The organism is Pedobacter sp. GR22-10 (assembly GCF_026239715.1).
In the GTDB taxonomy this organism is placed as follows: Bacteria; Bacteroidota; Bacteroidia; order Sphingobacteriales; family Sphingobacteriaceae; genus Pedobacter.
In genome coordinates this window covers 403,700-519,042 of sequence record NZ_JAPIVR010000003.1, presented here as the reverse complement: position 1 = coordinate 519,042, position 115,343 = coordinate 403,700, and the positions used below count along the sequence as shown (strand labels likewise).

At 39.0% G+C, this 115,343-nt stretch carries 107 protein-coding genes (2 of these 107 running past the window's edge); 49 read left to right on the top strand and 58 right to left on the bottom strand.

The features are described from left to right. Positions 1 to 2,212 carry the 3' portion of a phosphoenolpyruvate carboxylase gene (locus OQX64_RS14990; RefSeq protein ID WP_265819360.1) on the top strand. 374 nt of this gene lie to the left of the window's left edge, so 2,212 of the gene's 2,586 nt are visible here — the last part of the coding sequence; its start codon lies beyond the left edge, outside the window; the stop codon is at positions 2,210 to 2,212. 93 nt (positions 2,213 to 2,305) lie between these two features. On the opposite strand, the gene OQX64_RS14985 is transcribed toward OQX64_RS14990, so the two are convergent. The 5 genes from OQX64_RS14985 to OQX64_RS14965 all read right to left on the bottom strand — a co-directional run bounded on the left by OQX64_RS14985 (position 2,306) and on the right by OQX64_RS14965 (position 7,369). Continuing rightward, on the bottom strand, positions 2,306 to 2,554 hold the full coding sequence (locus OQX64_RS14985) for a DUF6952 family protein (RefSeq protein ID WP_088303331.1): 249 nt from the start codon (positions 2,552 to 2,554) through the stop codon (positions 2,306 to 2,308). Next, on the bottom strand, positions 2,554 to 2,862 hold the full coding sequence (locus tag OQX64_RS14980) for a thioredoxin family protein (protein WP_088303330.1): 309 nt from the start codon (positions 2,860 to 2,862) through the stop codon (positions 2,554 to 2,556). The genes OQX64_RS14985 and OQX64_RS14980 overlap by 1 nt, the downstream gene beginning before the upstream one ends. Positions 2,863 to 2,876: 14 nt before the next feature. Beyond that, positions 2,877 to 3,509, bottom strand: a complete 633-nt coding sequence (locus OQX64_RS14975; RefSeq protein WP_088303329.1) for a peroxiredoxin — start codon at positions 3,507 to 3,509, stop codon at positions 2,877 to 2,879. A gap of 157 nt (positions 3,510 to 3,666) precedes the next feature. Next, positions 3,667 to 6,051, bottom strand: coding sequence for a S9 family peptidase (locus OQX64_RS14970; protein WP_265819359.1), 2,385 nt, complete (start codon positions 6,049 to 6,051; stop codon positions 3,667 to 3,669). A 136-nt stretch (positions 6,052 to 6,187) separates the two neighbouring features. After that, complete coding sequence (locus OQX64_RS14965) at positions 6,188 to 7,369, bottom strand: hypothetical protein (RefSeq protein ID WP_265819358.1); 1,182 nt, start codon at positions 7,367 to 7,369, stop codon at positions 6,188 to 6,190. A 299-nt stretch (positions 7,370 to 7,668) separates the two neighbouring features. On the opposite strand from OQX64_RS14965, the gene OQX64_RS14960 reads away from it, so the two are divergent. Genes OQX64_RS14960 through OQX64_RS14950 form a run of 3 tightly spaced genes read left to right on the top strand, consistent with a single transcriptional unit; the run spans position 7,669 to position 9,848 of the window. Next, positions 7,669 to 8,847, top strand: a complete 1,179-nt coding sequence (locus tag OQX64_RS14960; RefSeq protein WP_265819357.1) for a fibrobacter succinogenes major paralogous domain-containing protein — start codon at positions 7,669 to 7,671, stop codon at positions 8,845 to 8,847. 3 nt (positions 8,848 to 8,850) lie between these two features. Continuing rightward, complete coding sequence (locus OQX64_RS14955) at positions 8,851 to 9,375, top strand: YfiT family bacillithiol transferase (RefSeq protein WP_265819356.1); 525 nt, start codon at positions 8,851 to 8,853, stop codon at positions 9,373 to 9,375. Further along, a complete protein-coding gene (locus OQX64_RS14950) occupies positions 9,372 to 9,848 on the top strand; it encodes a DUF6265 family protein (RefSeq protein WP_265819355.1) in 477 nt (158 codons plus the stop codon). The genes OQX64_RS14955 and OQX64_RS14950 overlap by 4 nt, the downstream gene beginning before the upstream one ends. Before the next feature lies 1 nt (position 9,849). On the opposite strand, the gene OQX64_RS14945 is transcribed toward OQX64_RS14950, so the two are convergent. The 8 genes from OQX64_RS14945 to OQX64_RS14910 all read right to left on the bottom strand — a co-directional run bounded on the left by OQX64_RS14945 (position 9,850) and on the right by OQX64_RS14910 (position 15,315). Next, positions 9,850 to 10,569: a heavy-metal-associated domain-containing protein gene (locus OQX64_RS14945; protein ID WP_265819354.1), complete on the bottom strand. Its 720-nt coding sequence runs from the start codon at positions 10,567 to 10,569 to the stop codon at positions 9,850 to 9,852. Between the two features lie 141 nt (positions 10,570 to 10,710). Next, positions 10,711 to 11,535 (bottom strand): 4,5-DOPA dioxygenase extradiol, encoded by an 825-nt coding sequence (gene ygiD, locus OQX64_RS14940; protein WP_088303324.1) that lies wholly within the window; start codon positions 11,533 to 11,535, stop codon positions 10,711 to 10,713. Positions 11,536 to 11,658: 123 nt separating this feature from the next. Next, entirely contained in the window at positions 11,659 to 12,231 is a 573-nt protein-coding gene (locus tag OQX64_RS14935; RefSeq protein WP_088303323.1) for a YceI family protein, read from the bottom strand. 103 nt (positions 12,232 to 12,334) lie between these two features. After that, positions 12,335 to 12,895: an AraC family transcriptional regulator gene (locus OQX64_RS14930; RefSeq protein WP_265819353.1), complete on the bottom strand. Its 561-nt coding sequence runs from the start codon at positions 12,893 to 12,895 to the stop codon at positions 12,335 to 12,337. Next, positions 12,895 to 13,398, bottom strand: a complete 504-nt coding sequence (locus OQX64_RS14925; protein ID WP_265819352.1) for a DUF3347 domain-containing protein — start codon at positions 13,396 to 13,398, stop codon at positions 12,895 to 12,897. Before OQX64_RS14925 ends, OQX64_RS14930 begins: the two co-directional genes overlap by 1 nt. A 79-nt stretch (positions 13,399 to 13,477) precedes the next feature. After that, positions 13,478 to 14,290, bottom strand: coding sequence for a hypothetical protein (locus OQX64_RS14920; protein WP_265819351.1), 813 nt, complete (start codon positions 14,288 to 14,290; stop codon positions 13,478 to 13,480). Between the two features lie 2 nt (positions 14,291 to 14,292). After that, positions 14,293 to 14,829 carry a heavy-metal-associated domain-containing protein gene (locus OQX64_RS14915; protein WP_088303319.1) on the bottom strand — a complete coding sequence of 179 codons (537 nt, stop codon included), beginning with the start codon at positions 14,827 to 14,829 and terminating at the stop codon, positions 14,293 to 14,295. An 81-nt stretch (positions 14,830 to 14,910) separates the two neighbouring features. Next, positions 14,911 to 15,315, bottom strand: coding sequence for an HYC_CC_PP family protein (locus OQX64_RS14910; RefSeq protein WP_265819350.1), 405 nt, complete (start codon positions 15,313 to 15,315; stop codon positions 14,911 to 14,913). Positions 15,316 to 15,408: 93 nt separating this feature from the next. Between OQX64_RS14910 and OQX64_RS14905 the strand changes: the two genes are divergently transcribed. Then, complete coding sequence (locus OQX64_RS14905; RefSeq protein WP_265819349.1) at positions 15,409 to 16,131, top strand: peptidylprolyl isomerase; 723 nt, start codon at positions 15,409 to 15,411, stop codon at positions 16,129 to 16,131. Positions 16,132 to 16,526: 395 nt separating this feature from the next. Continuing rightward, positions 16,527 to 17,294, top strand: coding sequence for an exodeoxyribonuclease III (locus OQX64_RS14900; RefSeq protein ID WP_265819348.1), 768 nt, complete (start codon positions 16,527 to 16,529; stop codon positions 17,292 to 17,294). A gap of 49 nt (positions 17,295 to 17,343) precedes the next feature. Here OQX64_RS14900 and OQX64_RS14895 read toward each other — a convergent pair whose 3' ends face one another. The 10 genes from OQX64_RS14895 to OQX64_RS14850 all read right to left on the bottom strand — a co-directional run bounded on the left by OQX64_RS14895 (position 17,344) and on the right by OQX64_RS14850 (position 25,715). Continuing rightward, on the bottom strand, positions 17,344 to 17,502 hold the full coding sequence (locus tag OQX64_RS14895) for a hypothetical protein (RefSeq protein WP_172406595.1): 159 nt from the start codon (positions 17,500 to 17,502) through the stop codon (positions 17,344 to 17,346). 11 nt (positions 17,503 to 17,513) lie between these two features. Further along, positions 17,514 to 18,107, bottom strand: a complete 594-nt coding sequence (locus OQX64_RS14890) for a 5-formyltetrahydrofolate cyclo-ligase (RefSeq protein ID WP_265819347.1) — start codon at positions 18,105 to 18,107, stop codon at positions 17,514 to 17,516. A gap of 78 nt (positions 18,108 to 18,185) precedes the next feature. Next, entirely contained in the window at positions 18,186 to 18,746 is a 561-nt protein-coding gene (gene efp, locus OQX64_RS14885) for an elongation factor P (RefSeq protein ID WP_029281673.1), read from the bottom strand. Positions 18,747 to 18,851: 105 nt separating this feature from the next. After that, on the bottom strand, positions 18,852 to 19,412 hold the full coding sequence (efp, locus tag OQX64_RS14880; protein WP_265819346.1) for an elongation factor P: 561 nt from the start codon (positions 19,410 to 19,412) through the stop codon (positions 18,852 to 18,854). Between the two features lie 388 nt (positions 19,413 to 19,800). Continuing rightward, positions 19,801 to 20,415, bottom strand: coding sequence for an ABC transporter ATP-binding protein (locus OQX64_RS14875; protein WP_265819345.1), 615 nt, complete (start codon positions 20,413 to 20,415; stop codon positions 19,801 to 19,803). Beyond that, a complete protein-coding gene (locus OQX64_RS14870) occupies positions 20,415 to 20,894 on the bottom strand; it encodes a GNAT family N-acetyltransferase (protein ID WP_265819344.1) in 480 nt (159 codons plus the stop codon). The genes OQX64_RS14875 and OQX64_RS14870 overlap by 1 nt, the downstream gene beginning before the upstream one ends. A gap of 211 nt (positions 20,895 to 21,105) precedes the next feature. Further along, positions 21,106 to 21,891, bottom strand: coding sequence for an acyl-ACP--UDP-N-acetylglucosamine O-acyltransferase (gene lpxA / locus OQX64_RS14865; RefSeq protein ID WP_010599175.1), 786 nt, complete (start codon positions 21,889 to 21,891; stop codon positions 21,106 to 21,108). After that, entirely contained in the window at positions 21,888 to 23,303 is a 1,416-nt protein-coding gene (locus tag OQX64_RS14860) for a bifunctional UDP-3-O-[3-hydroxymyristoyl] N-acetylglucosamine deacetylase/3-hydroxyacyl-ACP dehydratase (RefSeq protein ID WP_088300367.1), read from the bottom strand. Before OQX64_RS14860 ends, lpxA begins: the two co-directional genes overlap by 4 nt. After that, positions 23,293 to 24,369, bottom strand: a complete 1,077-nt coding sequence (gene lpxD / locus OQX64_RS14855; RefSeq protein ID WP_265819343.1) for a UDP-3-O-(3-hydroxymyristoyl)glucosamine N-acyltransferase — start codon at positions 24,367 to 24,369, stop codon at positions 23,293 to 23,295. Before lpxD ends, OQX64_RS14860 begins: the two co-directional genes overlap by 11 nt. A 122-nt stretch (positions 24,370 to 24,491) precedes the next feature. Further along, complete coding sequence (locus OQX64_RS14850) at positions 24,492 to 25,715, bottom strand: HD domain-containing protein (protein WP_265819342.1); 1,224 nt, start codon at positions 25,713 to 25,715, stop codon at positions 24,492 to 24,494. 111 nt (positions 25,716 to 25,826) lie between these two features. On the opposite strand from OQX64_RS14850, the gene OQX64_RS14845 reads away from it, so the two are divergent. The 4 genes from OQX64_RS14845 (at position 25,827) to OQX64_RS14830 (ending at position 29,969) form a co-directional block, all read left to right on the top strand. Beyond that, positions 25,827 to 27,380: a PglZ domain-containing protein gene (locus tag OQX64_RS14845; protein ID WP_265819341.1), complete on the top strand. Its 1,554-nt coding sequence runs from the start codon at positions 25,827 to 25,829 to the stop codon at positions 27,378 to 27,380. A gap of 95 nt (positions 27,381 to 27,475) precedes the next feature. Then, positions 27,476 to 27,892 (top strand): tRNA (adenosine(37)-N6)-threonylcarbamoyltransferase complex ATPase subunit type 1 TsaE, encoded by a 417-nt coding sequence (gene tsaE / locus OQX64_RS14840; RefSeq protein ID WP_265819340.1) that lies wholly within the window; start codon positions 27,476 to 27,478, stop codon positions 27,890 to 27,892. Between the two features lie 76 nt (positions 27,893 to 27,968). After that, positions 27,969 to 29,195, top strand: coding sequence for an alanine dehydrogenase (locus OQX64_RS14835; RefSeq protein ID WP_088300363.1), 1,227 nt, complete (start codon positions 27,969 to 27,971; stop codon positions 29,193 to 29,195). A gap of 96 nt (positions 29,196 to 29,291) precedes the next feature. Continuing rightward, entirely contained in the window at positions 29,292 to 29,969 is a 678-nt protein-coding gene (locus OQX64_RS14830; protein WP_265819339.1) for a M15 family metallopeptidase, read from the top strand. Between the two features lie 89 nt (positions 29,970 to 30,058). On the opposite strand, the gene OQX64_RS14825 is transcribed toward OQX64_RS14830, so the two are convergent. The 3 genes from OQX64_RS14825 to OQX64_RS14815 all read right to left on the bottom strand — a co-directional run bounded on the left by OQX64_RS14825 (position 30,059) and on the right by OQX64_RS14815 (position 33,036). Beyond that, positions 30,059 to 30,559 (bottom strand): SixA phosphatase family protein, encoded by a 501-nt coding sequence (locus OQX64_RS14825; protein WP_265819338.1) that lies wholly within the window; start codon positions 30,557 to 30,559, stop codon positions 30,059 to 30,061. 26 nt (positions 30,560 to 30,585) lie between these two features. Then, positions 30,586 to 31,635, bottom strand: a complete 1,050-nt coding sequence (locus OQX64_RS14820; RefSeq protein WP_265819337.1) for an aminotransferase class I/II-fold pyridoxal phosphate-dependent enzyme — start codon at positions 31,633 to 31,635, stop codon at positions 30,586 to 30,588. Positions 31,636 to 31,704: 69 nt separating this feature from the next. Next, positions 31,705 to 33,036, bottom strand: coding sequence for a D-alanyl-D-alanine carboxypeptidase (locus OQX64_RS14815; RefSeq protein ID WP_265819336.1), 1,332 nt, complete (start codon positions 33,034 to 33,036; stop codon positions 31,705 to 31,707). A 47-nt stretch (positions 33,037 to 33,083) separates the two neighbouring features. Here OQX64_RS14815 and OQX64_RS14810 point away from each other — a divergent pair, with 47 nt between their 5' ends. From OQX64_RS14810 to OQX64_RS14785, 6 genes are all read left to right on the top strand, one after another. Beyond that, the gene (locus OQX64_RS14810) at positions 33,084 to 34,331 is read left to right on the top strand and encodes a pepsin/retropepsin-like aspartic protease family protein (protein WP_265819335.1); all 1,248 of its coding nucleotides are present in this window, start codon (positions 33,084 to 33,086) and stop codon (positions 34,329 to 34,331) included. An 85-nt stretch (positions 34,332 to 34,416) separates the two neighbouring features. Then, a complete protein-coding gene (locus OQX64_RS14805) occupies positions 34,417 to 36,933 on the top strand; it encodes a zinc-dependent metalloprotease (RefSeq protein WP_265819334.1) in 2,517 nt (838 codons plus the stop codon). Between the two features lie 199 nt (positions 36,934 to 37,132). Then, positions 37,133 to 37,888 carry a phosphodiester glycosidase family protein gene (locus OQX64_RS14800; protein ID WP_265819333.1) on the top strand — a complete coding sequence of 252 codons (756 nt, stop codon included), beginning with the start codon at positions 37,133 to 37,135 and terminating at the stop codon, positions 37,886 to 37,888. Positions 37,889 to 38,013: 125 nt separating this feature from the next. Further along, a complete protein-coding gene (locus tag OQX64_RS14795) occupies positions 38,014 to 38,940 on the top strand; it encodes a hypothetical protein (protein ID WP_265819332.1) in 927 nt (308 codons plus the stop codon). 104 nt (positions 38,941 to 39,044) lie between these two features. Then, positions 39,045 to 39,236: a cold-shock protein gene (locus OQX64_RS14790; protein WP_010599196.1), complete on the top strand. Its 192-nt coding sequence runs from the start codon at positions 39,045 to 39,047 to the stop codon at positions 39,234 to 39,236. A gap of 113 nt (positions 39,237 to 39,349) precedes the next feature. Then, positions 39,350 to 39,877 carry an RBBP9/YdeN family alpha/beta hydrolase gene (locus tag OQX64_RS14785; protein ID WP_265819331.1) on the top strand — a complete coding sequence of 176 codons (528 nt, stop codon included), beginning with the start codon at positions 39,350 to 39,352 and terminating at the stop codon, positions 39,875 to 39,877. A gap of 62 nt (positions 39,878 to 39,939) precedes the next feature. Here OQX64_RS14785 and OQX64_RS14780 read toward each other — a convergent pair whose 3' ends face one another. The 4 genes from OQX64_RS14780 to OQX64_RS14765 form a co-directional block, all read right to left on the bottom strand. Beyond that, positions 39,940 to 40,431 (bottom strand): anti-sigma factor family protein, encoded by a 492-nt coding sequence (locus OQX64_RS14780; protein WP_265819330.1) that lies wholly within the window; start codon positions 40,429 to 40,431, stop codon positions 39,940 to 39,942. After that, positions 40,428 to 41,009, bottom strand: a complete 582-nt coding sequence (locus OQX64_RS14775; RefSeq protein ID WP_088299889.1) for an RNA polymerase sigma factor — start codon at positions 41,007 to 41,009, stop codon at positions 40,428 to 40,430. Before OQX64_RS14775 ends, OQX64_RS14780 begins: the two co-directional genes overlap by 4 nt. A 271-nt stretch (positions 41,010 to 41,280) precedes the next feature. After that, positions 41,281 to 41,601, bottom strand: coding sequence for a DMT family transporter (locus OQX64_RS14770; protein WP_265819329.1), 321 nt, complete (start codon positions 41,599 to 41,601; stop codon positions 41,281 to 41,283). 68 nt (positions 41,602 to 41,669) lie between these two features. Continuing rightward, on the bottom strand, positions 41,670 to 42,233 hold the full coding sequence (locus OQX64_RS14765; protein WP_265819328.1) for a Crp/Fnr family transcriptional regulator: 564 nt from the start codon (positions 42,231 to 42,233) through the stop codon (positions 41,670 to 41,672). A gap of 123 nt (positions 42,234 to 42,356) precedes the next feature. On the opposite strand from OQX64_RS14765, the gene OQX64_RS14760 reads away from it, so the two are divergent. After that, on the top strand, positions 42,357 to 42,722 hold the full coding sequence (locus tag OQX64_RS14760) for a DUF6249 domain-containing protein (protein ID WP_265819327.1): 366 nt from the start codon (positions 42,357 to 42,359) through the stop codon (positions 42,720 to 42,722). 45 nt (positions 42,723 to 42,767) lie between these two features. On the opposite strand, the gene OQX64_RS14755 is transcribed toward OQX64_RS14760, so the two are convergent. Genes OQX64_RS14755 through OQX64_RS14745 form a run of 3 tightly spaced genes read right to left on the bottom strand, consistent with a single transcriptional unit; the run spans position 42,768 to position 44,875 of the window. Beyond that, the gene (locus OQX64_RS14755; protein ID WP_322974966.1) at positions 42,768 to 43,193 is read right to left on the bottom strand and encodes a hotdog fold thioesterase; all 426 of its coding nucleotides are present in this window, start codon (positions 43,191 to 43,193) and stop codon (positions 42,768 to 42,770) included. After that, a complete protein-coding gene (locus OQX64_RS14750; RefSeq protein ID WP_265819326.1) occupies positions 43,180 to 43,689 on the bottom strand; it encodes a DinB family protein in 510 nt (169 codons plus the stop codon). Before OQX64_RS14750 ends, OQX64_RS14755 begins: the two co-directional genes overlap by 14 nt. Further along, positions 43,670 to 44,875: a sensor histidine kinase gene (locus OQX64_RS14745; RefSeq protein ID WP_088299884.1), complete on the bottom strand. Its 1,206-nt coding sequence runs from the start codon at positions 44,873 to 44,875 to the stop codon at positions 43,670 to 43,672. The genes OQX64_RS14750 and OQX64_RS14745 overlap by 20 nt, the downstream gene beginning before the upstream one ends. Before the next feature lie 223 nt (positions 44,876 to 45,098). Here OQX64_RS14745 and gltX point away from each other — a divergent pair, with 223 nt between their 5' ends. The 8 genes from gltX (at position 45,099) to OQX64_RS14705 (ending at position 54,627) form a co-directional block, all read left to right on the top strand. Continuing rightward, a complete protein-coding gene (gene gltX, locus OQX64_RS14740) occupies positions 45,099 to 46,607 on the top strand; it encodes a glutamate--tRNA ligase (RefSeq protein WP_265819325.1) in 1,509 nt (502 codons plus the stop codon). 153 nt (positions 46,608 to 46,760) lie between these two features. Next, positions 46,761 to 47,609, top strand: a complete 849-nt coding sequence (locus tag OQX64_RS14735; protein WP_265819324.1) for a neutral zinc metallopeptidase — start codon at positions 46,761 to 46,763, stop codon at positions 47,607 to 47,609. Between the two features lie 106 nt (positions 47,610 to 47,715). After that, complete coding sequence (locus OQX64_RS14730) at positions 47,716 to 48,840, top strand: sensor histidine kinase (protein WP_088299882.1); 1,125 nt, start codon at positions 47,716 to 47,718, stop codon at positions 48,838 to 48,840. A 23-nt stretch (positions 48,841 to 48,863) separates the two neighbouring features. Beyond that, a complete protein-coding gene (locus tag OQX64_RS14725; protein WP_265819323.1) occupies positions 48,864 to 52,451 on the top strand; it encodes a response regulator in 3,588 nt (1,195 codons plus the stop codon). 17 nt (positions 52,452 to 52,468) lie between these two features. Beyond that, positions 52,469 to 52,840: a response regulator gene (locus OQX64_RS14720; protein WP_088299880.1), complete on the top strand. Its 372-nt coding sequence runs from the start codon at positions 52,469 to 52,471 to the stop codon at positions 52,838 to 52,840. 1 nt (position 52,841) lies between these two features. Next, a complete protein-coding gene (locus tag OQX64_RS14715) occupies positions 52,842 to 53,660 on the top strand; it encodes a CheR family methyltransferase (protein WP_088299879.1) in 819 nt (272 codons plus the stop codon). Then, positions 53,645 to 54,232, top strand: a complete 588-nt coding sequence (locus OQX64_RS14710) for a chemotaxis protein CheB (protein WP_088299878.1) — start codon at positions 53,645 to 53,647, stop codon at positions 54,230 to 54,232. The genes OQX64_RS14715 and OQX64_RS14710 overlap by 16 nt, the downstream gene beginning before the upstream one ends. 29 nt (positions 54,233 to 54,261) lie before the next feature. Continuing rightward, positions 54,262 to 54,627, top strand: coding sequence for a response regulator (locus OQX64_RS14705; protein WP_088299877.1), 366 nt, complete (start codon positions 54,262 to 54,264; stop codon positions 54,625 to 54,627). Here OQX64_RS14705 and OQX64_RS14700 read toward each other — a convergent pair whose 3' ends face one another. The 4 genes from OQX64_RS14700 to OQX64_RS14685 all read right to left on the bottom strand — a co-directional run bounded on the left by OQX64_RS14700 (position 54,628) and on the right by OQX64_RS14685 (position 59,866). Next, positions 54,628 to 55,584 carry a DUF3137 domain-containing protein gene (locus OQX64_RS14700; RefSeq protein WP_265819322.1) on the bottom strand — a complete coding sequence of 319 codons (957 nt, stop codon included), beginning with the start codon at positions 55,582 to 55,584 and terminating at the stop codon, positions 54,628 to 54,630. Further along, on the bottom strand, positions 55,584 to 56,138 hold the full coding sequence (locus OQX64_RS14695; RefSeq protein WP_265819321.1) for a LemA family protein: 555 nt from the start codon (positions 56,136 to 56,138) through the stop codon (positions 55,584 to 55,586). Before OQX64_RS14695 ends, OQX64_RS14700 begins: the two co-directional genes overlap by 1 nt. A 55-nt stretch (positions 56,139 to 56,193) precedes the next feature. Beyond that, the gene (locus OQX64_RS14690) at positions 56,194 to 58,014 is read right to left on the bottom strand and encodes a hypothetical protein (RefSeq protein WP_265819320.1); all 1,821 of its coding nucleotides are present in this window, start codon (positions 58,012 to 58,014) and stop codon (positions 56,194 to 56,196) included. 64 nt (positions 58,015 to 58,078) lie between these two features. Further along, entirely contained in the window at positions 58,079 to 59,866 is a 1,788-nt protein-coding gene (locus OQX64_RS14685; RefSeq protein WP_265819319.1) for a hypothetical protein, read from the bottom strand. 240 nt (positions 59,867 to 60,106) lie between these two features. Between OQX64_RS14685 and OQX64_RS14680 the strand changes: the two genes are divergently transcribed. Both OQX64_RS14680 and OQX64_RS14675 read left to right on the top strand, forming a co-directional pair. Further along, entirely contained in the window at positions 60,107 to 60,748 is a 642-nt protein-coding gene (locus OQX64_RS14680; RefSeq protein WP_029281757.1) for a DUF47 domain-containing protein, read from the top strand. Positions 60,749 to 60,760: 12 nt separating this feature from the next. Beyond that, positions 60,761 to 61,771: an inorganic phosphate transporter gene (locus OQX64_RS14675; protein WP_029281759.1), complete on the top strand. Its 1,011-nt coding sequence runs from the start codon at positions 60,761 to 60,763 to the stop codon at positions 61,769 to 61,771. 353 nt (positions 61,772 to 62,124) lie between these two features. On the opposite strand, the gene OQX64_RS14670 is transcribed toward OQX64_RS14675, so the two are convergent. After that, complete coding sequence (locus tag OQX64_RS14670) at positions 62,125 to 63,429, bottom strand: carboxypeptidase-like regulatory domain-containing protein (protein ID WP_265819318.1); 1,305 nt, start codon at positions 63,427 to 63,429, stop codon at positions 62,125 to 62,127. Continuing rightward, complete coding sequence (locus OQX64_RS14665; protein ID WP_265819317.1) at positions 63,422 to 64,000, bottom strand: RNA polymerase sigma factor; 579 nt, start codon at positions 63,998 to 64,000, stop codon at positions 63,422 to 63,424. Before OQX64_RS14665 ends, OQX64_RS14670 begins: the two co-directional genes overlap by 8 nt. Positions 64,001 to 64,217: 217 nt before the next feature. Here OQX64_RS14665 and OQX64_RS14660 point away from each other — a divergent pair, with 217 nt between their 5' ends. The 7 genes from OQX64_RS14660 (at position 64,218) to OQX64_RS14630 (ending at position 76,208) form a co-directional block, all read left to right on the top strand. Further along, complete coding sequence (locus OQX64_RS14660; RefSeq protein ID WP_265819316.1) at positions 64,218 to 64,973, top strand: DUF4197 domain-containing protein; 756 nt, start codon at positions 64,218 to 64,220, stop codon at positions 64,971 to 64,973. Positions 64,974 to 65,095: 122 nt separating this feature from the next. Further along, the gene (locus OQX64_RS14655; RefSeq protein ID WP_265819315.1) at positions 65,096 to 66,022 is read left to right on the top strand and encodes a hypothetical protein; all 927 of its coding nucleotides are present in this window, start codon (positions 65,096 to 65,098) and stop codon (positions 66,020 to 66,022) included. A gap of 214 nt (positions 66,023 to 66,236) precedes the next feature. Continuing rightward, positions 66,237 to 66,527, top strand: coding sequence for a co-chaperone GroES (locus tag OQX64_RS14650; protein WP_010599229.1), 291 nt, complete (start codon positions 66,237 to 66,239; stop codon positions 66,525 to 66,527). 119 nt (positions 66,528 to 66,646) lie between these two features. Further along, positions 66,647 to 68,281 (top strand): chaperonin GroEL, encoded by a 1,635-nt coding sequence (gene groL / locus OQX64_RS14645; protein ID WP_265819314.1) that lies wholly within the window; start codon positions 66,647 to 66,649, stop codon positions 68,279 to 68,281. 309 nt (positions 68,282 to 68,590) lie between these two features. Further along, positions 68,591 to 74,506, top strand: a complete 5,916-nt coding sequence (locus tag OQX64_RS14640) for a PKD domain-containing protein (protein ID WP_265819313.1) — start codon at positions 68,591 to 68,593, stop codon at positions 74,504 to 74,506. A gap of 11 nt (positions 74,507 to 74,517) precedes the next feature. Continuing rightward, positions 74,518 to 75,525, top strand: coding sequence for a PorP/SprF family type IX secretion system membrane protein (locus OQX64_RS14635; protein ID WP_253248954.1), 1,008 nt, complete (start codon positions 74,518 to 74,520; stop codon positions 75,523 to 75,525). Between the two features lie 23 nt (positions 75,526 to 75,548). Then, positions 75,549 to 76,208, top strand: coding sequence for an MgtC/SapB family protein (locus OQX64_RS14630; protein ID WP_088299866.1), 660 nt, complete (start codon positions 75,549 to 75,551; stop codon positions 76,206 to 76,208). Between the two features lie 22 nt (positions 76,209 to 76,230). Here OQX64_RS14630 and OQX64_RS14625 read toward each other — a convergent pair whose 3' ends face one another. Next, positions 76,231 to 77,232, bottom strand: coding sequence for an energy transducer TonB (locus OQX64_RS14625; RefSeq protein ID WP_265819312.1), 1,002 nt, complete (start codon positions 77,230 to 77,232; stop codon positions 76,231 to 76,233). A 114-nt stretch (positions 77,233 to 77,346) separates the two neighbouring features. Between OQX64_RS14625 and OQX64_RS14620 the strand changes: the two genes are divergently transcribed. Both OQX64_RS14620 and OQX64_RS14615 read left to right on the top strand, forming a co-directional pair. After that, the gene (locus OQX64_RS14620; protein WP_265819311.1) at positions 77,347 to 78,774 is read left to right on the top strand and encodes an L-serine ammonia-lyase; all 1,428 of its coding nucleotides are present in this window, start codon (positions 77,347 to 77,349) and stop codon (positions 78,772 to 78,774) included. Positions 78,775 to 78,885: 111 nt separating this feature from the next. Continuing rightward, positions 78,886 to 80,079: an aminopeptidase C gene (locus OQX64_RS14615; protein WP_265819310.1), complete on the top strand. Its 1,194-nt coding sequence runs from the start codon at positions 78,886 to 78,888 to the stop codon at positions 80,077 to 80,079. 213 nt (positions 80,080 to 80,292) lie between these two features. On the opposite strand, the gene OQX64_RS14610 is transcribed toward OQX64_RS14615, so the two are convergent. The 15 genes from OQX64_RS14610 to OQX64_RS14540 form a co-directional block, all read right to left on the bottom strand. Continuing rightward, a complete protein-coding gene (locus OQX64_RS14610; protein ID WP_265819309.1) occupies positions 80,293 to 81,204 on the bottom strand; it encodes an AEC family transporter in 912 nt (303 codons plus the stop codon). 63 nt (positions 81,205 to 81,267) lie between these two features. Continuing rightward, entirely contained in the window at positions 81,268 to 82,506 is a 1,239-nt protein-coding gene (locus OQX64_RS14605) for a DEAD/DEAH box helicase (protein WP_265819308.1), read from the bottom strand. A 191-nt stretch (positions 82,507 to 82,697) separates the two neighbouring features. Beyond that, positions 82,698 to 83,030: a hypothetical protein gene (locus OQX64_RS14600; RefSeq protein WP_216359184.1), complete on the bottom strand. Its 333-nt coding sequence runs from the start codon at positions 83,028 to 83,030 to the stop codon at positions 82,698 to 82,700. Between the two features lies 1 nt (position 83,031). Continuing rightward, positions 83,032 to 83,685, bottom strand: a complete 654-nt coding sequence (locus OQX64_RS14595; RefSeq protein ID WP_265819307.1) for an RNA polymerase sigma factor — start codon at positions 83,683 to 83,685, stop codon at positions 83,032 to 83,034. A 49-nt stretch (positions 83,686 to 83,734) separates the two neighbouring features. Beyond that, positions 83,735 to 84,085, bottom strand: coding sequence for a preprotein translocase subunit SecG (gene secG / locus OQX64_RS14590; protein ID WP_088299861.1), 351 nt, complete (start codon positions 84,083 to 84,085; stop codon positions 83,735 to 83,737). Positions 84,086 to 84,099: 14 nt separating this feature from the next. After that, entirely contained in the window at positions 84,100 to 85,116 is a 1,017-nt protein-coding gene (locus tag OQX64_RS14585) for a hypothetical protein (RefSeq protein ID WP_265819306.1), read from the bottom strand. 76 nt (positions 85,117 to 85,192) lie between these two features. Further along, positions 85,193 to 85,699 (bottom strand): LptE family protein, encoded by a 507-nt coding sequence (locus tag OQX64_RS14580; protein WP_265819305.1) that lies wholly within the window; start codon positions 85,697 to 85,699, stop codon positions 85,193 to 85,195. Between the two features lie 61 nt (positions 85,700 to 85,760). After that, positions 85,761 to 87,002, bottom strand: a complete 1,242-nt coding sequence (locus OQX64_RS14575; RefSeq protein ID WP_088299858.1) for a sigma-54 interaction domain-containing protein — start codon at positions 87,000 to 87,002, stop codon at positions 85,761 to 85,763. Positions 87,003 to 87,169: 167 nt separating this feature from the next. Then, entirely contained in the window at positions 87,170 to 88,585 is a 1,416-nt protein-coding gene (gene miaB, locus OQX64_RS14570; protein ID WP_265819304.1) for a tRNA (N6-isopentenyl adenosine(37)-C2)-methylthiotransferase MiaB, read from the bottom strand. A gap of 142 nt (positions 88,586 to 88,727) precedes the next feature. Continuing rightward, positions 88,728 to 89,753 carry a sensor histidine kinase gene (locus OQX64_RS14565; protein ID WP_088299856.1) on the bottom strand — a complete coding sequence of 342 codons (1,026 nt, stop codon included), beginning with the start codon at positions 89,751 to 89,753 and terminating at the stop codon, positions 88,728 to 88,730. A gap of 33 nt (positions 89,754 to 89,786) precedes the next feature. Continuing rightward, positions 89,787 to 90,551 (bottom strand): TIGR03915 family putative DNA repair protein, encoded by a 765-nt coding sequence (locus tag OQX64_RS14560; RefSeq protein WP_265819303.1) that lies wholly within the window; start codon positions 90,549 to 90,551, stop codon positions 89,787 to 89,789. Between the two features lie 15 nt (positions 90,552 to 90,566). Further along, positions 90,567 to 91,823 (bottom strand): putative DNA modification/repair radical SAM protein, encoded by a 1,257-nt coding sequence (locus OQX64_RS14555; RefSeq protein ID WP_265819302.1) that lies wholly within the window; start codon positions 91,821 to 91,823, stop codon positions 90,567 to 90,569. A 108-nt stretch (positions 91,824 to 91,931) separates the two neighbouring features. After that, complete coding sequence (locus tag OQX64_RS14550; protein ID WP_265819628.1) at positions 91,932 to 92,576, bottom strand: HD domain-containing protein; 645 nt, start codon at positions 92,574 to 92,576, stop codon at positions 91,932 to 91,934. A gap of 76 nt (positions 92,577 to 92,652) precedes the next feature. Continuing rightward, positions 92,653 to 92,934, bottom strand: a complete 282-nt coding sequence (locus OQX64_RS14545) for a helix-turn-helix domain-containing protein (protein WP_088299853.1) — start codon at positions 92,932 to 92,934, stop codon at positions 92,653 to 92,655. A 340-nt stretch (positions 92,935 to 93,274) separates the two neighbouring features. Then, positions 93,275 to 94,465 carry a THUMP domain-containing class I SAM-dependent RNA methyltransferase gene (locus OQX64_RS14540; RefSeq protein WP_265819627.1) on the bottom strand — a complete coding sequence of 397 codons (1,191 nt, stop codon included), beginning with the start codon at positions 94,463 to 94,465 and terminating at the stop codon, positions 93,275 to 93,277. Positions 94,466 to 94,536: 71 nt separating this feature from the next. On the opposite strand from OQX64_RS14540, the gene OQX64_RS14535 reads away from it, so the two are divergent. The 3 genes from OQX64_RS14535 (at position 94,537) to OQX64_RS14525 (ending at position 97,822) form a co-directional block, all read left to right on the top strand. Next, a complete protein-coding gene (locus OQX64_RS14535) occupies positions 94,537 to 94,905 on the top strand; it encodes a DUF3127 domain-containing protein (protein ID WP_088299852.1) in 369 nt (122 codons plus the stop codon). A gap of 221 nt (positions 94,906 to 95,126) precedes the next feature. Beyond that, on the top strand, positions 95,127 to 96,959 hold the full coding sequence (locus OQX64_RS14530; RefSeq protein ID WP_265819301.1) for a sensor histidine kinase: 1,833 nt from the start codon (positions 95,127 to 95,129) through the stop codon (positions 96,957 to 96,959). Positions 96,960 to 97,126: 167 nt separating this feature from the next. Next, positions 97,127 to 97,822, top strand: a complete 696-nt coding sequence (locus OQX64_RS14525; RefSeq protein WP_172406430.1) for a response regulator transcription factor — start codon at positions 97,127 to 97,129, stop codon at positions 97,820 to 97,822. A gap of 110 nt (positions 97,823 to 97,932) precedes the next feature. Here OQX64_RS14525 and OQX64_RS14520 read toward each other — a convergent pair whose 3' ends face one another. Together OQX64_RS14520 and mqnB are read right to left on the bottom strand one after the other, a co-directional pair. Continuing rightward, positions 97,933 to 98,781, bottom strand: coding sequence for a menaquinone biosynthesis family protein (locus OQX64_RS14520; protein WP_265819300.1), 849 nt, complete (start codon positions 98,779 to 98,781; stop codon positions 97,933 to 97,935). Between the two features lie 38 nt (positions 98,782 to 98,819). Next, positions 98,820 to 99,446 carry a futalosine hydrolase gene (gene mqnB, locus OQX64_RS14515; protein ID WP_088299849.1) on the bottom strand — a complete coding sequence of 209 codons (627 nt, stop codon included), beginning with the start codon at positions 99,444 to 99,446 and terminating at the stop codon, positions 98,820 to 98,822. Between the two features lie 101 nt (positions 99,447 to 99,547). Here mqnB and OQX64_RS14510 point away from each other — a divergent pair, with 101 nt between their 5' ends. The 4 genes from OQX64_RS14510 (at position 99,548) to OQX64_RS14495 (ending at position 105,389) form a co-directional block, all read left to right on the top strand. Next, positions 99,548 to 99,958 (top strand): 6-pyruvoyl trahydropterin synthase family protein, encoded by a 411-nt coding sequence (locus OQX64_RS14510; protein ID WP_088299848.1) that lies wholly within the window; start codon positions 99,548 to 99,550, stop codon positions 99,956 to 99,958. A 12-nt stretch (positions 99,959 to 99,970) separates the two neighbouring features. Beyond that, positions 99,971 to 100,606, top strand: a complete 636-nt coding sequence (folE, locus tag OQX64_RS14505) for a GTP cyclohydrolase I FolE (RefSeq protein WP_088299847.1) — start codon at positions 99,971 to 99,973, stop codon at positions 100,604 to 100,606. A 100-nt stretch (positions 100,607 to 100,706) separates the two neighbouring features. Further along, the gene (fabD, locus tag OQX64_RS14500; protein ID WP_265819299.1) at positions 100,707 to 101,588 is read left to right on the top strand and encodes an ACP S-malonyltransferase; all 882 of its coding nucleotides are present in this window, start codon (positions 100,707 to 100,709) and stop codon (positions 101,586 to 101,588) included. 72 nt (positions 101,589 to 101,660) lie between these two features. Then, complete coding sequence (locus tag OQX64_RS14495; RefSeq protein ID WP_265819298.1) at positions 101,661 to 105,389, top strand: sensor histidine kinase; 3,729 nt, start codon at positions 101,661 to 101,663, stop codon at positions 105,387 to 105,389. A gap of 5 nt (positions 105,390 to 105,394) precedes the next feature. Here the strand turns inward: OQX64_RS14495 and OQX64_RS14490 are convergent, their stop codons facing one another. After that, positions 105,395 to 106,297: a hypothetical protein gene (locus tag OQX64_RS14490; protein WP_088299844.1), complete on the bottom strand. Its 903-nt coding sequence runs from the start codon at positions 106,295 to 106,297 to the stop codon at positions 105,395 to 105,397. A gap of 200 nt (positions 106,298 to 106,497) precedes the next feature. On the opposite strand from OQX64_RS14490, the gene OQX64_RS14485 reads away from it, so the two are divergent. The 6 genes from OQX64_RS14485 to OQX64_RS14460 all read left to right on the top strand — a co-directional run. After that, positions 106,498 to 108,042: a glycoside hydrolase family 10 protein gene (locus OQX64_RS14485; RefSeq protein WP_088299843.1), complete on the top strand. Its 1,545-nt coding sequence runs from the start codon at positions 106,498 to 106,500 to the stop codon at positions 108,040 to 108,042. Between the two features lie 211 nt (positions 108,043 to 108,253). Continuing rightward, on the top strand, positions 108,254 to 109,351 hold the full coding sequence (locus OQX64_RS14480) for an endo-1,4-beta-xylanase (RefSeq protein ID WP_265819297.1): 1,098 nt from the start codon (positions 108,254 to 108,256) through the stop codon (positions 109,349 to 109,351). Positions 109,352 to 109,355: 4 nt separating this feature from the next. After that, the gene (locus OQX64_RS14475) at positions 109,356 to 112,223 is read left to right on the top strand and encodes a glycosyl hydrolase 115 family protein (RefSeq protein WP_265819296.1); all 2,868 of its coding nucleotides are present in this window, start codon (positions 109,356 to 109,358) and stop codon (positions 112,221 to 112,223) included. Between the two features lie 24 nt (positions 112,224 to 112,247). Then, positions 112,248 to 113,348: a glycoside hydrolase family 43 protein gene (locus OQX64_RS14470; RefSeq protein ID WP_322974962.1), complete on the top strand. Its 1,101-nt coding sequence runs from the start codon at positions 112,248 to 112,250 to the stop codon at positions 113,346 to 113,348. 273 nt (positions 113,349 to 113,621) lie between these two features. After that, positions 113,622 to 114,782 (top strand): acyltransferase family protein, encoded by a 1,161-nt coding sequence (locus OQX64_RS14465; RefSeq protein ID WP_265819295.1) that lies wholly within the window; start codon positions 113,622 to 113,624, stop codon positions 114,780 to 114,782. 71 nt (positions 114,783 to 114,853) lie between these two features. Beyond that, a protein-coding gene (locus tag OQX64_RS14460) for a LacI family DNA-binding transcriptional regulator (protein ID WP_088299839.1) crosses the window boundary here: on the top strand, positions 114,854 to 115,343 show its start. The gene runs 533 nt beyond the window's last position; only the first 490 of its 1,023 coding nucleotides appear in the window; the start codon lies at positions 114,854 to 114,856; its stop codon lies beyond the right edge, outside the window.

Below are 115,343 nucleotides of genomic sequence, written 5' to 3'. Positions count from 1 at the left end.
AAATGCGGATAACAAGCCCATGCTTTCCAAAATTGAGAAGCTGATTGATGAGCTATCTTTACGCCTGGTTTTAACGGCACACCCTACGCAGTTTTATCCGGGAAATGTATTGGCCATCATTACCGATTTAACCCATGCCATTCGGGAGAACAACATCACCTCAATGAATTCACTGTTACTGCAACTCGGAAAAACGCCATTTTTTAATAAAAAATCGCCTACACCTGTAGATGAGGCTTTAAATTTAGCCTGGTTTTTGGAAAATACCTTTTACTTTGCTGCGGCGAATATTCAGGCAGAGATTGACCAGAATCTGGATGAATATAACCTCGAAACCAAGAAAATTCTGGAGCTGGGTTTCTGGCCGGGAGGCGATCGTGATGGCAATCCAAATATCCATGTGGATACCACGTTGGAAGTTTCTAAAATGTTGCGTCAGATTCTTTTCCGTTGCTATTATCGTGATTTCAGGGTGATTAAACGGCGCATTACTTTTAGAGGCGTAGAAGAAAATATAGCCAATTTGCATGATGTGCTGTATAAAAATGCTTTTGACCATGCTTGTGAATCACATGATATCTCTGATGAGTTAAAAGAAAACCTGAATAAAATTAAAGATACATTGCTTTCCGAACATGAAGGCTTATTTGTTGATCTGGTAAACGATTTGATCAGAAAGATTGATCTCTACGGGAATTATTTTGCATCACTTGATATCCGCCAGGATAGCCGCGTGTTAAGAAGTGTACATGCTTACTGCCGGCAGAATAAACCCATTTCTTCATTATACCCTGAAAATTATGATCAGCTGTCTGAAGCTGAAAAATTAAAGCTGATTTCATTTAAGGAAGCTACGCCGGTTTATGCTACTGAAGGCGATGACCTGATTAAAGATACCATTCAGACTATAAAAGAAATCAAAGGTATCCAGCAAAGAAATGGCGAAAAAGCCTGCCACCGTTTTATCATCAGCAATTGCCAGCAGGCAAGTGATATCCTTCAACTCATGGAGCTTTTTCTTTGGAATGGCTGGAGTAAGGATGCCTTAACCATAGATTTCGTGCCGCTTTTTGAAACGGTAAATGATTTAAAGGTTGCCGCTGACGTGATGGATACTTTATATCGCAACCCTTTTTACAAGGCACATTTAGCAAGCAGGGGTAATAAACAAGATATTATGCTTGGCTATTCAGACAGTACAAAAGATGGAGGTTATTTAATGGCCAACTGGTCTATTTTCAACGGAAAAACTTCATTAACGGCCATTGCCAAAGAGCACAATATTCAACTGGCATTCTTTGATGGCCGCGGTGGTCCTCCGGCTCGAGGGGGCGGTAAAACACACCGTTTCTATGCTTCTATGGGTAAAGAAATTGCCAATAAAAACATGCAGCTAACTGTTCAGGGGCAAACCATCAGTTCACAGTACGGTTCAGTAGAAAGTGCTGAATTTAATATAGAGCAACTTATCAATGCCGGGATTTCATCTGGTCTGAAAGAGAAACACAATGTCCTTTTGGATCCGGAAAATAAGACTTTACTGGATGAAATGGCTGATGATGCCTATAAAGCTTTTGTTGATTTGCGTGAACATCCATTGTTCGTTAGCTATCTTGAAAAATTGTCGCCACTGAAATTATTATCCCAGGCGAATATCAGCAGCCGCCCGGTAAAACGAAATGGTGGGGGTGAAATGAAGCTGGAAGACTTAAGGGCCATCAGCTTTGTTACGGCCTGGAGTATGTTGAAACAAAATGTTCCGGGATTCTATGGTATGGGAACAGCCTTAAGTAACCAGGAGAAAGCCGGAAACTGGAATAAAGTGATAAAAGCTTATGAAGATTCTGACTATTTAAAAACCATCGTTGATAATTGTATGATGAGTATGAGCAAGTCTGACTTTGCCATTACTGCCCATTTAGCTTCGGACGAGGAATTTGGTGCCTTCTGGACCCAATTGCATGATGAGTATGAGTTAACAAAGAGGATGCTTTTAAAGCTTTCCGGACAGGAGACCCTGATGGCCAATTATCCGGTTGATAAAAAATCAATCGCCACCCGTGAGCGGATCATTTTACCGCTTGTTTTAATCCAGCATTTCGCACTGGAAAAGCTGCAGCATGATCAAAATGCAAACGAACAGACGGCCTTGGAGAAATTGGCAGTAAGAACGGTATTTGGAATTGTAAATGCTGGGCGGAATCTGGCCTAAGCAGACCCAGAAAAACCATACAGGTTTACCATAAATAACAAACCCCGAGCAAATCATGTATTTGCTCGGGGTTTTTGTTGAAGTCAATTAATACTAACGGTCAATTGAGCCCATCACTTTTTGGCCAAAGGCATTAAGGGCATCTTTTTCTGCTGCACCTTCGCTTACCATCTGATGCACTTCAAGCGCACCGCAAATGTTGGTAATCATTTCGCCGGCAACATCAACTTCATGTTCGCTGACGCCTCTGAATTCACAGAAAGCCTCTAAAACCGTTAAGGTTGTCTCCAGTTCAGCAGGAGTAGTATTTTGAAATAATTGTCTGATAACCGGAATCTTCATTATTTTATTTTGTTAAAAAGTTCAGTTAAACCTTCTGCTTTGTTCGTTTGCACCTGATCTACCAGCTTACCACCTTCAAAAGCCGCAAAAGTTGGTAAATTATCAACGTTTGCAAATTTGCGTGAATTTGGAAGTTTCTCGGCATCAACAATCAGGAAGGCAACGTCTTCATTTTCGGCAGCCAGTTTTTTAAACTTTGGTTTCATGATTCTGCAGTTGCCACACCATGATGCAGCATACTGAACCATAACCTTTGAATGATCGGCCAAATATTGTTGAAGATTATCTTCAGTTAATTCTAAAAACATGAGGTTTTATTTAATTAGTTAGCGGCTAAATATTCAGCAACGCCGGTTCTGTTTGCGTTCATGGCTTCTTTTCCTTCTTCCCAGTTTGCAGGACAAACTTCACCATGTTTCTGAACGTGGGTATAGGCGTCAATTAAACGTAAATATTCTTTTACGTTTCTGCCAAGCGGCATATCGTTAACACTTTCGTGGAAAACTTTACCAGTTTCATCAATTAAATAAGTTGCTCTGAAAGAAACATTTGAACCAGAGAAGGATTCATTTCCTTCTTCGTCATAGTTTACTTCCTGATCTAAAATGTCTAAAATACCAGATAATTGTCTGTGCGTATCAGCTAAAATCGGATAAGTAACACCTTCAATTCCGCCGTTATCTTTTGGTGTATTTAACCAGGCGAAGTGAACCTCATTCGTATCGCATGAAGCACCGATTACGATGGTATTTCTTTGTTCAAATTCAGGTAAAGCCGCTTGGAAAGCATGTAATTCTGTAGGGCAAACAAAAGTAAAATCTTTTGGGTACCAGAATAATAATACTTTTTTATTTTTATTTACAGCTTCTTCAAATACATTGATTTTCAAGTCATCACCCATGTCTGACATTGCATCAATACTAACACTCGGAAATTTTTTACCTACTATTGCCATAATATTTTGTCTTTAATTTTATGCCACAAAGGTACGGTGAAAACTCATCCAAATCAACCCATGTTTATGAATAGTTCATTGTATTTATTGATATTGATATAGATGAAAACTATAATTATTTTAAGATTTATAAGGTTTAGCTATGCAGTTTATAAACTTACTTTTTCAAAGTACGCTCATATAATTTAAATATGCGTTTATATTCATCGGTCCAGCTGCTGGATTCAATAAAACCATGGTCTTCTACCGGATAAACTGCCAGTTCCCAGTTGTCTTTTCCAAGTTCTATGAAACGCTGCGTAATGCGAACAATATCCTGAAAGTGAACATTCACATCCACCATTCCGTGGGCCATTAATAAATTACCCTTCAGTTGACCGGCAAAATAAATGGGAGAGCTTTGTTTATAAGCAATAGGATCATTAAAAGGTTCATTTAAAATATTCGAAGTATAGCCATGATTGTAATGCGCCCAATCGGTAACCGAACGTAGAGCTGCACCGCTGGCAAACACATCAGCTTCTTTAAACATGGCCATTAAGGTGATAAAGCCACCATATGAGCCGCCATATAAACCAACATGCCTGGGGTTTACGCCATATTTTTCTACCAGGAACTTTACGCCGTCTACCTGATCGGTTAAATCTTTTCCACCCATATGGCGGTAAATACCTGTGCGGTGATCGCGTCCATAACCCGAACTTCCGGTATAATCAATATCAATGACAGTATAACCCTGATCAGCCAATAGGTTATTAAACATAAACTCCCGGAAATACGTGCTCCAGCCAAAGTGAACATTTTGTAAATAACCAGCACCATGTACAAAAACCACTGCCGGATGATTAGGATGTGGATTCTCGGATTTATAAACCCGGGCATAAACATCAGTACCATAACGGTTTTTAAAACTGACCAGATCCGGCTCACGCCATTTATAAGAATTGAATTCTGCTGAAGTTGATGCTGTAATTTTCAGGGCTTTTGCGCCAGCCTGATTACGCTGAAGATAAAGTTCACCCGGTTTATTCATGTACGAATAATTGATGGCCACATATTTTTCATCAGGTGAAAGGATAATTTCACTTAAGCCCTTCATGGTTGTGATTTGAACAGGCTGACCGCCACTGGTACTGATTTTAAAGAAATTTGTGATGCCGGGATGTTCCTTGTTGGCTTTAAAGTAGAAGGTTTTTTTATCTTTAGAAAGCTGTACAGACTGCACTTCCCATTTGCCTGAAGTAAGCTGCTTTTTCTCCCCAGTTGAAACATTGACTACATAAAGGTGAGAATAACCTGTTGCTTCACTTTGGTAATAGAAGTGGTTGTTATCTACCCAACCTGTATTTCCCTGATAAAACCCGCTAATGCCCGGTCCACCAATCCAGGCCTCGTCTCGTTGGCGATCAATTAAAGAAAACTGACCCGTCGAAGGTTCTAATTTTAAAATCCAGCGGTCTTTATTATCCTGCGATGTGGCGATAACAATTCCCGAAGTTCCATTCTCATTCCATAAAGGACCAAAAAAGTTAACCGGCCGGTCTGCATTTTTCTTTTTTAAAGTATCCAGTTCTTTCGGGTAATCTTTTAAATAATCAGGCAAATCTTTTATCCCCGGAATGGTTGAGGTTTGAAAGGCATAAACCGAATCTCTTTGCCTGTCATAAATAAATCCCTGAGATAGATTTTCATTTTCCCCAACCTTTGTTCTTCCCGGAATATCTTCTGTATAGCCTGATGCTGTTACATAATTGGGAACAATGGTATTGTGGTTGTTTTGTGCCGGAGTAGTGAGCTTATAAGTAATATAACGACCATCTGAACTGATCACCACTCCATTTAAAAATTTGTCTTCTGTATACAGTTCCTTCAGTGGTTTTATATCAGCAGATGTTACGCCAAAACGATTTCTGCCATTGCGATTGTTGTCCTTTGTTTCGGCATTTCGTTTCTTAATAATATCAAAGAGTGCTGTTTGTTCAGTCTTTAGCCATTGATCCTGTTCTGTTGCCGGTTGTGTTTTTGTTTTTCCGGCTTTTTTACCTTTCACAAAATTGGTGAGCTGCTTGGTTTCTGCAGATTTTAAATCTACCTCAAAAAGGTTATCTCCCAATTGATAAACGACATTTCCATTAACCAGGAAAACAGGATTACTCTCACGTTCCAGGGTATTGGTTAATCGTGTTTCTTTATTGGATTTTAGGTTTTGAAGGTAAATATCTCCGCTTTTCTCTACCAGGCTAAGCGAGTGATTTTGGTTATAAACATAGTTTAAACTTAAGTGCTTTTCATCTTCCTTATCGGCAGCTTTAACAGGTTTAGGAGATGAGGTGGTCACTTTGTAAAGTTCTTCTTTAACCTTATTTTCAGGATTCCAGTTAAAGTAAAGTGTTTTACTATCGGCTGTCCAGTGGAAATTAGTTGGCGAAATTCCCATCCATTTAGGGTCACGCATAATTTTTTCTACTGTTAATGGAGCAATTTGTTGTGCAAAAGTATATTCGCCCGTGCAGAGCAAAAGGAAAAGTAAATATTTCTTCATGAATTTGGGTTTGGATGCAATTTAGGCAAAGCACAAACTACTTTTAGAAGGAAATGGAAATGTTACAACCAAATTTAACTATCGGTTTAAGATATATTTAGCTTGCTGCGGCAAAAGATTGCAAAATAAAAAGTAACTATCTGATTACTCGCCCGGTTTTATCCACATTTACCTGGTCGAATGGCTTTAAATATTCATTAATAATTACCGAAAATTCTCTTCGCGTTAGTACCTTTTTCAAGTCATATTTAGACGAAAATTTATAGCTGTTGTTCCACTTTTTTTGTAACTCTGTTTTAGTGGCATCAACGGCTTTATTGCCAACATATGACACCAATAACACGGTATTTTCCAGATTAACCGGCACATCTTTATGGTCATCGAACCAGATCTGAGCCTTATAATAATAATCTTTTATCGGCTGTTTAATTTCTTCATCAGTAACTTCCTTTTCCGGGTTAAAGAAAGCCTTTTTATTTTTAATCTCCGCTTTTAAGATTCCGGTAATCCCAATTTTCTGGATCGCCAGCCAGTTCGAATCGGTGACTTTTACATCGGCAAAAGGGATCAACGGAAGTTTATAGGTTAAGAGTTCGCTTTGAATTGTTTTTAAGTTAGATAAGCTGGTTTTCGTTTTAAAGAAGGCCGCGTAGGTCGCGGTAGCTCCGGCTGCCTGGCCGATCTCTATACTGATGGGATCAATGTAAAGTAAGTTTTCCTGATCAGGAATTAACAAGTGATATAAAGATAGAAAGCTTGAGGTACTGGTAATCCCGGAAATGGTTGTGCGATATAAGTTTTCGGTATAATTTAAAGCACTCAGGTGCACTGGTTTTAAACCGGTAATATTTAAATTAGAAAGCTGATCATTGTTGTCTGCAATAATAAGAACTTTAGCTTTTATACTTTTACCTTTACTAATTTTTGCTTCCCATCCACTACCAGAACGTTCAACAGCACTAATGGTCGTATCGTTTATAACTCTAAATAATTTGATGCTGTCTACCTTATTTTTAGCTGAATTTTTCTTTTTTGTTTGGGTTGATTTTTTTTCTAAATCCTTGATGTATGCAATTCTCTTTAGCTGTACATTTTCATAAATTTTATAAACTTCTGCTGATTTCGTCTCTTTAATTTTATCCAGACTAAAAGGATGGCTTTGCGTTAAAATGACCACGCTGGCGCCAGAGCGTGAAACCTGTAAACCTGAAGAATAGGCGGCATCAGCATTTCCCAGTATTAATACATCCGTTTTAATGGTTTGTGCGAAAACAAGTGTAGGAATCAAACATGCGAAAGCAAAAAATAACTTCTTCATCTGTGGATTTTAAATTCATTGCAATATGCTTTAAAAGCATGAATTTTTTATGATCAGGCGTATTCATTTTACTAACTATCCCGAACAGAACGATTATATCGCAATTGAAATGAGACGCTGCCTGGCATCTCGTTTCAAAACCTTCCGAAAGAGTTGTGATTTTCAATCGAAATTAGATCTAACCATAATCATTTTTCCTCGCAATAATCAAAAAAAGGTTTGTTGAGATCGTTAATAAAAAGTGATGTAGAATTTTATTACTGTACTTAAAGACAGATTTTTATATTTGAAATAAAATAATGAAAAAGCGCTCGTATACCCCCATTTTTTTTCTTTTGATAAGTTTATTCGGATGTCAAAAGGAAAGCAACCCGGTTCAATCACCCGAACTCTCTGATTTTATCCTGGGTGGAGTGAGAGTTGGAGAGCCAGCTTTTCTGCTTACCCATCCGAAAAGTAAAAGTAGCGGGACCTTCTCTTTTAAAACAAGCGATACTTCGATGATTACCATCCAGGAAAATCTTGTTATCATAAGGAAAAATGGAACTTGTGTGATAACGGCTATACAACAGGAAGCAGAAGGTTTCCGCAAAGATTCTATTAAAGCAACTTTAGTCATTTCGCCTCGCCTTGCCCCAATGCTTACCGGCTTTGTCATACCTGATAAAAAAGTAACTGATCCTCCGTTTATCCTAACCTCACTTAAAAGCAACAGCAATGGAGAAATCACTTTTAGGAGTAATAATGCCGCGGTTGCGGTTGTTACAGGAAGCCTGATAACCATTAAAGGTGCCGGGAAGGCAATCATTACCGCTTACCAAGCCCAATCTGGAATTTACAGCGCATATAGTATTTCTGCAGATCTTTTTGTTACCGATGCCTTAATCGCTGAAACATTAACCGATGTGGATGGGAACGTATATAAAACGGTAAAACTAGGAAACCAGACATGGATGATGGAAAATTTACGGACTGCACATTACAGGGATAAAACACCAATACAAAATGTGATAGGCAACTCCGATTGGTCTACACAATCAAGCGGGGCTTATTGTACTTATAATAACAATCCTGAACTAGGTAAAACATATGGGTTTTTATATAATTGGTATGCAGTAAACAATAACCATCAACTTGCACCACAGGGTTGGCATATCCCAACTAATGCGGAATGGAACGTTTTATATGATTATATTGGAGGAGACCGTTATAGTGGAAGCAAAATTCAAGAAAGTGGTGTTAGTCATTGGATAGACGATACCGGGGCTTCAAACAGTACAAAGTTTACTGGTTTACCGGGGGGGAAAAGAAACGGAAATGGTACATACGAAAACCTTTCTTATAATGCTTATTGGTGGACTAACACGACTAATTCTACCGGAACAGCGCAGTATTACAATTTATATGTTAAAGGTTACATTGAGGTTGCAGAGAGTTTTAAAAACTTGGGTTACTCCATAAGATGTATTAAAGATTAAATAATGAATTTAGATCAACTTAAATACCCCATCGGACAATTCATCATGCCTGAAGTTTTCGATAAACACCAGACAGATATCTGGATAGCCGAAATCGAAGCACTTCCGGTTCAAATTAAACATAGCACAGCACATTTAAGCGAAAAAGAATTAAACCAAACCTATCGGCCTGGCGGCTGGACATTGAAACAGGTTATTCATCACCTTCCGGATAGCCATATGAATGCCTATATTCGTTTTAAGCAGGCTATTACCGAAGACATTCCGATAATCAGGCCGTATTATGAAGAACGCTGGGCAGAAACCGAAGAGGCAAAAAACGGTGATATTAAACTATCAATTGATCTGTTAACAGGTTTACATCAGCGCTGGGTTGCTTTTCTCAAAACACTGGAACTCCAAGATTATCAGCGCAAATATGTCCACCCGGCCCAGGGCATTGAACTCACTTTGGCCAATATGCTGGGCATGTATGCCTGGCACGGAAAGCATCACCTGGCACACCTCACCAATACTATAACAAAGTGAAAAGAATCTATTTATACTCCTTGATTTTATTTTTTGCTGGTTTTTACAGCAATGTTAAAGCGCAAAGAGATCCATCCAAAACCTTTTCTTTTGTGTTAGGCTCATGGGAAATGCAGACACCTAAAGGGAAAATAGTGGAACAGTGGAGTGAGAGTACCAATGCCATCCTGAAAGGCAAGAGTTATCGCGTTAATGCAAAAGGGGATAGTATACTTACTGAAACATTACAGATCAGAAAAATAGGAAAAAATGTTTACTATTGTTCAACGGTTGCTAATCAGAATGAAGGTAAAGAAGTCTGTTTTAAGCTTATTTCCACAAAAGATCAGATCTATATTTTCGAAAATGCGGCACACGATTTTCCACAAAGAATAGTTTACCAAAACCAGGGGAAAAATGAAATGCTCGCCTGGATTGAAGGCGAGCTTAATGGGAAAAGCCGAAAATCGGAATTTAGATATAAGCGGCAATAGCTTACATCAAAATTAACATGGCTGCGCTCATGGCAATCATCATCGCATCTTCAACAATGGTTACGGTACTCATGGGTAGATTAAAAACAGCACCTAAACAGGCACATTGAATTTTCTTTTTGTTTAAAACGCTTTCTAAAACCCCAAAAATACTGATGATCATGACAATCAGGGTGACCCAATTCACGATAACAGGCGATAGGTTTAATGCAAAGGATAAGCCTAAGCCTAATTCGATAAAGGCATAGATATAACCCCAGGCACTGAATTTTTTCGCCACGATATCGTACATGGCATAACTTTCGGAAAATGCTTTTAGGTTAAGGATTTTGAAAAAAGAGAAAGTCAGGAAAAATCCTGCCATGAAGATGCGCATAAAAACCATCGTATCTATTGTATTTTGTTGCCAGGAAGCGATTAGGGAGATTGCGGTAACGTATCCAAAAATCAATAAGATTGGTTTATAGGTTTGTGCCCAGGTTTTGGTGTCTGTAGCAGCTTTGACAGGAGATTGGCTGGTGATTTTATATTTGCTCTCTGGCCCTCCCAATGCCTGTTGCAGTGCGGATAATCCGATGTGTTTTTCCATACTGATGGTTGCCGATTGCGTATCTTTAGAAACTTCAACGGCAGTTACATCAGGTAAAATTAAAAGGTTGCTTTTTACTTTATTTTCGCAACCACCGCAAGTCATGCCGGTGAGTTGATAGGTATGTGTCATTTTAAATTTTTATGTAAATCTACCTATCTGGAGGGCAATAACCGTTATAGAATAATCATAAAATGTTATAATATTTTAGGTAAGTAAAACCATTCTATTGATGGCATATTTTCCCTAGACCCTTAAACCCTAAACCCCTCGTCACCCTACCAAAACTGAAGTCATCGTTAAAGAGCCACCAACCGCTTTGTCATTAAAGAAAGAGAGATCTTCCTTGTCGTTTTTTAAACCTAAAGTATAGATTAATGGTAGATAATGTTCTGGTGTTGGAATGGCCAGCATGGCATCAGTACCCAAGCTGCGGTAATTAATTAAAGGTTTGTGATCACCGTGTGCAATGAGGTTTTTAAATTTGTCATTCATCTCATTTGCCCAATCATAACCGCCGCCATTAATCATGTCCCAGTTCAACATACGAAGGTTGTGTACCATATTTCCACTGCCGATAATCAAGACGCCTTTTTTGCGAAGGGAATATATTTCCTTCGCTATTTCGTAATGCTGCGCAGGAGATTTGGTATAATCAATACTCAACTGGAGCACTGGAATATTGGCATCAGGATACATGTGTCTGACGATTGTCCACGTACCATGATCTAATCCCCAGTCGTGATCAAGCGCTACATGGGTAGAGTGAACCAATGTGGGGATTTCCAAAGCCAGGCCCGGATCTCCAGGTGCAGGATACTGCACATCAAATAAGGCCTGCGGGAAACCACCAAAATCATGTATGGTAGACGGAAAGTCCATCGCGGTAACAAAGGTTCCATGTGTATACCAATGTGCAGAAACCACCAGAACGGCTTTAGGAACAGGAATATTTTTCGCCAGATTAGTCCAGCTTTCACTATACTCGTTGTGCTCAATACCATTCATCGGTGACCCGTGGCCAATAAATAGGGTAGGCATGAAGTCCGTTTGAGTTAAACCCTGAGTAAAATTCCTGAATTGAGATAATGCAGCCATAATATCATTTCTCCATGCTAAAAGAGCCTGTTGATGCACTTATGGCTACTCAACAGGCTCCTTTGCAGATTTTTATTTGAATATTTCGCCAGATAACAGATTGATAAATGACAACCTTGTCAATTATTTCGATTGAGCAAACTCTAAGTTTAACTTAATGGTAACATCTTTGGCCACACCTGCACCGGTAGGATCATATTTAATATGATAATCTAAGCGGTTAATGGTCGTTGTTGCACCAAAACCAGCTTTGGTATTTCCTTGTTGGTCTTTTGCTGTTCCGCCATATACTACGGCAAATTTTACATCTTTGGTTACATCACGAATGGTTAATTTACCACTTAACTCATAATTGTTGCCGCTTAACTTTTTGAAAGAAGTGCTCTCAAATTTCATTGTTGGAAATTTTTCTGCATTGAAGAAATCATCAGTTTTTAAATGACCATCGCGCATTTCAACACCGGTGGTAATGCTATTCACATCAACAGTAAAAGTAATTTTAGCATCCGTTAAGTCTGGTTTGGCAGCAGTAACCGTTCCATCAAATTTCTTGAATGAACCATCCACGAAAGAAATGCCCATGTGTTTAACAGAGAAGTTAACAAATGAATGCATCGGATCTATTTTCCAGCTGGTTTGTGCAAAAGATGCCACACTTATAGAAGTAGCTATCAGAAATAAGAATAATTTTTTCATAACTTTTGTTTTGTGATTTTTATTTAAGCAAAAGTACGCCTACTTTCAGGTTAAGGACTTGATGTATGTTAAGAAAAGGCAGGACATTCCATTTTACATCCTGTCAAACCTCATCCAGCGATTTCCGGTTAGCTAAAAGGAGATTTTTGTAGGTGGACGGTGTTAAACCGGTAACCTGTTTAAATTGACTTGAAAGATGCGCAACGCTGCTATAATTAAGCTGATAAGCGATTTCGCTTAAAGTAAGCTCTCGATAAGTAAGCATTTCTTTCGCTTTTTCAACTTTTTGTGCGATAAAATATTTCGCTATGGTTTGATTTTCAAGCTCAGAAAATAGCGCACTAAGTTGCGGGTATTCAAGGTGGATGCGTTCGCTCAAGAAGGATGATAAATTTATTTTTAAAGGCTCTTTGGTGTAGTGAACCAGGTTAATGATAACCGTTTTTATTTGCTCGGTAATTTGAGCTTTCTTATCCTCAAGTAACTCAAAACCCAACTGATTTAGTTTTTCAGCAATTTTCACTTTATCAGTGAAAGAAATATTTTCCACGAATGAAACTTTGCCTAATTCAACCGAAACAGGATCAAAGCCAAGCTTTTCGAGCTCAGCTTTAACCACCATTTTGCAGCGGTTGCATACCATGTTTTTGATATGCAGTTCCATTATTTTGATTTGATCGTTTCCGAAACGTCACCACAATCGAACATCATACTTCCATAATACGGATTTTCGATGCTTTCCTTTTCATTCAACCAACTTGCTTTTGCCATCGGGCAATGCTGGACGTAAACGGTACTATTATTAAATCTGATATTTCTGACCGTTTTAATCATGGCAGATGAAATGCCTTCGAAAGATTTTCTTTGCATTTTGATATCTTTACCTGCGGCAAGTTCAGTTGCTTTTGCCTTGATCATTTTTGCCTGCTCCATCCAAAGCGTGTGCTGCGTTGCTGGTAAATCTTTGTGTGGAATGGCATCAACTTTAGCCGATAATGCCTTTACTTTCTCAGCAGCTACATCTTTCTTGTCAGTAGCTAAAGCATTTTTAACATCATAATATGCCGTTAATAACTGATTGAAAGCTGCGTCAGTTTTGCTTTGTGCAAATGTTAATTTCGTACCTGCAATGGCGATAATAGCCATCATGATCATTATTTTTTTCATCTTGTTTCATTTTTGAGAAGTTCATATATTTTGCATCATTTAAGATAGGCATCAACATGCGCTTCGTTTTATTTTTAAATTATTTCAGGACATTAAAAAAATTAAATTCTGCCCTAACCAGATACATGTTTTTGGTGTACCTATCGGTCATGTTTCCGGCTGCCTGAAAGCGGTAGCCCAGATCTATCCTTGTGGTGCTATTTAAAATCACCTGAACTGCCGGAGCCAAATCCAGATAACTTTGGCCTGTACCCGGATCGGTTTTACCCAACATTTCAAAGTAGACATTGAAATTAGGCTCTTTATAGTTTTTATATACGAAAGGTAAAACTAAATAACCAGACGATAAACTGTAAGAAAGCATATTGTTAGGTCTTGGCATTTTTGATAGCTGTTTATCAATGTCTTTAAATGCATGAGCATAACCAAGTGTGGCTGATAGGGCGAGTTTATGAAGCAGTTGTGTAAAAACAAACCCACCCTGAACGCCGCTATTATCCCCCTCCAGATTAATATCCCTGGTGTAAGTTGGTCTTTTGCTGGTGCTGATTCTTGCGAAAGCCGCAGCCCTGAAATGACTTTGGGCTTCATCAATAGAAAGAAAGCGGTATTTCGCATATAAACTGCCTCCTTCTAGACGATATTTCCCGTCCATATCTGACAGGAAAGCCTGCGCATGTGCCATCAGGTTTTTGTTAAAACCAAACATTACTTCAGGAATCGACCGGCTTACAAAACCTGGATTATTGAACATCCCTTCATTGGTTAAACGAACGCCAAGGGATTTGGCAGGCATGTTGCTTGCAGGTTCAGTGAAAACGTACAACTCCTGACTAAAAGCAGCCTGGAAGGCGCCGGAAATAACCAGCACCATAAATATCAACCGCTTCATTTTTAAGAAAGAATGAGGTGGTAAACACGGGTTTTCTTGCCATTTATAACAGCTGTTCCGCTCGCATAGGCATCAGATGAAACCACTGGTGCTTGTTTTTTGAATGCCGGGCCAGAAATGAAATTTTTGTCTACAACAGATGCTTTTACCGTTCCGTTCAGGGTTTTACTCTTGGCATTAATGAAACGATATACATTTCCATCTACAATGGCCTGACCTTTATCATCAACTTTAACCTGGTTAAAGGCAAAGTCTGCAGTTAAGCCACCAATAGAAAAGCCGGCATCCTGTACCTTTTTACGAACCATATCCAGGTTGACATCGGCACCCTTTTTAAAGGTAAGTACAAAGATATTTTTGTTTAAATCTGGTTTAACCGCATGCACAAAACTTAAGGTTTCAAGCGACTTTTGCGTAGCATTGGAACACATGGAACAGGTTAAGCCAGTTACCTGTAAATCTGCAGTTGATATTTGTTGGGCCGAAACTTTAACGGCAAAAAGAAGCATAATAATGCTGAATAATTTAATCGTTTTCATGATTTTTTGAATTAGAATTTAAGAAAATGTCACATTGAACCTGTCGAAATGCTTAAAGCACTGACTGATGAATGGATAATCCTAATTCCTGAAAATACAGTTGAAAACATGTATTGCAACCCCTGAGGAAAGCGGAGGTGCTTTGTTTGTAATTTTGCTAAAAAAAGCAGAGGTAACGTTTGAAAGAAATTCTAAAACGGGTGGATGAAGAAATAGCTGGATAGAAAATAACTTAGGCATTTGTGTCTGCGCTTCAGTTTGATGACTATCCTTTACCTTAACTGTAACCTGTGTATTTTTGCAACAGCCATCATCCTTAATTTTTTCTGCTGGAATATCCTTGCAGAATTTACAGGAAATTTCATTGCTGAACAGTTTTACGTTCTCTAATTTACCACCACAGAAATGTAAACTTAAAGCCAAACCCATAACACTAACCGCATAGAATACGGCTAAAGAAAGTGCTATTTTTTGTTTTAACTTCATTGATACAAAGGTATGGTAAAAAAAATTGAATAATAAACCCTATTATTTAATGAATTTCATTTTTTAGCTTAATTTAGCCTCAAACACCATTCAATGAAGAAACTTTTATTAATTATCTGCGTATTTTCAATGTTTTCTGCTTTTGCGGCTAAACCAAAAAATCAATATATCCGGATTAAAACGGAATTCGGGGAATGCATCGTTAAGCTTTATAACGAAACTCCTTTGCATCGTGATAATTTACTGAAGCTTGTAAAAAAGGGCTATTATAACGGAACCTTATTTCACCGGGTAATTAAAGGTTTTATGATCCAAGGCGGTGATCCTGATTCCAGAAATGCAAAGCCTGATTCTTTGTTAGGGGAGGGTGGACCAAAGTATACTATTCCGGCAGAATTTAGAGATAGTTTATTTCATAAAAAGGGCGTACTGGCTGCGGCCAGGGAAGGAGATATTGTTAATCCATCTAAGGCATCCAGTGGAAGTCAGTTCTATTTAGTGCAGGGAAAAGTTTTTACGGATGAGCAGTTAAATGCCTTAGAAGAAAAGCGCCTGAAATTCAAAATACCTGAATGGCAAAGACAGGTTTATAAAACGGTTGGCGGTGTGCCACATCTGGATAGAAATTATACCGTTTATGGTGAAATTGTAATGGGCTTGGAGCTGGTTGATAAAATTGCTGCCATGGAAACAGATAAAAACGACCGGCCTAAACAGGATATAAAAATGAAGATTACAGTTTTGAAAAGAAGAGAGGCGAAAAAAATAGAGAAACAGGTGTTTCAAGCCATGCTGAAGGATAAGGTGACTATGTAATCAAGGGATCTTGTCTATTGTCGAAAAAGAAAAGGATTTTAGTCTCCTCTTGATGAACCAGATGATAAAAAAGAGGTGTGTTTTGAAATTACTCCTTTTCTTACCTGGCTACTTATGATATTGGCTCATAGATAAAGGATAGAATGGCAATTAATTAATTCTTTTATAATTGGTTTGGATAAAGTTTTCGGCGCAATCGAATCCCCGGGTTTCTTCAATGAAAATTCCAATTTCCGGTCGTGTTTCATTATCCTTTCTCAGAAAAGAAACTGTTAATGCCATTTCTCAGAAAGTCTTTTTTTAACTTCATCATAAGGAGTTAAAGCAAATCTCAATTGCTAAGCATTTACTCAATTAATTTATAAATTTACACCCACGACAAATGAATCTAGTGAATGAAAATTATCTCCTATAACGTAAATGGTATTCGTGCGGCAAGTACGAAAAACTTTTTTGGATGGCTAAAAGCCACAAATGCAGATATGATTTGTTTACAGGAGGTAAAAGCATTGCCCGAACAAATTACAGAAATTATCGCCTTGATTGAGCAGTTAGGCTATCATCATTATTGGTTTCCGGCACAAAAAAAAGGTTATAGTGGTGTAGCCATCCTCACTAAAATTAAACCAAACCATGTTGTTTTTGGTTGTGGAGAAGAATGGATTGACCAGGAAGGCAGAATTTTACGGGCAGATTTTGACGATTTTTCATTAATGAGTTTATATATGCCTTCGGGTTCGAGCGGAGATGAAAGACAGGTTAAAAAGTATGCTTTCATGAGGTTTTTCGACAGTTATATTGAGCACCTTAAAAAAGAAATACCCCATCTCATTGTCAGTGGCGATTACAACATTTGCCACGCGGCGATTGATATTCATAACCCAAAATCGAATGCCAATTCTTCCGGATTCTTACCGGAGGAGCGCGAATGGATGCAGCTGTTTTTAGATAACGGTTTTATTGATGCTTTTCGCTATTTTAATAAAGATCCACATCATTATACCTGGTGGAGTTACAGGGCTGGCTCAAGAGGAAAGAATCTGGGTTGGCGAATTGATTATCACCTCGTAACCAAGCCGATGGAAAGTCGATTACGTAATGTAAGAATTTTACCAGACGCCATTCATTCTGATCATTGTCCGGTTTTGCTAGAAATAGAGTGAAAGGAGTAAGAGAAGGTTAATTGCGGAATTGTTAGTCGTTTGTGTAGACTTAAAGATGATCTGCTTCATACTTTTCGCCTGCTTTTAACATTAATTCAATTTGCTTTAAATCTTCTGTGGTAAGCTCTTCTTTTTCCTGTAATTCAAATACAGCAATCATATTATCTTCGTATTGTTTTTCAGTTTTGATTATGATTTCCTGTGGCATGCCGATTCAGTTTAAAATTTGATGGTTTCAGTTGGTGTAATGCAAAAATCTAAACGGATATCGTGCTCGTTCACATCATCAATTTTATCAATTGCAGGCAACAAAGATAAGCCTATTTTTTGAGCAATTATATTTTCGAGAAAGCGGTCATAAAAGCCTTTTCCATAACCTACGCGATAACCATATTGATCAAAAGCTAAAAGCGGAATTAAAACCAGATCTATTTTGCCATGATAAGCAGCTCCCTTTTGCGGTTCGAGGATATCATATAGGTTTTTCTGTAGATCATGTACCCCAATGTATTCATGGTTGGTCATTAAGGCTGTTTCAAAATCAGCTTTGGGAACAATGATTTTAATTTGTGGATGATTTTCTGCCAGCCATTGGATAAACAAGAAGGTGTCAGGTTCTTTCTTTTCCAGAATGGGGAGAAAGATATGAAGTGTTTTGATGTTGCTAAAGTTGAGGGCAATAAATTGATGATATAAACCTTTGCTTAGCGTTTCATATTCTTCACCGGTAATGGCTAATCTATCTTTTAAAGCTTTTTTTCTGATTTCGGCTTTTAGCATAATCACAAAGTTAAAGATTATACTTAAATCCATAAGGTTTAAAGCATTACAGGTTAAATAAAAAAGCCTCTGAAATATTTACTTCAGAGGCTTTCCGTTATTAATTAAATATTATTTTACACGTTCAACATACTCACCGGTACGGGTATCAATTTTAATTTTATCGCCCTGGTTAACGAACATTGGTACTTTAACTTCAACGCCATTTTCGAGTGTTGCCGCTTTTAACGCATTAGTAGAAGTATCACCTTTTACAGCTGGTTCTGAATAGGTAATTTCAAATTCTGCAAAATTTGGCAGCTGCCCCATAATTGCCTCATCGCTTTCCATTGAAACGATCACGCTCATGCCTTCTTTTAAGAACTTGATGGCCGAACCAAATAATGATTTTTCAACGTTATATTGTTCGTAGGTATTGTTATCCATTACCACCAAATAATCACCATCTTCATAAAGATATTGGTAATCGCTGGTTTCTACCCTGCAGATTTCTACAGCCTCATCTGTATTCATCCTTGCCTCTACAATTCTACCTGATTTAATGTTACGAAATTTACCTGTGTAAAAGGCACCGCCTTTACCTGGTGTACGGTGATTCCATTCGTCAACAGTAACTAACTCGCCGTTTACACGCAGGATGTTACCGTTTTTAATTTCTGATGCTTTAGCCATATTGTGTGATCCTTAATTGGATTTATTTTTAGTTTTTCGTGACGGCAAAGGTAAAATTATTTTGATAAAAACCTATAAAGCTTTAAGGTATAAGCTTTATGGATATTACCTTACCCTTTCTATGTATTCGCCATAACGTGTATCAATCTTGATTTTATCACCCTGATTTACAAATAATGGAACCCTCACTTCGGCGCCGGTTTCTACTATGGCCAGTTTTAAAGCATTGGTTGCAGTATCACCTTTAACTGCAGGTTCGGAATAGGTTACCTCCAGCTCAACACTGTTCGGGAGGCGCGCAATAATGGGCTCATCGCTTTCGAAAGCCACGGTTAAAGTCATACTTTCCTTTAAAAATCTGATGGAATCGCCAAAAAGGAATTTCGGGATGTTGTGCTGCTCGAAAGTTCCATTGTCCATCACGACTAAATAGTCGCCATCTTCATAAAGATATTGGTAGTCGTTGGTTTCTACGCGGGCAAAGGTAACCTCCTCATCCGGGCGGAAACGGTACTCTACAATTTTTCCTGTTTTGATATTGCGCATGCGGGCCTGATAAAAAGCCCTTAAATTTCCTGGGGTGCGATGGATGAACTCTTCTACTGCTACCAGTTCGCCGTTGATGCGGAGAACAGCTCCCGACCATATTTCTGATGCTTTTGCCATTTTATAATGAAATGTTGTTTTGACTAAAAACCAAAGTTAAAAAAATGGATGATGATTCGGAAGCCTATCGTCTTTTGAATATGGGTTAAGGCGGCAAAATATACATATAAAAGAAATGCCTTTGGGAACCACTCCAAAGGCATAATCAACCTAAACCTCAAACTAAACTATGAAAAACTCTTGTGCCTTTTTACGGCTATATTTTTAACGCTGTTAAAACAGAAATCGCTTCATTTCCAGGAAGAGAATAATTAATATTTGTTTCTCTTTTTGGTGGTGCAAAGGTACTAACTATTTCTTAATTGCAAAATATTTTATTGAAAATATTTTTATAATACAAATGGATGACAAAAGAGGTCAGTTAAATAGGAGTAAAAGTTGGATTATATTACTTGTAATCAGCGATTTGAATCTGAGTATTGCAAAATTCATATTCGCGAAATTGATTAGAGCCAACAATAGTCAGCCTGTCTTGAGCGAAGTTTTTAATTAACTCACGATACCAATCTTCACCCTGAATATCTAAATTACTGGTGGGTTCATCTAAAAAAAGGATAGGAGAATCGGCACAGCAGGCCAGGGCCAGCTTGGTTCTTTGTTTCATGCCAGAAGAGAAATACTTAATTTCCTTATGGGCAGACTTCTCTAAGCCAAGAATAGAGATGAGTAATTTGCGGTTAAGTCCGGGAGCAAAATTTTTAAACTTAAAATGAAAATCAATAATTTCTGCTAAGGTAAAAGTTTCCACCAGCTCTAAATAAGGAGCTGCGAAACTGATGTGCCGGTAGATATCTTCAACCGGAATATCTTTGGAATCTGAAAAAGATATCTGTCCTTCAGATGGGGATAAACTTCCGGTTAATACGCTTAACAAAGTCGATTTTCCTGAACCATTAGGGCCCAGTACAGCATAGCTGTTTCCGGAGGAGAGTTCAGTACTTAAGCCTCTGAAAATCCATTCTTTGTTAAACCTTCTGCCAACATTATTTAAATTGATCTTCATTAATCGTTGTGCGTTGGATTAACGTTGAGCGGTTTTGCCATGCAAACGCTGTTATCTACATCGATGTACTGGCCATAATTTGGCGTAATCTGATAACCTACTTTTTGGTAAAGTGCAATTGCTTCAGGTTGTTTTTTGCCGGTTTCCAGTATACATTCTTTAAAGCCAAGTTCTTTGGCCCAATGCTCCAGTTCCATTAATATCTTCGCTGAAATACCTTGTCTCCTGAAATCAGGATGAACAAACATGCGTTTAATTTCGGCAGCGTTACCTGAAAATGGTTTTATGGCACCACAGCCTGCGGGGATGTCATTTTGGTAAGCTACCACGACTTCTTTAATCATGTCTATTTTATTAAACTGTGAATAAAAAGCATGATCATCTCCATCTCTAACGGCCAGGTCATTATCCAACAAAGTAACCAGCTGCCTGAAATCGGTATTTTCTGAATTGGTTTTGATTAACGTTAAATTATTCATAACTCTGAAATGTATTCACCACCTTAGCAACCCAAGATTAAAGAAGAAATAAATGGTTTAGGGATAATGTAGATACCGGTATTTTTTTTAAAATACACTAAAACAGTGCTTTATGGAATAAATTTACCCTAAACCCTAAACCCTAAACCCTAAACCCTAAACCCTAAACCCTAAACCCTAAACCCTAAACCCTAAACCCTAAACCCTAAACCTAGCTGCCCATACCGAAGCCCTTCATTACCCCACGGTTAGAATTACGGATGAAATCAACAATCTCATCACGGATCTCCGTAGGTTTGAATTCTGCTTCAATCATGTCTAAAGCTTTGGTTACATTATTGTGCTTTACAAAAAGTACCCGGTAAATTTCCTGGATTTCGTCAATCTGTTCATTGGTAAAACCTCTTCTGCGCAAACCTACAGAATTGATTCCGGCATAAGAAAGGGGTTCGCGTGCAGCCTTAACGTATGGAGGCACGTCTTTACGAACCAATGATCCACCGGTTACAAATGCATAAGAACCTACTTTAACGAATTGATGGATGGCCACTAATCCAGCCAGCACCACATTGTTTCCAATAGTAATGTGGCCCGCTAATGTCGTACTGTTTGAAAAGATACAGTTGTTACCCACCTCACAATCATGTGCGATGTGAGAATAAGCCTGAATTAAGCAATTACTCCCGATCACAGTTTTCCATTTATCTTTGGTGCCACGGTTAATGGTTACGCATTCACGAATTGTGGTGTTATCGCCAATTTCCGCTGTAGTCACTTCACCGGCAAATTTTAAATCCTGAGGCTCACCTGAAATGACTGCTCCTGGAAAAATGCGGCAGTTTTTACCGATCCGCGCACCATCCATAATGGTCACATTAGAACCAATCCAAGTTCCTTCGCCAATCACAACATCTTTATGTATCACGACAAAGGGTTCGATCACTACGTTTTCGGCAATTTTAGCCTGCGGGTGTATATATGCTAAAGGTTGTATCATGATTCGGCTGGTTCTGCTTGTTTAATTTTTGAAATTTGTGCCATCATTTCGGCTTCGACGACAATTTTCTCGCCTACCATGCCTACGCCTTTCATTTGGGCAATACCCCTTCTGATCGGTTCAAGCAAGTCGCAACGGAAAACAATCGTATCGCCGGGAAGAACCTGAGCCCTAAAGCGAACGTTATCTATTTTTAAAAAATAAGTAAGGTAGTTTCTGGGGTCTGGTACTGTGCTCAGCACTAAAATACCGCCTACCTGAGCCATGGCTTCAATCTGAATAACCCCGGGAAAAACCGGTGCACCAGGGAAATGGCCCTTGAAAAATTCTTCATTCATGGTGACGTTTTTCACGCCAACCACATGGTTTTTAGAAAGTTCTAAAATTTTATCTACAAATAAAAATGGCTGACGGTGCGGCAAAATGTCCATTACCTGATTGATATCATACAATGGTTTTGAACTTGGATCGTACACCTTCTGTATTTTTTTGTTTTTTTCTTTTTTGATGGCGGCTTTGATTTTCTTCGCAAAGGCCACATTTGCCGCATGACCAGGGCGTGCTGCCATAATATGGCCTTTTAAGTGCATGCCTACCAAAGCTAAATCGCCAATCATATCTAATAATTTATGACGGGCAGGCTCATTCTGGTAGCGCAGCTCCATGTTGTTTAAAATTCCCTGAGGAGCCACATCGATATCAGCACGGTTAAAGAGTTTGGCAAGATGACTTAACTCATCTTTCGTGACTTCCTTATCTACAATAACGATTGCATTATTTAAATCGCCACCTTTAATTAAGTTGTGTGATAATTGGTATTCCAGTTCATGTAAAAAGCAGAAAGTGCGGCAGGATGCGATTTCTTTTTTAAACTCTGCAATGGTATTAATACCTGCGTGTTGACTGCCTAAAACCGGAGAATTATAGTCAATCATACAAGTAAAACGGTAATCATCAAGCGGCATCGCTACAATTTCTACCTTCCTGTCTTCTTCAGTATAAGTAATGTTATGCGGAATAGTAAAATACTCCCGATCAGCATTTTGTTCTATTGTTCCAACTTCTTCCAATAGATCAATGAACTGGATCGAACTTCCATCCATGATTGGTGTTTCAGGGCCATCAAGTTTAATCAGGATATTATCTAAATCCATTCCTACCAGGGCAGCCATTACATGCTCAACCGTACTGACACTCGCCCCGTTCTGTGTGATAGTAGTGCCGCGGGAAGTGTCAGTTACATTATCTGCATCAGCATCAATGATGGGAAGGCCATCTAAATCAATACGTTGAAATTTAAACCCGTGATTTTCAGGGGCGGGGCAAAATGTTAAAGTCACATTAGCACCTGTGTGTAAACCAACACCAGATGCCGATACTTCTTGTCTAATCGTTCTTTGTCTAACGTTCATTGTGTATTGTATTCTTTTCCAGTTCAGCCGTAAGCTTTTTCAATTCGTCTTCAAGTATATTTATTCTTTTATCCACATCTGGCAGGTGTTTGAAAATTACGGATGCCCGCATCCAGTTACGCAAAGGTTGCGCCGGACTACCATGCCATTGTTTGTTTTCTTCGTTGATGTTAAAGTTGATTCCGGCCTGTGCGCCGATCTGGGTGCCTTTTGCCAAAGTTAAATGACCGGCAATACCTACCTGTCCGCCAACAACACTGTTCGGGCCGATTTTTGTGCTCCCAGAAATGCCGGATTGTGCCGCCAAAACGGTGTTTTCACCAATTTCAACATTGTGTGCAATTTGGATAAGGTTATCAATTTTGGCACCTTTTTTAATGATCGTAGAACCCATTGTTGCGCGGTCTACCGTAGTATTTGCGCCAATTTCCACATCATCTTCAATTACTACATTTCCTATTTGAGGAATCTTATTATAGGTCCCGTCTTTTTGTGGGGCAAAGCCAAAACCATCACTGCCAATTACAGTATTGGCATGTATGATTACGCGGTTTCCGATCACCGCATTGTGATAAATCTTTACGCCGGGAAAAATAATGCTGTTTTCACCTATGTTCGTATTCGCACCTACGAAAGTCTGGGCATTGAGCCTGCAACCATTACCAATCACCGCATTTTCAGCAACATAGGCAAAAGCGTCAATAAAAACATTCGATCCGATTTTTGCCGTAGGATGTACAAATGCGAGTTTATCTATTCCAGACGATGCTGCTTGCGCATTCATCGCCTCGTTATATTTATCCAGTAAAATGGTAAATGAACTATATGGATTATCTACCCGGATGAGGGTACTTGTAAAGGGTTGGCTAGGCGTAAAATCTTTTGAAACGATCACTACTGATGCCTGCGTGGAATACAAAAAGTTCTCGTACTTAGGGTTTGAAAGAAAAGACAATGAGCCTTCTTTCCCGTCTTCTATTTTGGAAAGTTCAGTAATGGCTACATCAGGGTTGCCATCAATGGAACCTTCTAAAAACTCGCTTATCTGCTTTGCAGTAAATTGCATCGTACAAAGGTATATGTTAAATTGATATGAACAAAAAAACCTGTAAGGGTTAAGCCGCGTATATTTTACACAATAGTAAGACTTAAAACGGCAGTAAAAGTCAAATATTTTGTTAATTAATCTTAAATCCCCCGTGGGTAGCAGAGAATGTACTTCTCTACAGTTTTTTGTAGTGATTCCAGATTGGATAAATCTGAAGCTTTTGCAATATCAACAATATCGTTATTTTTCATTAGAATTTTGATGTTTCCAACGCCAGCATTATAGGCCCTGTTTTGAATGGCGCTGGTGAATACAAAGTACCGGGCCTCTTCCGGACTGATGTCCAGCAAATGAATGGCTGCGTCTTTTAAAAAGGCAACCCGATCGGTTTCTGCCATTGCATTACCCATCTCTACCTTATACAGGTTTCTGGAGGTGAGCATCCGGCAAAGTGTTGATAATATTTTATCGGGATGTTTTACCCACACTTTTACCGCAGCATAAATATCCTGATCATCCAGATTGGTAAAGTGTTCCAGGTTGAAATGGTTGGAAAAGAAATTAAGTTCGCTGATGTTATTGCTTAGGAAGTAGCTTAAGGATGGTGATGCAAAAAGGCTTTCTCCGGCTGCAGAAAGTTCTTTAGCCCTTTCCAGTAATTTTACCAGGATCATTTCACCCGAAATCACGGTTTTATGCAGGTAAACTTGCCAGTACATCAACCTTCTGGCAATCAGGAATTTTTCAATTGAATAAATGCCTTTCTCTTCAATCACCAGGTTATCATCAAAAATGTTTAACATTTTAATGATGCGATCGAAACTGATTACACCCTCGCTTACGCCTGTGAAAAAGCTGTCGCGGTTTAAATAATCCATCCTGTCTAAATCCAGCTGACCGGAAATGAGCTGATAAAGGAATTTTTTAGGGTAGGTGCCGTTAAAAATTTCAATGGCGTGCGTTAATTTTCCATCGAAATGATGGTTCAGGTCATCCATCAGCTTTGCCGATATATCTTCATGCCTGATACCGGTTACCAAAGAATGCTCTAAGGCATGTGAGAAAGGACCATGACCAATATCGTGTAGTAAAATAGCCAGCATAGCAGCTTCTTCTTCACCTTCGGTAATGATATGATCCTTACTTCTTAAAACTTCGATGGCCAGCCCCATTAAATGCATGGCACCCAGGGCATGGTGAAAACGCGTGTGTAAAGCACCCGGATAAACCAGATGGGTCATCCCAAGTTGCTTAATGTAACGCAGCCGCTGGAAATACGGATGCGAAATGACATCATATACCAATTCGGATGGAATACTAATGAAGCCGTAAACGGGATCATTTATGATTTTCTTCTTATTCAATCGTTAAAAATAGTTAAATAGATAGATACGGTACAAAAATTGCTATTTTTATTTGTAGTTTGATTTACCCGCCGAAATTAAAAGGCAATACATATCTATTTTTACAAAAACATGCAAGAAACGAAAATATTGTGGGCCGATGATGAAATCGACTTACTAAAACCCCATATTTTATTACTCAATGATAAAGGTTATGATGTAACCACTTTTACCAATGGAAATGATGCGTTGGAAGCTTTTGGAAAGGCACATTTTGATCTGGTTTTCCTTGATGAAAACATGCCCGGAATGAGCGGTATTGAAACCCTCTCGGCCATTAAAAATTTAAATCCCGATGTTCCTGTTGTATTAATTACCAAAAGTGAAGAAGAAAACCTGATGGAGGATGCCATCGGCAGTAAAATTGATGACTATCTGATTAAACCTGTTAATCCAAAACAGGTGTTGCTCACCATTAAAAAGCTGATTGATAACAAAAGGCTGGTGAGTGAAAAAACTTCCATGGCTTATCAGCAGGATTTCCGTCGTTTGGGCATGACCTTGGGCGATCGCCTGAATTATGAGGAATGGATTGATGTCTATAAGAAAATTGTTTTCTGGGAATTAGAGCTCGAAAAACTTGATGACCCACAGATGCATGAGATTTTAACCATGCAAAAGCAGGAAGCCAATACACAATTTACCAAATTTATTGAGGAAAACTACCTGGACTGGATCAAAAATAAAGATACAGCACCATTGTTATCCAATGAACTGCTGAAGAAAAAAGCCTTTCCGCATATTAATGATACCACTCCTGTATTTTTCATTTTAATTGATAACCTGCGTTATGATCAGTGGAAAATTATAAACCCGTTAATTTCTGAATATTTCAGGATTGATGAAGAAGATATGTATACCAGTATTCTTCCAACGGCAACGCAATATGCAAGAAATGCCATCTTCTCCGGTCTAATGCCATTGGAAATGGAAAAACGTTTCCCCCAACTGTGGCAGAATGATGATGATGAGGGTGGAAAAAACATGCATGAAGAGGCTTTTTTAGCGGATAACATTAAGCGGAATCTTCGCAAGGATTGTAAATTTAGCTACAATAAAATTTTAACTTTTGAGCAGGGTAAAGATCTGGTTGATCAAACCAATAACCTATTACAAAATGATTTCAATGCCATTGTATTCAACTTTGTTGATATGCTGAGCCATGCCCGTACGGATATGCAAATGATTCGTGAACTGGCGAATGATGATGCAGCTTATCGTTCACTAACATTATCTTGGTTTGAACATTCACCACTGTGGGATTTATTAAAGAAAATTTCTCAAAAACAAGTAAAAGTGGTGATCACAACCGATCATGGAACCATTCGCGTTAAAAAACCAGTAAAAGTAATTGGTGATCGCGCTACCAATACAAATCTCAGATACAAGCAAGGCCGGAATTTAAACTTCAATGCAAAAGAGGTCTTTTTAATTAAAAACCCTCATGATGCTTTATTGCCTAAGATCAACATCAGCAGCAGTTATATTTTTGCACGTGAGGATAGCTATTTTGTTTACCCGAATAACTATAACCAGTTTGTAAATTATTATAATGAAACCTTCCAGCATGGAGGGATTTCTCTGGAAGAAATGATCATTCCGGTGGTGACCTATTCACCGCGGTAGTTTGAGCGCGCTGAGATACCAGATTTGAGACATGAAAACGACTAAAAGGCAAAAGCGATGCAATTATGTATTACTTTTGCCTTTATTTATTTAAGATGGAAATAGCCGTTAACAATTTATCAGATTTACCACTTGTAGCGCAGCAACTTTTAAAATTTGCAGGCAACGAAAAGATTTTCATTTTTGATGGTGATATGGGTGCTGGCAAAACCACTTTTATCAAAACTTTTTGTCAGGTTTTAGGTGTTCATGATGTGGTATCAAGTCCAACTTATTCCATTGTAAATGAATATGATAGTGCCACAGGCCAAGTATATCATTTCGATTTTTACCGCATCAAGGATATTCAGGAAGCATTTGACTTAGGCTATGAAGAGTATTTTTACGGTGGTGGAATGTGTTTAATTGAGTGGCCGGAAAAGGTAGCTGAATTATTGCCTGATCATTTCATTAAAACAGAAATTACCATTATGGATGAAAACCGGAGGGTGTTCAATTTCAGTAAGGTATAACATTTGATCTGAATTAATTACCAGAATTTCCGTACCTTGAACAACCTTAAACAGAAACAATTTTTTTAAAAGCAGCATGGCTACAGGAATACGCGAAGGAATGGCCGATATCGCCCGTCAGGGTTTATTGCAAACCCAGGAGGCAACACTGGAAACCAGAAACAGGAAGAACAGCCTGAACATTGGGATACCAAAAGAAATTTCGTTTCAGGAAAACAGGATCGCTTTAACACCATTATCTGTTGCCTTATTGGTTAACAATGGCCACCACGTTATTCTAGAAAGTGGTGCGGGTATTGCCGCCAACTTTTCTGATTCGGAATATGCAGAGCAGGGAGCCAAAATTGTTTACGATAAAAAAGAAGTTTTTGATGCTGATATCATTGTGAAAATTGCCCCGCCCATGCTGGAAGAAATTGCCATGATGCATAAGGGGCAGACTTTAATTTCTTCTTTACAAACCGGCACGCTGAAGCAGGACTACCTGAAAGCTTTGATGCATAAAAAGATTAATGCTTTGTGCTTTGAAAACCTGCGTGATGAAGGGAATGTACTGAGTGTAGTAAGAGCAATGAGTGAAATTGTAGGTTCTACTTCCATATTAATTGCTGCAGAGTATTTAAGCAATGTAACCGGTGGAAAAGGGTTAATGCTTGGTGGTTTTACTGGTGTGCCGCCTACCGAGATTGTAATTTTAGGTGCCGGAACAGTTGGCGAATATGCGGCCAGAACAGCATTGGCTCTTGGAGCTGAAGTAAAGGTTTTTGATAGCTCTATTTACCGCTTACGCAGATTACAAAATAATTTGGGAAGCCGGGTTTTTACTTCTGTAATGCAGCCGATTGTGCTAAATAAAGCAATTGTTACCTGCGATGTCGTGATTGGTGCCATCAGGGCAAGCCACGGGCGTAGTCCTTGCATTGTAATGGAAGAAACGGTGGCGAGAATGAAACCCCATTCAGTGGTGATTGATGTCAGCATTGATCAGGGTGGTTGTTTTGAAACATCAGAAGTAACCAATCATACCAACCCCATTTTTAGAAAATATGATGTGATTCATTATTGCGTGCCCAATATCGCATCCCGGGTTCCGCGTACGGCATCTTATGCGCTTACCAATATTTTCGCACCTATTTTATTGGATATTGGTGAATTTGGTGGTTTAATGAATATGGTTTGGAATAATCCCGGTATTCGGGAGGCACTTTACATGTATCAGGGAAATTGTACCAATAAGGATTTGTCAGATATGTTTAACCTGCCTTTTAAAGACCTAGAATTGTTGGTGGTATCTAATCAGTAAATTTATTTTTCGCTATGCTGAGGTACGAAATAATCATTTTCATGAATGAGGTTGCTTTGTACTTTGAAATGGTGACCTGTTTATAGAAACGACACTATGAAAACTAAACTCCTCATCTTATTCCTATTTGTTTCTTTCTCTGCTTCTGCTCAAAACGGCAAGAGGCCAAAGTTAGTTGTCGTTAACTCTTACAATCAATATTTAGCTTCTGTTAAAACCAATCCGGATAATGAGTTAGTGGAGATTAAAAAAGCCATTCCGAACATTACACTGGATATTCGCTATGCCACGAAGAATAACTTCATGAAGCAGGTGATGTATAAGCAGGCGAGGGCATTTGCCCGTAAACCAGTTGTCGCTTCATTGAAGAAAATCCAGCAGGAATTAAATAAAAAAGGCTACGGATTGAAAATTTTTGATGGCTATCGCCCTTATGCCACTACAGTTGAGTTTTATAAAAAGGCAAGTGATAAAAACTTCGTGGCTAATCCTGCAAAGGGATCAAAACATAACCGGGGATGTGCTGTTGATTTAACACTGATTAACCTGAAGACCGGTAAAGAAATTGCAATGGCTACGCCTTATGATAGTTTCTCCGCTGCTGCGGCTGCAAACTATGAGCCGGTGAACCAAGAGGTAAGAAAGAACCGCAACTTTTTAATCAGGATCATGAAAAAGTACGGACTCAATGTACTTAAAAATGAATGGTGGCACTATGATTTTAGCGGATGGCAAAACTATCCGTTAATGAATATTCCTTTTGAAAAACTTTAAGTTGGTTGAATAGTCATTGGTCAATAGTTCATTTGTTTGGGCGGTTAAACAAGCGAGAAGCATGATAGCTCCAAACTGATCACTCCGAACTAAAGGTGATGTGGCCTGCCAAACTGATCCATTTTCACCTTAGCCTTCTCATCTTTCAGGGTGAGGTGAAAAATATAGTCATAATCATCCTCCGTAAGCATTTCCATAGGTCTTTTGGCACCAAAAGCTTCAATAATTTCCAGCAGGGTATTGGAATGACCCGCTATGATAACTTTCTTGCCTGCATAATTTTTTTTAACAGAATCAACCAGTGATTTTGGGTCATTATAGTTAATCACCTTTGGGATGATCAGTGAATCTAAAGTTTGATGCGTTCTTTTGTAGGGTGTAGAAAAGGCAACATCAAAGTTTATCTTTTGGAGAAAGGTGGCTAAATCACCTGCTCTGATTTTACCTTCATCGGATAGGTTAGGGTCCTTATCTTCAGGATTGGTTTTATCTTTTTCAGCATGTCTTACAATCCATATTTCTGTTGTTTGAGCAAAGGTAGCGATAGAAAAAAGTAAACTTAAGGAGCAGAATAGAATGATCTTTTTCATTTTATAAAGATTGAAAAATTTATCGGTTAAGAAAACAAGCCAATGGTATTGCATAATCGGTTAATATCAGAATGTTCGTGCCAGCTGCATAAAATAACCCGATTAATGGGTTTGCTTGCGGGCGTAGGGTAAGGAAAAGACGAAATTAAAATGTTGTGTTTCCATAATTGCTGGTCAATTGTAGCATCATCAATTAAAAATGCGGGAAAACCAGGTGCATATTTCCATGATTGATTCAGGTTCCTGGTTAATAAGTTTATGTTGTCCTGAAGTTTTAACCACTGTTTTTTATATATACTTTCTGCATGCATAAAAGCATAAATACCAGCTGCGGCAGGAGGAGATGCGCCAACAAAGGTACTGGTAGATTTGAGCTGCGTAATTATTTTTTCTGAACCCAATATCAATCCGGCGTCTACGCCAAGGGCTTTGGCCATTGAAGCCACCACCACATGACTGATGTTTTCTCTTTCAGGTAAGGAGGACAATGCACTTAAACCCTGATTGTTTATTCCGATCCCATGAGAATCATCTACAATTAAAGTGATGTTTTTATCCGGTTCAATATTATTCAGGAAGCTGAAATCATAAACTTCAGGAACCAGGTTGTTCATCGCATTACTGATCAATATCCAGTTTTTTTCTGTTGAAGTATTGATTAACTGCAGGGTTTCTTTGCTCCAGTTTTTGAAAGTACCGTTAGCTTCGGGTTGTTCATTTATCCAAAGTGAAGGATGGGTATTAGGCGCATAAATTACATGTCCGGGGGCTGCAAGTTTTTTAACCGTTAACTGAGCAGCCAGGTATCCGCTTGATGTGATTAATGCTGCTTCTGCCTGGTAACGTATGGCAGCCACATGTTCAGCTTCCTGGTAGATTCCAAGCTGAATGTTGTTGTTGCGGCTGGTACCATTATTCAGGCCATATTTTTTTAGGCCTTCCAGATATAAAGAAAGAAAATCATGCTGCTGCGGAATACCCAGGTAAGCTGTACCTCCAAAATACAGGTAATTTTTACCATCAAGGAGTATCTCATTGGAAAAGGGTTGATCGATAGACCGTAATCTCTGGTTCATTGCGCAATTGAAATTTTCTTCGGGCGTGTTATCGGCTGTGATGATTGGTTGGCCTGATGCTGCGATACATTAAAAACGATCATGAATATAGGTCATGATTCTCACCATTTCTGCCCTTACTTCGGCTGTTGGTTTAATATAATTATTGTTCATAAAAGCGTAAATATAAGTTTTACCCTTTTTTGTCAATACATAACCACTTTGATTATGCACACCACCCAAAGATCCTGTTTTGCCATAAATAAACGGCTGATCAGTTTTCGGATAGGCATTTTTCAAGGTGCCGGTTTTCCCGCCGGCAGGGAGCATATCGAAAAGCTTTTCGCGGTTATTCACCAGTTTATAGATAGAATCCAGCAGGTAAACGTTATCACGGGGTGTAAATAAATTCTGCCGGGACAAACCTGAACCATCTGCCCATTGAACTTTGTCTGGCAAAAAAGATAAGTACTTTTTAGTTACATATTGAATGGCTTTTGCGGTGCTCAGTGTATCTCCGATCTGGTTGGAACAAGCCAATAGCAGGTGTTCGGCAATAAAATTATCACTGGGTAACATCATGTGCTTCAAAACAGAATCTCTTTTGGCTCCGGATAATGTTTTTGCATCTGCCGGAATCTTCATGTTAACAATCCCTACTGTTTTATGCAGGGTATCTGTCAAAACCTCAATGGTGGTCTGGACACTCGTTTTATAAGGGTTTTGCTGATGATAACCCGGTTTTACATCAACGGCAGGATAGCGGAAATGGTTTGCCAAAAAATCTCTGGTCACCTGGAAATTCCCTGTAGTCTTCGTAGAATCAACTTCAAAGCAAGGAGCAAAAACCTTTGGTTCAATGTTGATTTTATGTGCACTAGCGTAAGTGGAGGTTACCATATTATCCATTATGGGCATTTCCGTAATTTCCGGCTGGTAATAATAATCGTAATCATCCCAGCTCCATCCCTCGCCAAAAAAAGATCCGGAATAGCGACCCGGTGCAAAAAAGAGTTTTTTATTGCTTGCCTGAAGAAAATGAAAGGCCGACTGATCCTTTACTGCAAATTGTAAAAATGAAGGGTCTCCCGTCCCCCAGAAAATCAGGGAATCATTTCGTTCCACATATTTTAAGGCGGGCATTCTTTCAGGCAACATTTGCAAACTCGCATAAAAGGTATACAGTTTAGTGTTGGATGCGGGTGTGAAATATTTGTCGGCATCTTTCTGATAGATCATCTTATGGCCTTTCATATCATACAAAGCAAAACCCACCTCATATTGCTTGATCACCTCCGAATTTTTAAATGTTTTAGCCACTTTTTTTGAAAGCATTTGGTCTGCAGAACAGCCAATTAAGCCTGATACGATAAAAATTATGGCTGCAAAAGATAAATAATGAACTTTAGGGATAAACATCATGCTGGATTAGAGTGACAATTGCCAACTAATTTATTAAATTTAATTTAATGTTAACCGAATATGCCATTGTAACCTTTTCAGGATGTCGCAAAGTATTCATTTGCCTGATCTGCCTTTTGGCTTTTATTAAGGGGTATGGGCAGGAATTTGCATTTCCAAAGCATAAATTTAAGCAATCTGTTTCGTTTAAGTGCATTAAAAATCTCATTATTATTCCACTGATGGTGAATGGAAAGGGCCCCTATGATTTTGTTCTCGATACCGGGGTTGGGCCTTTAATTATCACAGAACCCGCTATTATTGATTCGCTGGACTTTAGCGCCATGCGTAAGATCAAGTTATCTGGTCTCGGGGTAGAAAGTGTGGATGCTTATGTTTCGCAAAATGTGCGTGCGCAATTAGGAAAGGCAAAAATTAAATACATCCCTACTGCCGTTCTAAAAGAAGATTTATTTAATCTGTCTGGCCATTTGGGAATTAAAATTTATGGACTGATAGGATTTGATTTTTTCAACAGCTTTATTGTAGATATCAGGTATAGCCATAACACACTTATTTTTTATGATACAAAAAGTAAGGTAAAATACCGTGGATCAAAAATTCCAATCTTCATTGAAAAACAAAAACCATACATTGAAACACAAGTATTGATTGACGATACAGTAAAGGTAAAAGCCAGGTTAATTATTGATACCGGCGCAAGCCATGCTTTATCTATGGAAATGTTAGATAAAGATGCTTTCCCTGCACCATCTAAAAAGGTAAAAGCAAATTTAGGCATGAGTTTAAGCGGAGAAATCAAAGGTTATGTTGGTCGCATTTCGAAGTTTTATATCGGCAATTACACATTTGATCAGGTTGTTGCCGGTTTTCCGGATTTTGAATACATATCAAAAAGAATTGACCTGAGTAAACGGAATGGAAATTTAGGTGGTGAAATGCTGCGCAAGTTTGATGTTCAGTTCAATTATCAACAAGGCTTTATATCAATAAAACCAAATTCTAATTTCAGAAAGCCGTTTCAGCATGATATGGTGGGCATGGTGGTTTACCTGGAGCAGAATGAATTTAAAAGAGTTCTGATCGGTGAGGTAGATGAAGGCTCACCTGCCAAAAGGGCTGGCTTTATGCCTTATGATGAAATTATCAGTATAGATTTTAAACCTATACAATCTTATACCTTAAATGACATTAATGAACTTTTTAAATCATTGCCGGGCAGAAGACTCCTTTTCGAAATCTATCGTGATAACCATACTTTATTCAAATTTGTTCAACTGGAAAAAAGAATCTGATGCTGCCCGTAATTTTCTAGTTACACATTGATTATGCTGTAACAAGCCTCTAACTTCGGACTCTATTATAGCATATTTCACATCAATGAAGAAACAACTCGGCATGCTTGCATTGGCAGGTATGGTTGCGTTCGGTTTGGCAGGATCAAACTCAGTATACGCACAAAAAAAGAACAAAAAAGGTACAACAGGTTCAGCCACTCCGGCAGCAGCTACGCCTGCTGCAACTCCCAAAAAGGAAGGGATTAAACCTTATTCAGAGGTTATTACTGCCAAAGCCAGAACCACCAACGGTTTATTTAAAACACATAAGGTAGAAGATAAGTGGTACTTTGAAATTCCGGATAGTTTAATTAACCGCGAAATGCTGGTGGTCACCCGCCTGGCAAAATCACCGGTGGGTGTAAAAGTTGGCAACCAGCAATACGGCGGAGAGGAATTGAATGAACAGGTTTGGAAATGGGAGCGCAGGGGTAAACAGATTTATATCCGTGTACCAAGCTATGCTACTCAAGCAGACCCAAATAGTGATATGTATGAGTCGGTTAGAAATTCAAACCTGGATCAGATTCTGGCCGGTTTTGAAGTGAAGGCTTATAATAAGGACACAACAGGTGTGGTTATAGATGTCACTGATTTTTACAATGGCGACATTATGGCGATTGGTGCGACAGACCAGATCCGTAAGGCATATAAAGTGATTGCCTATGATGCCACGCGTTCATACATTGATACCGTTAAAACCTTCCCCATCAATATTGAAGTTAAAACGGCCAAAACGTACAAGGCTGCAGAATCACCAACCGATAACAGCAATGCTGCAGTAACTTTTGAATTTAATACCTCCATGTTGTTGTTGCCTAAAATACCAGTGAAGGCCAGAATTATGGATAGCCGAGTGGGATACTTTGGGCAATCTCAGCTGGATTATGGTACTGATGCACAAAAGGCAGAACGTACTGCTTACATTCACCGCTGGAATCTGGTTCCAAAAGATACGGCTGCATATATGAGGGGTGAAATGGTGGAGCCGGTAAAACCGATTATTATTTACATTGATCCGGCTACACCTAAAAAATGGGTACCTTATTTAATTCAGGGAATTAACGACTGGCAGGCCGGATTTGAGGCTGCAGGTTTCAAAAATGCGATTATTGGTAAGCAAGCACCGACCCCACAGGAAGATCCACAGTTTAGTGTTGAAGATTCCAGATATTCTGTTGTCCGTTATTTTGCCTCAGATATTGCCAATGCTTATGGTCCACATGTGAGTGATCCCCGTACCGGTCAGATCCTGGAAACACATATCGGCTGGTACCACAATGTGATGAACCTGCTACGCAACTGGTATTTTGTACAAACTGCGGCCATAAATCCAGAAGTGCGTAAGGCTAAATTTTCTGATGCACAAATGGGCGAATTGATTCGTTTCGTATCTTCCCATGAAATTGGCCATACCTTGGGCTTGCCCCACAACTTTGGTTCAAGTTATGCTTATCCGGTAGATTCACTGCGATCTAAAACTTTTACAGATACACATGGAACTGCGCCGTCCATTATGGATTATGCCCGTTTTAATTACATTGCCCAGCCGGGCGATGGCGTAACGAAACTACATCCACAAATTGGTGAATATGACAAGTGGGCGATCAAATGGGGTTATTCATGGATTCCCGGAAATAAAACTGCCGAGCAGGAAAAGGAAATTTTGAATCAATGGGTAATAAAAAATGCTGGAAATCCATTATACTTTTATGGCAGGCAGGGAACCACTTTAGATCCGCGCTTACAAAGTGAAGATCTGGGTGATAATGCCATGAAAGCCAGTACTTATGGCATTGCCAACCTTAAACGGATTCTCCCTAATGTTGAAAAATGGACCTACCAGAAAGGGAAAGATTACAGCGATTTAAAAGAAATTTACAATGAAATTATTTCGCAATTTAACCGTTATATGGGCCATGTAACTACCAATGTTGGTGGCTTGAGTGAAAACTTTAAAACGTACGACCAAACAGGTGCCGTTTATGCTTATCTGCCTAAGGCAAAACAAAAGGAGGCGATAACTTTTTTCAATCAGCAATTGTTCACTACTCCTTTATGGCTCATCAGCAATGAGCAATTAAATAAATTTGATAATGGCGTATTGTTAAACCGCATTAAGGCCGTTCAGACCAATACATTGGGTAACCTGTTGGCCGCGCCACGCCTTGCCCGTTTGATTGATAATGAAACTAAAAACGGGCCAGCAAAGGCCTACACAATGCCGCAGTTGTTTACCGATTTAAGGTCTTCCGTATTCGCCAACGGCAGGGCAGATGCATTTAAACGTAACTTACAGCGTGCTTATGTAGACCAATTAGAAAATCTGATGACCAAAGAGGCAGAACTTCCTGTGGGCTTTCCGGTTGATTACGCAGCAAGCTACGGTTTAACACCGGTTAATGTTGCTTTATCAGATATCAGGCCATTAGTCAGGGCAGAACTGAAAACATTACTGGCCACTACAAAAGCCAGATCTGCCGCAGGTGATGCCATAACAAAAGCACATTATGAAGATTTGAATATCAGAATCAAAGATATTTTAGACCCGAAGAAATAAATGATTGAATTATAGAATGATTGGCAAAGCAACACCCCAATTCCATCATTCACTAATTTAGTCATTCCATCATTCAGCAAAAACGGAGTTAATCATGAAGTTGGTTGCTCCGTTTTTGCTTAAAATTGAATGTATAATTATTGATGGCTTAATTCGAAGTTTAAAACAAAGATTTAGTTTTATGGCAAATTGAATACCAATGTTTAGAAAACTATCAATCATTATCTTATTCTCGCTTTATTTAATGCCGGGTTTTGCACAAAATGCTGATTCGGTTTGTGTGGTTAGAACCAAATGGAAGAAAACTAAAATTGCACGGCAAGTGAAACTATTTCGCCATCATTTTAACAATAAGGATCTTTTTGGAGCAAATGAAAACATTTCTTTTCTTGAAGTAAAAAATACAGGTAGAAAAGCAATTTTTGCATTGGGTGCCGAAGAAAAAGAATTAATCACAACCAGTAATTTTGGTATTCGCGATACCGCAATTGCAGCTTTAAATGGAAATTTTTTTGATGTAAAAAATGGCGGATCGGTTGATTTTGTCAAGGTAAAGGGAAATATAATCAATACCAACCGATTGGACAAAAATGGAAATAGAGCAAGGCATCAACAGGCTGCGGTGGTTGTAGATAATGGTAAAATCGCCATCAAAAAATGGGATGGAACAGCAGATTGGGAAACAAAACTCAGCGAAGAAAATGTTTTGCTGAATGGTCCGTTATTAACCTATCATAACCAAAATGAAGATTTAGATACCACATCTTTTACGCGCCTTCGTCATCCAAGAACCTGCTTAGGCATCAAATCAAATGGCAGGGTAATTTTGTTAACGGTTGATGGGCGAAGCGAAAACGCTGCAGGGATGAACTTACCGGAGCTAACCAAATTGATGAAATGGCTGGGGTGTAGCTGTGCCATTAATTTTGATGGCGGAGGTTCCACTACTTTATGAGTTGATGGAATGCCTGATGATGGGGTAGTTAATTATCCATCAGATAACAAGAAATGGGACCATGCGGGGCAGCGTAAAGTGGCCAATGTGGTACTGGTTAAAAAGAAATAATTATTTTAGCACCAATGATTCAAAATATTTTAAAACTCTTTCTTATCGTGCTGGTGCTTTCTGCCTGTAATTCACGATCGAAAAAAAATGATGCCAGCCTGAGAGACTTCAGCTTTGCACCTGTAAAAGGCATCCGGTTTGAAGAGGTTAAACGTCGCTTCAGCAATAACCTTTCTTTCAATAAAGAAGGATTTATGCAGCAACCTTCCTGGATTATTGAGGTAGCCGCAGAGGATACCATGATGGCCTGGAGCCCGCAGAAACAAATCATGCAGAAATTTTACCTGCAATATGACCATGGCAATGTGTACAACTTTGCGGAAGAGTTTTTCAAGGTGAAACACATCAGTAAGGATAGCCTGGTTTTTCAGCGGATTCAGGTTGATGGAAAAGTAATCGCTAATGATATCCGTTCAGATGTGAATATGACATTTTATGCGCAGACCTACATTAAAAATAAATTGAAAACAACGGCAGCAGCCTTGCAGAAACCCTCAAAGGCAGATACCTTATTTATTCAGAAAAGATCTGATGAAGTTAACCGTACTGATACAGGAGCATTTGCCGCGAGAGTACCTGTTCAGTTTATTCCGAAGAGTAAAATTGTAAAGGTAGAAAAGTTTAGTACAGTAGATAAACTGCAGAAACGAACAGCCGCTTACGATTATATGTTTCCACGTTACCGGATTGAAATTCAGCGGGCGTATAAAGATTTTGCTTATGAATGCCTTGCTGTTGTAGATTATACCGGAACAATGCGGATTTTGAATGTAAATGGTGTGTTGCCGGAGGCCGCAGAAGGAAAGAAAAGAATGATGCAGGGGGTAGCCGATATTTATATCAGGAACCTTTTTAATGTTGTTCCCGGAACAACCCTTGGAATACCACACAATAGTGAAATCACAGTAACTATTGTTGGGAAGGCAATTAAAAAGCCTTAGTAATCTGATGTTTACAAAGTTTTAACGTTAAAAAAATGTTAAAATTTATTTTGATTTTAAAAATTAAAACTTACCTTGCAGACTTAATTTTAATATTTAATACAATGCAAGAAGGCACAGTAAAATTCTTCAATGTAACTAAAGGTTTTGGCTTTATCATTCCTGCGAATGGCGACAGCGAAATTTTTGTTCATTCAACAGGTCTTATCGACGAAATCCGTGAAAACGACAAAGTACAGTACGAAGTTGCTAACGGTAAAAAAGGCTTAAATGCCGTTAATGTGAAAGTAATTTAATTTATTATCATATTTACAAAAAGGCCCCGATCTCAGTCGGGGCTTTTTTTATATCCGAAAAATGGCTAACACTGCTCATTTTAAAAAAGAGTACTAATAACACCTGTTGATCCATGACAAATTACTTTATTATTCCGGGTTTGGGTAATTCGGGGCCAGACCATTGGCAAACATACTTTGAACAATCAGGTGAAAATTTTACCAGAATCAATCAGGCCGACTGGGAAACGCCAACATCAGCTGACTGGATTAAAAATATTGATGAGGCATTGGCTGGTTATGATTTAGCTACAGTGGTTTTAATTGGCCATAGTTTGGGCTGTACGGCAATTGCCAATTGGGCCAAACATTATCAAAAGACCATTAAGGGGGCATTATTGGTTGCGCCAAGTGATCTGGAAGCACCTCAATATACCTTTGATACTGTTGGCTTTGATCATGTTCCACTGGACAAAATTAATTTTAAAACCATTATAGTGGCCAGTACGGATGATGAATGGGTGAGTATAGAAAGAGCTGCGTTCTTTGCAGAGAAATGGGGCAGTGATTTTATTAATATTGGCAATGCGGGGCATATCAATGCCACAGCCGGATACGGTAAATGGGCAGAAGGACTGGAGATTTTAAAAACTTTGGGGTAAAATTTATCTTTTGGGTTCCCGCAGATTTCTGAAAATGCAAATGAATGTAATCTGCGGGACGATTAAACTTTCTTGATTTGAGCCAACCTTTCTCTTAAAAGCTGATCAATAAAAATTAATCCGATAACCAGATCAGCAAATAAGAAGCTATAAATAGTGGCAGGTGTGATGTGTTGGTTTAAATTGAAATCGAAACTAACTTTCTGATCAAAACCAGGCATAGTTAGATTTGAATTATAAAGTACATAGCCAAATAACATGAGTAAAGAGAGTACGAAAAAGCTACCAATACCATAAATAATCTTTTTATCAACCTTTGTTTTCATTGCTATTGGAGCAGGTTCAAGCGCAATGCTTTCCATTACATTTCTAATGAAAGACATGGATGGTTCTTCAAATTCCATTTTATCAAAAGCATTGTTGAAACGCAGTAATTCTTCATACTGAAATTTAACCTCTGCATCTGTATCAATCTTTTCTTTGATGGCAATGGCCTGGGCGGCATCCAGGTTTCCGTCAATATAATCCCAAAGTTGTTCCTCTATCGTATTCATAGCAGCTCTTTTACTTCATCCTTTAACAAATATTGTAATTTTTCTCTCAGCCTTTGCCGGGCACGGTGCAATTTTACTTTAACCGTATTCGGCTCCATGTTAAGGCTTGCACCAATTTCTTCCAGGCTTTGCTCTCCCTGATAAAACAAGGTAATAATGGCAGCATCATCCGGCATTAGTTGTGTAATTGCTTCATTTAAAAATTTGTAGCCATCCTTCTTTTCGTATCCGTTTGCCATAAAGCCCGAAGTGTGATTCTCCAGCTGGATAAATGTATCTTCATCATCAATTGATGAAGTATCCAAGCGCTTTTTTCTCAAAAAAGTCATGGCCGTGGTATAGGTAATGGTATACAGCCAGGTACTAAATTTTGAAGTTTGCTTGAAAGTTCCAAGCGCTTTATAAGCTTTAATGAAACAATCCTGCGCAATCTCTTCTGCATCTTCCCTGTTTTTTGCAAAACGAAGCGCAAGCGTAAATACAAATCGCTGATGGCGTTTAACCAATAAGGAATATTGATCGGTTTGCCCGTTCAATATCTTTTCGATCAGCATTAAATCCGTATTTGTTTGCTCCATGTTTAGCCATAAGACTACAGTTGTGGGATGGAGGTTACAGGGATTTTTCTTGTTTAAGTAAAGATTTTTGAAAGATGGATTGAAATTATCTGGACATGATTGTTTTGTATTATCAATATTTCTCCCGCAGATTTAACAGAAAAAGATGCGGATTTAAAATGATTTAGTTTCTACGGTCTGCAGAATCTCCGCAATCAGCGGGATGATTTTGGTATCTCCCATTTACAATTAAACCTCCATGTTTTTCCCAAAGATTTAAATGAATATCAAGTTAATGAGCTGCAAAAAACTTTAGTCCTGAAATAGATCCGATCAAAGTACAGATAAAAAATATTCGCCAGAAAGTAGCCGGCTCATTAAAATAGAGGATACCTACGATGACTGTTCCAACGGCACCAATTCCCGTCCATACGGCATAAGCCGTTCCCATCGGCAGCGTTTGCGTGGCCTTATTCAATAGTAAAAAGCTTAGGGCAATACAAACAATAAAGGCCGTGGTCCACTTGATATTTGTAAAATTTTTAGACAATTGCAAGCAGGTGGTAAAGCCAACTTCGAAAAGTCCGGCAGTGATTAAAAGGATCCAGTTCATATAAATGTGTTTGCACAAAGGTATCAAGCACCATTCAGCGCACCTTTTACATTTGTTAAAAAATAGCATTATTTTTCAGCTCTGATTCTACTTAAGGTAACCTGGGTAACCCCCAAATAAGAAGCGATATGCTTTAAGGCCACCCGTTTGAGCAGGGATGGCGAATGACCGGCGAATTCTTGATACCGCTCTGCCGCACTTTTGAATGACCTGTCAATTAATCGCCGTTCGGTTGCGATTAGTTCATGTTCAGCCATTTTTCGTCCCCAGTTCGCGATTTCTGTATTTGCATTATACAGTTTAAATAAATCTGTGAGCCGAATTTGAATCAATATACAATCCTCTAAAAGTTCGATGTTTTCGTATCCAGGCTTATTATTAATGTAGCTGTTGAAGGAAAACAATACGCTCCCGCTTTCTCCAAACCAAAAAGTAATTTGTTGATTTTCACCATCAGAATAAGCTCTGGCAATGCCGCTTTGGAGAATATAAAAATAAGGTTCTATTTTATCTGCGTGAATCAGTAATGTTCCTTTAGGATAACTGACCATCCGGATATCCCTCGCGATTTCAGCAAATGCCGCATCGCTGAGTGATGTAAAGATTTCTATATTTTTTAATGGCTGATGCAAGATCTGTAAAGCTAATGATTTTTTTTTCTACGGCATGTAACCTGATTGGAAATGGTGTTGTCATAATACACAGAACACGGTTCAAATAGATAGAAACAAAAATTAACATAAAAAAATATTATTATGCAAGCAATATTAGTTCCGATTACATTCTTCCTGGGCACATTTGCAATGATCTTTGGAATCCGTTATCTGTCCAACAAGGAAAAAATGGCTATGATTGAACGCGGAATCGATCCGGGCATTTCAAAATCAATACCAAGGCCTTACTTAAGTTTAAAATTCGGTTTGTTGATGGTTGGTTTAGGCCTGGGCCTGTTGGTCGCGCTGCTTACGGTAAGGAGCATATTTGGATCAGAGATGACCCATAATGAAGAAAGTCAGGCCGCGGCCATTTACTTTGGTTTCCTGGGTGTTTTTGGCGGATTTGGATTGATCACTTCTTTTATTATCGAAAAGAAAGCCATTGATCATCAGCCCCTGAAATAGGTCATTTAGGTAAAATTGCCGATGGTCAAAGGCCATCGGCAATTTTTATTGCGGCTTATTGATAATGGCTACCGTTAAACGGCTGATGCAACTCATTTTGCCCCGGTCGTCATAAAGTTTAATGTCCCAGATATGGGTTTTGCCACCGCGGTGGATAACTTTGCATATTCCGGTTACGAGCCCGCTTTTTACCGGTCTGAGGTGATTGGCATTCACTTCCAAACCTACAGCTAGGTATTTTTCTGGATCGATACACATGTAGGAAGCAATGCTGCCAAGAGTCTCTGCTAAAACCACAGAGGCACCACCATGCAAAATGCCTGCAGGCTGATGGGTGCGTTCATCAACAGGCATGGTACCCTTAATAAAGTCTTCACCAATTTCGGTAAATTCGATGCCAAGCAATGCGCCGATATGATTTTTCGGGCGACTATTTAATTCATCAACGTTAAATTCTTTAAACCACATCATAACGTTGTTTTAAGATTTCAAAATGATGAATGATATGCCCCGCCGCAACAAATAAAATAGATTTTATATTAATGGCCCGGCCAGATGCTGTTCCTCCGCGATCAAGTTCATCATCATTTAAACTTCTGTAGAGGTAAAGGTTCGCCTTTCTTAACGTAGCAAACTCTTCAATCATGTCTTCGTAATTTCTTTCGCTGAAACGGGCGTTTGAAACGTAATCATCTTCATTAAAACCAGGTAAGTGTTGCTGCTCATTTCTGGCGAAACAAGTAATGCGGTAGGCAAAAATGCGCTCGCAATCAATAATATGGCCGAGCATTTCTTTTAGTGTCCACTTATGCGCCGCATAGGCAAAGTTTTCTTTGTCTTGATTTCTTGCAAACAAAGCCGGAACACTAAAAACCTGTTCTTCCAGAATTTCGAAAATATCATGATTAACCTTGCTAATATAGGCTTCTGCCCAGATCGGGTATTCGTTAGGCTGTGGTCGGTTCATATCTTAAGCTGCTTTTTAATATTATTCTAAATGTTGTTCCCCTGCCTACTTCAGAATCTTTTACAAAGATTTCTCCGCTATGGTAATTCTCTACAATCCTTTTCGTAAGGGAAAGGCCTAAACCCCAGCCACGCTTTCTGGTGGTGTAGCCCGGCTGAAAAACCGCATCAAATTTGGAACGTGGAATGCCCTTTCCCGTATCGGTTACATCAATAAATACCTGTTCTTTGGCCAGGTTTTCAATAATGTTAATGGAAATAGACCCTTCATTTTCAATGGCATTGGCTGCATTTTTAAGTAGGTTTTCAATCACCCAATCAAACAGTGGAATATTTAATAAAGCCCGAACCTGTTCATCTCCTGAAATGCTGAATTTAACTTTATCAGATGTTCTGACTTTGAAGTACCGGATAAAATCACTAACCACAATGTATACCGTATGATCTTCCAAGATAGGTTTGGAGCCAATTTTTGAAAAGCGATCGGCAATAATTTCCAGGCGTTTGATGTCATTTTCCATCTCCGCAATAAGCGGATCATCTTCAGCATCAAATTTCGATTTCATGAGTTCGGTCCATGCCATCAGTGATGATATCGGAGTGCCTAACTGATGCGCGGTTTCCTTGGCCAGGCCAACCCAAACATGGTCCTGTTCATCCCGCCGTGCCGAACTAAATGCTGCATAGGCCGTAAGCAGGAAAAGAAAAATAACTGCCATCTGAATATAGGGGAAATAGCGGAGTTGTGTCAGGATGAAAGAATCTTTATAATAAGCCTGATAGCTACTGCCCAGAATATTCATGGTTAAAGGCCTGTGCTGCGCACTCATTTTTCTTAACTGATGAACAAAATATAAACTGTCGTAAGTGAGTTTGGTATCTGTTGAATAATTGGTTTTCGTAGAATCCAGACCAAAATAGGTGGTAATGTTTTGAGAAGAATCAACAACAATTACAGGTGTCTTGGTATTTTTCCTTACACTTTCTACTACCTCACGAAAGTTGTCATTATCCATTAATAACATGGATCTTTCCTGAACCTTCACCCAAAGCTGAAACTGATTGGCTTCCTCGCGTTCCATCTTTTTTACAAAAGAATCGGTATAAAATACTGATGCAATGCCAATTAGGATAGCGAATATGAGAAGGAAAAACTTCCAGCGGCGTTTCTTTTGATAAGGATTCATGCTTTGGGTAGCCAAATTACGATAACAAAACGAAAAAAACAGAAAACCATTATGCTTTTTCAAAAACGATAAGTTAACATGATAAAGGCATAATGGATTCCTTACCCGTGAAAACAACATAAAATGGAGGAAAAACATATCTTTGTGCCGTCTTGCGTTTTGCATCTGGCGTCAAGCGTTTCATACGCCATATGCCACATGTCAATCGCTCAACATAGCAATTATGGATAAAAAAGTTAGAGTAAGATTTGCCCCAAGCCCAACCGGAGGACTGCATTTAGGTGGTGTTCGCACGGCTTTATTCAATTATTTATTTGCCAGAAAAAACAACGGAACTTTTGTGCTGCGTGTGGAAGATACCGATCAGAACCGCTTTGTAGAAGGTGCAGAAGAATATATTGTAAACTGTTTAAACTGGTGTGGCATTACGCCAGATGAGAGCCCTTCCAAGCCGGGTAATTACGGGCCATATCGCCAGAGTGAACGTAAACCCAGTTACAGGAAATTTGCAGAGCAGTTGATCAGCGATGGTTATGCTTATTATGCCTTTGATACCCCTGAGGAGCTGGATGCAAAGCGAAAGGAAATTCCGAATTTTCAGTATGGCCAGGCTACGAGGATGGAAATGCGGAACTCTTTAACATTGACCATAAGCGAAGTAGAAGATTTGCTGGCAGCGAAAATACCACATGTTATCCGCATTAAAGTGCCTGAAAATGAAATTGTGCATTTTAATGATTTAATTCGTGGAGATGTCAGCTTTGAAACGTCATTGGTTGATGATAAGGTTTTATTAAAAGCAGATGGCATGCCTACCTATCATTTAGCTGTAGTAGTTGATGATAAGGCCATGGAAATTACCCATGCTTTCCGCGGTGAAGAATGGTTGCCCTCAGCACCAACACATATTTTATTATGGAAATATCTGGGATGGGAAAGCGATATGCCACAATGGGCCCATTTACCTTTAATTCTGAAGCCTGACGGCCATGGTAAGTTAAGCAAGCGTGATGGCGACCGTTTAGGTTTCCCGGTGTATGCCATGAACTGGACAGATCCTAAAACCAATGACATCACCAAAGGCTTCAAGGAAATGGGTTTTCTTCCTGAAGCTTTCGTGAATATGCTGGCCTTATTGGGTTGGAATGACGGGACTGACCAGGAATTATTTTCATTAGGTGAACTGGAAGAAAAATTCTCTATAGATAGAATCAGTAAAGCAGGGGCAAAGTTTGATTTCGAAAAAGCAAAATGGTATAATCATGAGTGGATTAAAACACAAAGTGCTGAGCGTTTAGCACCAAGCGTAAAAGCTGAATTGCAAAAGGCTGGCATTGAAGTAAATGATGCTGATTTTTTAAATACAATAATTGACCTGATTAAAGATCGTTGTACACTTTTGCCAGATTTCGTAGTGCAGAGCGGGTATTTTTTCGCCAGTCCGGGAGAATATGACGTGGCATCTGTTAAACCAAAATGGACGACAGAAAAGGCTGACTTTTTTAATGCTTTTTCTGAAAATTTATCTCTTAATGATGCGGTTTCAGCAGAAGAAGCTTTCAAGGCTTTGGCAACAGAAAAGGGATTTAAACCCGGCGAACTGATGTTGCCTTTCCGGATTATGCTGGTAGGCGGCAAATTTGGACCTGGTGTTTTTGATATTGCAATCTTATTGGGCGTACAAGAAACAAAAAACCGAATTGAAAGAGCCATTGAGGTTTTTAATGACTAATCTTTTTAAGTTTGATTAAAGAAAGGGCCATATCATTTATATGGCTCTTTTTGTATCTAATTTGTTAGCAAAAAATATTGCTTAAAAAATTTTCTACTTTAGCCTAACAATTGAGTGAATACAAGGTTATTCATTCAAATAAAAAATAAAATTATGCAGTGGTTTGGTAAAGGTAGCGGCGACGTTGAAGATAGAAGAAGTAGTGGTGGCGGTGGACGAACAATTTTAGGGGGTGGCGTTGGAATTATTGTTGTTGTTCTAGGGCTAATTTTTGGTAAGGACTTAACAGGACTAGTGAGTCAGGTGCCGGGAAATGCAGGAGGCGCACAAGTAGAAGGAAAGATGGGTGTTCCCGAGGACGAGCAAGGTCGCTTTGTTTCTAATATTTTGCAATCAACATATGAAGTGTGGGAGCAGGAATTCCAAAAAATGGGTCAAACGTATGAAAATCCGAAACTTGTATTATTCAGAGATGGTGTTCAAACAGCTTGTGGAAATGCAAGTGCAGATGTAGGGCCATTTTACTGCCCGGGCGATCATAAAGTTTATATCGATTTATCATTTTATGATGATTTAAAAAACCGTTTTGGTGCCGCCGGTGATTTTGCTCAAGCCTATGTGATTGCACATGAAGTGGGTCATCACGTGCAGAACTTATTAGGGATTTCTGAAAAACTGGATCAGGCTCGTGGCCAAGTAAGTGAGAAAGAATATAACAGGTTATCTGTAAAATTGGAATTGCAGGCTGATTTTTTTGCCGGTCTCTGGGCGCATCACGCTCAAAACCTAAAGGATTTTAAACTGGAAGAGGGTGACATAGAAGAAGCCTTAACAGCAGCTAATGCTATTGGTGATGATAAGTTACAAAAACAAGCCAATGGTGATGTACAACCTGATTCCTTTACACATGGTACCTCAGCACAGCGGGTTTTTTGGTTTAAAAAGGGTTTTGAAACTGGTGATATGAAACAAGGTGATACTTTCAATGCCAATAATTTGTAAATAAATAAAACATTTTTAAGCGCCCGGTTGTTTGTATACATTTTAAAGATCTTTTGTATCTGAACCAAACGTAATTATCTTAAGCTTTTCATTTGTATAATATAAAATGATCCTTATAGTTGATGACAGGCCTGAAAACCTGATCTCCTTACAAAAAGTACTGCAGGCACATAATTTTGAGGTGGATACCGCATCATCAGGTGAAGACGCACTAAAAAAAGTTTTAAAAAACAACTATGTGCTGATTATTCTGGATGTTCAGATGCCGGATATGGATGGTTTTGAGGTTGCAGAGGCCATCTCCGGTTTTAGCAAAGCAAAGGATACGGCCATTATTTTTCTATCAGCAGTAAATACGGAACTTAAGTTTATAACCAAGGGTTATTTAAGCGGCGGATTGGATTACATTACAAAACCTGTCGATATTAATGTCCTGTTGCTCAAAATCAAAACATTTTACCGCATCTATGAGCAGAGCAGGAAACTGAATGAAGTACAGGAAAAGCTTTTGGAAGAAATTGAATTTCGCAAACAGGCTGAGAATAAAAAAGACGAATTCATCAGTATTGCCAGCCATGAGCTTAAAACACCCTTAACCAGTGTTAAAGGCTATATTCAATTGCTTCAACGCAGCCTGAATAAGGATGATAAAACCATGGCACAAAATCATTTGCAAAAGGCAAGTGTTCAGCTGGAAAAACTAAATGAGCTTATTGTAGATCTGCTTGATATTTCGAAGATTGAAAGTGGAAAGATGAAGTTCAATATGCAGTACTTTTGTGCAGACAATATGGTGAATAATGCCATTGAAATGCTGCAGCAATCCAATCCGGGTTTTATCATCAACAAACTTGGTAAAACAAATGAAAACATTTACGGAGACGAAATGCGCCTGGAGCAGGTGGTCATCAATTTTATTACCAATGCCATTAAATATGCCCCCGGAACCAATCAGGTTAATGTTACTATCAATATTAAAGATGGCAAACTTTACCTGGCTGTTAAAGATTTCGGTATAGGTATTTCTAAAGAACAGCAGGCTAAAATTTTTGATAAATTTTACCGTGTAGAGGAACACAGTAACCGCTTTAATGGCCTGGGAATTGGATTGTATATCTGTTCTGAAATTATCAACAGGCATAGCGGTACCATTGGCGTTAACAGTGTGCCGGATGAAGGCTCTGAATTTTATTTTATCATTCCGACTACTGAACCGCTGAACTTACCATAATCTAAGATTTCTAAAATATATTAATGAAAACCACGCTGAAAAATAATCTACGTTTAGGCTTAGGCTTGTCGCTAATTATTCTTTTTATTAGTTCGCTCGCTTCTTTTGTCAGCATTCGTAACCTGATCAGAAGCACTGAACTGGTAAAACATAGCGATCAGGTTATCCTGAATCTCGAATCTGTAATATCTACATTGAAAGATGCTGAAACCGGGCAAAGAGGTTATCTGCTCACCGGGAATAAATTATTTCTGGAACCTTATACGGGCGCCAGAGATGTAGCGATGAAAGCCATAGACTCTATTGCTTTGGCTACAAGTGATAATCCGGCACAGCAGAAAACCATTCATGAACTGAAAGATATACTGGTGAGGCGCCTGAGCATTATTTCCTCCACTATTGAAATTAAATCACTAGGGGGTAAAATAGACCCCACCGTGCTTCTTCAGGGTAAAACCTATATGGATCAGGCACGTTCTGCCGTAAACAAAATGGTAAACGAGGAAAAAAGGTTACTGAATGAGCGTACTGAAGAATTAAATAAACTAACCTCCTACACACCCGTTCTCATCATGGTGGCCGCCATCCTGGCCATATTGATCACATTATTCTTTTACAGAAAAGTTTCGGTTGATTTTGATGAACGCGTTAAGCTTCAGCAGGAGATTGAAGACAAGAAAAGTGAAATGGAAAAACGCATTATTGCCATTAAGGAAATTGCGCATCAAATTTCAAGTGGCAACTACGGCGTTTTACTCGATACAAAATCACGTGATGATATCGGCGAGCTTTCAGGTTCTTTAAATGCGATGTCTTTATCGTTAAAGAAATCTTTTGATACGCTGGCAGAAAATGAATGGCTGCAAACCGGAGTTGCCAACCTGAATGTAAGAATGGTTGGTGAGAAAGATGTTTTTCACCTGGCAGATGACATTATCGAATTTTTAGTAACCTATACTAAAAGCCAGATAGGAGCAGTTTATTTGTTTAAAGATGATGGATACCTGCATTTAAAAGGTAAATATGCTTTAGAAGGACAAAATCTTTTGCCGGTTATTGAATTGGGACAAGGATTAATTGGTCAGGCTGTAAAATCTGGTAAAAACATTATTATTGATGACGTTCCTGATAATGAACTGACCATTACATATGCAACCGGAAACATCAAACCCGCACAACTGATTGTATTGCCAATTATCAGAAACGGAATATCTATAGGTGGCCTTGAAATTGGTGCGGTTAAACCGCTTTCAGATCTTCAGCTGCACTTTTTAAACCTCATCCTGTCTGACGTTGGATCCGCACTTTTAGGTGCACAGAACAGGCAAAAACTACAGCAATTCCTGGAAGAAACACAAGCCCAGTCTGAAGAACTTCAGGTGCAACATAACGAGCTGGAAGGGATGAATGCCGAACTTGAAGCGCAGGCGCAAAAACTACAGGCCTCAGAAGAGGAGTTACGCGTACAGCAGGAAGAATTATTGCAAAGCAATCAGGAACTTGAAGAAAGAAGCAGTTTGTTAGAAGAGAAAAACGAACTGATTGAGATCAGAAATGCTGAAATCCAGCAAAAGGCAGAGGCACTTGAATTGAGTACAAGGTATAAATCAGAATTCCTGGCCAACATGTCGCACGAGTTGCGTACGCCCTTAAATTCCATTTTGTTATTGTCAAGGTTAATGGCAGAAAATGAAGAGATGGATAAGGAACACCAGGAATATGCAGAAGTAATCCAGAGTTCCGGCCAGGGCTTGCTGAGTTTGATCGATGAAATTCTGGATCTTTCTAAAATTGAAGCGGGTAAAATGGAACTCGACCAATCCAATGTTAAAGTGAGCGATATTGCGGCTAACATGCGTGCATTGTTTAATCCTTTAGCGAAAGAAAAATCACTGGAGCTGGTGATTGATCAAGCGGAAGATGTTCCTGAATATTTTCATACGGATAAAATGCGCCTGGAGCAGATTATCAAAAATTTACTCTCAAACGCCATTAAATTTACATCTAACGGTGCTGTCAAATTTAACATCACGAAGAATGAAAAATTAAATGCCCTCATTTTTGAAGTAGCCGATACTGGCGTAGGCATTCCAGCCGATAAGCAGGCCATGGTTTTTGAAGCTTTCCAACAAGCTGATGGATCTACGCGCCGCAAATTTGGCGGAACAGGTTTAGGCTTGTCTATCAGTAGAGAACTGGCCAAGCTTTTAGGTGGTTTCATTGATTTAAAAAGTAAGGAAAATGAGGGCAGTGTTTTTACCCTAACCCTACCTATTGACAAAAACAAGGGTATGGAAGGTGCAGTTCCATTAATGAATGTGCCCAGTGTACCTTCAATAGATGTGCCTGTTGCAAAGGTAAATTATTTAACCGTGAATGCTATTCCGCAGGAAATAGAAGATGATCGCAACAGCATTGAACCTGGTGATAAAGTAATTTTAATTGTAGAAGATGATACGCCTTTTGCAAAAATGCTGCTGGATTTTACCCGAAAACGAAATTACAAAGGGTTGGTTGCCGTTCGTGGCGATGTGGGCATCGAGATGGCTAAGGCCTATAAACCAATAGCCATATTGCTGGATATCCAGCTGCCTGTAAAAGATGGCTGGCAGGTGATGGAAGAATTAAAATCTGACCCTGATACGCGCCCGATTCCTGTTCATATCATGTCATCCCTACAGGTAAAAAAAGAAAGTTTACTTAAAGGTGCGGTAGATTTTATCAATAAGCCTTTTGCGTTTGAGCACATGCAGGAAATCTTCTCTAAACTGGAGCATGCCTTAAGCCGTCACCCTAAAAAAGTGTTAATTGTTGAAGAGAATAAGCAGCATGCCAAAGCATTGAGTTATTTCTTAAGCAATTTCAATATCCAAACCGAGATTGTTAACGAAGTAGGTGACAGCGTTTCAGCCTTGCACAAGCCGGAGGTAAACTGTGTTATCCTGGATATGGGTATTCCGGATAAACATGCTTATGAAACACTTGAAGTAGTAAAGAAAACACCAGGACTGGAAAACCTTCCTATTATCATCTTTACTGGAAAAAATTTATCCAAAGGTGAAGAAAACCGGATTAAACAATATGCAGATTCAATCGTGGTGAAAACCGCTCATTCTTACCAGCGAATACTGGATGAAGCCGGCTTATTCCTTCATTTGATAGAAGAAAAAAATAAGGAAAAAACGAAACTGCCTCAAAAATTTTCTGAATTACAGGATGTATTAAAAGGGAAAACAGTTCTCGTGGCCGATGATGATGTTAGAAATATTTTCTCTCTGACAAAAATTTTAGAGCAGCATCAAATGAAAGTTTTGGCAGCCATAGATGGTAAGGAGGCACTGAAATTATTGGATGAAAATTCTGATATTGATGTGGTTTTAATGGATATGATGATGCCTGAACTGGATGGTTATGAAACCACTACGGCCATCAGGCAGAACCTGAAATATAGAAATTTGCCTATTTTAGCCGTTACCGCAAAAGCCATGATGGGCGACCGGGAAAAATGTATTGCTGCCGGCGCTTCAGATTATATCAGCAAACCAGTGGATATGGATCAGTTGGTATCACTTTTACGCGTATGGTTATACGAAAATCATTATAAATCTTAAGTACGTTTTTACCTCATATGCCTCAAAAAATAATTCTGATTATTGATGATGACAACCGAAACATTTTTGCTTTAAAAGCTGTTTTAAAGGCCAAAGGTTACGAATGTTTGTCGGCAATCAGTGCGCGTGATGGTTTTTCCATCATAGAAGAAAGAGAAAATATTTCCGTTGTGTTAATGGATATGATGATGCCGGATATGGATGGCTATCAGGCCATGGCGGCAATGAAAAAATCACCAAAAATGCAGAATATTCCGGTGTTGGCTGTTACGGCGCAAGCCATGGTTGGAGATAAGGAACGCTGCCTCAGTGCCGGTGCCGCGGGTTATGTTTCAAAGCCCATTAATGTTGACGAATTGGTTGTACAGATAGAAGAAGTTACAAAATAAGGTGATAATTGACGCGATAGATAATGAACAGGTAGAATTGCTGCTGAATGACGTGCTGGAAGCTCACGGTTATGATTTCTTGGAGTATTCTCATGCATCAATCAAAAGGAGGATTACCCGGTTATATTCGCTGGATAGCTTTGTCAGCTTTGCAGAATTCAGGTATGCTGTTAAAACAGATAAACAGTATTTTAAAAGATTTTTAGAGGAAATTACGGTGAATGTTACCGAAATGTTTCGTGATCCTACTTTCTATAAATCGCTTAGAAATGATGTATTACCGGTGTTAGGTACTTATCCCTTTATCCGGATTTGGGTAGCTGGCTGTTCAACCGGAGAAGAAGCTTATTCTTTAGCGATTTTATTAAGAGAACTTAATCTGCTTAATAAATCGCTGATTTATGCCACTGATATTAATCCATCGGTTTTAGAGAAGGCAAAAAATGGAATGTTTCCTTTAAATTACCTGAAGGGTTACTCTGAAAACTATGTTCAATCTGGTGGAATAAAAGATTTTTCATCTTACTACGCTGCAAATTATTCACTTGTTAAATTTGATGAGTCTTTAAGCAGCAAAATGATTTTTTCTACACATAATCTGGTTTCTGACCACTCGTTTAACGAGTTTCAGCTCATTTTATGCAGAAATGTATTAATCTATTTTGATAAAGATTTACAACACAAGGTTTTTCATTTGTTTGATAACAGTCTTGAAAAATTAGGTTTTCTGGCCTTAGGTAGTAAGGAAAGTCTTGATTTTTGGTCAAATGCAAAAGACTATAAGCGCATAAAAAACGAAAAAATATGGCGGAAACTTTAACTCAAGGCAAATGTAGCGCTTTGGTTATCGGAGGCTCTGCTGGGAGTTTGGATGTGTTGCTGGAAATTTTCCCTAGCCTAAGTGTGAACATTAACTTTCCGATTATTTTAGTTACCCATCGTAAGGCTGGTAATGATTCACTCCTCACAGAATTATTAAAAAACCGAACGAGCTTAACGGTAAGAGAAGCCGAAGAAAAGGAAAAATTATTACCTGGCTGTGTTTATATCGCACCCGCTGATTATCATTTGCTGATCGAGCAAGATCATACCATCTCATTGGATTATTCAGAAAAAGTAAACTATTCCCGTCCGTCAATCGATGTGACGTTTCAGTCTGCAGCAGAGGTTTTTAAAAATCAATTGACCTGTATCTTATTGTCAGGATCCAATGCAGACGGGGTTGAAGGACTAAAAGTAGTAAACAAGTATGGAGGCTTGGTGCTGATACAAAATCCTGAAACAGCGAGTATGGGCTATATGCCGCAGCAGGCTGTAAATGAAGTAAATCCACACTTAATTTTAGATAGCTTTAAAATGGCAGGCTATATAAATGGATTAATTCATAAATAGTAGTTAAATTTGCATCACGAAAAAGATTTATGGCTGATACAAAAAAAGTATTTGTTTTTGATGATAATAGGGATATACTAGATCTTTGTACATTCATTTTGGAGGATGCAGGATATGAAATCAAAACATCTGAAAGTGCTAATGACATAGAGAAACAAGTATCGGCTTTTATGCCAGATCTTATTTTTATGGATAACTGGTTACCAGATTTAGGTGGTATACAGGCAACAAGGGCAATTAAAAGCAATCCTGATTTAAAACATATTCCTGTAATTTATTTCTCTGCCAATAATGATATTTCTTCACTTGCGGATGAGGCCGGAGCAGATAGCTACTTGTCAAAACCCTTTGATATTGCAGCCCTGGAAGATATTGTTAAAAAGCATTTAAGCTAATTATTCCTTTCCCCAAATTCTGGTATTTAAATCAAGTTCTTTCACAATATCATACATAAAACGAATGGTGTTGATGTCTGTATTAAGCGAAGCAGGATTGATCAAGGATTCAAAAATGGGGGCTTCAAAGCAATTTCTATCCAAAGGGAAAGCGATATACATTCTTGATGCTATAAAGGATAAGGAAATCGTTGCTTCTGAATTGGCATTCAGGTACAATATTCGCTCCATTAAAGAAGGAGTTAAAATGTATCGGGATTCGACCTGATTACTTCCATAAGTAATAAAGGCACGACTAAAATCAGGATTTTCCAATTGTATCACATCCCGATCGCTAAAAGAAAAAACATTTTTGGAAAACCAGGAGCTGATTGTATTGCCAAGGTCTTTAGGCCTCACGATAGTTATGCTGCTTAAGTGTTTATTAAAGTCGGCTACGAATATAATACCCTTAAAAATATTACTCCAGCTGGTTTCGGTTCCTTTATCAGTTTGCCTTTCTGTTTTATACTCTGCATGAACTTCTGCAAAGTAAAAACTTGTTTTCTCTGCTTTTCCGCTAACCAGATCTTCTGTTTTATACCGGTCAACGGATTTATTAAAAAGCTGCGAATAGCTAAATTCGTCAGATGAAATGCCTTCTTTTGGGTTTATGGTTAAACTTGGATCTAAAAATTTTAGTGCTTCACCAATGATATTTTGCTTATAAGCTTGCTGGTAAGCCTTCAGGGCATCATTAATCTGATATAAAATAATGCAGCCATATAGCACCGGAATCAGGCCTGCAAGCACGGCCCAGAAAAGCAATCCAAATAAAAGGCCAATAATGGCAACCCCAACCCCTATTCCAATAAAAGTAAAGCCTTTGGTTTGCTCGGCGGCAACCTTCTTTCGCTCAACTTCCATCTTGGCAATGGTGTTTTGCAAAGCCACATTATCATTTAAATAATTTTGCATTAACGATTAAAAAGGTCTTTGGCGCTGATGTTTTTTCGCTCCTCTTCAGTAGTGGTCAATACGGTAACCGGATAGAAGTTAAACAAGCCCGCAAATAAATTTCCAGGAAACATCATAATTGAATTGTTATAATCAGTAACAGCAGCATTATATGTCCTTCTGGCTGCGGCAATCTGTTCTTCACTTTCTGTCCATGTACTTTGAAGGTTAATAAAATTTGTATTCGCTTTTAAATCAGGATAATTTTCTACATTAACCATTAAGCCTTTCATGCTGCTGCTTAATTCAGCATCAATGGAGGCTTTTTCAGCACTGGAAATACTGTCAGAAGTGGCCTTTGATCTTAATTCAACAATCTTGCTTAAAGTATCCTGTTCGTAGGAAGTATATTGTTTTACTACTTCAACCAGATTTGGGATCAAATCAAAACGTTTTTTCAGCATCACATCAATTGCAGAAAAAGCATTAGTTACCTGGTTTTTCTTTCCAATGATGTTGTTGTAAAAGAAAAACCCAAAAAGTAAGAGCACCAAGAGAATAATTACAAGGATCATGATTATCGTTTTTAGATTAGATTTTAAATATAATAAAAGGTTACAGAATTTTAAGCTATCTACGCTCATTCAGCTTGCGCTGCTTTTCTCTTTGCATCCTGCGTTTTAGCCGGTTTCTTTTTCTGATTTCGTGGTTTGCCCGCATTTCCCTAAAATTTGCAATGTGTTGCTTAATCTCATTTTGCTTTTCTTCTGTAATCCCAATACTGTTTTTAATGCCTGTATATAAACTTCGCCAGATCAGGCTAAAAAACGATGAACTATCCGGTTTCTTATAACTTACATCAGATGAAATAAACTGATTATGCCGGTTTGGATTTTCTGAATTGATGATAAGCGCATTGGCCAGAATAGAAATCAGCCCACGGGTTACCAAATGGTCTTTAGCGGGATCATTGCGCATCAGTGCAACAGATAAATCATAATAATAAAAATCTACCTTTCCCTTCGCGCCCGTATTGTCTGCTTTAAAATCAAACTGCAACTTATCTACAATGCCTCTGTTTATTCTCACCAGGCCTAAAGGTTTTGTAATCTGATTCAATATTCGGGCATTAAAATTATGCAATATGCCCTTGTATTCGAAATATCCTTTAGGAGACTTCAGATCAAATTTAAAGTTCAAATCCAAACTTGCCTGTCCTAATAGATAGGTGTTCAGGCTAACCTCCATTTTGGGGTTGATCGCCTTAATTTTAGGTAAGTTGGTTACATTTTTAAATATACCAGAGGTGTGTTCAAAAGAAATTCTGCCGCGTTGCTTACTTTCATCATTATAAATGGTATAACTGATATTAACGTCTTTAAGTTTAATTTTCTGGATTAACACAGGAGGAGCCAGTTTCTGCAGGAGCTGATGTGGAAACCGGCCTTTTTTAATTTCGCCTTCTGCTTTTTTAGTGCTGCCATTATTAAATACAGAGATAAAGCCATTAGCAATACCCATTTCCTTTGCCCGCAACTCCTGCTTACTAATATAAACAGGTAAATCAATGCCGTTCATTAATATGTCACTCATCTGGATGTGAAACCTTTCCGTGGCATGCCCTGCAACTTGAGCAAATTTCATTTCATCATAGCGTGGCTCCAGTTCAAATTTATTGATCCTTAGCTTTCCTGTAGATGCCCGGAAATCAAGCTTATTTAGCTTAATATTGTACAGTTTATTGGGCGTGGTATATTGATAATCATTCAGATTAATGATGACGTCTTTCAGTAAATAAAATCTTGTTGGGTCATCAGCAGAAGTAGAATCAACCAGTAAATCTGATAAGGTGATGTTGAGGTCGTCTATGGCAAAAACATTTAATTGATTCACATTTTTGTTGATGTATTTGAAGCTGGCATCCTGAAAGCGAATGGCATTGATGCGAAATTCTTCCAGGTTTTTAGCAATAAATGAATAGGGTGATTTAATTGGACGAGGGGGTCTGTTCTCATTAAAATCAAACTGTCTGTTCATCATCAATACCTCAGGTTTGTCAAAAATCACCTCTTCAATCTGAAGCTTTTTTTGTCGGTAAAGCGTGAACGGATGAAAGTGTTTTACCACCAGTTTTTTTAAAGTTACGGTGTAAAGATTATTAGGTGCCCTTTTTAAACGGATTAACTCTTTAAACCGGATGGTATCGGCAGTGATTTTAACATTTTGTAAGGTTGCACTTCCTGTTAATATATTGGTAGAAACATTGGAGAAGCTGATGGTATATAAGCTATCTGTTGATTTATAGAGAAGTGTTTTTATCTGCGCGGTCAGTAAGGGGCGAGATTTAACATTCAAAAACCAGGCAGTGGCAGATAAAAGGCCAAAAGCGATAATTATTGTCGCTGCAATCCATTTTATAATTTTATATCGATGTCTCTTTGTTTCTGGCATTTAACGAATGGACTGGATTCAACAGCAATATACGTTTATAAACGTATTTCTTAAATGCCAGCCTTTAATTTTTCTCTCGTTTTGCTTTTCTAGCTTCCCGTCTATCGGCCCTTTTTTGCTTCCGGATTTTTTTGGCAATCGCTTTTTGCTGTTTTACAGGATTTTTCTCGGGCACAATACCCACACCAACAATATCCTTTATGCCCACGAAAACAGTTTTCCACATCAGGTTAAAAAAGGAACCAGAATTAAGTCTGGTACTGCTCATAACCGCCTTGCGTGGTGCTTCTCCTTTATCAGGGTTAGCGTCCTTAATTAAAATATTATTGGCCAAAAGGGATAAAAAACCTTTTTGTTTTGTGCCTTCGCCATCAATATTATCAGACAGTAACTTTACCTTTAAATCGCTGTAAAGCATGTTCATTGTGCCTGAAGCGGTACGAAGATTCCCATTGGCTTTAAAATCCAGTTGTTGAATATTTCCGCTTTCTATTTCCACCAGTCCTAATGCTATTGATAAAGGATTCAGGTCTTTCATATTGAAAGACTTCAGGTTTCCACTGTAACCAAATGAGCCATTTTGATCGGTAAGGTTAAAATCTATCTTAACATTCATTTTTCCATTACCCATCAATAATGTATTAAGATTAGCCAGGGCATGGTTGTTTTTGGTCAGTCTTAAACTGTCGTTAGTTACATTTACAATGGTGCCATTAATGGATTTAAAACTGACTGAGCCCGTTTTCTTACTGGCCAGGTTATACTCGCCATACTTTACATCAACCTGGTTAAGTTTTACGGTGTCAATGATAACTGGCATATTTAGTCTTTTAAGGGCTATGTGCGGATAATTTTGTCCTTTGTCCAGCCCCGGAGGCGGGGGAGATTCACGGCTCATAAAAACCTCAACCTGAGCCGGACCAATGGTAACTGCCCTGGCGTGAATTTTTTCATCCGTATTGAAGCTGGCAAAATCCATTCCTTCAAATTCAATGTCGTTAAAATTTAGGTTATAACGGTCTTTCTGGACTTTGTACTTTCGTGAAAATGCCAGTTCATCGTATAGCGGAATAAGTTTTAAACCTTTAATGGAGACCTTTTTCGATGATGTTGAGCCTTTAATGGTATCCACCCTCATGTTATACATCTTATCTTTTGTGGTTGATTTATAACCTGCAATCTGAAAGGAGATATCTTTTGTATAGTAAAAGCGTGAAGAATCATCTTTGGAAAGGGAATCTAAGAGAAAATCTTCAACATTAATATCAAGGTGTTTAATGGCATTACGGGTTTTCTTTGGTGCACCGCTATTAATGTAGCTGAAATCTGCATCATTGATTTTGATAGCATGAACTCTTGCCGATTTAAAGGTTTTGGAAATTTGCTCATAAAGTGATTTTTCTCCTTTATTGTCTTTAACAGGCTTTGGCACTTTGTTAAAAGTTACATGAATAGAAGGTTTATCAAGTATAATGGCATTAATATCCAAACGTTTTTTAAAGTATGCCGTTAATATACTGGCCCTGGTGATCTGCAGTTTTTTGAGTTTAATATCAAAAACGTGTGCCGGAGCAAGGCTTTTCTTTTTTAAGCTATCATAAACTGATGGATTGGCCTTTAATGTTACGTCTCTTAATGCCAGGCTTCCGGTGATAACGTTAAGATTGATGCTTTTAAAATCAATGGTGTAAAGGTGATCTGAGCCATTATAAACACCCGCCCTAATTTTTTCGCTCAGCATGGGTTTCCATCTTGCGCTTAGAAACATGGCACCAAATGAAAGGACTAAAATTAAAAAGCCTAAAATACTTCCAATCCAAATCCAAAGTTTATTACTGTTTTGAGCTTTCATGATTATGGCTTATCGGTGTTAAACAATTCTATGTTGGAAAGGTTTTTTAACAGTTTGCGTTACAATTGGTAATGCTGTCTGAGTATGTATCAGTTTATATGAAAGTTATTTAAATTAATGTTACGGTAAGCTCAGAATAACAGAAACTTAGCTTATTTACATTTAATCCTTAATAATAATATGTAAATTAACATTAACTTAACATTGAGCTTGTAGATTTGTGCCATATTAAGAATTAACATGAACAATATTTTTAAGTTCTTTACCCCTCAAGATAGAAAATTCCATCCTCTTTTTGAGCAAGCTGGCAGTAACGCTTTAAAGATTGCAGAATCTCTTTTAGAGATGGTTAGCACCGCAGATGCTGAAAGCAGAAAAACTATTTTTAAAGAAATTGAACGCCTGGAGCATGTAGGTGATGATATTACGCACTCCATCTTTCTGGAATTAAGCAGAAATTTTATTACACCGTTTGATCGTGAAGATATCCACCAGCTGGCAACGGCTGTTGATGATGTTGCTGATTATATTTATGGCACTGCAAATCGTATGCAGATGTACAATATGAACACCATTAATGAACCAATTGTTAAAATTGCAGAGCTTTTGGTGGAAATGTGTACCGACATTGATAAGGCGATTAAAGAATTGCGCAGCTTTAAAAATATTCGTGTAATTGCCGATGCCTGTATCCGTATTAACAGTGGTGAAAACCAGGCCGACTACGTATTTACGCTGGCGGTTGCGCGTTTGTTTGAATATGAAACCAATGCAATTGAATTAATTAAACAAAAAGAGGTTTTACAAACGATAGAAAAAGCGACAGATAAGTGCGAAGATGTGGCGAATGTGCTTGAAACTATCCTGGTTAAAAACGCTTAATAAAAAACAAACATGGTAACTACCTTATTGGTTGTTGTTGTAATTCTGGCCATTGCTTTCGATTACATTAACGGCTTTCACGATGCCGCTAATTCGATTGCAACGGTTGTTTCTACAAAAGTTCTTACGCCTTTTCAGGCGGTTTTGTGGGCTGCACTTTTCAATTTTGCCGCTTACTTTTATTTTACCGATCATAAGGTAGCCAATACGGTTGCTAAAACGGTGATCGAAAATTATATTACGCTTGAAGTTATTCTGGCGGGCCTTGTTGCCGCAATTATCTGGAACCTTTTAACCTGGTGGTATGGTATTCCATCGAGTTCGTCGCATACACTGATTGGTGGTTTTGCTGGCGCAGGGATGACACATGCTTTACTTACCGGTGCTAGTCCGCTGGATGCGGTTAATATGAGCTATGTCGTTAAAATTGTTTCATTTATTGTATTGGCACCGATTATTGGTATGGTGATTTCGGTAGTCATTACCCTGATCATCATCAACATTTGTCGTTATGCAAAGCCTTCAACTGCAGAAAAATGGTTTAAGCGGTTACAATTACTCTCTTCAGCAGCTTTAAGTTTCTTCCACGGTGGTAACGATGCACAGAAGGTAATGGGTATTATTGCTACGGCTTTAATCGCATCAAAGGTAATTCCTGATTTTGAAGCACTACCAACCTGGGTTCCGATTGCCTGTTATTCAGCCATATCTTTAGGTACCATGAGCGGTGGCTGGAAAATTGTGAAAACAATGGGTTCTAAAATCACGAAGGTAACAGCGCTCGAGGGTGTTGCTGCTGAAACGGCAGGTGCGGTAACCTTAGGGATTACAGAACATTTTGCTATTCCGGTTTCTACCACACATACCATAACAGGTTCAATTGTGGGTGTAGGCTTGGTAAAAAGTGTATCAGCAGTACGTTGGGGGGTAACCATTAACCTGATCTGGGCCTGGGTATTAACCATTCCGGTATCAGCAACATTGGCAGCGATCATTTATGCTGGTATTTATTACTTCAAATAATTGATCATATTTTAAAAATATAGAAAGACCAAAGCTTTAGCTCTGGTCTTTTTTTATGATCAAAGTGGTCGTTTGTAACTGCAAAGATTGCTAAGTTTTTCGCAAAGAGGGGAAAGTGTATATATAGGATTAAAAATAGAGTCGGAATATCATACGAGCTAAATTTCTCCCTGCTGATTGCACAAATTTTCGCAGAGGCTTTATGAATCGGCGTTTATCTTTTTAAATTAGCGGGAACTATTCACCAAAACGAATTAATCATACGACCATCAATCTGAAATGTTAAAGGTTCGATAAGATGAAATTAAGGTTTTTCTTTGAAGGCTTTAAATTAATCATCAACGCTAATATGATTAAAACTTCACACTCATTTCAACCAGGTCAGTCCCTTGTTTTGGCAATACCCAATCCGGGCCAGTTTCGATCAGTCGTTTGGCTTCTGCATCAGCCTTTTTATTCAATGATTTTACAACCTTAATGTTGGTTGGCCTTCCGTTCTTTTTAACTTTAAAACCTAAAATAACAAACTGTGATGGTCCTTTAGGATTATAAAGCTTATTGTTATTTTCTAAATACTGTTTATAATCAATAGTAGAAACGGGGATGGGTTTAGTGATTTCTCCGATTACTTTCCCGTCCAGATTTTGTTCAGACCGCAATACGATTTTAGGAGCAGGTACATTTTCCTTTTTTCTGCCATTTGATCTGGTAATCAAGGCCATTTCATTGAGTGATTTGTTGCCGCTTAAAGCTTCTCGAATCATATTAGGGTCTTGAGTGCCCGAAACAGGCGTTTCCCTGTAACCAATGGCATTAATCACCAGGTCTTTGTTTTTGGCATTGCTGTCTGCAGGTAAAGCAAAATAACCATTGGCATTGGTCGCCGTAATTTTATCTGAACCTGCAATTTTTACTACCGCACCCTGAACAGGTAATCCATTTCTTTGATCAACCACATTGCCACTAAAAATAATTTTATCGGCAGCAACAGATGGTGCAGCGGAAGCCATTACCGTATTTTGCTGGTCAGTCATGGTTTCCATTTGGCGTGCAGTAGAAAGTGGTGCCTGTTTAACCTGACTAAACCTTTCATATTGATCGGCTGGCTTAGGTGTTGAAGCCGCTTTTTCTGCAGCCTTAACTATTGGTGCAGCTTTTGTATTTTTGGCTAAATCTCCTGTTTTCGCTTTGGCAATCGCCTGATCAATTAAAGTTGATTTAGTCTGGTCAGCAGCTTTTAATGCCGTATCCTTTGGTTTTGATGTTGCAGCAATTGAAGTGTTGGTGTCTAAATTTACGATAACACCATTTGCCCTCCGGGCGGCAGTTTCAGCATTTCTACGGTTAGTTTCCCGCATAAAGAAAAGAATGCTTACTGCAATAAAGGCAACAGTGGCTGTGGCCGCAATGCTTAACCTTTGTGTGGTAACTCCCCAGAGTTTGCGTTTAACCGGTTTTTGAGAAATGCGATCATGAAGTTGTTTTTGCAGGATAGAAAGCGTCTGTTTGCGTTTCGGTGACTGTTTCAGCCCTTCCAGTGCATCAGCCACGAAAGGATCCTCCAAAGCCTGCCTTTCTACAAAGTGCATAGCCTTAGCATCAAGCTTACCATCCAGGTAATCCTCCAGTACATCAATATCTAACCAATCGTTATTCACCACTGTTTTTTTCTATACAAATCTTCAGGTTACGCTTACCATTCTGAATATAACTTTTTACCTTCAGCATATCATAGCCGGTTATGTCGGCCACTTCTTTATAGCACTTTTCTTGTAGATAAAATAAATCTACGCTTTTCCGCTGTTCTTCAGGCAAGGTTTCCATGCACTTTTCCATAATGGTAAGCTGCGTTTCTTTTGTGTTGTCCATATCTAGATGCACCAACTCGCTGTTTTCCACAAAAGTGTCATCAATAGAAACGTTATTTTGCTTCGCAGATTTCCTGAGTGCCATTAAACAATGGTTTCGGGTTAAAACATGAAGCCAGCTTTTGAAGTTCTGCACTTCATGAACTTTCAGCTTGGTTACTAATTCTTCAAAGATTTGCATCACCGCATCTTTGCTTTGCTCTTCATCTTTAAAATAATTTAAACAAACCCCAAAAACCAAATGCATGTATTTATTGTAAAGCGTACCTAATGCATCTAAATTGCCGGTACTTTTATACTCGGCAATTAATTTGGCATCATCTTGCTGGTGATTTCCAGCTGTGTTTTTTATAAACTTCAAAAAATGGGTAGCTATATCAAATAATCTTTCAAGTATAAAAAATATTTCTGAGTGATATGGAATAAACTCATGAATTAAGGAATAGACTTTAATTTTTAAAAACCTTACCGGTATTAAATATAACATTTGTCAGTCCGTCAAAGTGTTATATTTGAAAAACAAATGCGCACTTTAGTTTATGGCAGATCTTTTGCTCCTGAAGGGATAAACACATACAATGAAAAAAATTATTTTATCGGCATCCCTGGCACTTATTTTATTGGCCAACCTGCGGGCAGATGCTCAGATTAAACTGAACGATATTTTTAAAAAGGTTACCGAAAAACAGCGCACTACTTCTTCCACCGGAACACCGAGCCAACTGGAGATTGGGCAGGGAATAAAGGAAGCCTTACAAATTGGTGTTTCAGCCGGCGCTGACCGATTATCTGCAAGAGATGGGTTTCTGGGTAATTTAGCGGTTAAAATTTTAATGCCACCTGAAGCGCAGAAGGTAGAAAAAACATTACGCAGCATTGGCTTAAACAGTCTTTGCGACAATGTTATTTTGAGTTTGAACCGTGCTGCTGAAGATGCAGCCAAAGAAGCAAAGCCAATTTTTATTGCTGCAATTAAGCAAATGACTTTAGCGGATGCCAGCAATATTTTACTTGGCAATAATGATGCTGCAACTTCTTATTTTAAACGTGTAACTACCGCGCAATTGCTTGAGAAATTTAGCCCTGTCGTTAAGAATAGTTTGAATAAGGTAAATGCAAGTAGATACTATTCAGATCTGACTACCCAATATAACCGTTTGCCATTGGTTAAGCCCGTAAGCACAGATTTAACCGGTTATGTTACACAAAAGGCAATAGATGGTTTGTTTATAGAAGTGGCAAAAGAGGAACTCAAAATCAGGGGAAATCTTAATTCACGAAGTACCACATTGCTGCAAAAGGTATTTGGTTACGCCGATAGGAAAAAAGGTTAAAAGAATCTTGCAGGTCATATGCGTTAAGTCTTGTTAAAATCATAAATAAGAGAAGATCCGTGTTTCTATAGCAACCGGATCTTTTTTGCTTTAAACAATTCGTAAAATTGTGGATGATTAAATTGAATTTATATTTAGTGGTAATCGCGGTTACCGGCCTTGGTTTATTTTTGGCCTGTAATGCCAATAACGATCGTCAACAAAAAACTTCAGCAGTTTTAGATACGGTTTCATTAAGCAGTAAAAGTTTTGCCCTTGCATATCAGGATGGAAGTAAAATTGTGGCCACCAGTATTGATACCATGAAACAGATTTCCTTTGGTGGTGCTACGCATCCAGCAATCTCCCCTGATGGAAATAAACTGGCTTATACCGTAACCGATAGCGCAGGCAATAAAAGCATCTGGATTGCGGATATGGAAAGTAAAAGTCAGTTGCAATTACAGGCTGACAGTAAGGACTATGATCATGCCATGTGGTCGCCGGACGGGAAAACTATAGCCTTTAATTTTTTAGATAAGCAACATATTTGGAAGGTGGGGATCATAAAAGCGGATAATACAGGTTTTATCTTGCTGGATAGTAAACCGGCAGATAGTCTGTTTTCACCAAGCTGGAAAAATGAAACTGAATTGGTTGCACACGATCTGAAAAATCTGTATACGTTTAATGTGACTGGAAAGCTGACAGACACAGAGAAAATAACAGACTGTTTTGGCACTGATTATCAATTTTTGAGCAGCAGCCGTTTCTTTTATACCAATGATGGGAGAAAACTGATTTTTAATGCCAGATACGGGAAGCCGGTTGAAGAATTACATCATCAGGCTGAAGCTGTTTTTATCCTAGAAGCGGATTCGAAAAAAGTAAGCCGCATTTCGCTTGAAGGCATGAACGCGCTGGATGTTTTTGTAACGGCCGATAATCGGATTTTCTTCAGCGGAGCTGAAAAACCATTTAGTCAAAGTAAGATTTATGTTTCCGATTTAAAAGGTAACATTAAAACAGTAGTTGATAAAGGTACCTATCCAACCGCGACATTAAAATAATTTTTTCAAACCCTGCTTAACCCTTGCTCTTTTTAAAGGAGCTTTATAACCTGCAATGTGTGCTATCGGGCCTGCCAAGCTGACACCTTCTATCCCCTGATCATTTATATTTTGACAGTACGGGTGTAAATTTGTCCCTCAAAACCTATTGGCATAAAAAGTGTACTTGCAGGCTTAGTAAAAACTCAAATTAATATAAAAAATAATAAAAGTTATGGCGTTAAACCTAAAACCAATTGCTGGCAGTTCGAACAGAGTAATAGTTGAACCAGCTGCGGCGGAAGAAAAAACTGCATCGGGTTTGTATATCCCTGATACTGCTAAAGAAAAACCATCTAAGGGAACCGTAGTTTCTGTTTCTGAAGAAGATGCTGAAGGTAAAAAAGCGAGTGTAAAAGTTGGAGATGTTGTAATTTATGGTAAATACGGTGGCACCGAGTTTCCTTATGAAGGCAAAGATTACCTGATCATGCGTGAAACTGATATTTACGCTGTTGTAGGATAATAAATAATGATTGAATGACTGAATTTCGAATGCGTGAATTCAGCATTAATCAGGTAACTAATTATAAGATCGGGTATTTAACTATTCTATCACACAATTATTCAAAAATTTAAAAAGAAATGTCAAAACAAGTAAAATATAACGTGGAAGCACGTGACGCCCTGAAACGTGGTGTTGATATCTTAGCGAATGCGGTAAAAGTAACTTTAGGCCCTAAAGGTCGTAATGTAATTATCGATAAAAAATTCGGTTCTCCGGCAATTACCAAAGATGGTGTTACCGTTGCTAAAGAGATCGAATTGAAAGATGCGGTTGAAAACATGGGTGCACAAATGGTTAAAGAAGTGGCTTCTAAAACAGCAGATATTGCTGGTGACGGAACGACTACTGCAACTGTGTTGGCTCAGGCCATCATTACAACTGGTATTAAAAATGTTGCTGCCGGTGCAAATCCGATGGATTTAAAACGCGGTATTGATAAAGCTGTTGCTGCTGTTGTAGCTAACTTAAAAGAGCAATCTCAAACGGTTGGTGAAGACAATAATAAAATCAAACAAGTTGCATCCATTTCTGCAAACAATGATGAGGTAATCGGTGCTTTAATTGCTGAAGCCATGAGCAAAGTGGGTAAAGATGGTGTAATCACTGTTGAGGAAGCAAAAGGTACTGAAACTGAAGTAAAAACGGTAGAAGGTATGCAGTTTGACAGAGGTTATTTATCTCCATACTTTGTAACCAACGCAGATAAAATGGAAGCTGAATTAGATAGCCCATACATTTTAATCTACGATAAAAAAATCAGCAACATGAAAGAATTGTTGCCGGTATTGGAAAAAACTGTTCAGACTGGTAAACCATTGGTGATCATTTCTGAAGATTTAGACGGCGAAGCTTTAGCTACATTAGTAGTGAACAAAATCCGTGGTTCTCTGAAAGTGGTTGCAGTGAAAGCGCCAGGTTTTGGAGACAGAAGAAAAGCCATGTTAGAAGATATCGCAATTTTAACTGGCGGTATCGTAGTGTCAGAAGAAAGAGGTTATAAATTAGAAAATGCTGATTTAACTTATTTAGGTTCTGCGGAGAAAGTGGTAGTTGATAAAGACAATACCACTGTTATTAATGGTGCCGGAAATTCAGAAGATATTAAATCTCGTGTAAGTCAGATTAAAGCACAGATTGAAACCACTACTTCTGATTATGATAAAGAAAAATTACAAGAGCGTTTAGCTAAATTGGCTGGCGGTGTTGCCGTTCTTTATGTAGGTGCAGCAAGTGAAGTGGAAATGAAAGAGAAAAAAGACCGTGTTGATGATGCTTTACATGCTACACGTGCAGCAGTAGAAGAAGGTATTGTTGCTGGTGGTGGTGTAGCATTTATCCGTGCGGTAGCTGCTCTTGCCGATTTAAAAGGTGCTAACGAAGATGAGAATACAGGTATCCAAATCATCCGTCGTGCGATTGAAGAGCCTTTACGTCAGATTTGTGAAAATGCCGGTATTGAAGGTTCTATCGTAGTTCAGAAAGTGAAAGAAGGTACTGCAGATTACGGTTATAACGCCCGTACTGATGTTTACGAAAATTTAATTGGTGCCGGTGTAATCGATCCAACTAAAGTAAGTCGTGTAGCCTTAGAAAATGCAGCATCTATTGCAGCCATGTTATTGACTACAGAAGTTGTTTTAGCAGACGAGCCTGAAGAAGGTGGTGCACCAATGCCTCCTATGGGTGGCGGCGGTATGGGTGGTATGATGTAATATCACTTGTGGCGAAATCATTTCGTATAAAAAAATTCCCGGAGGCTATAAGTTTCCGGGTTTTTTTTTGCCCATGGAATCTTAAAGAAAGTTGCCCAACATTTAGATTAATATTGATTCATTCATTTTGTTCGTCTTGATACTAAAAATTGCAATTATTATACAAAAATATCGTACTTTACATTAATATTTAAGAAATGTGTAAACGTTAGGATGAGGATGAAATCATACAACATTAGAAGGTGTTTGCGCGCTTAAATAAACAGAATTAATCATTCCCCCTACGTGTTTGCGACTATGAAGATCTGTTTGAAACGGAAATGGCCGGTTTTTGTGCTATTTGTTGCGCTGTTTTTTATTTCCTTCGCCGGTTATACACAGATCAACATTGGTGCCGTAAATGCAGGTCCTTTCACCCCCGGAAGCACTATAGCAGTTCCATTCAGCATTGCCAACGGTTGTACGCAACAAGGCAATACGTTTCAACTTTACTTATCTGACCAGAATGGAGACTTTAGTACAGAAAAGTTAATCGGCACTTACTCGGGATTTTATAGTACTTATGTAAATGGGATCATCCCAGCTACAGGAGTGGTACCGGGAATAGGGTATAAGGTAAGGGTAAAAACCACACAACCCGTTTCAGTCAGCAATGCATCTTCGGCCTTTGAAATAAAAGCCGGACCTTCGGTACAAGCCAGGTTGGTAACCTCGTATCTTAATTCCTCAAATAATGAAACCTTTGGCACTTGTGTAAGCAGACCTAATAATTCATTTATCATCAGTAATGAATCTACGGCAACAGCAGCAGTTACAGCGGCTATTAAAAATGAATCATCTGGAAGTACATCAAGCCTCACTTTTACTAATCCCAATCAAACTTTTACGGCTGATCAGACCCACTATACCATTATTGCCACAGCGATTATGCCAAATGGTACAATCGGAACCAAAGCTTATTTGCTGGTGAATAACAGAACCATTACCGCATTTGGTACTTCTGGTAATAACATTGTATGCCTGCCCCTAGGCGCGTTAGAATTCAACGTGGATTATACTTCTCCGGCAGGTATTCAGAACAACTTTCCAGGTAACCGTTATACCATTAGCTGGGGAGACGGAAGCCAAACGGTTTATACCTTATGCGATATTATTAATAATTCAGGAAAAGTAACACATCCATATACCAGGTCATCATGCGGTAGCAATTCGGTAACCAGTGCAGGTACCATTTACAATGCATTTCCTGTGACCATAAATGTATCAAATGATTTTTGCGGTACCGTAGGAACACCGGTTTCTTCATCGGCGAAGGTAGTGGTTAAACCCATGAATGCCTTCACGTATCAAACGCCATCCTGTACCAATACGGATGTCACATTTTACAATACATCTATTTTAGGGGAAAATCCGGATACCAATACGCCGGCCTGTGCACCCAACAATGTTACCTATAACTGGTTTGTGGATGGGGCAATTGAACAAGCTAACAAGCCACGTTCATACAATCTTATTACCAGATTTTTAACACATGGCGTGCATACTATTCGCCTGGAATCAAACAGTTCAGGCGCTTGTAACGCCGATCCTGTAGAGATGCAGATTTGTATTCAGGATCCCCCGAAACCAGCATTTTCACTGCCGCAAACCACCATCTGCGCAGGGACTACCTTAACCGCTACCGATTTATCTGTACTGGATAATATTTGTGAAGCGGCCAATACCTACTCTTGGAATGTTTCTCCTGCTGTAACGTATGCGAATGGAACCAATGCATCAAGCAAAGAACCTGCATTTATATTTACGAATCCGGGTATTTATACCATTACTTTAAATATTTCTACCCCATCATGTGGCTTAGTGGCGTCTGCCCCGCAAACGGTTATTGTTAACGAGTTACCAACAGCCACACTTTCTCCTGATATTACCCTTTGTAATCTGACAACGTATGATTTTAATAATACCACCACCGGACCAACGCGTACATTAATTTCGGGAACTTATCAGGACCTGGCAGATACCTATACCTGGACAGTTACACCTACCGGATCTGGAACATACAGCTTTACCAATGGAACAACAGCAAATTCCAAATATCCTTCCATAAAATTTGATAATTATGATGAGTACAATATTACCGTTACCCACAAAAATAACTGCGGAACAGTATCCAAAACACAAAAATTAACCTTCAGTACTGCACCAGTGATTAATGCAGGAGAAGATCAAAGTTTATGTTTTACGGGCACCAGTTTTAATCTGGCTGGAACCATTTCGGGTACCGTAAGTACCCAGACATGGATAGGTGGTCTAGGCGCATTTACACCAAGCCGAAATGACCTGAATGCAGTGTATACTCCAACGGCAGCAGAGAAAGCCAATGGCACCGTAAACTTAATCTTAAGAGCAACCACTACACTGGCACCACCCTGTAACCAGATTGAGGATGAAATCGTATTAAGGATAAAACCTGATATTAGCGTAAACAGTGCAGCAAGAAAATCTATCTGTACAGGAAAAAATGTTGATTATACCCCAACAGGATTAGTTAGCGGTACCACATTTAACTGGACGGCTACCGGATCTGCTAATGTAACCGGAGTTACGGCATCCGGAACAGGTATGATCAATGATGTACTGGTGAATAATGATCCGGTTTCTAACGGAACAGTAACGTATATCATTACACCCCAAAAGGATGGTTGTGATGGCGCTCCATTTAACTTTGTGGTTACTGTTACCCCAAATCCTGACGTGGTCGCTACAGCCGCCAATCAAACCATTTGTAGCAGCACATCTTCTGCCATCACCTTAACTTCGGCATTGACCAATGTTAATTATACTTATACCAGCGCAGCAACAGGTACCATTACTGGAAACAGCAACCGTCCTGTTGCCACTGCGGCAACTCAGATTAATGATATTTTAATCAATACCGGAACCACTACCGAAACAGTAACCTATACGATTACTCCGGTTTCTTCAGGCGGTTGTACCGGAGCATCAACATCTATTACCGTTACAGTTTTACCAACGCCCACATTAGCCAGTGCCGGGCCGGACGAATCCATTTGTAATGCTTCAACCTATACCTTAAAAGGAAATGTTCCGGTGGTGGGAACGGGCAAGTGGACTGTGGTTTCTGCGCCGACAACCATTACTTTTGATGATGATACTAAGAACAATGCAGTAATTTCTGATTTAGTTGGCGGCAACAGTTATACTTTACGTTGGACCATCAGTGATCAGAATTGCAGCAATAGCAGTGATGATGTAGTGATCAGGGTAAATCTCCCAAGTGTTGGTGGTACAACCGGTAATGACTTAACATTGTGCGCCGGTGCAAATAATGGTGCAATTGCTTTAACAGGTCAGGTTGGCGATATCTTAAGATGGGAAATGTCTATAGATAATGGTGTGACATGGGCAGGCTTAAGCTCAAGGGCAAATCCATATGTTTTTTCAAACCTCACGGTAACCACCAAATTCAGGGCAATCGTTCAGAGTTTTCCTTGCTCAGAAGCGCAATCATCAGTAACTACTATTACCATTAATCCAGCAACTGTAGTTTCAAATGCGGGTGCAAACCAGAGCTTATGTAGTGGCAATACCATTATCTTAAGCGGAAATGATCCATCACCTAATACTGGTTTATGGACACTGGTTTCCGGGCAAAGTGATGTGGTGATTGCTGATCCAACCTTGTTTAATACCCCTGTAACAGGATTAGTGCCCGGACAAACTTACCGGTTCAGTTGGGCCATCTCCGGATTTACAGGTTGTCCGCCATCAGTATCAGAAACAACAGTTACCTATTTTCTACCTGTAACCAATAGTGTTTCTACGTCTGCTATCCCTGTTTGCTATGGGCAGAGTACAACGATCACCGGAAGTACGCCGACCGGAGGAAATGGTACATATAGCTATCAATGGCAAAGCAGTATTGACGGGAATACATGGTCAAATATATCTGCTGCAACCAGTAAAGACCTAACTTTAACTGTAACAGCTTCTGCTTTCTACCGCAGATTAGTTAACAGCAATATCTGTACATCAGAAAGCAATAGCGTTGAGGTGGTTGTTTTACCTGCATTAACCAATAATACGATTACTGCAGATCAGACCATTTGTATAGGCGCTGCAGCAGCGCCGCTAACTGGTTCTGTGCCGGGTGGCGGAAACGGAACTTACACTTACCAATGGCAAACCAGTTTAAACGGAACGACCTGGACGGATGTGTCTGGCGCAACTGACATCAATTTTGCACCTCCTGTACCTACAGCAACAATCTATTACAGGCGAGCTGTGGTTAGTGGCTCTTGTTCTGCAATCATCAGTAATCAGGTTAAAATTACAGTAAATCTACCTGCAAAGGCAGCGTTTACTTATACTATTGATAAAGGCTGTGTTCCTTTTGAATTGAGTACAGCCAACATTACTGCAATCGCTTATCCGGATCGGAATGCTACTTATACCTGGTTTGCCAACAATGGGCAAATTGGTACAGGTATTAATTTTCCAGGTTATACCATTACAGGTGAAAATCAATCTGTAGTGATTAAGTTGGTCGTCACTAGCAGTTTAGGCTGTAACAGTGATGAGTTTTCTCATACTTTTTCAACCCGGCAAGATGTTACAGCAGCTTATACGCAAAGCGTTACAGAAGGGTGTGGCCCACTTAATGTGCGGTTTACGAATACTTCAAATTCATTAACTGCAGCAACTTTTAGATGGGATTTCGGTAACGGAACGACTTCTAATCTGGTTCAACCTGAAGATGTAGTTTACCCTGCCGATTTAAATGGGAGAGATATCACTTATACGGTAACAATGGAAGCGACTACACCTTGTGGCGTGAGCAGACAAACCTCTACGGTTTTAGTGAAAGCAGCACCGATATCAGTTTTTTCTCCTGATAAAACAGCGGGATGTTCACCCTTTACGGTTACTTTCAGCAACACTTCGTTAGGAAATAACAGTAGCTATACCTATGATTTTGGCGATGGAACAACACTTACAAAAACGGATAAAAGTAATGTATCACACACCTACAACACCATCGTTGTAACAAACTATGTGGTGAAAATGACTGCTACTAACGAATGCGGTACCAATGAATCTTCCTACAACATTAATGTGGCACCAAATGATATTACGGCAGAAATGGTGGTCAATAGTAGTCAGCTGCGGGGTTGCGCACCTTTAAAAGTTGATTTCTTTAATAATACCAAAGGTGCCAATACCTTTGTGTATGACTTTGGAGATGGAAGTACGGTAGTGAGAAATGTTGCTCCAGAAGTCGTTTCGCATACCTTTACAACAGCCGGAAAATATAGGGTTACACTTTATGCTTCCAATGATTGCTCAAGTGCCTCAACCGTTGAAGAAATTGAAGTGTTGGCTCAGCCCGAGCTCAGTTTTACTGCTGATAAAACCAGTGGCTGTGATGGCTTAACCGTGAATTTTAAGAACAACAGTAAAAATGCCATAGGCTACCTTTGGGATTTTGGAGATGGAACAACCTCAACGGCTTTTGAACCCAGTCATACTTTTACCGGAGCAGGTAGAAATTTTATTGTAAGCTTAACCGCAACCAACATTTTGGGCTGTACCAATACCATTACCCTGGCTTCGCCGATTAGCGTGGTGGCACCTCCGGTTGCCGGCTTCGCCGTTTCACCTGGCAATGAAATATCAATCCCGAATTATTCCTTTGGTTTTAAAGATACGAGCACCGGATCAGTAAGCTGGGAATGGACATTTGGAGATGGTGCTGTTTCAACACTGCAAAATCCAAATCATACTTATGGCAATGAAGGTACTTATACCGTTACGTTAAAAGTGCTTAATAAGGAAGGCTGCAGCTCTACCACGGTGCAGTCGGTTAGGATCATTGGTGTGCCCGGGTATTTAAATGTTCCAAATTCATTTATGCCGGCAAGCGCGAAAAATGAAATCAGGGTTTTCAAAGCAAAGGGCCGTGGGATTAAGGAATGGACCATGTCTGTCTTTAATAAATGGGGGCAGCTTCTATGGGAAAGCTCGAAGCTGGACGATGGCGCACCCTTGGAAGGGTGGGACGGAACGTATAACGGAAAAGAGCAGCCACAGGGTGTTTATTACTGGAAGATAGAGGTTAAGTTCATTAATGGCACCGAATGGAAAGGGATGACATATGATTCATCATCCCCAAGGAAAACAGGAGTAATATATTTAATAAGATAATGATGAGGAGGATGAAATTATGTTTGCTGGCTTTACTACTGCCGCTGATTTCGGTAGGGCAGGATCATATTTACTCGCAGTTTTATAATGCACCGATTTATTTAAATCCGGCATTAACCGGTCAGTTTGAAGGCGACATCAGGTTTAATGCACTTTACAGAAACCAATGGACAGGTTTGGCAAGTGATTTTTCATACATGAGTGCATCGGCCGATTTAAATCTGCACCGCATGAACAGTGGAATTGGATTAATTTTTAACCGGAGCAGTGAAGGAACAGCTTATCTGGTTAAAAATAATGTAGCCGCCAGCTATTCTTATATTATTGGTGGCGATGATTTTACGCTTTCATTTGGTTTGCAGGCTGGTGTAACCAACCAAAAATTAAACTGGGATAAACTGGTTTTTGGTGATCAGATTGATATCAATGCAGGTTATATTCCCGGAAGTGTATCTGGTGCAGAAAGGCCGGCTATTGATAGCCGCTTTTACCTGGATGCCAATGCGGGTACCAATTTGGTTTATGGTAAGTTTATGGTAGGTGTAGCTGCACATCATTTAAATCGGCCTGATGAGTCTCTATCTGGTTTCCAGGCGAAATTGCCCATGCGTATTTCCGCTAACTTAAGTTATAAACTCAGCCTTATTCCAGATCAGTATGACCGGGATGGAAGCTACCTGATCCCGTCAGTGGTGGTTTATCGACAGGGAAACGTAAACTCCTTCAGTATCGGCACACAATACAAATATGCGGGTGTCAACGCAGGGATCTGGTACCGAAATGATGGAAATTCAAATGGAAACGATGCAATTGTTTTTTCAGTCATTTTCGATATTTTCAACAGAAGAACCAATGGCGAAAAGTTTAGGTTAGGAATCAGTCACGATGCAACCACTTCTAAAATCAATTATTCCAATACCGGCGGAACGTCTGAAATAGGTGTGGGATATGAAAAATATTTCCCAAATAGTTCTAGTGGTGGCCGTGCCAATGGCTTAAGATGTTACGATTTTTATTAATTTGCTTCCATTAATTTAGGGCAATGAATGAAATTTTAGATAACAGCCATTTTATTACACAAAGTGAAGTCAATAAATTCCTGCTGGCTACATTATTATGCGGTTTAATAGGCGCCGAGCGTGAATACAGAAGCAAATCTGCCGGATTAAAAACCATGATGATGATTGGCTTGGGTGCCACATTATTTACGATCTTATCTATTAAAATCGGACCTGCAAGCCAGGATCGCATTGCTTCGAATATTGTTACGGGTATTGGTTTCCTGGGCGCAGGTGTAATTTTTAAGGAAGAAAACCGGGTTAAAGGTTTAACAACTGCCTGTATCATTTGGATCGTTGCCGCCATTGGGATGGCTGTTGGTTCCGGATATTACGAGCAGGCCATCGGTGTTACCGGTGTGGTGCTGCTGGCCTTGATTATTTTTCCTTTTGTTGAAGAAATAGGCGATCGTCGTTTTACCAAGAGGGTCTATCGCATTGTCAAAAAACAACATACGCATGGTGATTTAGAAAGTTATGAGGAGGTTTTTCGGGAAAATAAGTTAAAGCCTCAACGAGGCAAACACCAATTGGTTAATCATGTCATCACCGGAAACTGGACCGCAACCGGAACACCACAAAACCACCAACGGTTTGTGGAACAAATGTTAAAGGATAAGGAAATTCTGGAGTTTGATTATTAGGTTAATCAGCATCAATAGCCCTCTAAAAGGCAAAATTAAAACTTTGATTATATTTTACCTTAACTGGTACGCCACGCTCTTTACCAGGCTCCCATTTTGAGGAGTATTTTAAGACCCTTATGGCTTCCTCGTCTAATGATCTATCTACAGATTTCTCAATAACAATGTCAGTAATTTTCCCTGTAACGTCTACAACAAAACTGGTTTTAACAGTTCCTCTTATTCCGTTTCGGTATGCATCCTGAGGATATTTTGTTGTTGTTGCGATAAAGTTATTCCAGGATTTGATTCCGCCTCTGTATTCCGGAGCCTGCAGCGGCGAAGTGTAGGAATATGTTTTTCCATCTTTTAAGCTTTCTCCGGAGATGAATTTGTTTCCATCATAAACTTCTTTAAATGTTAAGTCCATTCGGGTATCATAGCCTGTCCATACTCCATTTTTCATGCCATTCAAATAATCACCTTCCTCACCCTTTTCAAATTCTTTATACTTATCAACTACTTTTAAATGGCCTTTTCCGTTTTCAATATTAACTTTTCCTGAAGAGTCAGCATCAAATATTATTTTGAAACTGGTACCAAGAATGAGATCTGCCAAAGAAGAATTTATTCCCAACATCTGATTTGGCCGCGCTTCAATAGGAATGTATTCCGTTTCCCTGTAGAGTTTGCCATTACTATGATAATATAGCGAACTGCCAGAAGGCATTCCGTTTTTATAGTTAACTATTTCGGATCTTCTTCCTAAAGAATCATAACCAATTACGTGACCTTCGTAAATTAAGTTTGGCTCAAAAGCTGATAAATAACCGAGCTTTTTCCTTTTACCATTATTATAAAACTCGAAAAGCTTGAAGCGGGTATCAGCAGAATCAGGTTCCTCGATAATTCTGACAAAATCAGCTTTATCCTTTGTTTGAACTTGTTCGTCATTGTTTTTTAAATAATAAATATTTTGAGCTTTCTGGGCCTGTACCGAAGTAACAATTAATAAGCTAAACAATATTAAAAAGCGTAATTTCATAGATCAAAGTTAATCAGATTTAAGAATTAAATATGTCTGTTATATTATGTTTTGATTATTATTTCTTTACAGTTTCAATAAAACAATCATAGCTTTGTATAACTAACTTTTTTCATGATAAAAGAGCAAATCTCCGTTTTTGATATTTTTAAAATAGGCATTGGTCCGTCAAGTTCACACACACTTGGGCCATGGCGTGCTGCACAACAATTTACGGCATCGCTAAATCAACAAGGTCTAATCGATCGGGTAGAAACGATTAAAATACTCCTTTATGGATCACTGGCTAAAACAGGTAAAGGCCATGGAACGGATGTGGCAGTCTTACTCGGATTATCAGGTGCTGATCCGGTTACTTTTGACGTGGATGCAGTTACACCCACATTTGAAGCCATTCAAAAAGATAAAAAGCTTAAGCTTGCCGGAGATTTAGAAATTGATTTCGACTATGAAAATGATCTGCTTTTTCTTTTTGCAGAAAGTCTTCCCTTTCATCCGAATGCAGTTACTTTTCAGGCCTTTTTATCAACTGGGAAAGCTTTTTCCGAAACATATTATTCTATTGGTGGAGGTTTTGTTGTGAAGGAAGGTGAAGACAACAGTCAGAAGCCACAGGTTGATTTACCTTTTCCAATAGAAAAAGCGAAAGAACTTTTACACTGGTGTTTGTCAACAGGGTTGAAGGTGAGTGAAATTGTATTGGAAAATGAACTGGCCTGGCGACCTGAAGCCGAAACTAAAATGCGGATGCTGCAGCACTTTGCCGTAATGAGGGATTGCATTTACCGGGGTTGCCATACTACCGGATTTTTACCCGGAGGCTTGGATGTTGCCCGCAGGGCGTTCCCGCTAAATAAACGATTGATCGGTAAAAGTGATTATCAGGACTATACCTCATGGGTAGAAGCCATCAGAAAGGGTGGGAATGGATTTAATTATATTTTGGATTGGGTAAGCTGCTTTGCATTGGCTGTAAATGAGGAAAATGCTTCTTTCGGGCGTGTGGTAACAGCACCTACAAATGGAGCTGCGGGTGTAATTCCTGCAGTGCTTCAATACTTTATTACCTTTTGCGATGGTTATGCAGAAGATAAGATTATTCAGTTTATTGCCTGTGCATCAGAAATAGGCAGTATTTTTAAAAAAGGTGCTACCATCTCAGCAGCAATGGGTGGATGTCAGGCCGAAATCGGAGTTTCGTCTGCTATGGCGGCTGCGGCATTAACAGAGTGTTTAGGTGGCTCTCAGCGACAGGTTTTAATGGCTGCAGAGATCGCTATGGAGCATCATTTAGGCTTAACCTGCGATCCTATTGGCGGTTTGGTTCAAATTCCATGCATTGAAAGAAACACCATGGGGGCTATCAAAGCCATCACCGCAAGTCAGCTGGCGTTACAAAGCAATCCTGATAAGGCAAAAGTTAGTCTGGATGCTGTAGTCAATACGATGTGGGAAACAGCCCTGGATATGAATGCAAAATACAAGGAAACATCCGATGGAGGCTTGGCAACAAACATCCCAATCAGCTTGCCGGAATGTTAATTCAACATTGTTGCATTTGAATGACTTTATTTATCGATTTATTAAAAACTTTCTGATTGTAAATCGGCAACAATTTTTACATTCGCTAAATTTTAATAATTATTCATAAAAATGATCAAATACACCAAACTATTTTTGATTGGTTTGGCATTATCGTTATCAACATTGGTAACTTTTGGCCAAGACAATCTGGTTAATTCTTTAAAAAATAACCAAAGCGATAACAGCAAGGATGCTTTTAAATTTACCGAAGTTATCAATTTAGCAAATACGCCAGTTCAAAATCAAGGTTCATCCGGTACTTGCTGGAGCTATTCTACAAATTCATTTATTGAATCTGAAATGATTAAGGCAGGCAAACAACCTGTTCAGTTATCACAAATTTTTACTGCCCGAAATGCTTATGTAGAAAAAGGGATTAATTATGTACGCATGCACGGCGCTGTTAACTTAGGTGATGGTGGTGCATTACACGATGTAATTAATATGTACAGAAAATATGGTGCGGTTCCGCAAGATGTTTACACGGGCTTAAACTATGGTACTAAAACCAATAAAACTGCAGAGCTTGGCGATATCGAGAAAGGCGTTTTAGAGGCTGTGGTTAAAAATGCCAATGGCGAACTGACCCCAAACTGGTTAAAGGCATATTCTGGCGTTATTGATGCTTATTTAGGAGCTGTACCCGAAAACTTCACATTTAAAGGAAAGAAATATACGCCTAAAACTTTTGCTAATGAAGTTGTAGGAATTAATCCCGATCATTACGTAGAATTATCTTCTTTTAATGATCATCCTTTCTACAGCAAGTTTACTTTGCTGGTTCCAGATAACTGGTCATTCGATCAGGTTTATAATATTAAAGTGAATGAAATCACTGAAATTATTGATAACGCTTTGAAAAATGGATTTACAGTTGCCTGGGCTACAGATGTAAGCGAGAAATCTTTCAGTTATAAAAATGGTGTAGCTTTCGTTCCTGAAATTCCATTTAATGATATGTCATTGAAACAAAAAGCAGATATGTTTAATGGCCCTCAGCCAGAAATGGAAATCACGCAGGAAAACCGTCAGGCTGCATTTGATAATTATCAGACCACTGATGATCATGGCATGCACATTGTTGGTTTGGCTAAAGATCAAAATGGTAAAGAATATTATATTGTTAAAAACTCTTGGGGCGTTACCAACGATTATAAAGGTTATTTATACGTAACAAAGAACTACGTAAAATATAAAACAACTGCGTTTTTATTAAATAAAGCTGGTATTCCTTCAGCAATCTCTAAGAAATTAGGATTGTAATTCGTTCAAAATATTTGAGAGCCGCAGAAGAAATTTTGCGGCTTTTTTTGCTTTACTTATAAGCAATTTTATTTAAAATTTTGTCAAAAGAGCTTTTATGACCTGTTCAGATTTACCTTTTGAAAAGCCAAAGCATTATCTCTTTGTTCTACTTTTATCAGTCTAATCAATTTCCATAAGGCTGAAAATAGAGCCAGTCTCATGTTATAACGCTTAAAACAAGCCAAATTGCGTTAACACAAACCACCAGATGGCTGTTGTAATAAACGACAGTAAAATGCCCAAGCCCACAACTAAATTAGAAAGCTTCGGATTTAAATTATACTGATCGGCTACAACGCCAGCGGTTAATAAAGTTGGCATGGCCATTTCGAAAATAGTTATTTTAGTAATTATTCCATTCATGCCCAAGAGCAATGCGATCATTAAAATGGCAAGTGGTGCTAAAATTAATTTAAACAACAAAGCAAAGCTGATATGTTTAATCTCTCCAAACCATCCGCCAAATTTCAACTGTAAACCGATAGAGAATAAAGCCAAAGGACCAACTGTTCCTGCCAGTTTATCAAATAATACGTCCAGCGCAGATAAATCAATATATCGTGGAACAGTCAGTGCCAGTATACAGCCAATTAACGGCGGAAAGGTTAATACCTTTTTCAAAACTAATTTTACATTTAGCTTTTGCTGTTGCGAAGAACGGATGGCTACAATTATCCCGATGGTTGATAAAAGCGTAAAGGTTACCTGGTCGCAAATGATGGCTATAGCCAGCTCCTTTTCACTGAAATAGGCAATAATCAAGGGAAAACCAACAAATGATGTATTGCTTAATGAACTAATTAGCTTCAAACCGCCAGATGTGGCTTTACTGATATTTCTAAACTGGCTGTAAAGTGTAATAAAAAGCCAGCCAAACATCCATACCACAACAGGGGCGAGAGCAGGGAAAAGTAAATCTTTAGTCCAGGTGATATGTGGTAAATATTTGAAAGATACCGCAGGTAGTGCAACGTAAATTATCCAGGCATTAATGCCTTTATGTGCATCTTTAGGTAAAGTTTTGCTTTTTCTAAAAAAGATTCCGGCTAAAATGCAGATGCCGATAAGGATAAAGTTTGCCATTTAAGAAAACAAAGATAGGCGTAAAATGAAAAACACCAATAAGAATCTTACTGGTGTTTTAATTTATGAAGCAGGATTACTCGGCTTAGGTTTCTTTTTATGCCATACCTTTTTCTTCGCATTGTTATTTCTGGCATGTTGCGGTTTCTTCTCTTCCACGTGCGTAATTTCCATGGAAGCAATATGTTCCGGCAGGGGCATTCTGGGAACTGCTTTTTCAATCAGTTTTTCAATGTTTTCGAATTTCCGTTTATCCCGTACGTTTACCAGTGTAATTGCAGTTCCTTTAGTCGCAGCCCTTGCTGTTCTACCGATTCTGTGTACATAATCTGCCGGATCACCAGGTACATCATAATTAATCACCAGATCAACACCTTCCACATCAATTCCACGAGATAAGACATCTGTTCCGATAATGATGGGAAGCCTTCTGTTTTTAAAAGCTAATAAAATATCTTCACGCTCTTTCTGACCTAAATCAGAGTGGAATGCATCTGCTTTAATACTTAAGCTTTTAAATGTTTTATACAAGGCTTTAACCTTCTCTTTGGTGGATGCAAAAATAATAGCGCTTTTGTATTTTCCGTCTTTGAAGAGGTCAGTTAATAGCGCCTGCTTTTGCTGATCATGAATATTATAGGCCTGTTGATCAATCCCCTCTGCCGGCTTTGCAATAGAAATGGTAATTTGCTGCGGCTCATTCAGAATACTTCCGGCCATTTTTCTGATCTTCGGCGCCATGGTGGCCGAAAATAAAAGGGTTTGTCTTTTCTTTGGCAGGTAGCTTACAATGCGCATAATGTCATCATAAAACCCCATGTCTAACATTCGATCTGCTTCGTCCAATATCAAATGCTGCAAATGTTCAAGCTTTAAAACGCCTGAAGACAAATGAGCCATTAAACGACCAGGAGTTGCGATAATGATGTCTACACCATCCCGCATCGAACGTTTTTGCTGCTCGTATGCAATGCCATCACCGCCACCGTATACAGCAAGCGAACTGATATTGGTAAAATAAGCCAAGGCTTCAACCTGTAAATCAATCTGTTGTGCAAGTTCTCGGGTAGGGGCTAAAATCAGGGTATTATTATGTCTGTCAGCAGCACGACTAATTTTATCCATCACCGGCAATAAATAACTGGCCGTTTTTCCAGTTCCGGTTTGTGCACAGGCAATCAGATCATGATTGTCTAAAATTACCGGAATGGCTTGCTCCTGTATTGGTGTGGCGCTTTTATACCCCATCGCCATCAGGCCCTCGTATAAATCAGGGCCAAAGTTAAAATCGTTAAAATTCAATCTGTTGTATTTATTTCTTTTAGCAAAAGTACCTCAAATTAAGGCGAATAGCAAACTGCATTTAACATCAGATCAGATTTGGAATTTGAAACCTGTATTCAGGTTATGTAAAGATGTGTTAAATTGTGAATGGCGCTTTTTTAGAAGATAAAAAAAACCTCATTAAAGTAAAACTGAATCAAAAATTATGATTAACCTTTTCTCCAGGAGCTGCACCTGTTTTTATATTCTTCTTTAAACTTCGCACGTTCTTCCTCATTCATGTTTTGCCATTTTGAACGCAATTTAGAGGCATTTTCGCGGAAACGGTTCCTGCCTCCTTTATTAAAATTACCGAAAAGCAACCTGCATAATACCAGAAGACCTAAAGCCTGCCAGAAATTCAACCGGCCGGCATGGGCAACTTCAGGTAAAATCCAGTTCCACAAAGACATTACAGTATAACCTATCGCTGTTCCGATAAGGGCTACAACAGGTAAAAAGAAAATGAATTTTTTGACTTTACTATATTTTCTGTGTCTCATATTAATAGTTTATAAATTCCTGATATAAATTTTGCAAACGGTTACGTAAATGTTTCACTGCATATCCTTTCCGGGATATAAGCGTTTTGATATTTTCGCCTGTTTCATCTGCCAGTTCCCGGAAACTACGTTCTTCCAGTTCATTTTGAATAAATACATATTGCTGGTTAGCAGGTAGCTCTTCAAGTGCCATAAATAACTGTTCCCAGAATAACTTTTTTAATCCTTCTTGTTCGGGGGCATAAGGTTCTGCCAGCAAAATCTCCCTGAAATTAAATCCGCCGTCTTCATCCTCACCTATAAAATCGTCAAGAGAGGCTTCTTTTTGCTTGCGGTACCGATCGGTAATCTTATTCCGGGCAACACGATACAGCCAGCCACTAATTTGTTCAATGGCACCAAGTTCAGGCTGACTGCTGAGCTGATACCATACATCCTGCAAAATATCTTCCGCATCTTCATCTGTATTTACCCGCCCGCGGATGAAGCTGAACAGGCGCTTGCCATAATAGGCAACAGTAGAAATGATATTTTGAGATTCGTTTTTCGGCACCACTAATTTTGCATTATAAACCGGTAAACGGATGGAGCTCCGGAATACTTTAAATTTATTCAGTTTTTTATAAGGGATAAGGTCAAAAACGGCTGAAAACAAAAAAGCCTTCCTTTAAGGGGAAAGCTTTGGCCAAATAAATTAGTCTGGTTTATTTTTTAGTGGTATCAGCAGGTTTTGCTGGTGCTGTATTGTTCAGGTTACTACCAATCGGAGATGGAGATGGTGTTTTGTCTAAACGATCCTGTATTGCTGAATTTCCTACCGCAGTAGCACCGCCGCCACTTTTAGAAACAGTGGTAATGGCTAATGTTAAAATTACGATTGCGGCAAGCAAAACCCATGATCCTTTTTCCAGAACATCACCTGTACGTTGCACGCCAAACATGTTGCTGGTACCTCCGCCGCTGGCTAAACCCCCGCCTTTAGGGTTTTGTATCAATACAAATAAGCCTAAAGCTATACATACAACAATTAATAAAATAATTAAAAAGGTTATCATGGTAATATTATATTTTAAAATTTCTTTTCTATAGATTGAATAAGGTCGGCAAAGTAACCACTTTTTTCTGGATATTTCAAACTTAATTTTTTATAAGTATCTATGGCTTTGTGATAAAGCATTTGTTCTATATAAATTTTAGCTAAAGTTTCAGAAACCAGGTCGTAATGATCTTCTGCACTCTTCTTCGCCTTATTTTCATTGTCAATTTGTTCAGGTTTCGGAGGCTTTATCGTTGGGTCTTCTTTTAAGAATTTTTCTATAATTTCTGCTCCTTTTGCATCCTTTACGTCAGCTGATGGATATTCTGCCAGATGATCTGCAACTTCAAATGGTGTTTGAATATGAAAAATATGCTCCACATATTGTTGCTGAAATTCGGCAGCATCTTTTTGCTGAGCAGGTTGTTGTTTAACAACAGCTGGTTTTGGCTGAACATAAGGCTGAAAAATCTGCTCATGTTCCTTACGGGTTTTGGATAACCACCATAAAAAAGTATAGGGCAGTTGATCATCGTCATATCTCGAAACAAAATTAATTTCATGATGATCCGGAACAACGGTTTCTATTTCAGGAGCTGTGCTGACTACATCAGTACTCATACTTTGCTCAAAGGCAAAGAAGTCAGTAGTCGCTATGCTTTCAATAAACAGATCCTCTTCAGCAAGATTCTGGTTTGCCTTCGCTACATCCCCGGCTGTTTCAGTAGCATCTTTGTGGTCGTTTAAAATTTCTTCAGGTACTTCATTTTCAGATTGAGCAACAACTTCCGGTATCTCATTCTCTGGCTGTATTTCCTCATTCAGGTATTCATCCTGAACAGAAACCATATTTAAAATATGAAATAAAGCATTTCCATGGCTATATAAGGCTGCCTTTGAAATGAAGGATGCATCAGCTTTTGCCAGTAGCAGGTGAATGGGTTGTGCGTATGGAAATTGTACTGCCAGCTCCTGAAGCATGGGCACATGCTCCGGGCCAACCTTTCCGGGTTGGGCAAGTAAATTTACCAATAGCTGTTGATGATCCATTCTTGAGGTTTGTCGCTAAGTTAAAAAATGTAAGCGGTTTTTAGAAAGTTTTGTGTGTGAACAGGTTCAAATGAAATTACCATTGTGCAAAAGCGCGGTTAAAAATATCTTCTGTCAGCTGTTTATTGATGTTCTCTATGGCTCCGGGTAAGGCCGCCTGTATGGAAGCGCCATTAAGTGGAAAGTCGAAATGTTTTGTGAAGCTCTCCTCAAAGCTTTCTTTTTCTTTTCCGGCCGTATTGTTGGTGTATTTTACGGCCACGGTAATGGTTAGTCTGTTTGCGCCAGCCGTGGGTGTTGAGCTCGACTGTAAAGCCACTGGCTTAATATCGTAACCCGTAATTCTGCCCTCAAATACGGCATCTCCCTCTGTTGTAGATATACTTAAGTTGGTTTGGTTCCTGATCCTCGTTTTTAATGATTCTGTAAACTGATTGCTCAAGGTAGGTACAACCAAAGGTGCATTGTTTTCAAAAACCTTCACCACAACGGTTTTTAAACCCACTGTAGAAGCGCCATTGAACTTGTAAGCGCATGCCGTAAGTACGGCGATTAAAAGAAGTGCAGATATTTTAATTTTCATTTAAGTTGGATGAGGTGATGCTTACCGTTTAATGTCGGCTAGATTAAGTTTCTTCGAAGGATTATAAATTTAACTCCTTAATTTTCCGGTACAGTGTTCGCTCTGAAATACCAAGTTCCTGGGCGGCAAATTTCCGTTTGCCTTTGTGTTTTTTCAATGCCTTTTTAATCAGATCGGATTCTTTATCAATTAAAGATAAGGATTCTTCAATTTCTTCAGCATCATGGGCATAGTAATCTCCATTATTTGGATTATTCCCATTGTTTGGTGTAGGTTGCTGAATGGTAAAGGTATGTTCCTGTCCACCCGGCAATTCAACATCGCGGTATAATTGATTAATGTATTGAGGATTATCGGCCAAAACGCTGGCTGTATTCCCGCCGTGCTGGATAATTTCGGCAACGAGCTTCTTCAGTTCAACCATGTCCTTTTTCATGTCAAATAAAACTTTATACAGGATATCTCTTTCCGTAAAGTCTTCTTTTGATTGTGAATTAATCGCCATGGGCAGGTTGCTGCCAGACTCATTCGGAATGTAGTTCAGGATGGCGGCACCGGTAACATTTCTGTCTTTTTCGAGCACACAAACTTGTTCGGCAATATTTTTAAGCTGACGAACATTCCCCGGCCAGCTGTAATTGGTCAGAATCTGTATGGCATCAGGCTCCAGATGCAGCGAAGGACTGCGGTATTTGTCACTAAAATCTGCCGAGAATTTTCTAAACAGTAAATAAATATCTTCTTTTCGCTCCTGTAAAGCCGGAATCCGTAGTGGAACGGTATTTAACCTGTAATATAAATCTTCCCTGAACTTCCCGTTTTTTACGCGGTTGTATACATCAACATTAGTTGCCGCGATAATGCGGACATCTGTTTTCTGAACTTTAGATGAACCAACCCTTAAATATTCACCACTTTCGAGTATCCTGAGCAAACGCGCCTGGGTTCCCAAGGGTAACTCGGCCACCTCATCTAAAAAGATGGTTCCGCCATTGGCCACTTCAAAATATCCTTTTCTGGCCTCATGGGCACCGGTGAACGACCCCTTCTCATGTCCGAAAAGTTCAGAATCAATGGTTCCTTCAGGGATGGCACCGCAGTTTACGGCAATAAATGAGCCGTGCTTCCGTGCACTCATCTGATGGATAATCTGTGAAAAAACTTCTTTACCACTTCCGCTTTCACCTGTAATTAAAACCGACATATCTGTTGGTGCAACCTGGCTGGCTATATCTATGGCACGATTAAGTAGGGGCGAATTGCCAATAATCCCGAATCGTTGTTTAATATTTTGTGTATCCATTCTTTATTGTTAAAAGTTGAATGTAAAGGTTAAAAGTCATGGGTTATAACTAACCATGTAACTTTTAACCCATAACCCGTAACTTTTTTATATTGAAAGTTAAAGGTTAAAAGTCATGTATGATACAGCTTGTCCTGTAATATTTAACCGTAACCTTTAATCTCTCTTTAAACTATTTTTCCAATCAGTGTAGCTGAAGTGCATCTTTCTATATACACGTTAGCGTATTGTCCTGGTTTTACGCTATCAATAGCCGGGAAAATGGCCATTGCGCCACTGTCGCCACGACCACAATAATCCTGATCTGATTTTTTTGAAGTACCTTCTATTAATACACGGACAGTTTTGCCTACCCATTCCTGTAAACGCATTAATGAATGTGCCTGTTGCTTGGCTAATATTTCGGCCAGACGACGTTTTTTAACCTCCTCAGGAATGTCATCCTCCAGCTTACGGGCTGCCAGTGTTCCCGGTCTTTCCGAATAAGTAAAGTTATAGGCAAAATCGTATTGAACATAATCCATGATGCTTAACGTTTCCTCGTGTTCGGCTTCGGTTTCCGTACAGAAACCTGCAATGATATCAGTTGAGATTGCACAGCCTGGAATAATTCTTCTGATGGCATCTATGCGATTGATATACCATTCACGCGTATAAGTACGGTTCATCAATTCTAAAACGCGGCTATTGCCGGATTGAACCGGTAAATGAATGTAGTTACAAATATTATCGTATTTAGCGATGGTTTCCAAAACTTCATCAGTGATATCCTTCGGGTGAGAAGTAGAAAAACGAACCCTCAAATCCGGGTGAACTAAAGCTGTTTGCTCCAGTAAATTTGCGAAGTTTACGGTTTCAGCACCGTCTGCCGAAGTCCAGGTGTATGAATCTACGTTTTGCCCCAAAAGTGTTACCTCACGGTAACCGGCTTCAAACAGCGATTTTGCCTCTTCAATAATGGAATGTGCATCACGGCTGCGCTCACGGCCACGTGTAAAAGGCACTACGCAGAAAGAACACATGTTGTTACAGCCACGCGTAATGGAAATAAACGCAGTAATTCCGTTGCTGTTTAAACGAACCGGACTAATATCCGCATAAGTTTCTTCACGGGATAACAATACATTTACTGCCTTATGGCCGCTTTCTACCTGTTCAATTAAATTCGGTAAATCCCTGTAGGCATCCGGGCCAACCACCACATCCACCAGTTTTTCCTCTTCGAGGAATTTAGATTTCAGGCGTTCTGCCATACAGCCTAAAACACCAACAATCAGTTTAGGATTACGGCGTTTTTCGACACCAAACTGTGATAAACGATTGCGCACCCTGGTTTCTGCATTTTCACGGATGGAACAGGTATTGATAAAAATCACATCTGCCTGATGATAATCACCGGTGGTTTCAAATCCTGTTTCTGAAAGAATAGAAGCTACAATTTCACTATCGGCAAAATTCATGGCGCAACCATAACTTTCAATGTATAATTTACGTGCGTCGGCTTTAACGGGTGTATCTAAAATTAGTGCTTCACCTTGTCTGGCCTCATCATGCGTTTTATCCTGTACTTGTAAATCAATCATTCTTTAAAAAGATTTTGGGATTGCAAAAATACACAAATTAAATTAAAAGTGACAAATTGGCACATTTAGTTTAAATGTTTACAGTTTGATTATAACTGTAAAATTTGCTTCGTCAGGAAGAGACTTTTATACTGAAAATTATTTAACTGCCTTTGTGTAAGGTAAATGCAAAGGTAGTTCCAATTCCAGGCGTGCTTCTTACGGATATGGTTTGCTGGTGAGCCTCTAAAATATGTTTTACAATGGCTAAACCTAAACCGGTTCCGCCTACTTCTCTGGCCCGATGTGTATCAATGCGATAGAAACGCTCAAAAAGTCTGGCCAGGTGCTTTTCTTCAATCCCGATTCCATTGTCGGTCACTTCAATAAGAAACTGATCGTGAAGTTCAAATATTTTAATGGCCGTTTCTCCGTTTTCAACACCATATTTAATGCTGTTTACAATCAGGTTTATCAACACCTGGCGGATTTTTTCACGGTCTGCATGAACGAAGGTAACGGCCGTATATTTATCCTTGAAAAATAGTTTGATGTTTTTGGATTTTGCACGGTCATCCAGATTTTCCATCACTTCTTTGGCCAGCAACACAAAATCAAATTTCTGATAATTAATTGGAGATTCGCCGGTTTCAAGTTTGGCAATGGCATCCAGGTCATTGATCAGGTAACTTAACCGCTCTACATTATTTTCTGCTTTTTTGAGGAATTTCATGGCCATTTCAGGGTCGTCAGTAATGCAATCCTGTAAGGTTTCAATATAGCCCTGAATGGCAAAAAGCGGTGTTTTAAATTCGTGCGAAACGTTCGACAGGAATTCGCGGCGAAACTGCTCCTGTTTTTTTAGTAAATCAATTTCTTTTTTCTTTGCGCCAGCCCATTCCTTCACTTCGTGTTCCACATCATTAATCGGGTCTGAACTAACATATTCACCCAATGCATCTTTTAGGTCTTTTCCAAGTTTTAGGTTGTGGATTAGCTTATAAATGAGCTTTATTTTGTTATAAATGTATTTTTCTAACAGGTAATAAAAAACAAGAAAGCTGCTTAGAAAAGAAACGCCAAAGGAAATTCCAAAGTAGTACCAGCTGCGTTCAAAATAAAAATTGACCATGCCAATGGAAAGCGCAACAGCAAGTGCTGTAATTAGAACCAGTACACTTAATTTCATGGTGCAATTTAGTGGTTTTATGTTAAACGGGTGTTAAGCCAGCTGCTTTTCGGTTAAATACTTCCAATATCTTTTGGGTACATGTTGTAGGTGTAATTTAGTGTTTTTCCGTGCGACAATATTGGCACTTTTAAAATAGTCTTTCCATAAAATAGCGTAAAGTTCTTCTTTTTCATCCATTAATGCAGGGGAAGGGTTTGGGGTTTTTGCACCATCAGAAAAATTGATGGTTACTTCTTCAACTGCATTTAAATCGTAATGAAGGCCATATTTTCGTTTCAAATCGTAAATAATCCACTGCTGATCGGCATAGCGATTTTTAAAATGATTCGAAATCAGGGGCAAAACATTAAAATCAGGATCAATTGATGTGTAAAACATGCCGTCAGCCGTTTTTTGAAACCTGATAAAGGCTTCCATCCGGTGCTTTTCCCTTTCCACGCTTTTAGCGTATTTGGATAAAGCAATTACATGATCATTCCCGAAATTAGCTGATGCACCATCTGCGCTTTCAAAAATGTACAGGGCAAACTGAAAAAGATGATTATAGGCCTCGGGAATTTCAGATAAATAGCTACAATAAAAAGTTCTCTGCCAGTCTTTCTTCAGTTTTTTTTGAAGGCCTTTCCATACGCGATCTGCTTTCTCTTCATTGGTGATCACCTCAAACGATTTCGTAAAGGCATCGGGCTGAAAAATATCGCTCAATTGTAACTTGATATGCCCGGGTTTCCGTTCAAACCATTCGAACACTGCGGTTAGCAAACCGGAAAGGGAGCCATCGAAGGTGTAAATCATAGTCTATTTAATTCACTAAAATAAAATGAGCTGATTGTTATCTGTTTTGAGGTATTTGCTTTGACTATCGGCCATGATAAAGGCCTTGATCTGCGTGCCCTGATAATCTTTTAATTGATAAGGACTATCTGCACAAGTTATAAAATGCTTAGCCCTGTTATACGCCACGCCTATTTTCTTCAGCTGATCAATTCTTAATTTCCCGAACTTTCTGGCCTGTACAATTTTTTTCGCTGACATGACACCAATACCCGGAATCCGGAGGATCATCCTGTAATCTGCCTTATTGATATCTACCGGGAAATGCTGCATATTTCTGATGGCCCAGCTGAGTTTTGGGTCAATGTCTACGTCCAGATTTGGGTTGGCATCATTTAGAATCTCCTGAACTTTAAAGCCATAAAACCGCATCAGCCAATCAGTTTGGTATAACCTGTTTTCCCTGAGCAAGGGTGGCTGGGTTCCTAAAACAGGCATCCTGCTGTCATTGCTAATGGGCACATAGCCAGAATAATAAACCCTTTTTAAAGAGAAATTTTTGTAAAAAGCATTAGCCGTATACATAATGTCTTTATCACTTTCAGGCGTGGCACCAATCACCATTTGCGTACTCTGGCCTGCGGGAACAAATTTAGGTACATGCTTAATTAATTTTTTATCTTCAGCAAACTGAACAATATTTTGCTGTACAAATCCCAAAGGTTTGATCACATCCGCATGGCTCTTTTCGGGTGCTAAAAGCTTCAACCCTGCTTCGGTAGGCATTTCCAAATTGATACTCATGCGATCGGCATATAGGCCGGCTTCCTTTATCAATTCATCACTGGCCCCTGGAATGGTCTTTAAATGAATATAACCATTGTAACGTTGCTCTAAACGAAGTTTTTTGCAAACCAACAGTAACCGCTCCATGGTAAAATCTGCATTTTTAAAAATACCTGAACTCAGAAATAAACCTTCGATATAATTTCTGCGGTAAAAGTTCATGGTTAAATCCACCACTTCATCTACAGTAAAAGCAGCTCGCTTAATGTCATTGCTCTTTCTCGAAACACAAAATAAACAATCATAGATACAGTGATTGGTTAACAGGATTTTTAAAAGAGAAACGCAACGCCCGTCTTCTGTATAGGTATGACAAATACCTGAAGTATGACTGTTACCAATACCTTTATTGTCATTTTTACGGGTGCCTCCGCTTGATGAACACGAAACATCATACTTTGCCGCATCGGCCAGGATATTTAACTTTTCACGAATTCGGTCAGACATAGCTTTTTATTTACTAACAAATATAGCGATAAAGCTAATTTTATTAGCAATTTGAATAACTAAGCTTACTCTGTTGTGGAATAAAAGAAAAGAAATTGAAGTTGTGAATTAATTGCCTTCCCATTCGCTGTAAAATTGATCCAGGTAATCCAACATAAACTGATGTCTTTTCGCTGCGATTTTTTTACCTGCCGCTGTATTCATCCTCTCTTTCAAAAGCAAAAGCTTTTCATAGAAATGATTGATGGTTGGCGCGGTGGTATTTTTATAGCTTTCTTTTGAAAGATGTTCTTCCGGTTTAATGGAAGGATCATACAACACGCGGTTTTTGAAGCCCCCATAGGTAAATGCCCTGGCAATACCGATAGCACCAATGGCATCCAGACGATCTGCATCCTGCACAATTTGCATTTCTTTGGAAGTAAAACTGTTGTCGTCGAAACTGTTTTTAAAAGACATGTGCTGAATAATCATTTTAACATGCTGTACCACCTCTTCTTCAACAGCTATGGATTGTAAAAAGGATTGCGCCAAGTTTGGACCTAAATTTTCATCGCCATTGTTAAATTTTGGATCAGCAATGTCATGTAAAAGCGCAGCCAGGGCAATAACCAGCTCATTTCCTTTTTCTTCCTGATTGATATTTAAAGCTGTTTTAAACACACGCTCAATGTGAAACCAATCGTGGCCAGCCTCTGCATTTTTTAAGGTTTGCTTAACAAATGTTATTGTTTTTTGAATGGGGTCCTGCATCATTAAAGTTTACCACAAAGATATTGGAAATAGATGCACGGAGAAAGAAATGATATTAACAACGGTAAGTTATCACTTAACTTACCGTTGCTGCTCTATGCTCATCATCAGCAATAATCTTAATTAAATCATTTGGGTTTAAGGTTAAAAGGTGCGTAACCTCAACCTCTAAAATTTCTGAAACCTGAAACAAACGATCGATCGTTAATTTACTATATCCCAGTTCAATCTTACTGTAGGCATTTTGTGAAATTTTTAATTTTGCCGCCAGATAATCCTGGGTATAATCTCTGTATTCCCTGATTTTTCTAATATTTCCGGCAACGTTTTTTGTTTTTAAAGCTAATACATCTTCCATAAAAAAGGATTGTTTTTTAATTTTTTCAATATATACGAGCCTACTATCCTTACAGTTTTTAGATTTGTTAATTTTTAGCACTATAAGGAATTACGTTAACGGTATATAAGAAACAAATGCGTTAAACAAAGGTTTAATATATTGAATTTATTTCTTGAAGTCAGAAGATTTTAAAATTAAATTTTTGGACTTATCAGCTGCATAAGCGCCTGTGAAGAAAATAAAAGCGTTATTCGGGGGGCTTAAGCATTGTAAAATAACAGGCGAATAAGAGCCAGGCACGAACATTTTTCATAATGTTCATGCCGGCTTGTTGATCCTGTAAAACTTAGATTAAGGTTTAAGAAATGGCTTCTGGCTCAATTTGAGGTGCCCGGCGTGAACCATCATATAATTCATATTCAAGCAGACGGCAATCCAGCTTTCCGTTATAAAACTCTAGCTTCCGTGAAGCTTTTAAACCTATTTTTTTGGCAAGGTCAGGATTGCCGGTAAAAATATATCCGGAATACCCTTTGCATTTGGTTTTCATAAAATCGCCCATGCGTTTATAGGTGAGTTCCAGTTTGCTGTGCACACCTAAACGTTCGCCATACTCCGGGTTAAAAACCACGGTGCCTTTGCCGTCTTCAGGAACGGGCGTAAGTTCAAAATCACAAACTTCAAACTCAATCAAGGTATCAACCCCGGCCGTTTTTGCATTTCTGCGGGTTACTTCCACAGCATCTTCAGATAGATCGGAAGCGATAATTTTAAGGTCGGTATTTTTAATCACCTGTTCTTTCAGGATTCTCCGTTCTGCGAAAAAAGCTTCTTCTTCATAACCTAAAATATGCATAAAGCCATAATTCATCCGATATAAGCCCGGCGCCCGGTTGGTTGCAATCAGTGCAGCTTCAATGGCCAGCGTTCCAGAACCACACATCGGGTTAATAAAAGGCGATTTTCGATCCCATTTGGTGGCATAGATTACACCTGATGCCAAAGCCTCCAGCATAGGTGCTTTTCCCGGTATTTTGCGATAACCATGTTTGGCCAGTGTTTCACCTGAAGTATCCATAAATACATCTGCATCTGCATCTTTCCAGTATAAATGTACTACTGCTTTATTCGCATCCGAACCAGAATCAGGGCGGATCCCCTTTTTCTCTTTCATGCGATCTACAATCGCATCCTTTACTTTTAAGTTGGCGAATAGTGGTGTGGTAATGTTGGGATTATCTACGTTGGAAGTTACGGAAAAGTAACCGGTAAAATCTATTAATTCTTCCCACGCTATAGCCGAAATTTCTTTGTATAAATCGTCAGGAGTAATGGCCTTAAAACTTTTAATTGAATATAAAATCTGACTGGCGCAACGCAGGTTTAAATTGAGTTTAATACATTCTGTAAGGGTAATATTTAGCTCAACGCCGGTTTGGAAAGCCCTTTCTATCGTGTAACCTAAGGCCGTAACTTCATCTTGTAAATAAGGAGAAAGGCGTTTATTGCAGGTGATAATTACCCTGCTTTTATTGTGGAAAACTTGCATCATAATATATGCGAAGTTATCAATAAAATTATAGAGATTTGGCTTTTATACGTACATTATTAGTATTAGTTATGGAAATTAAAGGAAAAGTACACGAAGTAGGTGCAACGCAGCAAGTGAGTGAAACGTTTAAAAAACGTGATTTAATAGTAGAATACGCAGAAAATCCAACATACCCAGAATATATCCGTTTTGAGGCTTTACAAGATAAAACTGCATTATTAGATACATTTAAAGCGGGTGATGAGGTTGAGGTTTTCTTTAATTTACGTGGCCGCCCATGGACAGACAAAACAGGTAAAACATCTTATTTTAACAGCCTTGTGATCTGGAGAATCAATGCGGTTGCTGCTGGTGCACAGCCAGCTGCTGCCCCGGCATATGCAGCTCCGGTTGATGTGAGCAATGCGCCAGGTGAAGATGATGATTTGCCTTTCTAAATAAAGAATCTTTTTTAAGCAAACAATTTTGAACCATGCCGGGGCTTTTGCCCCGGCATTTTTTTTGCGATTACTTTCTTAAATCTTCATTTTCAGTGTCATAACCCTTGTTAAAATATGTTAAAAACAATCTTCTCATTTCCCTAATCACTATTTTTGATATCTGATTAATTTAAAATCCCTTTCTGTTATCTCTTTTAAAGGTTAGGCAATACCGATTCATGAAAAAAAGAAGCTTTTGGTTTATAACTGTTTTAATGACCGTGGCACTACTGGGTGTTTTCGTGATGCAGTTATATTATATCAGGGAAGCTTATCAACTGAAATCTCAGCTTTTTGATGAACAGGTAAACCAGACTTTAGCCAATGTGGTTAAAAAAGTAGAACGTTTAAATGTAGCCGATCACCTGAATAAAAAGGATGCTGAAAATAAACTGAGGCAATTACAGGATTCCAGGCAAAGGGCGCTTGACATTAAAGATTTAAGGCAACAGTATGCGCAGGAATCTGAACTGCGGCAGGCCGAAAGGGAAAGCCAGATTGAAAACTACCTGAACCAGCAGGACAGCATTATCAGAGTTTCATACCGCGGGCCAAAGCTGATTTCTGAAAATGAATTTAAATCGCTTTCAGCACCAAAGGCATCTCTAACCGGTACGCGCCTGGATGTGGAAGTAGATGCGCTGGTGGACCTGAACAGCTTAAACCTGAAGGGTTACAGCATGCGTACCAAGCTCATTTCACCTGGTTCAAAAACGTTTAATTTCAGAACCCCTCAAAACCTTCCGGATACGATCAGGTATTTGGTGGCCGACCCAATGACCGGAAACCCACTGCTGGTTGGATTACCAAAAATTTCGGATGATCTGGAGAAAAAATTCAAACGGGAGGATGAAATTGCCAAAAAACGGCTGGAGCTTAAAATTGCGTCACTTGGAAAGGATACTTTCTCCTACACACGCTTAAGCATGGTAGAAGATGTTTCCAAAGAGTTACAGGAAATCAATGTGCCCTTATATAAACGCATTAATTTTGAGGTACTCGGTACCTTACTGAAAGAAGAACTGCTCACACATAACATTAACCAGAAACCCTCTTATAAGATATCACTCGCGAAAAAAGATTCTGTTTTATTTATCGAAGCGGCTAATGTTAAAAAAGAGTTTTTACCGGAGAATACCTATAAAATTCCGCTTTTTGGTAATGATTTGTTCCGGGATCCCGGAACTTTGATTGTAAGCTTCCCCAATAAAAATTCTGCCATTGTATCAAACTTAAGTGCAACCCTGGCTTCATCAGTGGGTTTGCTTTTGGTGCTGGTATTTATATTTTCTTATACGCTTTATGCCATTCTGAAACAGAAAAAAATATCGGAGATGAAGACTGATTTCATCAACAATATGACGCATGAGTTTAAAACGCCTGTAGCCACCATCATGATTGCCAGTGAGGCACTCAAAGACCCGGAGGTTACTGAAGATAAAAGCAGATTGAGCAGGCTAGCCAATATTATATATGATGAAAATGTGCGTTTGGGTAGTCATATCGAACGGGTTTTAAGTATCGCCAGATTGGAAAAAGGAGAGCTTAAAATGGAAAACACTGAGGTGGATATGAATGACCTGATTATTATTGTTTTAGACAGTATGGAACTGCAGCTTCAAAAGCGTAACGCCGTCATCAACCTTCATACCGAAGCTGCAAACGCCGTTATTTATGGTGATGAACTGCACCTCTCTAACGTGCTCTATAATCTGATTGATAATGCCAATAAATATAGCGCAGAGGTACCTGAGATTACTATTTCGACCAGAAATACCAATAAACATTTGATTATCGAAATCTCTGACCGGGGGATAGGGATGACCAAGGAACAATCTAAAAGAATTTTCGACCAGTTTTACCGTGTGCCTACTGGTAATTTGCATGATGTAAAAGGTTTTGGCCTGGGCCTGAATTATGTTCAGGATATTATTAAAAAGTTAAATGGTACCATAAAAGTGAGCAGCGAGAAGGATAAAGGAACAACATTTGAAATATCTTTACCTTTATAAATCAAAATATATTGGCAGATAAGTGTAGTTGAGGAATACAAATTGCTTTTGCTTACAAAATTTATCAAAAATTGTGGTGTTAATCGCTGTAGGCATTAAACCACCATGCATATTCAGAATCAAACATTTAGTGTAGCCAAGCTGCATACGTGAATAAAATCAAGAAAATGAAAAAAATACTTCTGGTAGAGGACGATCCAAACTTAGGTTTATTATTACAAGATTATTTGCAGTTAAAAGGCAAGTTTGATGTGGTGTTATGCAATGATGGCGAGGAAGGTTTAAAGGCTTTTAACAAGCAAAACTTTGACCTTTGTATTTTCGATGTGATGATGCCAAAAAAAGACGGATTTACCTTGGGTAAGGATGTCAGGAAGGTGAATGCACATGTTCCCATTATCTTTGCTACCGCTAAAACCATGCTCGAAGATAAGTCGGCTGCCTATGATTTAGGTGGTGATGATTATATTACCAAGCCATTCCGTATTGAAGAACTGCTACTCCGGATTAATGCCATGTTTAAAAGGGTGGCGAGCAAGGGTGGCCAAACTGAAGAAGTACCGGAAACGGAATTTACCATTGGCGAATATCATTTTGATTATACCACACAAATTATCACCCATCACGAACAACAACAAAAGCTTTCAACTAAAGAAGCAGAATTGTTGCGCTTGCTGTGCTTAAAGAAAAATACGGTTTTAACCAGAGAAGAAGCCCTGTTAAGTATCTGGCATGATGATAATTACTTTAACGGGCGGAGTATGGATGTGTTTTTAAGCAAATTGCGGAAATACCTCAGAGGAGATTCAAACGTAGAGATTATTAATGTTCACGGTAAAGGTTATAAGTTGCTGGTGAGCTAAAAATGATAAAAAGATAATTTAAAATCGTCTTCCTGAACTTGTTTCAGGATCTCTTAAGGGAATGTATTACAGAAAGGCTGCATGTTCGATAGATGGAGCCTTTCACTGTTTTATAAGTATAAATTTTCCTGTATCGCTGGAATAATATTCCTTTCCTGAGCAAGCTTAAATAAGGTGTCCACCGCTTTTCGTCCTTCTTCTCCCAGGTTAATACTGTATTTATTTACGTAAAGTTCAATGTGTTTATACATCACCGCCTCATCCATGGCTTGTGCATGTTCACGGATAAAATCAATTCCAGATTTTGGATGGGCGAAAGCATATTCTACAGACTGGCGAATCAGTCGGTTTACTTTTAATTGCACCTCACGGTCTAAGGTTCTGTTAATTACAATTCCGCCTAACGGAATGGCGCAACCTGTTAATTTCTCCCAGTAATCGCCCAGGTCTACTATTTTGGTTAAGCCTTTATTTTGGTAAGTGAATCTGTTTTCGTGGATAATCAGGCCTAAGTCAATCTCATCTTCGAGCAAAGCGGTTTCAATTTCGGAGAAAACCATTTCCTGCTTATTCTGAAGTTCAGGATAGGCGATGCCGAGTAAAAAGTTAGCTGTAGTGTATTTTCCCGGAATTCCGATGCGAAGAGACCCGGGATCAGTTTTCAATCTTTCAGCTAGTGTTTGCTGATCAAACTTACGGCTAATTAACAAAGGGCCAACGCCAAAACCCAAAGCGCTGCCTGCATCAAGCAATGCATATTGACGGGCTGCATAAGCAAAGGCATGAAAGCTTAGTTTGGTGATGTCCAGCTGGCCTTTCATAGCTTTCTGATTTAAGGTTTCCACATCATCATAACTTACTTCAAATGTTAATCCTTCTGTATCTATTTTGTGGTGTATAAGTGCATCAAATATAAATGTATCGTTAGGGCAGGGAGAAAATCCGAGTGTAAGTTTCATAAATTCAAAAATAAAGATTGTAAAATACTTAAACGTCATCATGAGTTCATTTCCTCAGTAAAGGAGATGGCCCAGCTATTTAAATTTTTAATGGCCAAACCCATTTTCCAGTTTTCTTTATTGCGTGGTTCAACATAATTTGATACACTTCGGATTTGAATACAATCCATATCAGCCTGCTTACAGGCGTAGAAAACTGCTGCACCTTCCATGCTCTCCGTAGTGGGATTTAATCTTTCCGTTAAATTTTTAATGCTTTTTTCACTTCCTGTTACACAGTTTACCGTTATTCCTGTTGCTGAACGCAAATCAATATTTTCTTTGTTTCTGGCTATAAAATGGCTTTCTCCAAAGCCTAAATCAGTTATGGAGAGAAATTCATCTCCGTTTTCTGCCCCAAGCTCGGCAAAGTAATCTTCGGTAATATTTAACAGGGTGCCTAATTCTATATTCCGGTCAAAGCAACCGGCAATTCCGAAATTAAGTACAAGTTGATACGTTTTGGTTAAATGCTGGCCAAGTGCAAAGGCTGTTGCCACCATCCCTACACCGGTGATGAGTACATCAAAATGCCTGCTTTCTACAAAATCTTTTTCGGGCAGATGATAGTGCTCGTAAAAAAAAGCAAGTTCAGCTCTGGTCGCGGCAACAATTAAAGTTTTCATAAGGTAAATTTAGCAGATAGTTTGATTAAACACCGGTTTCTTTAAGCTTTGATGTTTAGGCTTAAGGCATTATCATTATATTTGCGGTTTATTCAATAGTAATGATTTATATAACGAGAAAAGCATCATTCAATGCGGCCCATAAATTGGCAAGAACCGATTGGGATGATGACAAAAATAATGAAGTTTATGGCAAGTGTGCAAACCCGAACTGGCATGGTCATAATTATTGGTTATATGTTACAGTGAAAGGTGAAGTTAATCCGGAAACGGGTTTTCTGGTGGATTTAAAGTGGCTGAAAGATGTGATGAACAATTATGTTGTAGATAAGGTTGACCATAAAAACCTTAACCTGGATGTAGACTTTATGAAAGGCAAGCTGGCTTCAACAGAAAATTTGGCCATAGAAATCTGGAATCAGCTACTGGCTCCGATTGCTGAAAGCGGTGCGATTTTACATTGCGTTAAAATCTACGAAACCGAAAATAACTTTGTTGAATACTTTGGTTAAAACCCCATATTAATGAGCACTAAAGATGTATTAAAAGGAGAATCGATAGATGGCTATGTAAAAATAGATCGCTATAACGATGATAAAATTGAAGCTGTAGCCTCCCATTATAAAGATATTTTAAGTCAGCTGGGTGAAGATCCTGAGCGTGAAGGTTTGGTGAAAACGCCAGAACGCGTGGCCAAAGCTTTACAATACTTAACCCATGGTTATGATTTAAAGCCGGATGAGATTTTAAAATCTGCAATGTTTAAAGAGGAATACAGCCAGATGGTTGTGGTAAAAGATATTGAGGTATATTCCATGTGCGAGCACCACATGCTGCCATTTTTTGGAAAAGCCCATATTGCTTACATTCCCAACGGGCATATTGTGGGTTTAAGTAAAATTCCGCGAATTGTGGATGCTTTTGCCCGCCGTTTACAGGTTCAGGAACGTTTAACCAACGAAATCAGAGACTGTATTCAAAATACATTAAACCCTATGGGGGTTGCAGTAGTAATGGAATGTAAGCATTTATGCATGTCTATGCGTGGTGTTCAAAAACAAAACTCCGTTACCACCACTTCTGCTTTTACCGGTACATTTTTAAGTAACGATAAAACAAGGTCTGAATTTTTAAGGCTGATTACGGCGAGTTTAGATTAATAAGAGGTATCAAGTTAAAAGTATTAAGTAGTTGGTATCAAGTAAGGCGTTGAAGTGAGCCGCTCCACGCTGAAACGCGAGCCGCCAAACCTAAATTATAATGAAAGCATATATTTTTCCCGGACAAGGGGCACAATTCGTAGGCATGGGTAAAGACCTTTATAATCACCCGAAAGCTGCTGAATTATTTGAGAAAGCAAATGAAATTATCGGTTTCCGCATCAGCGATATCATGTTCGGCGGAACGGATGAAGAACTTAAACAAACCAATGTAACACAACCTGCAATCTTCTTGCATTCTGTTATTTTAGCAAAGGTTTTAGGTGATGATTTTAAACCAGATATGGTGGCCGGTCACTCCTTAGGTGAATTTTCTGCATTGGTTGCTGCAGATGCACTGTCTTTTGAAGATGGCTTTAAATTGGTTATAGCCCGTGCAAATGCTATGCAGAAGGCCTGCGAGGCCCAACCCTCTACTATGGCTGCAATTTTAGGCTTGGCCGATGATGTAGTTGAAAAAATCTGTGCTGAAATCGATGCAGTTGTTGTTCCGGCAAATTATAACTGCCCGGGCCAGCTGGTTATTTCGGGCAGCATTGAAGGAATTGACCTGGCTTGTGCTAAATTAACGGAAGTCGGTGCAAAAAGAGCTCTCAAACTTAATGTTGGCGGAGCATTCCACTCTCCTTTAATGGAGCCTGCTAAAATTGAACTGCAGGCCGCCATTGAAGCCACCAATATTTCTGCTCCGGTTTGTCCGGTTTATCAGAATGTTGATGCTAAGCCCTATACTGATCCGGTAAAGATTAAGGAAAATTTGATTAAGCAGTTAACAGGTGCTGTACGGTGGACGCAAACTGTTGAACATATGCTGGCAGACCAGGCTACAGAATTTGTAGAAGCAGGCCCGGGTAATGTTTTACAAGGATTGGTAAAAAAGGTAAGCCGGGAAGTGCAAACCAGTAGCGCAACTATTGCCTGATATTTCTAAACAGCACCATAAACAAAATATTTGTGGTGCTGTTTTTATCTATATTTACCTTTATCAAAATTAATGACATTGAGCTTTGGTGTAAAAATTAGATTTCTGCTGTTTGTATTGGCCTGTTGCCTGATTACAACCTCTATCACATTAAGCAAATTTACCACCAAATCTGAGCTGCTGGAAAGATATGCAAGGGAAGTTCAAACTAACCTGCTGATTAAGGAAAAGAATGTAGAAGATTTTCTTTCCAATAAAAAAGAAGTACAGAAAGCGAAGCAACTGCATCATAACCCGAAAGGTGCCATTGATTTTTTAAACACTTACAGGAAAAATAAAGGAATCAACCTTTTAACTTTTCAACATAACCAACTTAAATTCTGGAGTTCCTATAAAGTAACAGATTTCGATCTTTCCAGGGTAAAAGAAGGAAAATCCGTATTGTTCTTTTATAATGGATGGTATGAAGTAATTAAGCATTCAGAAGGCAGCTTTTGTTTTGTTTTTCTGATTAGCATCCAATCTCAATACCCGTTTAGGGAAACACCATATTTTAAAAATGACATTGATCCGTCTCTGACGAATTCGAAAATACTAACGCTGGCTTCTTTTACCGATAAGGATGTTTATGTCATCAAAAGCCTGGATAACAAATTTTTGTTCGGGCTAAAGATAAAACCAGGATATAGCAACGATTATTATTCGGTTACACAGCTCTGGCTGTTTATTGGCGGCATGCTGTGTATCTGCATGTTTTTTAATTCATTAAGCGCACTGATTGCCAAAAAAGGCTATCTTGTTTCAGGTACTTTTCTGTTACTGGCGTTCTTTGCTTTGTTCCGGTTTTCAGATTTATATTACGGTTGGTTTAACCACCATTTTTCACTATCACTGTTTGATCCGCGAATTTATGGAGATAGTTTTCTCATGCCTTCTCTTGGTGATTTCATGCTGAATGTATTTTCTTTAACCTGGTTTTTACTGTTTGTATACAACCACAAAGAGGAATACCAGTTTGCCGGATGGATCAAAAGGAGTAAAGTACTGGGTATCCTCATCCATGCGATTTTACTGATTTTCATCGGCATTATAGCTTATTATAGTGATGAGGTCTTTTTCGGGCTTATTTATAATTCCAAAATCAATTTCGAGATTATTAACATTTTAAAGTTAAGCGGCTCAAGCTGGGTCAGTATTGTGATCCTGTGTTTGGTATGGTTTCAGATCTATCTGATTACGGTAATCACTGCTACAATAACGTTATCTTTGAAGGTTACCAACAAAGAAAGGCTGATTATCTTTTTGACCGCCTTTGCCGCACTATTTGTATACAAAGCCTTAACAGATTTTACTGCCTTTTTTATTGTTTTTGCACTTATTCTGTTTATCATCGCAAGAGGAATCTATGTACAGGGAATCAGGTTCTCGGTTGGTTTATTTGCCATTGTTTTTTTCTGCCTGGCTTTCAATACATCCATTAAATACATTAAATATAAGGATATAAAAGAACGCAGCCTCCGTGAACCGCTGGCCCGCAAAATTCAGTCGTCAGAAGATCCTAATGCCATTATCTCGCTAGGTGTATTCGAATCACAATTGCTTAATGATGAGTTTTTAGTGCGTTATTTTAAACAAGGCGCCGTTACCAATTATACCGTATTAAAAAACCACATTAAAAATTACATGGACGGGTACTTATCCCGTTATGATTATCAGATTTATCCTTATAACAGAAACGGACAGAGCATTGATAATGTGAGAAGCCAGCCTTTTTCAAAATATAAGGAACTGGTTGAATCAGGTTCCGTTAAAATTAACGGAGGTAATTATTTTTACCAGGTGAACAATACCTTTGGTTATCAGGACTATTTCGGTATTATATCTGTGATAGACCATGGGTCGTTATTGGGTACGCTGGTTGTTGAACTCCGTTCGAAACCGTATAATTATAATAATAAATTACCTGACTTACTTGGCGATCAGAAATTGATCAGAGATGAAGACTTCAGGGGTTATTCCATCGCCTTCTATAACAATAACCGTCTTTTAAATCAATCTGGAAACTATACCTATCCATTAGACGGGCATAATTTTAAGGGCAAAAAGGATGATTTTGTAAGCAGTAGTGATAGCACACTTCCATATAGTCACCTGATTTACAAGCCTTCGGATAATAAAATGGTGGTCATCAGCAAGGAAAAAGTGGGTTATGTGGAGCGTTTGGCGGCTTTGTCTTTCTTCTTTCTCGTTTTTATCATCTTCTCCTTATTACTTTACGGGTTGGTGTGGCTCATTAAAAACCTGGATGATGAACGGGTAGGCTGGTTTAGCATTAACCGCTCACTCATGATTAATGCCAACAAAATATTGTACAAAACCCGTATTCAGGTATCTATTGTGCTCTCTGTTGTAGCTACCTTACTCATTGTAGGCTGGGTAACTTATTATTACATGGACAATGAATACAGGGGACAGCAAAATGCCGCCATTAAAGATAAGATCAGAAAAGTACAGCAAAATTTTGAGAAACAGGTATTTAGCGGGGGGATTAATGATGACGAAAATGCCGTTGCTGATTTTAACAACTTTGCAGATATCAATAATGCCGACCTGAATCTTTATGATACAAAAGGCAACCTGATCATGACAACCTATCCCAAGTTATATAATTATAAGGTGATTGGTAAAAAGATGGGACCGCTGGCATATACCTATCTTACCCAGCTCAAACGGTCAGAATATATTAACCCGGAAGAAAAGGTGGGCAACCTGACTTACGCAGCTGCATATGCGCCTATTCGCAATGCACAGAATGAAACCATCGCTTACATTGGTTTACCTAATTATTCCAATGAAGAGGAATATTCTGATAAGATTGCACTTTTCGTCAGTAACCTGATCAATATTTATGCACTCGTGTTTGTTGCGGTGGGCGTTTTAGCCGTATTCCTGGCCAATCAGATTACGAGTCCGTTAACTTTTATCCAGGAAAGCATTAGCCGAACCAGGATCGGGCAACGTAACGAGCCTATCGTATGGCGGAGACATGATGAAATCGGATCGCTGATTAAAGAGTATAACAGCATGATTGCGGCGCTTGAGGCCAGTGCGGTGAAGCTTGCCCGCTCTGAAAGGGAAAGTGCCTGGCGGGAGATGGCCAAGCAGGTGGCACATGAAATTAAAAACCCGCTCACTCCGCTAAAACTGGGTGTTCAGCTGCTGGAGAAATCCTGGCGGGAAAATGATCCCAATTTTGAGGTTAAGTTTAAAAAGTTTAGTAAATCATTCATTGAACAGATAGACAGCCTTTCTAAAATAGCCTCTGAATTCTCAAATTTTGCCAAAATGCCTGATACCAATCTGGAGAAAATAGAGATTCTGCCGGTACTGGAGCAGGCCAGAGAAGTGTACAAAAATACCGGTAATGCAGAAATAAACCTGCTGAATAAATCCAGTCAGCAGATTTATATCCTGGCAGATCATGACCAGTTATTGAGGAGTTTTAATAACTTGTTTAAAAATGCCATTGAGGCGATTGAAGGCAATGAACACTGTTGCGTAACGGTGGTTTTATACAACGATAAATCGCATGCTTTTGTAGAAATCAAAGACAACGGAAAAGGAATTCCACTGGTATTACACGATAAAATTTTTGTACCAAATTTTACCACTAAAACTTCCGGAACTGGTTTGGGGCTTGCTTTTGTCAAGCAGGCTGTAGAAAATGCGGGTGGCGAGATAAGTTTTACTTCAGTGCCTGATGTGGGTACTACGTTTTATCTTACATATCCACTGGCATAAAGGCCTTATCTTAATTCTACCTGGGCTTTCCCCATTGTATTGCCATTAGTATATAAAATAACAGTATAAATTCCTTTCATGAATGATTTTGGATTCTTCCAATCGATCACGTAAGAGCTGTTGTCATTATTGTAGTCTATATAGATGGAATGACTAAACTGCATCTCCTGGCCATCGGCCTCAAAACGATCTCCGTCATCAGCCAGTAAATTCCCTGCAGGGTCAAATACCCGCAGGTAGATGTTGTGGTGGCCCTTTTCTGCAAGCTCATTTGGGATAATAGTAAAGCGAACGCTTAACTTTTCTGCAGCTGAAGATTTGCTAACCTGAACTTTTTTTCCGCTCGATTTTGTCCTAAAAGCAAAAATTTCTGCATTCTGTAGCTTTAATGCCGCTGCAGTTTTAACCTTGGCACTAAGACTGGCGTTTTCATCTTCTAAGCCTGAAGCTCTATTACTGATGTTTCTTAGGGTATTCTCCAGGCTGTCTCGGCTGTTTTTCAGGAAAATATTGTCTTTCTGAAGCTGGATAATCTGATCATTATAATTCTTCACAAAAACCTTCAGCTCACTAATCTGGGTATTGGCTTTATCCAGTTCGCCCTGGGTAATCTCTCCTTTTTCTAAAGCAAGTTTAAGTTCTTCAATTTTCTTTCTGGCCAGTTGCTGCTCTTCTACGAGTTTTTCATTTAAATCAAGATTCAGTGCATTTACTTTGTCAAGCTCTACTTCAATTTTTTCCACTTCTAAACGAAGTTTATCTTTTTCTGTACTTACTGTTACAAACTTTTTGCTCTGTTGTCTGTCTTTAAAAAATAAATAAGCGTTTGTTCCGACAAGTGCCGCAATAACAATGATCAGAAAGTAGATTTTATTCCTATCTCCCTTATTAATCTTTTGTGGTTCCATTCTTAATAATGCTGTATCTTCTTAAATTAATATACTTTTGTTCTCCCATAGGTATAAGGGGTACAATTAATTTAGCAGGGCGCAAAATAGAATTATTAATAAAATTTATAAGAGTTTTTAAAAAAAATCGTTTAATTGCTAAGATTCATTTGTATTACACACACAAATAAAACATCCTGAATAAAAAATAAGACAGAATAATGCTTAAAAACTTTCTATACGCACTTTTAATTGTAACTACACTACCATATATATTAAATGCTCAACCACCATCAAAAATTGCACCAAAAAGAGAGTTCAGGGGCGTTTGGGTTGCCACGGTGACCAATATCGACTGGCCCTCAAGGCCAGGATTAAGCGTTGATCAGCAAAAGCAGGAGCTGATCGGTATTCTTGAACGCCATAAATCACAGGGCATGAATGCCATTATTTTACAGGTAAGGCCTGCCGGCGATGCTTTTTACGCCAAATCAAGGGAGCCCTGGAGCCAGTGGTTAATGGGAAGGCAAGGTTTGGCTCCGGCACCTGGATATGATCCTTTAGCTTTCGCCATTAAAGAATCTCATATCAGGGGGATGGAACTGCATGCATGGTTTAATCCTTACCGAGCCAGCATGAGTAGCAGCACTGTGTTCAGTGAAAATCATGCCATCAGAAAACACCCCGATTGGTTTTTTACTTATGGTGGTAAAAAGCATTTTGATCCGGGAATACCTGATGTCAGGGCATATATTGTTCAGGTTATTTTAGATGTAGTAAAGGAGTATGATGTGGATGGGATCCATTTTGATGATTATTTTTATCCCTATAAACTTGAAGGACAAACCATTAATGATTCGGAAACATTCAATAAATACAAAGAAGACTTTACTGATATCAGAGACTGGAGAAGGAATAATGTTAACCTCTTGATTAAAGAAATAGATGACAGTGTTCATCATTATAAAAAATGGGTAAAATTCGGCGTCAGCCCTTTTGGAATCTGGCGGAATAAAAACGAAGATCCGGAAGGTTCTGCTACCAGTGGCTTATCCAATTATGCGGAACTTTTTGCCGATAGCCGGAAATGGGTAAAAGAAGGCTGGGTAGATTATATCAATCCACAGATTTATTTCTCTTTTACCAGGAGGGTTGCACCTTTCGGTACACTGGTTGATTGGTGGAGCAACAATAGCTATGGCAGGCATGTATACATCGGGCAGGCTGCCTATCTGGTAAATTCACGTGCGGAGAAAGCCTGGAGTAACCCTGCTGAAATACCCAATCAGATCCGGTATTTAAGAGAGAACAGCCGCATTCAGGGCAGTGTGTATTTTAGTTCCAAATCATTAAGTACAGTGGCAAGATCTTTGGCCGACTCACTAAAAAATAATTATTATAAATACCAGGCTTTACCGCCGCAAATGCCCTGGCTGGATGAAGTACCGCCCAATCAGCCACAGCAATTATCAGCCGATGCACTTAAAGATGGTGTTCATTTAAAATGGGAGAAACCATTAAAGGCTAAAGACGGGGAAACGGCATCAGGTTATGTGATTTATCGCTTTGCAGAAGGAGAAAAGATCTCTGTTCTTGATCCGAAAAACATCATCAGAATCAGTTTTGAAGATTATGTCTCGTTTATAGATACCGGTATAGAAAATGGAAAGCGTTATAGCTATCTGGTAACGGCCTTAGACCGGCTCAAGAACGAAAGTGAGCCCAGCGGACCTGTAGGTGTGGAGGTTCCTTTGGCAAAGGAATAGCGGAGTTGGTAAGGTGTGCGGATAGCGGCTTAGCTGATGAGTTGGGAAGTTGAAATGGTTCTGGCTGGATGGGGGAGTTGCTCATTTGATCAAGAAAACAGTAAATATGTGCAACCGATTGCTGTTTGGGGTAAATAGTTATACTTTAGTACGGGTATAATTTTATCAAACCAGGTATAGCATGAGCAGGAAGTGTAAATTCTTAAGATTTATGAGATCAGTATTATGGATTTATTTTCCGTTAATAATGGTGCTGAACTCCTGCAAATCGCCGCAAAACATGGTTAATTATTCCTCAGATCAGCGTGGCTTAAAAGACTTCTATCAATCTTATTTTTCAATTGGTGTGGCGTTAGGCATGAAAGACCTTGCCGGAAACGCGGTGCCGCTGATCAAAAAACAGTTCAATAGCATTACTGCAGAAAATGCAATGAAAATGGCTTCTCTGCAGCCTAGAGAGGGTGTTTTTTACTGGAAAGAAGCTGATTCTATCATCAGTTTTGCACAAAGAAACGGCATTAAAGTTCGCGGCCATAATTTATGCTGGCATGAGCAAGCTCCAGATTGGCTTTTTAAAGATCATGAAGGTAAAGAAGTAACCAAAACAGTATTGCTGCAAAGATTAAAAACACACATTACTGCGGTCGTAAGTCGATATAAGGGAAAAATTTATGCTTGGGATGTTGTTAATGAAGCCATAGATGATGATCCAAAAGAATATTTAAGAAAATCTAAATGGTTCCAGATCTGTGGTGAAGAATTTATTGTAAAGGCATTTGAATATGCACACGAGGCCGATCCTGACGCTAAACTTTTTTACAATGATTATAATACCGAAAGGCCTGAAAAACGGGAAAGAATTTATAAACTACTAAAAAGTTTAAAAGATAAAGGTGTACCAATTGATGGCATAGGTTTACAGGCACACTGGTCTGTGCAGGAGCCTGGCGAAGATGAACTTAGGACAGCGATAGAAAGCTATTCATCACTCGGACTTAACATCCAGTTTACGGAACTCGATATTTCCATTTATCCATGGGAAAAAAATAAACGTGCCCGCAGACCAGGTGAATCGGACGTGTTTACGCCCGAACTGGAAAAAGCACAACGGGATAAATATGCGATGGTTTTTAAAATTTTCCGCCAATATAAAAATGTCATTACCAATGTCACATTCTGGAATATCTCCGACCGCTATTCATGGCTGGATAATTATCCGGTAGCTGGAAGAAAAAATTATCCGTTGCTTTTCGATGGGCATTTCCAGCCTAAAAAGGCCTATCAGGAAGTCATTAACTTTAAAGATTAACCAGATGAAGAAACTAGTCCTTATTATGATATTCCTGGGTTGCAAAGCCATCAGTCAGGCTGCAGGTATTGATCCATTCATTTCAAAAAGCTATGTTAAGGGAAGTTTTGCACTGGCAGGCAAAGGCATGGTATCTTCTATTCTGGTAAGTGGAAATGAATGGCCTGGCGTTATCCGGGCCGCTACTAATCTTCAGGTGGATGTTGAAAAAGTTACCGGCTTAAAGCCAGCTTTTCTAAGCGATAAAACAGCCAATACCGCCATTATTATAGGTACCATAGGAAAGAGCAATATTATTGATCAGCTAATTCAGGATGGTAAAATTAATGTAGCCGGTGTGGCAGGTAAATGGGAAAGCACCTTGATTGAAGTGGTGATGAATCCTGCGCCGGGAATAGATTCAGCACTGGTGATTGCGGGCAGTGATAAACGTGGAACCATTTATGGGATATATGAATTATCCGGGCAGATGGGTGTTTCACCATGGTACTACTGGGCAGATGTTCCGGTTAAAAAAAGTGAAGCGCTTTTTGCCATTTCAGGCAGGCATATTATTGCTTCGCCTGCTGTAAAGTACCGCGGCATATTTCTTAATGATGAAGCTCCGGCACTTTCGGGCTGGAGCAAAAAGGAATTTGGGGGCTTCAACAGCAAATTTTATAGTAAAGTATTTGAATTGATTCTGCGTTTAAAAGGCAATTACCTTTGGCCAGCCATGTGGGGCAGCGCTTTTAACGATGATGATCCTATGAATCCGGTTTTGGCTGATGAATATGGTGTAGTAATCGGGACTTCGCACCATGAACCTTTGGCCAGGGCACATGATGAATGGAAAAGATATAAAGGTGGCAAATGGAATTATGATCAGAATCCCGAACAGCTGCGGGCCTTTTGGGAAAGTGGTTTGAAGCGTGTGGCTGATAAGGAGCAGATCATAACAGTTGGTATGCGTGGTGACGGAGATGAACCCATGACAGCCGGAACGGCTACCGCATTACTGGAAAAAATCGTGAAAGACCAGCGTGAAATCATTGAAAAAGTAACGAAAAAACCCGCTTCTGAAACACCTCAATTATGGGCACTCTATAAAGAAGTACAGGCCTATTATGATAAGGGCATGAGGGTGCCTGATGATGTTACCTTACTGCTTTGTGATGATAACTGGGGCAATATCAGGAAACTGCCCAAGCTTAATGAGGCACCCAGAAAAGGTGGTTATGGCATTTATTATCACTTTGATTATGTGGGTGATCCACGAAATTATAAGTGGATCAATACCAATCCCATCCAAAAAATCTGGGAGCAGATGAATCTCGCTTACGAGTATAATGCGAATCAGATCTGGATTGTAAATGTAGGTGATTTGAAACCAATGGAATTCCCCATTTCATTCTTCCTGGATTATGCATGGGCACCAGATGCCATCCCCGCAGAAAAACTGAAGCAATATACCATCGATTGGTCTGCACAACAATTTGATAAAACCTATGCCGTGGAAATTGCTGAAATACTTGACCTTTACTCCAAATATAACGGTCGGGTAAAGCCAGAATTGCTGAATGACCGTACCTACAGCTTAACCAATTACAATGAATTTGAAAATGTAGTTGCAGATTACCAGAAACTGGAGCAAAAGGCCAGATTCATTTTTGATCAGATCCCGGCCGAGCAAAAGGATGCTTATTATCAGCTGGTCATGCATCCTGTAGAGGCCAGCGCGAACCTTTACAACCTTTATTATCATGTGGCCAAGAATAAGCTTTATGCCAAACAAGGTCGTTTCGACACAAATGCAATGGCTGATCAGGTTGCAGCATGGTATAAACGTGATGAAGAAATCACTCAATATTATAACAAAACCATGGCCAATGGAAAATGGAACCACATGATGGATCAAACCCATATTGGCTATACCTCCTGGCAGCAACCTGAAAAGAATGCTATTCCAAAAACGATAAGGCAGACTTCCGGCTCGGCGCAAACTAAGCCACAAATGGGGCTGGCCATTGAAGGGAGTGATTCTTCCTGGGTAAGCAATGAAAAAGTAAATGTTGCTGTTCCAACTTTTGATCATGATATCAATTCATCACATTATATTGAATTATTTAACAAGGGTAATGGTTCTGTAAACTATCAGATAAAGGCTCCGTCGCATGTTAAACTGAGTACGGCAAAAGGAATCTTAAATGAGGAGAAGAGAATCTGGATCAGTATTGACTGGGGCAGGGCACCAAAAGGGAAAACACTGGCAAACCTTATGATAACCGGAAGTGATGGAACAAAATTAAGTGTTCCTTTATCTTTAAATCATGCAACATATACGAACCAAATTGTAAATGCTTTTGCAGAACGTGACGGTTATATTTCTATGGAAGCACCAAATTATAGCAGGGCAATGAGTAACCGCCCGATATTTTGGAAAACCATCCCGAACTACGGAAAAACCACAGGAGGAGTGCTTCCGGTTCCGGTTACATCACCTGCTCAAAACCTGGATGCCAATACCCCGCATCTGGAGTATGATCTTTATCTTAACCTCGCAGGTACATTTAACCTTCATACTTATATTTCACCTACCATTGATTTCACCAATAGTGATGGATTAAAATTTGCCGTTTCCATTGATGATGAGCCACCAGTGATCGTCAATATCAGTGCCGGATATCAAACAGATCCCGCCTGGCGACGATCAGTAGCCGATAATATCAAGATCTTCAAAACAGCCGTGAATTTCAAAAAAAGCGGCAGGCATACCCTTAAATACTGGATGATAAACCCGGGAGTGGTATTACAGAAACTGGTACTCGACCTGGGTGGCCTGAAGCCAAGTTTTCTTGGTCCACCGGAAACTTTTATAAGTAAATCAAAATAAACTTAACCATTTATAAATCTTAAAATGATGAGAAACATTAAAAAATTATCTGGACTGGCCTTAGTTATGGCACTTGCAGTAACCAGTTCCTGCCAGCAAAATGCAAAGAAAAACACTTCAGAAACAGCTGATACCAGTAAAAAATCAAAGTATCTTTCGCAGCCTTTAATCAGTGAAATTTACACGGCAGATCCTTCGGCACATGTTTTTAATGGGAAAATATACATTTATCCATCGCATGATATCGATGCCGGGGTACCTGAAAACGATAATGGCGATCATTTTGCCATGAATGATTACCATATCCTGAGTATGGACAGTATAAATGGAAAGGTAACAGATCATGGCGTAGGTTTAAGTATAAAAGATATTCCATGGGCAGGCCGCCAGCTCTGGGCACCTGATGCAGCCTTTAAAGACGGTACTTACTATCTGTATTTTCCGGTAAAAGATAAACAGGATGTGTTCCGTATCGGGGTGGCCACGGCTAAAGATCCGGCAGGTCCGTTTAAGGCAGAACCAAAACCAATAGAAGGAAGTTTCAGTATTGATCCTGCCGTATTTACTGATACAGATGGTTCAAGTTATATGTATTTCGGAGGTATCTGGGGTGGTCAGCTACAACGCTGGAACAATGGCAAATACGATGCAAATGGTTCAAAAACCGATTCTCAAAAGGAAAACGAGCCTGCATTAACGGCGAAAATAGCAAAGCTGAGTAAAGATATGTTAACTTTTGATGGTGCGGTGAAAGATGTAGTCATACTCGATCAAAATGGTAAACCATTGCTCACCAAAGACCATGACAGGCGTTTCTTTGAGGGCGCATGGATGCACAAGTATAATGGAAAATATTATTTTACATATTCTACCGGTGATACACACTTTTTAGCTTCGGCCATTGGCGATAGTCCTTTCGGGCCATTTAAGTATCAGGGTACTTTTATGAATCCGGTTCAGGGATGGACAACACATCATTCTATTGTTGAAGTGAAAGGCAAATGGTATATCTTTTACCATGACACCCAGCTTTCAAATAAAACGCATCTCAGAAATATAAAGGTGACAGCACTTACGCATAACCCGGATGGAACCATAGCCTTAATAGAGCCGATGAAAAAATAATTCAGCATTAACCTGATTGGTTTTAGCACAAAAAGGCTGATGATTTTTAAAATTTTGCGCTATCACTTTAAGCTTCGTAAGTTGAATTTTCGGCTTGCGAAGTCTTAAGGTTTATCCAATAGGCTTTACCAGTTTAGAAAGAGTTTGGTTAATTTTTTAAACCACGTAATTTGCCATCACATAATCTCGCATTCAGCTGCGTAGAACGTGATCATTTATTTCGCGATGTAAAAGCAAAGTATTAAATTAGTTTGCTAAACCTAATTCTAATTCATGACCGAGCCTAAACAACGCCTGCTATCACTTGATTTCTTCAGGGGATTAACTGTTGCCGCGATGATTTTAGTGAATAATCCGGGTAGCTGGGGCCACATTTATGCGCCTTTAGAACATGCAGAATGGAATGGTTGTACACCAACAGATTTAATTTTTCCTTTTTTTCTCTGGATTGTTGGTGTCTCCATTGCATTTGCGATGAGCAGTAGTAAGGCAGATCCAAGCACACACTACAAAACCATCAATAAGGCGATCAAAAGAGGTGTTATTCTGTATCTGCTTGGATTTTTCCTGGCCATATTCGGCAAAATGATGGCCGTTATGACTGATGGTAAAAGTCTTTTAGAAGCTTTTCAAACCGTCAGGCTGCTGGGTGTTTTACAGCGCATTGGGATTGTATTTGTCGTAAGTAGCATCATTTTTCTAAAAGTTTCCACCCGGGGCATATTCAAATTATTAATTTCCATTTTAGCCATTTACTGGGCACTCATGACTTTTGTGCCCGTACCTGGCATAGGCTATGCAAATCTTGAGAAAGAAACCAACCTGGCTGCATGGATTGATAGAGGGGTTTTAACCGAAGCACATACCTGGTCATCATCAAAAACCTGGGATCCTGAAGGTATATTAAGTACATTACCGGCTATAGGTACCTGTTTGTTTGGCATTCTGGCAGGGGTATGGATGCGTGGAAAAGATACGGATCAACCTACAAAGGTAGCCTGGTTATTCACTGCAGGTATAGCTGCGGTTATTTTAGGGTTACTTTGGGATTTACAGTTTCCCATTAACAAAGCCTTGTGGACCAGTTCATATGTATTGTATGCCGGTGGTTTGGCATCTATCGGATTTGCACTTTGTTACTGGCTGATTGATGTTCAGGGTTATAAAAGAATTACACAGCCTTTTGTTGTTTACGGCGTAAATGCCATTACTGTCTTTTTTCTGGCAGGCCTGATGCCACGTATGTTAAATTTTATTAAACTGCCAAATGCTGACGGTACTCAATCACCATTACTTGAAAAGATGTATGCTACGTTTTATACGCCTTTCTTTTCGCCTGTTAATGCATCATTGGCCTGGGCCATAAGTTATGTGCTTGGTTTCTACGTACTCCTGTATCTCATGTATAAAAAGAATATCATCATTAAGGTTTAATTGTTAAATTGGCAGAACAATCGGTTGAAAAATAGAATCGGATAAATTGGTAGCCCTCATTACATTAAAAATTGAGTAAAAAAACAACTATATACGATATTGCCAAAGCTTTAAACATTACTGTTTCTACTGTTTCGAGGGCTTTAAGTGGTTTTCCGGCAATAAGTGAAGCTACCCGTAAGGCCGTAATTGAAACGGCAGAAAAGCTGAATTATAGTCCTAACAAGCTGGCTTCGGCACTAAAATCAGGCAAAACACATATTATTGGTGTCATTGTACCCAGTGTGCAGGCTCATTTTTTTGCCTCCATTATCCACTGTATTGAAGACGGCTTAAAAGACAGTGGTTACCGGGTAATCATTTATCAATCAAATGAATCGGTTGAAAATGAAATTAATGGCGTAAAAACATTGCTTGAGGCTCAGGTAGATGGTATTATGGCTTCATTGTCTCTGGAAACGAGTGATGTATCTCATTTTAAGGAAATTGTAAAGCAAAACAAGCCCCTGATTCTTTTTGATCGTGTAAACGAAGATTTGAATGTGCCTACCATTACCCTTG

Coding starts and splice junctions, on each gene's coding strand:
- OQX64_RS14985 (WP_088303331.1), bottom strand. CDS start 2,554: ATGAAGATTCCGGTTATCAGACAATTATTTCAAAATACTACTCCTGCT.
- OQX64_RS14980 (WP_088303330.1), bottom strand. CDS start 2,862: ATGTTTTTAGAATTAACTGAAGATAATCTTCAACAATATTTGGCCGAT.
- OQX64_RS14975 (WP_088303329.1), bottom strand. CDS start 3,509: ATGGCAATAGTAGGTAAAAAATTTCCGAGTGTTAGTATTGATGCAATG.
- OQX64_RS14970 (WP_265819359.1), bottom strand. CDS start 6,051: ATGAAGAAATATTTACTTTTCCTTTTGCTCTGCACGGGCGAATATACT.
- OQX64_RS14965 (WP_265819358.1), bottom strand. CDS start 7,369: ATGAAGAAGTTATTTTTTGCTTTCGCATGTTTGATTCCTACACTTGTT.
- OQX64_RS14960 (WP_265819357.1), top strand. CDS start 7,669: ATGAAAAAGCGCTCGTATACCCCCATTTTTTTTCTTTTGATAAGTTTA.
- OQX64_RS14955 (WP_265819356.1), top strand. CDS start 8,851: ATGAATTTAGATCAACTTAAATACCCCATCGGACAATTCATCATGCCT.
- OQX64_RS14945 (WP_265819354.1), bottom strand. CDS start 10,569: ATGACACATACCTATCAACTCACCGGCATGACTTGCGGTGGTTGCGAA.
- ygiD (WP_088303324.1), bottom strand. CDS start 11,535: ATGGCTGCATTATCTCAATTCAGGAATTTTACTCAGGGTTTAACTCAA.
- OQX64_RS14935 (WP_088303323.1), bottom strand. CDS start 12,231: ATGAAAAAATTATTCTTATTTCTGATAGCTACTTCTATAAGTGTGGCA.
- OQX64_RS14930 (WP_265819353.1), bottom strand. CDS start 12,895: ATGGAACTGCATATCAAAAACATGGTATGCAACCGCTGCAAAATGGTG.
- OQX64_RS14925 (WP_265819352.1), bottom strand. CDS start 13,398: ATGAAAAAAATAATGATCATGATGGCTATTATCGCCATTGCAGGTACG.
- OQX64_RS14920 (WP_265819351.1), bottom strand. CDS start 14,290: ATGAAGCGGTTGATATTTATGGTGCTGGTTATTTCCGGCGCCTTCCAG.
- OQX64_RS14915 (WP_088303319.1), bottom strand. CDS start 14,829: ATGAAAACGATTAAATTATTCAGCATTATTATGCTTCTTTTTGCCGTT.
- OQX64_RS14910 (WP_265819350.1), bottom strand. CDS start 15,315: ATGAAGTTAAAACAAAAAATAGCACTTTCTTTAGCCGTATTCTATGCG.
- OQX64_RS14905 (WP_265819349.1), top strand. CDS start 15,409: ATGAAGAAACTTTTATTAATTATCTGCGTATTTTCAATGTTTTCTGCT.
- OQX64_RS14900 (WP_265819348.1), top strand. CDS start 16,527: ATGAAAATTATCTCCTATAACGTAAATGGTATTCGTGCGGCAAGTACG.
- OQX64_RS14895 (WP_172406595.1), bottom strand. CDS start 17,502: ATGCCACAGGAAATCATAATCAAAACTGAAAAACAATACGAAGATAAT.
- OQX64_RS14890 (WP_265819347.1), bottom strand. CDS start 18,107: ATGGATTTAAGTATAATCTTTAACTTTGTGATTATGCTAAAAGCCGAA.
- efp (WP_029281673.1), bottom strand. CDS start 18,746: ATGGCTAAAGCATCAGAAATTAAAAACGGTAACATCCTGCGTGTAAAC.
- efp (WP_265819346.1), bottom strand. CDS start 19,412: ATGGCAAAAGCATCAGAAATATGGTCGGGAGCTGTTCTCCGCATCAAC.
- OQX64_RS14875 (WP_265819345.1), bottom strand. CDS start 20,415: ATGAAGATCAATTTAAATAATGTTGGCAGAAGGTTTAACAAAGAATGG.
- OQX64_RS14870 (WP_265819344.1), bottom strand. CDS start 20,894: ATGAATAATTTAACGTTAATCAAAACCAATTCAGAAAATACCGATTTC.
- lpxA (WP_010599175.1), bottom strand. CDS start 21,891: ATGATACAACCTTTAGCATATATACACCCGCAGGCTAAAATTGCCGAA.
- OQX64_RS14860 (WP_088300367.1), bottom strand. CDS start 23,303: ATGAACGTTAGACAAAGAACGATTAGACAAGAAGTATCGGCATCTGGT.
- lpxD (WP_265819343.1), bottom strand. CDS start 24,369: ATGCAATTTACTGCAAAGCAGATAAGCGAGTTTTTAGAAGGTTCCATT.
- OQX64_RS14845 (WP_265819341.1), top strand. CDS start 25,827: ATGCAAGAAACGAAAATATTGTGGGCCGATGATGAAATCGACTTACTA.
- tsaE (WP_265819340.1), top strand. CDS start 27,476: ATGGAAATAGCCGTTAACAATTTATCAGATTTACCACTTGTAGCGCAG.
- OQX64_RS14835 (WP_088300363.1), top strand. CDS start 27,969: ATGGCTACAGGAATACGCGAAGGAATGGCCGATATCGCCCGTCAGGGT.
- OQX64_RS14830 (WP_265819339.1), top strand. CDS start 29,292: ATGAAAACTAAACTCCTCATCTTATTCCTATTTGTTTCTTTCTCTGCT.
- OQX64_RS14825 (WP_265819338.1), bottom strand. CDS start 30,559: ATGAAAAAGATCATTCTATTCTGCTCCTTAAGTTTACTTTTTTCTATC.
- OQX64_RS14820 (WP_265819337.1), bottom strand. CDS start 31,635: ATGAACCAGAGATTACGGTCTATCGATCAACCCTTTTCCAATGAGATA.
- OQX64_RS14815 (WP_265819336.1), bottom strand. CDS start 33,036: ATGATGTTTATCCCTAAAGTTCATTATTTATCTTTTGCAGCCATAATT.
- OQX64_RS14810 (WP_265819335.1), top strand. CDS start 33,084: ATGTTAACCGAATATGCCATTGTAACCTTTTCAGGATGTCGCAAAGTA.
- OQX64_RS14805 (WP_265819334.1), top strand. CDS start 34,417: ATGAAGAAACAACTCGGCATGCTTGCATTGGCAGGTATGGTTGCGTTC.
- OQX64_RS14800 (WP_265819333.1), top strand. CDS start 37,133: ATGTTTAGAAAACTATCAATCATTATCTTATTCTCGCTTTATTTAATG.
- OQX64_RS14795 (WP_265819332.1), top strand. CDS start 38,014: ATGATTCAAAATATTTTAAAACTCTTTCTTATCGTGCTGGTGCTTTCT.
- OQX64_RS14790 (WP_010599196.1), top strand. CDS start 39,045: ATGCAAGAAGGCACAGTAAAATTCTTCAATGTAACTAAAGGTTTTGGC.
- OQX64_RS14785 (WP_265819331.1), top strand. CDS start 39,350: ATGACAAATTACTTTATTATTCCGGGTTTGGGTAATTCGGGGCCAGAC.
- OQX64_RS14780 (WP_265819330.1), bottom strand. CDS start 40,431: ATGAATACGATAGAGGAACAACTTTGGGATTATATTGACGGAAACCTG.
- OQX64_RS14775 (WP_088299889.1), bottom strand. CDS start 41,009: ATGGAGCAAACAAATACGGATTTAATGCTGATCGAAAAGATATTGAAC.
- OQX64_RS14770 (WP_265819329.1), bottom strand. CDS start 41,601: ATGAACTGGATCCTTTTAATCACTGCCGGACTTTTCGAAGTTGGCTTT.
- OQX64_RS14760 (WP_265819327.1), top strand. CDS start 42,357: ATGCAAGCAATATTAGTTCCGATTACATTCTTCCTGGGCACATTTGCA.
- OQX64_RS14755 (WP_322974966.1), bottom strand. CDS start 43,193: ATGATGTGGTTTAAAGAATTTAACGTTGATGAATTAAATAGTCGCCCG.
- OQX64_RS14750 (WP_265819326.1), bottom strand. CDS start 43,689: ATGAACCGACCACAGCCTAACGAATACCCGATCTGGGCAGAAGCCTAT.
- OQX64_RS14745 (WP_088299884.1), bottom strand. CDS start 44,875: ATGAATCCTTATCAAAAGAAACGCCGCTGGAAGTTTTTCCTTCTCATA.
- gltX (WP_265819325.1), top strand. CDS start 45,099: ATGGATAAAAAAGTTAGAGTAAGATTTGCCCCAAGCCCAACCGGAGGA.
- OQX64_RS14735 (WP_265819324.1), top strand. CDS start 46,761: ATGCAGTGGTTTGGTAAAGGTAGCGGCGACGTTGAAGATAGAAGAAGT.
- OQX64_RS14730 (WP_088299882.1), top strand. CDS start 47,716: ATGATCCTTATAGTTGATGACAGGCCTGAAAACCTGATCTCCTTACAA.
- OQX64_RS14725 (WP_265819323.1), top strand. CDS start 48,864: ATGAAAACCACGCTGAAAAATAATCTACGTTTAGGCTTAGGCTTGTCG.
- OQX64_RS14720 (WP_088299880.1), top strand. CDS start 52,469: ATGCCTCAAAAAATAATTCTGATTATTGATGATGACAACCGAAACATT.
- OQX64_RS14710 (WP_088299878.1), top strand. CDS start 53,645: ATGGCGGAAACTTTAACTCAAGGCAAATGTAGCGCTTTGGTTATCGGA.
- OQX64_RS14705 (WP_088299877.1), top strand. CDS start 54,262: ATGGCTGATACAAAAAAAGTATTTGTTTTTGATGATAATAGGGATATA.
- OQX64_RS14700 (WP_265819322.1), bottom strand. CDS start 55,584: ATGCAAAATTATTTAAATGATAATGTGGCTTTGCAAAACACCATTGCC.
- OQX64_RS14695 (WP_265819321.1), bottom strand. CDS start 56,138: ATGATCCTTGTAATTATTCTCTTGGTGCTCTTACTTTTTGGGTTTTTC.
- OQX64_RS14690 (WP_265819320.1), bottom strand. CDS start 58,014: ATGCCAGAAACAAAGAGACATCGATATAAAATTATAAAATGGATTGCA.
- OQX64_RS14685 (WP_265819319.1), bottom strand. CDS start 59,866: ATGAAAGCTCAAAACAGTAATAAACTTTGGATTTGGATTGGAAGTATT.
- OQX64_RS14680 (WP_029281757.1), top strand. CDS start 60,107: ATGAACAATATTTTTAAGTTCTTTACCCCTCAAGATAGAAAATTCCAT.
- OQX64_RS14675 (WP_029281759.1), top strand. CDS start 60,761: ATGGTAACTACCTTATTGGTTGTTGTTGTAATTCTGGCCATTGCTTTC.
- OQX64_RS14660 (WP_265819316.1), top strand. CDS start 64,218: ATGAAAAAAATTATTTTATCGGCATCCCTGGCACTTATTTTATTGGCC.
- OQX64_RS14650 (WP_010599229.1), top strand. CDS start 66,237: ATGGCGTTAAACCTAAAACCAATTGCTGGCAGTTCGAACAGAGTAATA.
- groL (WP_265819314.1), top strand. CDS start 66,647: ATGTCAAAACAAGTAAAATATAACGTGGAAGCACGTGACGCCCTGAAA.
- OQX64_RS14635 (WP_253248954.1), top strand. CDS start 74,518: ATGAAATTATGTTTGCTGGCTTTACTACTGCCGCTGATTTCGGTAGGG.
- OQX64_RS14630 (WP_088299866.1), top strand. CDS start 75,549: ATGAATGAAATTTTAGATAACAGCCATTTTATTACACAAAGTGAAGTC.
- OQX64_RS14625 (WP_265819312.1), bottom strand. CDS start 77,232: ATGAAATTACGCTTTTTAATATTGTTTAGCTTATTAATTGTTACTTCG.
- OQX64_RS14620 (WP_265819311.1), top strand. CDS start 77,347: ATGATAAAAGAGCAAATCTCCGTTTTTGATATTTTTAAAATAGGCATT.
- OQX64_RS14615 (WP_265819310.1), top strand. CDS start 78,886: ATGATCAAATACACCAAACTATTTTTGATTGGTTTGGCATTATCGTTA.
- OQX64_RS14610 (WP_265819309.1), bottom strand. CDS start 81,204: ATGGCAAACTTTATCCTTATCGGCATCTGCATTTTAGCCGGAATCTTT.
- OQX64_RS14600 (WP_216359184.1), bottom strand. CDS start 83,030: ATGAGACACAGAAAATATAGTAAAGTCAAAAAATTCATTTTCTTTTTA.
- secG (WP_088299861.1), bottom strand. CDS start 84,085: ATGATAACCTTTTTAATTATTTTATTAATTGTTGTATGTATAGCTTTA.
- OQX64_RS14585 (WP_265819306.1), bottom strand. CDS start 85,116: ATGGATCATCAACAGCTATTGGTAAATTTACTTGCCCAACCCGGAAAG.
- OQX64_RS14580 (WP_265819305.1), bottom strand. CDS start 85,699: ATGAAAATTAAAATATCTGCACTTCTTTTAATCGCCGTACTTACGGCA.
- OQX64_RS14575 (WP_088299858.1), bottom strand. CDS start 87,002: ATGGATACACAAAATATTAAACAACGATTCGGGATTATTGGCAATTCG.
- miaB (WP_265819304.1), bottom strand. CDS start 88,585: ATGATTGATTTACAAGTACAGGATAAAACGCATGATGAGGCCAGACAA.
- OQX64_RS14565 (WP_088299856.1), bottom strand. CDS start 89,753: ATGAAATTAAGTGTACTGGTTCTAATTACAGCACTTGCTGTTGCGCTT.
- OQX64_RS14560 (WP_265819303.1), bottom strand. CDS start 90,551: ATGATTTACACCTTCGATGGCTCCCTTTCCGGTTTGCTAACCGCAGTG.
- OQX64_RS14555 (WP_265819302.1), bottom strand. CDS start 91,823: ATGTCTGACCGAATTCGTGAAAAGTTAAATATCCTGGCCGATGCGGCA.
- OQX64_RS14550 (WP_265819628.1), bottom strand. CDS start 92,576: ATGCAGGACCCCATTCAAAAAACAATAACATTTGTTAAGCAAACCTTA.
- OQX64_RS14545 (WP_088299853.1), bottom strand. CDS start 92,934: ATGGAAGATGTATTAGCTTTAAAAACAAAAAACGTTGCCGGAAATATT.
- OQX64_RS14540 (WP_265819627.1), bottom strand. CDS start 94,465: ATGCAAGTTTTCCACAATAAAAGCAGGGTAATTATCACCTGCAATAAA.
- OQX64_RS14535 (WP_088299852.1), top strand. CDS start 94,537: ATGGAAATTAAAGGAAAAGTACACGAAGTAGGTGCAACGCAGCAAGTG.
- OQX64_RS14530 (WP_265819301.1), top strand. CDS start 95,127: ATGAAAAAAAGAAGCTTTTGGTTTATAACTGTTTTAATGACCGTGGCA.
- OQX64_RS14525 (WP_172406430.1), top strand. CDS start 97,127: ATGAAAAAAATACTTCTGGTAGAGGACGATCCAAACTTAGGTTTATTA.
- OQX64_RS14520 (WP_265819300.1), bottom strand. CDS start 98,781: ATGAAACTTACACTCGGATTTTCTCCCTGCCCTAACGATACATTTATA.
- mqnB (WP_088299849.1), bottom strand. CDS start 99,446: ATGAAAACTTTAATTGTTGCCGCGACCAGAGCTGAACTTGCTTTTTTT.
- OQX64_RS14510 (WP_088299848.1), top strand. CDS start 99,548: ATGATTTATATAACGAGAAAAGCATCATTCAATGCGGCCCATAAATTG.
- folE (WP_088299847.1), top strand. CDS start 99,971: ATGAGCACTAAAGATGTATTAAAAGGAGAATCGATAGATGGCTATGTA.
- fabD (WP_265819299.1), top strand. CDS start 100,707: ATGAAAGCATATATTTTTCCCGGACAAGGGGCACAATTCGTAGGCATG.
- OQX64_RS14495 (WP_265819298.1), top strand. CDS start 101,661: ATGACATTGAGCTTTGGTGTAAAAATTAGATTTCTGCTGTTTGTATTG.
- OQX64_RS14490 (WP_088299844.1), bottom strand. CDS start 106,297: ATGGAACCACAAAAGATTAATAAGGGAGATAGGAATAAAATCTACTTT.
- OQX64_RS14485 (WP_088299843.1), top strand. CDS start 106,498: ATGCTTAAAAACTTTCTATACGCACTTTTAATTGTAACTACACTACCA.
- OQX64_RS14480 (WP_265819297.1), top strand. CDS start 108,254: ATGAGATCAGTATTATGGATTTATTTTCCGTTAATAATGGTGCTGAAC.
- OQX64_RS14475 (WP_265819296.1), top strand. CDS start 109,356: ATGAAGAAACTAGTCCTTATTATGATATTCCTGGGTTGCAAAGCCATC.
- OQX64_RS14470 (WP_322974962.1), top strand. CDS start 112,248: ATGATGAGAAACATTAAAAAATTATCTGGACTGGCCTTAGTTATGGCA.
- OQX64_RS14465 (WP_265819295.1), top strand. CDS start 113,622: ATGACCGAGCCTAAACAACGCCTGCTATCACTTGATTTCTTCAGGGGA.